Below are 115,343 nucleotides of genomic sequence, written 5' to 3' on the forward strand. Positions count from 1 at the left end.
CTTGTTGTATAATCTGTACCATGCCAGTTATAAGTTTCACAAGCAACTTGTGTTGAGGCATTGTGTGTACCGTAGTTTACTGTTAAATGTAAAGTATCTACTGATGCACAACCTGCACCGTTGGTATAGCTGTAAGTGTAATCGCCGCTTGTTGTATAATCTGTACCATGCCAGTTGTAAGTTTCACATGCAACCTGTGTTGTTGCATTGTGTGTACCATAGTTTACTGTTAAATGTAAAGTATCTACTGATGCACAACCTGCACCGTTGGTATAGCTGTAAGTGTAATCTCCGCTTGTTGTATAATCTGTACCATGCCAGTTGTAAGTTTCACATGCAACTTGTGTTGATGCATTGTGAGTACCGTAGTTTACTGTTAAATGTAAAGTATCTACTGATGCACAACCTGCACCGTTGGTATAGCTGTAAGTGTAATCGCCGCTTGTTGTATAATCTGTACCATGCCAGTTGTAAGTTTCACATGCAACCTGTGTTGTTGCATTGTGTGTACCATAGTTTACTGTTAAATGTAAAGTATCTACTGATGCACAACCTGCACCGTTGGTATAACTGTAAGTGTAATCTCCGCTTGTTGTATAATCTGTACCATGCCAGTTGTAAGTTTCACATGCAACTTGTGTTGAGGCATTGTGTGTACCGTAGTTTACTGTTAAATGTAAAGTATCTACTGATGCACAACCTGCACCATTGGTATAACTGTAAGTGTAATCACCACTAGTTGTATAATCTGTACCATGCCAGTTGTAAGTTTCACATGCAACTTGTGTTGAGGCATTGTGTGTACCATAGTTTACTGTTAAATGTAAAGTATCTGTAGACGGGCAACCTGTTCCACTTAAATAATTATAAATATAAGTTCCACTTGTTGTGTAATCCACCCCATGCCAGTTATATATTTCACATGCAGTTTGTACTGAAGAAGTGTGAATACCAATACAAACAAACCCTGCGTCATTAAATGTGTTTACCTGACCTGCAGTTAATAGGATCCCACTTACTACACCCCCTATCGGGTCACTATCTTTTGTGTCGTCGCTACCAATATTTGAAGATGCAGCAGTAAAACCTGAAGGCGTAGTAAATGTAAGCGTATATGTGCCGGGTGCTAAATTATTAAAAGCATACAATCCATTTGCATCGGTAGTTAAGTTAACCGTTACAGCATTAGGATAGGTCAGCACAACATTTACCCCGGCTAGTCCTTGTTCTCCTGAATCCTGAAGACCATTAGCATTAAAATCGTCCCAAACCCTATCTCCAATTGAACCTGTACCTTTTAGTGCAAAGCCTAAAGTAAGATTACCGTTTGAACCATCTCCGTCTGTTGTTGGCTCACCACCCGCTGTTAATGCTATAGAGTTACTTCTCAATTCACCTGTTAATGTTGTTACGCCATTATTATCCGAATTATTATCATTATTAGGATTAGAACTTGTCGCTGTAGTTGTACCTGCTGCATATCCGGCAGGTATTACAACACCTACTATATAGTTACCGGGAGTTAAACCCGTAAAAGAATAAACTCCACCGACATTTGTAGTTGTAGTTGAAACAGCTACACCATCAGGAATATTATCACCATTTGCATCATTATACAAATTGACATTAGCTCCATTTATAAATGGCTCTCCGCTATCCTGAATTCCATTATTATTCTGATCATCCCAAACAAATTTACCCAAGCTTAAATTAGTAGATTTGAAACCGGCATCTATTGTTAAATTATTCTGACCGGAAGTTAAAACGATTCCACTAACGGTACCGCCTATCGGATCACTATCTTTTGCATCATCGGAACCAACATTGGCAGTTGTTGCAACATAACCCGAAGGAGTTGTGAAGCTTATGCTATATGTTCCATGTTTTACATTTGTAAATGTATATTTACCACTTGCATCAGTTGTTGCATTAACAGTTGTACCATTTTGACGAGTCAATGTTACGCTTACCCCTGAAATACCCGGCTCTCCCGGATCCTGAATAGCATTACCATTTTGGTCATCCCATACTAAATCACCAATGGTACCGTAAGATATCGGGTTTACTCTTACTACTCTGCTAAAGAAATTTATTCTGCCACAGGCATCAGTTACAGTAACCCGAATGATACAATCTGTTGCAACAGTAACGGTTGGCGCAATAAATTGAGTAGACAATGCATTAGGATTTACAAAACTACCGCCATTAGTACTCGTCCATGTAATTGAATAATTTGGTGTACCACCCGTAACACTTACACTTACATTAATTGTATCACCAGTTTCTAATGAATCAGAAACTGAAAAATTATAAAGTTCCGGTCTTCTTTCGATACCGGCATTTAATAAGAAGTTGCCATAAATTCTTGCTGCTGCTACATTCTCTGCAACTGTACCACCTGCTATAGAATGAGACGCTTCATACATAACCATACCATATGTAGAATTTCCAAATCCTCTCCCATAAACAAGAGCTGCCGCAGGACCAGGTGCATAAGTTCCGTTTGTTACCTGAGGATGATCGATGTCATAAATCCCAATTTTTGTTGTTGATCTCCACCCTTGGCTATATGGAATATATATTTGTTCAGAACCATTTTGTAATGCACCATCTAGTGTTCCAACAAACTGCATAAACGGATCTGATGCGATCAAAGGATTAAAAAGGCCTTGTGATGTACTATAGTTATATGGCGGCGTCCCATCTGAGTGACTACCCCACGGAACCAACCCTGCATTACTTAAAAAATTCATGTCAGGATTACCATCTCCGTTAATATCTACTAAAGACTCGAGGGCACTTGCAGAGTGACATGCAGCCCATAAATGTCCTCCATTTGTAACAAAACTTTTTAGCGTTTGTGCATAACCGCTAGCCAATGTCCAGCTTTGAGGGTCAGCATGAGGCATTGCATAAATATCATCGCAATTCACCAGATCAGCGGGTGTACCTAAACGATAAGAAGAATCAGGAACACCTGCATTGATATAAAAAGCATCTCGTATTTTAGCTCCATTTTGCAGATCAAGTACTGCATTAGGGAACGAAGTAATATAATTGTAAATTGGTGCAGTAAATGCAGGTTGGTTAAAATTTACTGTTAGCCCGGGATATGCTGAAACCCAAGTATTTATAATAGTTTGAACTGTTGATACATATTCTGCAGGAACTATAAAAGCACCTCCTTTATAAGATGTACCGGAAACTGTAAAATCAGTCTGATCAACCTTATTTGCTGCGTCTACAAAAGTCTTATTAGGATTAACCGACCAATAAACCGGTATTTTATAAGTACGAACCAATTGATAAACCAAACCGTAAGGGCGCAACCCGTTATTATATGTTTGTGGAGTTACACCCATATTAATAATGCAGGCACCTGCTGCAAAATTTTTATATCCTGCAACCGTTATCGAACTTGAATTATTTGTTGTATTTGCATCTAATTCTGAGGAGCTTGTAATTGTTGCAGTATTAACCAATGTTTTTGCGACTTCAAAATTTGTAGTTATTATTAGAGTTGCACTAGCTCCATTCGCAAGACTTATACCTGTCCAGTTTCCTGTTGCACTTGAATAGGCTCCATTAGAAGTAGTGGCCGAAACAAATCTTAAACCCACAGGTAAAGCATCAGATACTGTTACATTGCTAACTGCGTTCGGACCATTATTAGTTACTGTAATTGTATAACTAAATGATTCGCCTTCAACAGGTGCAGCATTACTTGAAGTAGTTGATACTTGCAAATCGGCTCCGCTAACCTGAAAGGATACTCTGCTCGTATCATTTGAAGTATTATTACCACTTTGAGAAGTTGATATATTAGCCGTACTGGATACCAAATATCCTGCTGTATTATTATTTACTGTTGCGTTGATTGTAAGTACTGCTGTATTGCTACCAGTAGTTGCAGAAAGAGTTGAATTGCCAAAGCTCCATAAACCTGTAGTAGAATTATAACTACCAAGTGTAGCCGAAGATGAAACAAAACTTACCAGAGCAGGCAAAATATCTGATACAGAAAAAGCGGCTGCAGCATATGGACCATTATTAGTAACAGTAACAGTATAAACTACTGCATCTCCTTCTGATCGTATTGAGTTACTTACTGAATTAGTAATTGAAAGATCGGTACTTCCTATAATAACCATCGCACTGTCTGAATTGTTGGAAGTATACGAATCCGGTTGAGAAGCATATGTAACACTTGCTGTGTTAGTTATTGCCGACCCCAATGTTCCTGTATTAACTGTAGCATTAATTGTCAGCGTTCTTGTTTCATTTAATGCAAGATCTAAGTTGGTACCGCCCCATATATGTGTTGCAGGATTGTATGAACTTTCTGTTGCAGATGAAGAAACATAAGTTAAACCCGCCGGTAGTATATCCTGAATCTGAACATCATTTGATGCAAGCGGACCATTATTGGTTACTGTAACCGTATAAACTATAGTGTTACCTGGTACAGCAGATGTTACATTTGCTTGTTTTGTAATTCTAAGATCTGCTCCATCTACTGTTAAACTTGCTGATGCTGAATTATTTGTTGTAATATCATCATGCTGATTAAAACTATAAATAGCAGCAGTATTAGTTATTACTTGTGCTGCCGTACCGGTGTTTACAGTTGCATCTATAGTAAGTGAAACGTTAGCACCACTATTCAACTGGCTTGCAAATGTCCAAAGCTTTGTTGCCGGATTATAACTTCCGTTGGTTGTAGATGAAGTAACATACGTTAACCCTGCCGGTAGTGTATCTGTAACCTTTATTCCCGATGCAAATGAAGGGCCGTTATTTTTTACATTGATCGTATAACGAATTGTATTTCCGATTGCCGGGCTGGTATTGTTGACAGTCTTTGTAAGTTGCAGATCAGCTGAATTAACTGTAAAATCTACCGAGGCATAATCATTTGAACTGAGCACATCTGTTTGATTAACCGAATATAAAGAGGCTGAATTACTTACTGTTTGACCGGATGTAAAACTATTTACCGTTACATTTATAGTAAGTGTTTTGACAGCCGATTTATTAATTGAACCAACGTTCCATAAACCTGTATTTACATCGTAAGTACCTTGTGTAGCTGAGGCTGAAACGAATGTTATCCCTCCCGGTAAAATATCTTTAATTACTACATTGCTTGCATTTGCCGGTCCGTTATTCGATGCGGTTACTGTGTAGCTGATAGATTGATTTTCATTAGGTGTAAGATCACTTACTGTTTTCGCTACTGTAATATCAACATTTTGTGAAAATGCAAATACAGAATTAAGTAAAAACAAAAGAGTAAAAATTACAACAAGCTTTAATTCATTGGAGAATGAAAGTTGTTTTACCGTTGGGTAGATAGAGGTTTGTTTCATTTCAAAAGGATTGAATTAAATTTTAATTCGGCTTTTCGGAACTTTTCAACTCCGTGTAAGATATTGGTTTTTAATGCACCTGTTTAAGCATAATATATTCGCTGAAATACATTGTACTTAAATTAAAGATCATATTTCGCCGATGCCAAACGAAATAACTAATACCCAAAAGGTAGATTTCGGAACTATTCCCAGACTGATGGGTCAAGGAATCAACTGTGTAAGAAATAGCATTAACACCAGTGAATAAGGATAAGGGATAGTGTTAATTCTAAGTAATATAACGTTAAAGAATGTGCTTTATTGCCCCATTTTTTCTTTAGCCAATTTAAGCGCAAAAGCCAATTGCTGCTCCATGGTTAGCGATGTATTGTCCAATTCAATAGCATCTTCAGCCTTTTTGAGAGGGCTGATTTCCCTATTTGAGTCTATATAATCCCTCATTTCAAGATTTTTCTTCACCTCTTCAAAGGTCACATTAGGGTTTTTCTCTACCATTTCTTTGAATCGCCGCTCCACCCGGGTGGTGATGTCTGCGGTCATAAATATTTTAAATTCAGCGTTTGGAAAAACTGTCGTCCCAATATCCCTTCCGTCCATCACAATCCCTTTCTTCTCTCCCATTTTTTGCTGTTGAGCCACGGCAAAATCCCTTACTTCCTTAATTGTAGCCACTTCGCTTACCTTTTCGGCAACAACAAGGTCACGAATCAAATATTCAACATTTTCGTCATTTAACAATATCTCCGATTGACGGGAATTTTCATTATACTCAAAATCTATGACGATTGATTTTAATGCAGCGGTAACCGCCAGTTTATCCGACCAATTGATATGATTTCGTAAAAAAAACAATGTGATAGCACGATACATTGCACCGCTATCTATATATACGTAGCCTAATTTCTTAGCCAGTTGTTTGGCCAAGGTACTTTTTCCGCAAGATGACCATCCGTCAATTGTTATAATTATCTTCTTCATTGCCGTACAAAAGTCATCTAAATATTTCAAGATTCAAAACAAAAAAGGCCATTTCTCCTGATGAGAAATGGCCTTTTAGTATTATTTGAAAAGACTAGGCTTCTTCCGATTTAGCTTCTTTCTTTTTATCGCCGGCTTTTAAAGTGAAATGTATTTTTTCCTTTTCTTTATCTAGATCGGCAATTAACACATCCCCTTCTTTAACCTGCATATTCAGTATCTCTTCAGCTAATGGATCTTCCAAGTATTTTTGAATAGCCCTGTGTAAAGGTCTTGCACCAAATTGAGAATCGTATCCCTTTTCTGCTATAAAGTCTTTCGCTTCAGGCGTTAACTCCATACTGAATCCAAGGTTCACCAAACGCTTCATTACTCCTTTCATCAGAATATCGATGATCTCAAAGATGTTTTCTTTATTAAGCGAATTAAAGATGATCACATCATCGATCCTATTCAAAAACTCTGGACTGAATGTACGTTTCAATGCTTTTTCAATAACAGCCTTATTATTTTCATCAGCATTTTGTACTCTGGCGGCAGTAGCAAATCCTACACCTTCCCCAAAGTCTTTCAACTGACGAACACCAATATTTGATGTCATAATGATCAGCGTATTTTTAAAATCGACTTTTCTACCCAAACCATCTGTCAACTGACCGTCATCCAATACCTGTAATAAAATATTGTAAATATCCGGATGAGCTTTCTCAATTTCATCCAATAAGATAACGCTGTATGGTTTACGTCTAACCCTTTCCGTTAGCTGACCTCCTTCTTCATATCCAACATAGCCCGGAGGCGCTCCGATCAAGCGACTCACGGTGAATTTTTCCATGTACTCACTCATGTCTATACGGATCAGGGCATCTTCATTATCGAACATATGCCTTGCTAATGACCTTGCCAACTCCGTTTTACCTACACCCGTAGGACCAAGGAATATAAATGTACCAACCGGCTTTTTAGGATCTTTCAACCCTACTCGGTTACGTTGAATAGCTTTTACAACTTTTGAAATCGCTTCTTCCTGTCCGATCACAGCTCCTTTCAGATCATCTGCCATGCGGCGTAATTTTTCTGTTTCAGCCTGTACCATTCTTTTCACAGGAATACCTGTCATCATACTGATCACTTCAGCTATATCTTCTTCTTCTATCGGGAAGCGTTTATTCTTACTTTCTTCTTCCCAATCAGATTTTGCTTTTTCCAACTCTTCCTGTAAACGTTTTTCATTATCTCTCAATGAGGCAGCTTCTTCAAAACGCTGACTTTTTACAACCTTGTTTTTTTCTAATTTAATATCCTCGATCTTTTTCTCCAATTCAATTACTTCTTCAGGAACATTAATATTCTTGATATGTTTTCTTGCACCAACTTCATCCATTACATCAATGGCTTTATCAGGCAGTAAACGATCCGTCATATAACGTTCGCTTAATTTCACACAAGCATCAATTGCTTGTTCGCTATACGTTACATTGTGATAATCTTCGTATTTGCTTTTGATGTTGGTTAAAATTTGAATTGTTTCATCAACAGAAGGTTGTTCTACAATTACTTTTTGAAAACGCCTGTCTAACGCCCCATCTTTTTCAATATGCATACGATACTCATCTAATGTAGATGCTCCGATACATTGCAATTCGCCACGAGCCAATGCAGGTTTGAAAATATTGCTTGCATCTAAAGAACCGCTTGCTCCACCGGCTCCGACAATTGTATGTATTTCATCAATGAACAAAATAACATCTCTGTTCTTTTCCAGTTCATTCATGATGGCCTTCATTCTTTCTTCAAACTGACCACGGTATTTTGTACCGGCAACCAAAGCTGCCAGATCTAGTGATACAACTCTTTTATCAAATAGAACTCTTGATACTTTTCTTTGAACAATTCTCAAAGCAAGTCCTTCAACAATTGCTGTTTTACCCACACCCGGCTCGCCAATTAAAATTGGATTGTTCTTTTTACGACGAGATAAGATCTGCGAAACTCTTTCAATTTCGTTTTCTCTACCAACGATCGGATCTAATGAATTGCTTTCTGCCAAACGGGTAATGTCTCTACCGAAATTATCCAACACCGGCGTTTTTGTTTTTGGAGCGTTTGCTGCTCCTCCCTTTTGAGCTCTTTGTTGCTGACCGTATTGTTTTCTTTCTTCATCAAAATCATCGTCATTTTCCTCAGAGAATTCTGCCGCTGGCGGGTTACTTGTTACAAAGCCGAGTTCATTTTTGAAAATATCATAGTCCACATCAAACTGATTTAAAATTTGTGTAGCAATATTTTCTTTATTTTTTAAAATGGATAACATTAAGTGCTCACTTTCAACCGTAGCACTTTTATGCGCCTTAGCTTCGAGAACAGTAATGCGAATAACTTTTTCCGCTTGTTTGGTTAGCGGCAATGAATTAATGTTAGCAATATTTTTTCCGGTTTTATCCTTTACTGCTACTTCAATTTCTTTACGGAGTTCGTAGAGGTCAACGTTTAGTGATTTTAATATTTTGATTGCAGTATTTTCACCGTCACGAATCAAACCCAATACCAAATGCTCTGTGCCGATAAAATCATTACCCAATCTTAGCGCCTCTTCTCTGCTGTAAGAAATGATCTCTTTTACTTGTGCTGAAAAATTGTTGTCCATGCTGTATTGAATTTAAGTTGTACAATAATAACGATTATTTCGAAGATATAGTTTGCTGCTTTATTGAAATGTTAATATGTTAAAAAGTTAAGAACAGCGTTGATAAGTTTTTGAAGGATGGGGCTGATTTTGAGATGGTTAATCTTTAATTTTCAGTAGATTCCTTTTATACATTAGCAAATTTTCCTTTACTTTACAAACAACAATAATCGAAACATCAATTAATGAATATCAAAACAGATACCAAAGAAAAATTTACTGTTATTACGCCGCAAGAAGCAACTATCTCTGCTAATATGACAGAGGAATTGAGCAATATGTTGCTTTCATACCTCCAAAAAGACATTCCCCATATTGTTTTGAATATGAATGAAGTAAAGAGTATTGATAAATCCGCCGCAGAACAAATAACGATGTTGCAACAACAATTTTACGAGAACAACCGATCTTTTGTTATTTGTGCGTTAACGCCTGACGTAGAGGCATTGTTGGATGAACTTGAACTATTGGAAGTAATGAATGTTACTCCAACAGAAAGTGAGGCCTGGGATATTTTGCAAATGGAAGAAATAGAGAGAGAACTTTTTTCTGATGAGGAGAACAATTAGTTAGGTTTTGGTTTAGGAGTTTAGTGTTTAGAAATTAGCAATACCCTTAAAAACAAAAAAAATAATGTTAGCACTTACGATACTTGGCAATAATTCTGCGGTTCCTGCTTTTGACAGGCATCCGACTGCACAGGTATTGCATACACAAGAAGATGGGTATCTGATCGACTGCGGAGAGGGCACACAGATACAAATGTCGAAGTACAAGATCCGCAGAAATAAGATCAACCATATTTTTATTTCACACTTGCATGGCGATCATTATTTTGGCTTGATAGCATTACTTAGCAGCATGAACCTTGCAGGACGTACACAGGAATTACATCTTTACGGACCGCCTGCTTTAGAAGATATTATTAAACTACAAATGCAAGTTGCCAACAATGTTTTTTCTTATCCGTTTTATTTTCATCCAATAATCGGCGCAGGAGAAATAATGAATAACAACAAACTAACGGTTACATGCTTTCCTGTAAAACACAGAATTGAATGCTGGGGATTTTTATTCAGAGAAAAAAAGAATCCGAGAAAGATAGATCCTGAAAGAGCAAGATCATATGAGATACCAACAAGTTACTATGATAAACTTCAGCAAGGATTCGATTATACAACCAAAAAAGGAACGATCATTCCTAACAGTGAAGTTACCGTTGCTGCATCAGCACCTAAAAGCTATGCTTACTGTGCAGATACAAAATACGATGAAAGTCTTGCTGAAATAGTTAAGCATGTTGATCTGCTATATCACGAAAGCACTTATTTAAAGGCGCACGAAGATAAGGCTGCCATGTATTTTCACAGTACTACCACCCAAGCTGCAGCCGTTGCAAAACTGGCAGGTGTAAAAAAATTATTACTTGGCCATTTTTCCTCTAAGTACGAAAGCCTCGATGATTTTTTAAGCGAAGCGAAAGAAGTTTTTGATGATACCGAATTGGCAATTGAGGGTGTGAGTTATAAATTGTAGAATGACCTCTGACGACAGGCTACAGGCAATATCACTCTTCCGGTTTTATAATATTATTAAACCCATCAGCCATGATCCATTTATAAAATTCAGGAAACCATTTACGCCAAGCTGCTTCATTGTGTTTACCCTCAGGATCGATAACCGAATAGATCATTACAGAAGATTTTGCGGCAATATCCTCTTTAATATTGTTCATCAATTTCAGATCATCATCTCCTTCTTGTTCTCCCATATAGAAAAACATTTTTCCCGAAACTTTATTTCCAATCGAATCAGTTAAATTATTTATTGCCGGCGCAGTCCAAAATGCAGGAGAAAAAACACCGGCTTTTCCAAAAACATTGGGATGTTTTAACATTGCATAGTAAGAGATAAGCGCTCCCATAGAACTGCCTGCAACAATAGTATTTTCTTTGCCCGATAGTGTTCTGTATTGTTTATCGATAAACGGCTTTAATGTTTGAATCAGAAAATCAATATAGAGATCGCCTTCTGCACCAAATGTAGTTTCTATATTGATACCCTTGTACGTAAATTCATACGGATTGTATTCACTCATTCTATTAGCTCCATCATTATCTATACCAATAACAATACATGCAGGGTTACCATTGGCCTGCAATGTATCTAAACATTCGTCAACTCCCCATTCTCCATAACCGGAAGTCAATGCATCAAAAAGATTTTGTCCGTCATGCATATACAATACAGGATAGCGTTTATGCGTAAACGTATAATCCTTCGGTAAATAGATCCATATCCTTCTTTTTCGGTTCAATTGAGGAATAAAAAAAGCTGTATCTAAAATTCTTACATTAGTGGATGCTGTATGTTTTCTGTATGCATCTTTCCAGTCCTTTATTTCATACCCCCAAAAAACATCACTCCGGGTTTTTATACGATGATTTTCAATATCCGCACCTCCTTTGTCGCACTCTACACTCTCCCAACTTCCTTTGGTAAACTTAAATTCCAAGTCGGTTCCTTTATCGAAATAACACACCAACGAAATCTTTCCATTGGGTGCTTTTGTGAATTTATACCTGTCATCCTTAGGGTTCCATCCGTTTGCATTCGAGGCCATGTAATATTCTGAACTATCACCACCAAGCGGATCGGTTATAACAAATATGCATGTGTCTTTCTGTGCAAAACAAAAAAAGCTTGCTGATGAGAGCAAGCTTGATATTAATATGTTTTTAAAGAATTTCAATCATCTATTTTTTTTAGATATTCTTTTATCTTTTTATGTAATCCTTCGCTAACAGGAACTACAGGCAAACGTAGTTTATTTTTTATTAATCCCAATTCAAATAAGAATGCTTTTACACCGGCAGGGTTGTTTTCTGCAAATAATAAATTATATGCATCTACCAACGGGTTATTTAAATTTCTTGCAGAAGCAAAATCATTGTTCAAGCAGAATCTAACCATTTGGGAAAATGCTGCAGGGAAACAGTTTGCTGCCACACTTATAACACCATCAATACCACAAGCCATTTCAGGCAATACCAGATCATCATCGCCGCTGACTACAAGAAAATCCTGTGGCCTGTCTCTCAATATCTGAATAACCTGAGCTACATTATTACTAGCTTCCTTAATACCAATGATATTTTTTTCAGCAGCCAAACGAATGGTTGTTTCGGCTTCCATATTCCGTCCTGTTCTACCCGGCACATTGTATAGAATAATTGGTTTAGGCGAAGCCGCAGCAATTGCTTTGTAATGCTGATAAATTCCTTCCTGTGAAGGCTTATTGTAATAAGGACTTGCGCTCAATACGGCCACAGCCTTATCTAATGGAAAAGATTTCACCGTATCAATTACATCCTGTGTGCTGTTGCCACCAATGCCAACAACAACAGGTACCCTACCATTCACTCGTTCGAAAGTAAAATTTGCAATATCAAGCTTTTCCTGTTTCGATAAAGTTGGCGTTTCGCCGGTAGTGCCAAGACTTACCAGATAATCTACTCCATTCTCGATATCAAAATCGATCACTTTACCCAAGGCATCAAAATCTACTGCTAAATCTTCAGTAAATGGCGTAACCAACGCTACACCTGTGCCTTTTAACTGTTCTCTAAAACTCATTGTATTGCAATTTTTTGCGAAGGTATCATTAACCTGCGAATTGGTAAAAGAAAAATCCCTCAAATTTTGAGGGATTTTATAAGTTATCATCTGGGAAAATTAATTTTTGTAGACCCAATCTTCGGAAGAACTGTGTTTTATAATTTTCGATTGACTGATATAGTTTTTATTGGGACTGTAGATGAACAAACAGGTTCCATTTTTAATTTTGTCGATAATTGGTTTATGTAATTTTTCTGCAACTGCAGGACAACCAAAGCTGCGGCCGATATACCCATGTGTACGAATCATACCTTCACTTACGTAAGCAGCACCATGCATTACAATATCCCTTTCGTATGCTTTGTCATTGATCCCTTTTTCAAGTCCATGCAAACGCATCGAATAACCATTTTTTCCAATATAAGTAGTTGATGTTTGATAAAACCCAAGGCTGCTTTTATTGCTTTCCGGTATATTTGAAAACTGATTAGCAAAGGCAGTTCCGGAATTTACTCCGTGTGCTACATATGTATTAAAAAGAATTTTGAAGTTTTTAAGATCGATCACATATAACCTTTTTTGAGAAGATGGTTTACTGAAATCTACAATTGATATGATACGATCGTTGGACAGTTTACCAACTTCTTTCATGTAATTGAGGCCATTAACGGCATAATCGAACACCTGGCGAGCAAGCCCTATTGAACTTAACTTGAGGCTATCATAAATATTTGCCTCCGCTGAATTAACGGTAACCTTTTTGGTAACAGCTGAATTTAAAGCAGGCACTGTCTCAATTTTAAATGGAGATCTTGTTTTAGCAAATACAAATGGTAAATGCAGCGCAAATATTAAAATAGACGTAAAAAAGACGTACACTCTTTTTAAACCAAACAACTTCATGGAACATTGAATTTTTGAAAACAATAAACTATTAACGTGTAGTAGTGATATCTATATTGTATGGTTTAAATAAAAAAGACAAAAATTGCGCCAAAACAAAAGCCCTTTACGTATAATTACTGTAAGGGGCTTCGGATTGGGGTGCAAAAGTACGTAAATGCACCCTGTGAGCAAGTTTGATTAGGTTCTTTATAATAGTTTTAACAACTTTTTTAGATGGATTTATTGGTTTACAACGGCTTATAAAAAGCCGCCGAAGTGTTTTCAACTCCGGCAGCCCGGTTCTTCACATCTGAACTCCTAAAAACCAGGTACAGATTGTATTTTCAGAAAATGTCCAATTAAATTTACTTTTAAAGACCCTAGTCAATAAGTAAACAAATATTATACACGCTTGTAAGTCTTTATTAATTAATCGATTAAATACTCAAAAGACAGTAGATAGAAAAGTGAATTACATACGATGGTTGGAAATATATTACCCCCAAAATACAAACAAAAAAGGTTAAATGCAATAGACATATGTTCGCTCTACCAATTTTCGTAAAAAAATGTTAAATATGGCCCTTTTTTTGCTACCTTTAAGAGCCATATTTTGTACTTATCCTAAACCTTTCGAAATGCTTCCATTGAAATCCGCATATCTATGCATTAAGCTGTAACTCAATAATCCACACTTATTGATGACTCATACTTCTACCAGACAACCCAGGGGGTCGCATGTACCCTCCAGTCATAGGTGTACCTATGCTAAAGGGAAGGCTTGTAGCCTGTTGTCAACATTAGTAAAAACCAGCTACAGCAAAATATTTTTTATCCTTCTGCTTTGTTCGATTTTATCAACTACAAAATTAACTGCACAGTTTTGTCAGACATGGTCACTTGCTGCGGATACAACACAAACTGCTAATAGTGGTGCATCTACCAGCAATAATGGAGAAATAAAGGGGCCCGGAATGAATACACCGAGTTATACAAACTCGGGAGGTTTTAGTTGGCAAAGATTTGCTAGTCCTGCTACTTACTGGCCTAAAGTTGTTAATACAGCCGATGGCCTTTATCTGGAATTTCCTGTAACTGCATCGTCTGGAAATAACCTTACTATAAACAGTATCACTTTCTCTACGTTTATGAGTAATAGCTCAGGGTCGCTTATTTTCAGTTTATACGATGGTACCACTCCAACAGGTGTAACCACTACAATATCTTCGGGCAGTTCTGCTTCTCCGGATAATGTAAGTTTGACCGGCCTATCCATTTCTGTTCCAAGCGGAACAACCAAATCGATCAGACTATACATAACGTCTTCTGCATCGCCTACTAACAGTTCCAGAACATTGCATATCAGAAATATGGTGATCTGCGGTACTTCAGCTTCATCATTTTGTGCCAACGCAACTATGGCCGCCAATTCAACCGTTACAGCGGGGAATATTGGCAATGGCTCAACCAACAATATTCTCACAAATTTTTCAGTAGGTGCAAATAGTACTAATCTAACAATAACTAATTTCTCTTTTCCTTTTACCAATAGCGGTTTGGTTACTAGTGATATCACAAACTATAAACTATATTACACATCAAGCAATACATTCAGCACTACTACCCTACTCAGTACCGTTAGTACCGGACTTGCAACAAGTCCAATAAATTTCGGACCATTTAGCCAAGTTATTAGTTCAGGGAATACCGGATATTTTTGGGTAACAACCGATATTGCTGCAGGAGGAGTAGCCGGCCATTCAATTACTGCTTCTGCCTTATCCCCTACAAACTTAACCTTCTCCGGGAGTCCTACTACATGTGGCTCAGTTGCCGCACAGGGTACAAAAACAATAGCTGTATTAAGTCTGCCTACAGTTACTACAACTGCTGCAAGCGCTATTACAAGTAATACAGCCACAAGTGGAGGAAACGTAACAAGTGACGGAGGTGCTACCGTAACAAGAAAAGGTTTGATCTACAGCACCGGTCCAATTACAGACACTACTAGCACTACAGGTGGCGGCAAGATCATCAATGGAACCGGTGGAACAGGCTCTTTTACTTCATCTCTCACAGGTTTATTACCGAATACAACTTATCATATTCGTTCTTTTGCAGTCAATGCTGTGGGAGTAAGTTATGGTACAGATCTAACATTTACTACCCCGGCAGCACCCGAAAGAAATTGTAGCGGCAGTGGACCATTAAACGGATCGGCTGCCAAAGAAGGAACATTTTATTTGTATGCTTATGTAAAGGCCGGTGAAAAAATAGACTGGAACATTATCAGAACAGATAATAACTCTGCTGGTAACTGGACGATCAATGCGTTTACACCTACCGGTCCATACAGTAGTTGTACAATCGGTACAGCTAACGGTAGCCAGTGTACGACATCTCAAATTACTGTAACAGCAGCTACCGAGGGTATCTGGACTATACAAGCCATTCCTGCCGGTAGTAATGGGAATGATGTTGTTTGTCCGAGCTTGAATGTATATACCTCGGGAGGAACCACAATCACAGGAAGAGTATGGACAGAAAGTCTTCATGGGCATGATGCATCGAGTGGCGTTGAACCTGATTTTACTTTGTACTTTTTAACTCCAAGCGGTTATCAATATTCAGCAACCTATTCGGGATTAAATGGTTTAAATTATACGATTGTCTCCGATTCACTAGGTGTTAGAACTGCAGCAGGATCTTGTACTTCTGCTTATCAAAGTATTGCATATTCCGGAGCTAGTTCTCCACTTGGTCCGGACTTTGCAAATTGCGGCTCAAAAAATAAAATATTTTTCTCTGCATTCGATAGTGGCTTACCAACATCAGCAGTTCGTTACAATATAGCAGCCGGAGGAGGACAAGTGACAGAACCTTTAATATCTACACCACCCGTTCCTAGTCTTACTACACCAACATTTACAAGAACAAGTACTTGTTCTGCCGCAGGTAATATTGTTTTTAATGTGACCAATTTTACTCAAAAAGGATATATACAAATTGATGTAAACAATAATGGCATCTTCACAGATGCAGTAGATCGTATAGATACAGTGACTTTTGTAAACGGAGTAAATACAGTTCCGTTCAACGGGTTAGATGGACTTGGCAATACCATTCCTTTATCTCAACCGATGAATGTTAAAGTGCTTATTACAAATATTGGTGAAACTCATTTTGTAATGAGCGATATTGAAATTTTCGGTGGAATTAGTGTAAACAGATTGAATGGTCCGGGATCGCCAAGCAGTACTTTGTATTGGAATGATACAAATTTACCTACAGGTAATAACTGTTCTTTTACTTCATCATCCGACGGAACCGGCGGCGTAAATACATCGGGAGTATATTCACATGGCTGGACACAATGCGGCACATGCTCTCCACAAAGTGCGACTTGTAGCAGCACGAATAGCACAAGCCCATCTATGAATGCAGGTTCATGGGGCAATCAACGTTTAATTGACAACTGGGCTTATGTTAGTGATAGTACACTTAACCACACCATTTTTGTTGCTCCTGAAATAGATACTACCTATGCAACAGTTTGTAATACGGCTCTACCTTATATCTGGAGTGGTCATTCTTACAGTGCAGCCGGAACATACAGCACTACTTTAACCAGTTCTACAAACTGCGACTCAACTGTTGTTTTAGTTTTAACTGTAAACAACTGCGGCGTTTTGTGCGATGGCTCAGTCATTCCATTTACCTCAACGCCAATTACGATCAACGGTAGTATTGATGCCGCCTGGAATACAGCAACATATCTTCCTATACAAAAAACAACGATCGGCACTATATCTGCCGACTTTGTAGGCACTCAATGGAAAACTTTATACGATGCTACCAATTTATACATTCTGGTTACAGTTAAAGATCCTAATATTTTTAATGATGGAGGAAACTGGTGGGAGAATGATGGAATAGAAATATTTATCGACGGGCAAAATGAAAAAGCAAATTCGTACGATGCAAATGATTTTCAAATTGCGGTTGGAGCTGATGGAGTTAAAAATGCAGGTACAAACGGCGCTTCCAAAATAGGTTCAATAAGTTCATCAGTTGTAGTAACTCCCGGTGTCGGATACACGGTCGAAGTTGCAATACCCTGGTCAACGATTGGAGGATCTGCTACTAACGGCAGAATGATTGGCATAGATGTACAGGTTGATGATGATGATAATGGCGGTTCAAGAGATACACAAGTTTCATGGAACACAAATAGTACAAATGCTTTTTCTGACCCAAGCCTTTTTGGTCAATTACCATTAAGTGTGTGTACGCCTGCTCCACTTTCAATGATCTATGACAACACGAATCCATCTTGCACAGGATTCACTAATGGTTCTATCAGAGCTACGGGTTCAGGCGGTATTCCACCATATACATATTCCCTAACAGGCCCTGGGGGACCATATACATCGAACTCAACAGGATATTTTACCGGACTTGCTCCCGGAAATTATGTGATTACTGTTACAGACGCTACTCCAAGTTCAGTACCAAGCCAAACAATTACACTTCAAAGTTTCGTTAACCCACTTGTTGTATCAAATGACACAAGCATTTGTAAAGGTGCTTCAGTGCAACTAAATGCAAGTGGCGGAACCGGTGGATATACATGGTCGCCGGCAACCGGATTAAGCGCTACTAACATTGCGAACCCGGTGGCCACTCCTCTTGCTACAACTACCTATACCGTTAGTTCACAAAGCTTAAGCAACTTAATTGTTAATCCGGATTTCGAATCCGGAAATGTTGGCTTCAGCTCAGAATACAGTTACTACACTTCGCAAACAACAGCAAGACAGACTTATTCTGTCAGAACAAATCCTAATGGCCATGATCAATTCTTTACTTCCTGCGGAGATCATACTACCGGTACCGGCAACATGCTTGTTGTTGATGGCTCGGATGCCGGTAATGGCGCCACATACAAATTCTGGGAACAAACTGTTCCGGTGAATACAGGCTCAACTTATACATTTAGCTATTGGGTTCAAACGGTTGCATCGGGAAGTCCTGCACAAATAAACAGTAAAATAAATGGAACCAGCATTGGCGTTTATACTGCTCCTGCTTCGACTGCTTGTAATGGATGGCAGCAAGTAACTTATTCCTGGGTAGCAACAGGCACTACTGCAAACATAGCATTCTATGATAATAACATAGCCGGGGTTGGAAATGATTTTGCCATTGATGATATTTCGATAACAACTCCCTGTACAGTTACTGATACAGTAAGAATTACTGTAGATACTGTAACACAAACTACTGTAAACGTTTCCATCTGTCCTTCAGAATTGCCTTATAGCTGGGGAGGAAATTCAATCGGTGCTGCCGGAACTTATAAAGACACACTTACAAGTTTTAGAACCGGTTGCGATTCTATTGTAACCTTGAATCTCTCTTTGAAAGCAACATCAACAAGTACTACTAATGTTAGCATTTGTCCTACAGCGTTACCTTATAGCTGGAATAGTAATTCATATTCGTCTGCAGGCACTTACTCTGTCACACTTGTTAATTCGATTGGATGCGATTCTGTTGCAACACTAAACCTTAGTCTTTACCCAACACCAATTGTTTATACGCATGGAAACAACCCATCTTGCGATGGTGTGTGCGACGGAACGGCAAGTGCCGATGTTGTTGGCGGAACAGCACCTTACACATATTCCTGGACGAATAGCAGTGCTACTACACAAACAATTACAGGGTTATGTGAAAACACTTATAAGGTTATTGTAACAGATGCCAATGGATGTACATCATCATCTACCCCTGTTATACCATCTGCCTGCTTTGAAATCAAAAGTATTCTTGTAGATGCTTGTTCTCCGGTAGAATATGAACAGGAAATGGTTTTCTTTCAGGTTGGTCCAACACCGTTGAGTTATGCTTCATTAACAGCCGACTGGCCAACCCCAACGGATACATGGAGAGGACTTTGCACGAATGCTACTTTCATTGCCAATGTAAATGCAACAATTACCGGAGGAGGAAAAGTAATTGCCGCTCCGGCAACATTGCCAGCCGGAGCAGATGTTGTATTGATCACCAGCAATGTTCCAACTACCTCTTTCAACAGTTTTGCTAATCTGAGTGATACGCTTTATGTGTTGTTTCAATGCCCGGGAAACACCTCAGGTCATTTTGCAAATAATACAGGATCTGCAGGACCAAGAACATTAAGCATGAATTTCGGATCAGGCTGTACAGATACTGTTACCTATTATACAGAATCATTGATCAATAAAAATGGAACAACAGGAGGTTCTTCTGCTAATAATGATGGGGCTTATGTAAACTTCACTTCAACAGGTACCGCTTTATATAAAAATTATGGTTGTGTAATTCCATCCACGATACAAACCGATTCAGTAGTACTAGTTTCACCAGCACCTGTTACACCAACATTTAATCCCATTGCAGCAGTTTGTCAAAATTCAACACCTCCGGTATTACCCACAAGCTCTACAAACAGTACACCGATAACAGGAACATGGAGCCCTGCTGTAAGTACAGCAAGTGTAGGCACAACAACTTATACATTTACTCCTACCGTAGGACAATGTGCCACAACAACAACACTTAACATTACAGTAAAAGCAATATCAACAAGCTCATCTTCCATTAGTGTTTGTCCTACAGCATTACCCTACACATGGAATTCATTAACTTTTAATACTGCAGGTACACAAACGGCACATCTCACAAATAGTGTTGGATGCGATTCAGCGGCAACGTTAACGCTTACAGTAAAAGCTACATCAACAAGCACAACCAATCTGAGTCTATGCCCTGCTGACTTACCTTACACATGGAACGGATTAACTTTTAATGCTGCTGGTACACAAACAGCGCATCTCACAAATAGTATTGGATGTGACTCGGCAGCGACTTTAATATTAACTGTAAAAGCCAATACAACGAGTACCACTAACTTAAGTATTTGCCCGGCTGACCTACCTTACACATGGAACGGATTAACTTTTAATGCTGCTGGTACACAAACAGCACACTTTACAAATAGTGCAGGTTGCGACTCGGCAGCAACCTTAGTATTAACTGTAAAGGCAAATACAACAAGTACTACAAACATTAGTGTTTGTCCAGCTGATCTGCCCTATACATGGAACGCATTAACATTTAATGCTGCAGGTACACAAACGGCTCATCTCACAAATAGTGTTGGTTGTGATTCGGCAGCCACCTTAATACTAACGGTAAAGGCCACCTCCACAAGCACAACAAACATTAGTGTTTGTCCAGCTGATCTGCCCTATACATGGAACGCATTAACTTTTAATGCTGCAGGTACACAAACGGCTCATCTCACAAATAGTGTTGGATGTGATTCGGCGGCCACCTTAATACTAACGGTAAAGGCCACCTCCACAAGCACAACAAACATTAGTATTTGTCCTGCTGATCTGCCTTACACATGGAACGCACTAACATTTAATGCTGCAGGTACACAAACGGCTCATCTCACAAATAGTGTTGGATGTGACTCAGCGGCAACCTTAGTATTAACCGTAAAAGCAAATACAACAAGTACAACAAACATTAGTGTTTGTCCAGCTGATCTGCCCTATACATGGAACGCACTAACATTTAATGCTGCAGGTACACAAACGGCTCATCTCACAAATAGTGTTGGATGTGACTCAGCAGCAACCTTAGTATTAACCGTAAAAGCAAATACAACAAGTACTACTAACATTAGTGTTTGTCCCGCTGATCTGCCTTATACATGGAACGCACTAACATTTAATGCTGCAGGTACACAAACGGCTCATCTTACAAATAGTGTTGGATGTGACTCAGCAGCAACCTTAGTATTAACCGTAAAAGCAAATACAACAAGTACTACTAACATTAGTGTTTGTCCCGCTGATCTGCCTTACACATGGAATGCACTAACATTTAACGGGGCAGGCACTCAAACGGCTCATCTTACAAATAGTGTTGGATGTGACTCGGCAGCAACCTTAGTATTAACCGTAAAAGCAAATACAACAAGTACTACTAACATTAGTGTTTGTCCAGCTGATCTGCCATACACATGGAACGCATTAACTTTTAATGCTGCAGGTACACAAACGGCTCATCTTACAAATAGTGTTGGATGTGACTCGGCAGCAACCTTAGTATTAACCGTAAAAGCAAATACAATATCTTTTTCAAACATCAGCGTTTGTCCTGCATCGTTACCATACAGTTGGAACGGGTTAACATTTAACGGGGCAGGCACTCAAACAGCACATCTTACAAATAGTGTGGGATGTGACTCAGCTGCTACGCTGACACTTACTGTAGATGCTGTTTCTACAAGTACAACAAATATTAGTGTTTGTCCGGCAGATTTGCCTTACACATGGAATACCAATTCATATAATACCGCCGGAACATACGTAGTACATTTCACGAATAGTGTGGGATGTGATTCAGCAGCTACATTAGTCTTAACAGTAAAAACGAATACGACCAGTACGACTAATTTAAGTATTTGTCCTTCGGATCTACCATACATATGGAACGGATTAACATTCAATGCGACAGGAACTCAAACAGCTCATCTTACAAATAGTGCTGGTTGTGATTCAGCTGCTACACTTGTGTTAACAATAAAAGCTACATCGACTAGTACAACCAACTTAAGTATTTGTCCCTCTGATCTTCCTTATATATGGAACGCTATTACATTTAATGCGGCAGGAACTCAAATAGCACATCTTACAAATAGTGTTGGATGCGATTCGGCTGCTACTCTTGTGTTAACAGTAAAAGCAGCGTCTACCAGTACAACAAATATTAGTATTTGCCCTTCCGATTTACCTTATACATGGAACGCAATTACATTTAATGCGGCGGGAACTCAGACAGCTCATCTCACTAATAGCGTTGGGTGTGATTCTGCTGCTACACTTGTGTTAACAGTAAAAGCAACGTCTGCCAGCACAACTAATATCAGTGTTTGCCCTTCTGCCCTACCATATACATGGAATGGATTAACATTTAATGCAGCAGGATCACAAACAGCTCATCTCACTAACAGTGTTGGTTGCGATTCGGCAGCTACTTTGATTTTAACAGTAAAGCCAAACTCAAGCAGTACTACAAACTTAACACTCTGTTCATCATTGCTTCCATACACCTGGAATTCATTAACGTTTAATACGGCAGGATCACAAACAGCCCATCTCACTAATAGCCTAGGTTGCGATTCGGCAGCAACCTTAGTATTAACAGTAACAACACTACCTGCTGCAACTATCAGTTACGCTTCTCCGTTTTGTTCAAATGGAGCTACTGCTGCAGTAACATTAACAGGATCAACCGGAGGAACATTCACTTCAACTGCCGGACTATCTATTAATCCATCTACAGGGTTAATAAATATCGCTTCAAGTACACCTGGTACATATACAATAACTTACACAATAGCTGCGGCTGGTGGTTGCCCTGCTGTAATTGCTACAACAAGTGTCACTATTACTCAAATACCAGCTGCGACTATAAGTTATCCATCACCGCTATGTAACAATGGCAGCTCTAGTATATCTGTTACTCGTACCGGAACTGCAGGGGGCACATATTCATCAACTGCAGGTTTATCAATCAATGCATCAACGGGCACAATAAATCCAACAACCAGCACTCCCGGAATTTATACTATAACATACAGCATTGCTGCAGCTGCAGGTTGTCCTATAGTAACTGCTACCACGACAGCAACCATAAGTACACCTCCTATAATAACGCTGCAACCTGTCGATACGGGAGTCTGTAAGTTTAACGGAGCATTCTTTACCGCTGCTGCTACTGCAATCGGAACACCCACTCCAACAGTTCAATGGCAGGAATCAACTAACGGAGGGGCAAGTTGGTCCAATATTTCCGGTGCCACATCAACTACCTATAATATACCGGTTGCCAATGCAAATCAGGATGGATATTATTATAGAGCTGTTTTCACAAATATTTGTGGAACCGCCACAACAAACCCTGCATTATTGGAAGTCTCATCTCCTTTAAATCCACAACTGCAACCAACCTCACAAACAGGTTGTGATAATTTCGGAACGGTTACTTTCACTGCTTCGGGTAATGGCGGTAACGGTATGTTACAAACCGAATGGCAATATAGTCCAGATGGAGGAACAACATGGATCAACATTCCCAGCACATTAGATACAACATATAACGGAAACTCAACAAACAGTTATACTTTCACCCCAACCCTTTCACAAACAGGTTGGTTATATCGTTTAAAATTTATTAATGGCAGATGTGCCGGAAGTATAAGTAATTCAGCAACCTTAACCGTTAACCCAATACCAGTTGTGAACCAGCCTGCGAATCAGTTGGTTTGTAAAGGAAGCAGCACAGCTGCCGTTACATTCGGAGGAACAGCAACCTCTTATGCATGGACCAACAGTAATACAGCTATAGGACTTGCTGCAAGTGGTAGTGGGAATATAGCTTCTTTTGTTGCTACAAATAGTACAACAAGCCCGATCACAGCAACCATAACAGTAACACCAACTTTTACAGGTGGTGTACCTTCAGCCAGTTGTCCGGGATCCGCTAAAACATTTACCATTACAGTAAATCCATCTGCAACAGCAAATGCAGGATCTGCTCAAACTATTTGTGCTAATGGATCTGCTACATTGGCGGGTAGTATTGGCGGAAGTGCTACAAGCGCTACATGGACAGCGCCAAGCGGAAGTTTTTCAAATGCAAACTCACTAACGTCAACCTATACCCCATCTATTACAAGCGGCACTGTAACACTTACCTTAACGACCAATGACCCAGATGGCGCAGGACCATGCTTAGCAGCTACATCTACAGTTGTGATAACAGTTAATCCTATAGCAACAGTAAATGCAGGAACAGCACAAACTGTTTGCCAAGGAAGCAGTGTAACACTATCAGGAAGTTTTGGCGGAGGTGCAACCAGTGCAACATGGAGTGCTCCGAGCGGAAGTTTCTCTAATGTAAATTCACTAGCGTCAACGTATACACCATCTATAACAAACGGCACTGTAACGCTTACTTTAACAACCAATGATCCGGCTGGTCCATGTACCGCTGTAACATCAACTGTAGTTATAACAGTAAACCCAATTGCTACTGTTAATGCAGGATCTCCACAAACGGTTTGTGCAGGAAGTACCATTACCCCTCTTGCCGGAAGTTTTGGAGGTAGTGCCACCAGTGTTACCTGGAGTGCTCCAAGTGGAACCTTTTCTAATGTAAACTCTTTGTCATCTTCCTACACTCCTTCAATAACGAGTGGAACCGTTACGCTTACACTAACAACCAATGACCCCGATGGCGCAGGACCTTGCGTGCCTGCAGTAGCTACAGTTCTTATTACTGTTAATCCAATTGCCACTGTCAATGCAGGATCACCACAAACAATATGCGCAGGAGGTTCTGTTACGCTGGGAGGAAGTATTGGTGGCAGTGCTACCAGTGCAGTATGGAGTGCTCCATCAGGAAGCTTCTCTAACGTTAATTCGCTAACCTCTACCTATACACCATCGATAACAAATGGTACAGTTACTTTAACATTAACTACCAACGATCCGGCCGGACCATGTACTTCAGTTACATCGACGGTGGTTATAACTGTTAATCAGATAGCTACTGCAAATGCAGGATCGGCACAAACAGTTTGTGCAGGAGGTAGTATTACTTTGGCAGGAAGCATCGGTGGTAGTGCAACAAGCGGAACATGGAGTGCTCCGAGCGGAAGTTTTTCGAATGCAAATTCACTATCGTCAACTTACACTCCTTCTATTGCAAGCGGAACAGTAACAATTACATTAACTACTGATGATCCCTCAGGCCCTTGCCCTGCTGTAACATCCACTGTTGTTATCACGGTGAACCCTATAGCTACCGCAAATGCAGGATCGGCACAAACAGTTTGTGCAGGCGGCAGCATTACTTTGGCAGGAAGTCTTGGCGGGAGTGCTACAAGCGGAACATGGAGTGCCCCAAGCGGCAGTTTTTCAAATATAAATTCACTAACGTCAACGTATACACCTTCTATTAGTAGCGGAACGGTTACATTAACCTTGACAACGAATGACCCTGCAGGCCCTTGTTTACCTGTGACTTCAACTGTCATTATTACTGTGAATCCAATTGCTACTGCAAATGCCGGCCCGGCTCAAGCTGTTTGTGCAACTGGCAGCATCACTTTGGCAGGAAGTATTGGAGGTGGTGCAACCAATGCTACCTGGAGTGCTCCAAGTGGAAGTTTTTCAAATGCAAACTCACTAACGTCAACGTATACACCTTCTATTACCAGTGGCACCGTAACGCTTACACTAACAACTGATGACCCTGCAGGACCTTGCCCTGCTGTAACATCCACAGTAGTTATAACTGTTAACCCTAAGCCTACTGCCGGTATAGCATCAACAAATATTAATTGCTTTGGTGCATCAACGGGCACTGCAACCGTAACACCAGCGGGTGGAACCCCCGGTTATACTTACAGTTGGAATAGCAGTCCTGTACAAACCGGAGCCGTGGCAACAGCATTACCTGCCGGCGGTTATACAGTGATCGTTACCGATACAAAAAGCTGTACAGCTACAGCTTCTGTTACTATTACACAACCAACATTACTAGTATTAAGTGAAACACATGTAGATGTACCATGTAACGGAGCTGCTACAGGTTCAATAACTATAAGTGCTACAGGAGGAACAGGACCATATACAGGAACAGGAACTTTTACAGGACTCACTGCAGGTATTTATTCTTATACTGTGACCGATGCAAATGGTTGCAGTAAAAATATTTCTGTTGCGATCTCGGAAAACAGTTTAATGACCCCGAGTGAAATACATACAAATGTACTTTGTAACGGAGCAGCTACGGGTACTGTTACCATAAGTGCTACAGGAGGAACAGGACCATATACAGGCACTGGAACTTTTACCGGTCTTGTTGCAGGAAATTATTTATATACAGTTACAGATGGAAATGGTTGCAACAAAGTTGTACCCGTAACGATCACTGAACCAGCATTAATGGTTTTAGGTGAGACGCATACTAACGTACTTTGTAATGGAGGAAATACAGGCACTGTTACAATAACTGCTACAGGAGGAACCGGACCATATACAGGCACAGGTACATTCACAGGACTGACTGCCGGAACTCATTCTTACACAGTGACTGATGCCAACAATTGTAGTAAGAATATTTCTGTCACAATTACTGAACCGACAACATTGGTCGCAAGTGAAATACATACCAACGTTCTTTGTAATGGCGGTAATACAGGTACGGCCACAATTAGTGCAACAGGAGGAACAGGGCCTTATACAGGAACAGGAATATTTACAGGACTGACTGCCGGAACTCACTCTTACACAGTGACTGATGCAAATGGTTGTACAGACATTGTTTCCGTTACGATCACTGAACCAACTGTATTAGTTGCAAACGAAATACATACCAATATACTTTGCAATGGTGCAAGCACCGGGTCGGTTACAATCACTGCATCAGGAGGAACCGGGCCATATACCGGCACAGGAACTTTTAGCGGATTAACAGCAGGAACTTATGCTTACACAGTTACGGATGCTAACGGATGTACAGATATTGTTTCTGTTACAATTACTGAACCGACATTATTGGTACCAAGCGAAATACATACAAATGTTCTTTGTAACGGAGGAAATACCGGTTCTGTAACGATCAGTGCGACAGGAGGTACAGGACCCTATACAGGTACAGGAACTTTTAACGGATTAACTGCAGGAACTTATTCTTATACTGTTACTGACGCAAACAGCTGTAGTCAAAATATTTCTGTAACCATTACGGAACCAACGTTGCTTATTGTAACGGAAACACATGTTGATGTTCAGTGCAATGGTGATGCATCTGGAACAATTACGATCAATGCTTCGGGTGGAACCGGCGGACCATATACCGGTACCGGCACATTCACAGGATTAACTGCAGGAACCTATTCATACACAGTAACAGATGCAAACAATTGTAGCAAAAGTATTTCTGTTACCATTGCAGAACCAACATTATTGGTTGTTAACGAAACACACACAAACATTCTTTGTAATGGTGGAACAACAGGAAGTATAACAATTACAGCGACCGGCGGTTCTGCACCATACTCAGGAACAGGAACATTTAATGGATTAGCTGCAGGTACATACTCTTATACCATAACAGATGCTAATAACTGTACTAAAACTATTTCAGTTACACTTACTGAGCCAACATCGCTTGTTGCTGCCGAAACTCATACTAATGTTCTTTGCAATGGAGGAAATACAGGCACAGCAACCATAACTGCCTCAGGTGGTACAGGACCATACACAGGCACAGGAACATTTAACGGATTGACTGCAGGAACATATTCTTATACTGTAACTGATGCAAATGGTTGTACAGATGTAGTTTCTGTAACTATAACTGAACCAACATTATTGATCGCTGCTGAAACACATATCGATGTTCTTTGTAACGGTGCAAGTACCGGGTCGGTTACAATCACTGCATCAGGAGGAACCGGGCCATATACAGGCACAGGAATTTTTGGAGGATTAGCCGCAGGAACTTACTCGTATACTGTTACAGATGCAAATAATTGTAGCGATGTCATTTCTGTTACAATTACTGAATCAGCTCCCATCATAAGTTCTACCAGCCTGAGTATTTGTCCTAGCGACCTTCCATATACTTGGAATGGGCTAACCTTTAACAGTGCTGGAACGCAAACAGCCATTTTAACCGCAGACAACGGCTGCGACTCGGCTGCCACTCTTATACTAACGGTTAAGAGCACAAGTATTTCAACAACAAATATCAGTGTTTGCCCAAGCGATCTTCCTTATACATGGAACGGGTTAACGTTTAACAGCGGAGGTACACAAACAGCTCACTTAACAAATAGTGTTGGGTGTGATTCAGCTGCTACTTTAATATTGACAATTAAGGCAATCTCTACCAGCACTACAAATCAAACTTCGTGTACTTCTTATACATGGAACGGCAATACATATAGCTCCTCAGGAACATATACATATTCAACTACAAATAGCGTGGGCTGCGATAGTACAGCAACATTAAACTTAACAATCACTCAGCCTACAACTTCAACTACTACTATCAGTATTTGTCCTCCGGACCTGCCATACACATGGAACGGACTAACATTTAATAGTGCAGGAACTCAAACTGCACATCTAACAAATAGTGCCGGCTGTGATTCGGCGGCTACATTGGTATTAACAGTAAAAGCTATTTCAACAAGTAGCAGTAGTATTGATGTTTGTCCAAGTGCTATGCCATACATCTGGAATGGATTATCATTTAACACAAGCGGAACGCAAACAGCGCATTTAATTAATAGTGTTGGATGTGACTCAGCGGCTACGTTGACACTAACTGTGAAAGCTATCACCACCAGCACAACAACACATACAGCATGTTCGTCCTATACATGGAATGGAAATACTTATACATCATCCGGATCATACACCTACACAACTGTAAATAGTTTGGGTTGTGATAGTGTAGCAACATTAAATCTAACGATCACTCAACCAACAACATCAACATCGAATATTAGTGTTTGTCCGAGCGACCTACCATACACATGGAATGGACTAACATTTAACAGTGCAGGAATGCAAACAGCGCATTTAATTAATAGTGCAGGTTGCGATTCCGCTGCTACATTGATACTATCGGTGAAAGCTATAAGTATTTCAAATACTAATATCAGCGTTTGTCCTAGCGACCTACCATATACATGGAACGGTTTGACGTTTAATAGTGGTGGAACACAAACTGCTCATCTGATCAATAGTGCAGGTTGTGACTCAGCGGCTACGCTGACCCTAACTATAAAAGCAATTTCAACAAGTACAACAAATCATACGGAATGTACTTCTTATAGCTGGAACGGAAACACCTATACTTCATCGGGAACATATACTTATACCACTATAAATAATGTAGGATGTGATAGTACCGCAACATTAAATTTAACCATTACTCAACCAACAATATCTACAACAAATATTAGTATCTGTCCATCTGATCTACCTTATACATGGAATGGATTAACATTCAGCAGTGCAGGTACTCAAATAGCTCATTTGACCAATAGCGCAGGTTGCGATTCAGCAGCTACATTGATACTATCGGTGAAGGCTACTAGTACTTCAACTACTAGTATCAGCGTTTGCCCTTCTGCATTACCATACACTTGGAATGGATTAACATTCAATGCTGCCGGCACACAAACCGCACATCTAACAAATAGTGAAGGTTGTGATTCGGCCGCAACATTGATCCTAAGCATAAAAGCTATTTCAACCAGCACAACAGCTCATACGGAATGTATTTCGTATACTTGGAATGGAACAACTTATACTTCATCCGGATCATACACTTATACAACCGTAAATAGCGTAGGATGTGACAGTACAGCGACATTAAATTTGACGATCACTCAACCGACAACATCTACATCAAGTATTAGTGTTTGTCCATCCGACCTACCTTACACATGGAATGGGTTAACCTTCAGCAACGCAGGAACTCAAATAGCTCATTTGACCAATAGCGCAGGTTGCGATTCGGCAGCAACGCTTATATTAACTGTAAAAGCTATTTCAACAAGCACAACTGCCGTGAGCATTTGTCCTTCTGATCTACCATATTCATGGAACAGTAATTCTTACACCGGTGCAGGGTCTTACAATGTAACATTGACCAATTCAGTTGGATGTGATTCTATTTCTACACTTGATCTAACTATAAAAAATGTAAGCACATCAACAAGCAATATCAGCGTTTGTCCATCTGCACTACCTTACACATGGAATGGATTAACATTCAATGCTGCCGGCACTCAAACTGCTCATCTAATAAATAGTGAAGGTTGTGATTCCGCTGCTACATTGATATTAACTGTAGATCCGATCACTACAAGTATTACAACACATACCGAATGTTCTTCTTACACATGGAATGGAAATACTTACACCTCTTCAGGATCATATACCTATACCACTGTAAATAGTTTGGGTTGCGATAGTGTAGCAACTTTGAACTTGACCATCACTCAACCGACTACATCGCTTACCAATATTACTATTTGTCCGATCGACTTACCATATTCATGGAACGGATTAACGTTCAATACAGCAGGTACTCAAATAGCTCATTTAACAAATAGTGCAGGTTGTGATTCTGCCGCTACATTAATATTAACGGTAAATGCTAACACTACATCAATTACTAATATCAGTATTTGCCCTGTTGATCTGCCTTATACATGGAACGGATTAACATTTAGTAGTGCAGGTACGCAGACTGCACATCTAACCAATAGCAATGGATGCGACTCTGCAGCCACATTAACACTTACCGTAAAAGCTATTACAACTAGCACAACCAATATAAGTATTTGCCCGGCTGACTTGCCTTATGCTTGGAACAGTAATTCTTATACCGCTGCAGGTTCTTACAATGTAACACTTGTGAACGCAGCAGGCTGTGATTCTATTGCTACACTTAACTTAACTGTAAAAAACAATACAACTTCTACAACTAATTTAAGCGTTTGCCCGGCAGCGTTACCTTACTCATGGAATGGATTAACATTCAATACAGCAGGAACTCAAACTGCTCATCTAATAAATAGCGAGGGCTGCGATTCTGCTGCGACATTGATATTAACTGTAGATCCGATCACTACAAGTACTACACCAATTAGCGTTTGTCCTAGTGACCTTCCTTATTCATGGAATAGTAATACTTATACCGCTGCAGGTATATACAATGTTACGCTTGCCAATGCATTTGGATGTGATAGTATTGCAACACTTGATCTGACTGTAAAAGCAATCAGCACTTCAACCACTAACATCAGCATCTGTCCAATCGATCTGCCATACACATGGAACGGATTAACATTCAGCAGTGCAGGAACTCAAACTGCTCATTTGACTAACAGCGTTGGATGTGACTCTGCCGCTACATTAATATTAACTGTAAATGCAAATACAACTTCGACTACTAATATCAGCATATGCCCTGTTGATCTACCATACACCTGGAACGGATTAACATTTAGTAGTGCAGGCACACAAACGGCGCATCTAACCAATAGCAATGGATGCGACTCTGCAGCTACATTGATATTAACTGTAAAAGCAATAAGCGCTTCAACTACAAATATCAGTATTTGTCCTGCTGACTTACCTTACTCATGGAACAGTAATAGCTACTCAGCCGGAGGTATATACAATGTAACATTGACCAATTCAGTTGGATGTGATTCTATTGCAACACTTGATCTAACTATAAAAAATGTAAGCACATCAACAAGCAATATCAGCGTTTGTCCATCTGCCCTACCATACACATGGAATGGATTAACATTCAATGCTGCCAGCACACAGACTGCACATCTAACAAATAGTGAAGGTTGTGATTCCGCTGCTACATTGATATTAACTGTAGATCCGATCACTACAAGTATTACAACACATACCGAATGTTCTTCTTACACATGGAATGGAAATACTTACACTGCATCAGGATCATATACCTATACCACAGTAAATAGTTTGGGTTGCGATAGTGTAGCAACTTTGAACTTGACCATCACTCAACCAACTACATCGCTTACCAATATTACTATTTGTCCGATCGACTTACCATACACTTGGAACGGTCTGATCTTTAGTAGTGCAGGTACTCAAATAGCTCATTTAATAAATAGTGCAGGTTGTGATTCAGCTGCTACATTAATATTAACTGTAAATGCTAACACTACATCAACTACTAATATCAGTATTTGTCCTGTTGATCTACCATACACCTGGAACGGATTAACATTTAATACTGCAGGCACACAAACGGCGCATCTAACCAATAGCAATGGATGCGACTCTGCGGCTACATTGATATTAACTGTAAAAGCAATAAGCACTTCAACTACAAATATCAGTATTTGTCCGGCAGACTTACCTTACTCATGGAACAGCAATAGCTACACCGGTGCAGGGTCTTACAATGTAACATTGATCAATTCAGTTGGATGTGATTCTATTGCTACACTTGATCTAACTATAAAAAATATAAGCACATCGACAACTAATATGAGTGTTTGTCCATCTGCACTACCATACACATGGAATGGATTAACATTCAATGCTGCCGGCACACAAACAGCTCATCTAATAAATAGTGAAGGTTGTGATTCCGCTGCTACATTGATATTAACAGTAGATCCGATCACTACAAGTACTACAACACATACTGAATGTTCTTCTTACACATGGAATGGAAATACTTACACTGCATCAGGATCATATACTTATACTACTGTAAACAGTTTGGGTTGCGATAGTGTAGCAACTTTGAACTTGACCATCACTCAACCAACTACATCGCTTACCAATATTACTATTTGTCCGATAGACTTACCATATTCATGGAACGGATTAACGTTCAATACAGCAGGTACTCAAATAGCTCATTTAATAAATAGTGCAGGTTGTGATTCAGCCGCTACATTAATATTAACTGTAAATGCTAACACTACATCAACTACTAATATCAGTATTTGTCCTGTTGATCTGCCATACACCTGGAACGGATTAACATTTAATACTGCAGGCACACAAACGGCGCATCTAACCAATAGCAATGGATGCGACTCTGCAGCTACATTGATATTAACTGTAAAAGCAATAAGCGCTTCAACTACAAATATCAGTATTTGTCCTGCTGACTTACCTTACTCATGGAACAGTAATAGCTACTCAGCCGGAGGTATATACAATGTAACATTGACCAATTCAGTTGGATGTGATTCTATTGCAACACTTGATCTAACTATAAAAAATGTAAGCACATCAACAAGCAATATCAGCGTTTGTCCATCTGCCCTACCATACACATGGAATGGATTAACATTCAATGCTGCCAGCACACAGACTGCACATCTAACAAATAGTGAAGGTTGTGATTCCGCTGCTACATTGATATTAACTGTAGATCCGATCACTACAAGTATTACAACACATACCGAATGTTCTTCTTACACATGGAATGGAAACACTTACACTGCATCAGGATCATATACCTATACCACAGTAAATAGTTTGGGTTGCGATAGTGTGGCAACATTGAACTTGACCATCACTCAACCGACTATTTCCACAACAGCAATCAGTATCTGTCCTACGGATCTACCTTACAGCTGGAACGGACTAACATTTAATACAGCGGGCACACAAACTGCTCACCTGACCAATACTGATGGTTGCGATTCGGCAGCCACATTAATATTAACTGTAAATGCAAATACTACTTCAACTACTAATATCAGTATTTGTCCAAGCGATCTACCATATACATGGAATGGATTAACATTCAATGCAGCAGGTACTCAGATAGCACATTTAACCAATAGTATAGGTTGTGATTCTGCGGCCACGTTAATTTTGACGGTAAATCCAATTACTACCAGCACAACAACACATACCGAATGTAATTCTTATACATGGAATGGAAATACGTATACAGGTTCTGGTATCTATACATACACATCTACTAACAGTAATGGATGTGACAGTATTGCAACGCTCGACTTAACAATCACCCTACCAACCACATCGGTTACCGACATAACTATTTGCCCGATCGACCTTCCATATACATGGAATGGATTGACATTCAGTACCGCAGGCTCACAAACAGCCCATCTTATTAATAGTGCAGGATGTGACTCTGCCGCCACACTTAATCTTACGGTAAAAAGTACCAGTATATCAACAACTAATATTAGCATTTGCCCTGCCGATCTTCCTTATTCATGGAATGGATTAACATTCAACACAGCAGGTACACAAACAGCTCACTTGTTAAACAGCGTTGGTTGCGATTCGGCAGCTACATTAGTATTAACAGTAAATGCAGTTACGATCAGCAATACAACACATACTGAATGTTCAGCTTATACTTGGAATGGAAATACGTATACAAACTCAGGCATCTATACATACACAACAACCAATAGCAATGGATGTGATAGTATCGCTACATTAGATTTAACCATCAACCAACCTAATATATCTATAACAAACATCAGCATTTGCCCTGTTGATCTGCCATATACATGGAACGGATTAACATTCAATGCAGCAGGTACACAAACAGCGCACTTGGTAAATAGTGTTGGTTGTGATTCGGCTGCTACATTGAATCTAGCAGTAAACACTATTAGTACTTCAACAACAAATATCAGCGTTTGCCCGCTGGCGTTACCATATACATGGAACGGGTTAACATTCAATGCAGCAGGTACACAAACAGCTCATCTCATCAATAGTAACGGATGCGACTCTGCCGCTACATTGATATTAGCAGTGAATGCAGTTTCATCAAGCACAACGGATGTAAGTATTTGTGCTACCGATCTGCCTTATGTATGGAATAGTAACAGTTACCCTACCGGAGGTACGTATAATGTAACATTTACCAATGCCAATGGATGCGATTCTGTTGCAACATTGAACCTATCAGTTAAAACCCCAACTACATCAACAACAACCATCAGCATTTGTCCAAGCGAATTACCATATAGTTGGAACGGATTGACATTTACCGGTGCCGGTACACAAACAGCACATCTAACAAATAGCAACGGATGCGACTCTGCCGCTACACTAACCCTAACCATTAAAGCGATCACAAGCAGTACAACCAATATCAGTATTTGTCCTTCTGTATTCCCTTACACATGGAATGGAAATACTTATACAACTACCGGCATCTATACTGTAACACTTGTAAATGCAGCAGGATGTGACTCTGTCGCCACTTTGAATTTAAATGCGAATAGCACTAGCACTTCAACTACCAATATAAGCATCTGCCCTTCTGCACTGCCATATACATGGAACGGATTGACATTTAATAGTGCAGGTACACAAACAGCGCATCTGACAAATAGCAACGGATGCGACTCTGCCGCTTCATTAACATTAACCGTTAACTCCATTACAACAAGTACAACTAATATAAGTATTTGTCCTTCTGCATTGCCTTATACATGGAACAGCAATACTTATGGAACCGGCGGTACATATAGTGTAACATTGGTAAGTGCTAATGGATGTGATTCAATTGCAACGCTTAACTTAACAGTGAAGAGCACAAGCACATCTATCACCAACATAAGCGTTTGTCCACTGGCGTTACCATATACATGGAATGGATTGACATTTAATTCAGCCGGCACACAAACGGCACATCTGACCAACAGCAATGGATGCGATTCTGCTGCTACATTGATATTAGCGGTAAATGCAACTTCATCAAGCACTACTAATATAAGTGTTTGCCCATCTGCATTACCTTATACATGGAACAATAACTCATATACAGCTGCAGGCAGCTACAGTATAACTTTCAATAATAGTAATGGTTGCGATTCTGTTGCAACATTGAATCTCACTGTGAAGAATACAAGTACATCAATAACGAACATTGGTATCTGCCCTGCATCCTTACCATACACATGGAACGGATTGACATTTACCGGAGCCGGTACACAAACAGCACATCTGATCAACAGTGCAGGCTGCGACTCTGCTGCTACATTGATATTAGCGGTGAATGCAACTTCATCAAGCACTACCAATGTGAGTATCTGCCCTACCGGATTGCCTTATTCATGGAACAATAATAGTTATGCATCCGCAGGAACATACAGTGTTACTTTCAACAATAGCAATGGATGCGATTCTGTTGCAACATTGAATTTGACTGTGAAGAATACAAGCACATCGACCAATACGATCAATATTTGTCAAACTGCATTACCATATACATGGAACGGATTAACCTTTACTACAGCCGGCACACAAACAGCACATCTGACCAATAGTGTTGGTTGCGACTCTGCTGCAACATTGACCTTAATAGTTAAAGCAACTTCATCTAGCACAACACCGGTAAGTGTTTGTACAACTGCATTACCTTATAGCTGGAACGGCAATAATTATTCTAACGGAGGAATATATACAGTGACACTCACCAATGCTGCTGGTTGCGATTCTATTGCAACATTGAATTTAACGGTAAAAAACACAAGTGTTTCAACCACTAACATAAGCATCTGCCCTGCTGGTCTGCCATATACATGGAATGGCAGTAGCTACAATGCAGCAGGAACATATACTAAAACGCTGACCAATGCTGCAGGTTGCGATTCTATTGCAACACTGGTATTGAATGTAAATACAAATACTACCAGCAGCAATACTGTAAGTATTTGCCCATCTTCATTACCATATGTATGGAATGGAAATAGCTACAATACATCGGGCACTTACACCAAACAATTGGTGAATGCATTTGGATGTGACTCTACTGCAACATTGATATTGACAGTTAAATCAACCTCAACCAGCATAAGCAATGCTAGTGTTTGCGCTTCTACATTACCATACACATGGAATGGCAACAATTATAACACTGCAGGAACATATACTGCTAATCTGATTAATGCTGCAGGTTGTGATTCTATTGCAACATTGATTTTGACAGTAAGGGCAACCAGTTCAAGTATAACCAACAGGGATATCTGCTCTTCTCTATTACCATACAGTTGGAATGGCAACACGTACGCTACTGGAGGTACTTATACAGTGAAATTGACCAATGCTGCCGGCTGCGATTCTATAGCTACATTGAACTTATCAGTAAAAACAAGCTCCTCAAGTATTGCCACTGCTGTAGTTTGTGAAGATCAATTACCATACAGATGGAACAATAGTAACTATAGTGCAACCGGTACTTATACAATAAGATTGACCAATGCTGCCGGCTGCGATTCTACTGCAACATTGAATTTAACCGTAAAAACAAAAACAAGCAGCACAACCTATAACTACATCTGTTCATCTGCGTTACCATACACTTGGAATGGTAATAGCTATAACACTGCCGGAACGTATGCAGTTATATTGACCAATGCTGGTGGCTGCGATTCTACTGCAACGCTTGTGTTAACAGTGAATCCTGTAAAAACAAGTACTACTGCCTTTACAATTTGTGAAGGAGATCTACCGTTTAACTGGAACGGCACCAGGTATAATGCTCCTGGCATATACACCAAAACATTGATTAGTTCTACAAGATGTGATTCAATTGCAACGCTGGTGTTAAATATACAAACCATTGCCCCTGCTTCGTTAGGTGGCGACAGGGAAATTTGTCCGGATGATACAGCCGTATTGAGTCCGGGCGTGTATGATCATTATTTATGGCAGGATGGTTCAACCGGTGCTCAATATGTAGCAAGACAAACAGGTATATATACTGTAACCGTAACCAATGATAATGGTTGTACAAGTACGGCAAGTGTAAAAGTAACGGTACTGGATAAATGCAGTGACATCTTCTTCCCGACAGCCATTACACCTAATGGTGATGGATTGAATGATGACTTCGGTGCATTGGGAGATCTGAGAGGAGTAACAGAATACTCCCTATTCGTTTATAACAGGTACGGAGAACTGGTTTATAAGACCTACGACCCTAAAGGAAGATGGGACGGATCTTATAAAGGCGTAGTCTCCGCTAACTATAACTATGTCTGGTATTCTAAGTACACCTTAAATGGCACTAAACGCAAAATCCAAAAAGGCAATGTAGTGGTTATAAGATAACTTATATAAGCTGCAATGTTTAATTGGGAAACTTAAAAACCTCATAAATGAAAGTTTATGGGGTTTTTTATTTTTGTTTTGTTTTTGTGAGCGCCTGTTGTTACTTTTTTTTGCGGGAAAAAAGTAACCCCCGAAATAATCGGGGCAGGCAAAAAAAGCCGCCGACAAGCAATTACAACATGCTTACCGGTTGGTTCCCTGATCATCTTCAGTGCAAAGTGATCTCGGAATTTGGAATTCAACATTATGTTATATGGCTTAACAGATGCACTCTCAAAATTGGTAAGCTGGTTATTTATACACTTTACTTTGCGTACTTTCCCCATACTAATCAATTGATTATATCGTTAACAATTACAGGCAACATAATTGCCGGAGAGAAGAAATGAAAACTGCAAGTACAGCAATACTATCCATCACAATATCCCTGCTCATAACTAGCTGCAGTAGAACACATGTGCCTGAGAAAGTTCCTAAATCAGCTATCCATAAAACTGTGGTAAAGGCCAAAAAACCACCACCGCCGAAGATCATAACCGTAAATCATTCGGTTGCTACCAAAACTCCTGATGGTAGATATTATTACGACTTTCAAGGCCACCGATACTGGCGTAATTTTGATGATGGCAGATATTATTTGTATAATAAATCGATGTACACAAATCCTTCATTCAAGCCACATTAATATTAATCAAATAATATTTACAACACTAACACTAACTAACAGACGAATTAAATATCTGTATCTGTTATCTTCGTCTATGCATTACTATTTTCGAAAATATAAATAAAAAATATATTTCCTGTCTATTGCATTTTTAAAATTGACGAATTACATTAGCAAAACCTTTCTAATTCCTGCTGCAAGAACCGGCATTACCTAATCTGTTTAAATTTCCCAAAGTTTATTGTCTCTTTAATTATTGGCTCGTAAATGCCAATAAAATTTTTATACTAAAGTATTATTAACAGTTAAACCCTTCATTATGACCAGCAGAATTCTAAGCACTATACTACTTTGCCTTTTTTTTAACTACGTTTCATTTGCACAGAAACTTGCAAAAGATGTAAAGAGTATTATTGTAAAAAAAGAAAAGAAAAGAAAAAAAGATAATGACGATAGAAAAACCCCCTTATCAGATGAGGCCTTCAAAAAAATGATGAGGGATTTTTATACTTTTACCATTGCAGGTAGTACTGCACCTACCACCGGATTTAAGGTTGAAACAGCTAAACCTACTCTTAGTTTATCGGGAAATATAAACCCCAAAAAATATAAGGATTGGATAATTAATCTTCAATTGACCGGAGGATTAAAAGATAATTTTGCTCAGTTGTTCTCAAAAAACAAATTGAACGCTTATTTTAAAAGCTCCCTCGGAATTAATCGTTTTATTGGTAAACATGGTTCCTACAATTATAGCAGTGAGTGGGAGGCTAATCATATCAAGGCTTTAGATAAAGCTAATGCTGAAAAGTTATTGCTACAAGCGGATTCAGCTATCGCCATCAATAATTTAACACTTGTGGAAGATTATTACAGTTATAAAGAATTATGGGACCAAGTTGTATTGGATGCTGAAGAAACAAGAAAAGAAGAAGAAGCTGCAGAAACCAAGGATTTTTACAAAGATCTTATAAATGGATTAATAATATATTATGGTGGCGACCCAAAACTCACTGATACAGCACAAATCTTTGCGGATTTTAAAGGTAAACTACTGCGAAATGATGCCACCATTAAAACTGCAACTATCCTTAGCGACAATTCCCGTTTAAAACCTATTGAAGAAAAAAGATTAGACAGTACATATGATTTTGCAATAGAAAAGTTTAAAAATATCTGGACTGGGAAACGTATCTGGTGGTTAAATCTTTCTCCAACTTTTACTGCCGGTTCTACTACTTTTTACGACACATTGAAAAGAACAATCGATGATTCCATATCAACCACCTACGGGCTCCAACTTAGTTTAAACATGTTGCATAAGTTTAAAGAGTCAGGACGTTACTTTTATTTTAAGTTCCTAGTTGAAGGGGCACTAATTGATAATGTTAGCGATCTCTCTAAGTTTGACTATGTGAAAAATAAATTTTACGATACAGCGAATATGGTAGCGTTGAGTGAAAACGCTTCTGGGACAGCATATAAGGGAAGCTTAGAAAGAGGATTTGGATTCACTACCGGGCTTGAAATATATACATGTCCATTTAAGCATACACTTGCTCCCGGTTTTTATGTAGCCAGTAAATATAAGTACGGCGATAAGTGGGTAAATAAAAATAAAGTAGCACTTGATCTTGGTTTGATATGGAATGTTACCAATTCAGACAAGGACAGCAAGAACCTGCTTTCGATAATTCCGTATGCAAGTTGGTCGAATATTTTACCTGAATACACGAATGCACTAAAAACAAAGGAAACAAAAAGAGCATTGAAGGAACTATTCTCAGTTGGATTGAAAGTTGCGATACCTTTTAATCTTGGTAAAGATTAATTGAGCAAAATAGATATTGATAAAAATTATAAAGAGAATTCCTCCGCCTTGGTTTTGTGCGTTGGTGTACTTGTGCCTGGGATACATTATTAAAAAACCTGTCGAGTTAAAACTGCATTTACTCTAACGTATGAAACTCGTATTCTTCGTTTTTATTGGGATGTCGCCAGCTAATATACAACGAAGAACAAATTACAGTACCATTAATAAAGTAATTGTCTTTACCGATGATATTGAATACAATTCCGAAATAAGGTTTATCGGCAGGAATTGTAATTTCTCTAAAATCAATAATATTTTCTAACTCATCATCAGTTAATAAAAATACCTGATCATTATGCCAAGCATCCGGCCAAGAGGCTTTCGGATCAATATTTGTGTAAAACACCTCTCTACACTCAATATCCACATTTACATAATATCCAAAATCAAAACTTGCTTGAATGTATAAACAAGATGCCTCGGAACTGTAAACCTTAAATTCAAACCCTGCATTATATGCATGTTTATTAAAAAGTTGAATTGCTTTTTGTATATCCTCTAAAGTAGAAAAAGTGGGCATGGTTAAATGAAGTTATTTTTTATTAGCAATCGAATATACGTAGTTACAAACTTTGTACAACGCTACTTTTAAATTTAATGAATACCGGGTATAACAGTGAAAGCTTTATTATGTTCATTTGAAGCAACGTAGGCGGAGATATGAACCGGGGCTTAGATTTAAGTAAACAGCTACAGGAATAGTGATAGGTACGCAACGTCCAGTGCCGGAGAAGTTGCTTGGACAAAAGGTGCCAATCCAAAAAAATGATCGAGATAAATTTTATCCATATTGACAACCTTTTTTGCATTATTTCCGCCTTATTCATACACAAGCTTAAAAAATTATGAAAAAAGCGCATAATTATTACGTCTACATTGTTGAGTGTAGTGATAAAAGTTATTATACAGGTGTCACAAACGATTATGAAAGAAGGTTATGGGAACATAACAATGGAGAGAATAAAAAAGCATACACTTATAAACGCCGACCGGTTATATTAAAGTACTGCGAACACTTTTACAATATTAAAAATGCTATAGCTTGGGAGAAGCAACTAAAAGGATGGTCGAGAAAAAAGAAAGAAGCGTTGTTTGTAGGGAATTGGAAAGAGATTATACGACTAGCTAAATCTAAGAATGTTGTTAATGATGATGGTTCATCTTCTTCTGACAATCTATCCTATCCTGCTAGCCCATCTTCGACAAGCTCAGACTGACAGACTTTTATTTTGTTAGATTAAGATTCTGCTATTTCAAAAAATATTCTAATTACGAATACTTTCATCCTGCAATTATTGTACTGTCAGTATGAGCTTGGCGAAGACGTGCTGAATGTATTTTTTTGTTACCTTGATTAACAGAAGCATTAAAATACCTTAAAATCTATTTTTGATATCCTCCATCTGTATTTGGAAAGTAATTATATCCTGATTGTTTTGAACACTAACATCTCTCAGATATTTTTTAAGCTCAACCCTAATATCAGTGTTTAGCTGATCCCAAAAAAGGTAGTAAAAAGTGTCTTTTGATATAAACAAGGGATTAGGTAATACCTTTTCTTAAATATATCACTAAGTTTAAAATATTTTAGTTGTATGTCGTCAAAACAAAGTGATTTTTTTATCTCAGAAATAATTAGTGTTACGGAATAACACCGGGAGGAAGAGGATTATTTGGATTAAACAAAGGAGGATGCTCCCCTTTTTTCAAATCACTATCTCCTAATGTTGTAGGTGTAAAAACGCCAATTATTATATTTGATTCAATAGCGCCAACCTTTAATAAGGTCAATCCTTTTTCAACGACTTTATCAATCACTTCACCACTTAAAAAGTCTCCAATATTTTTTGACTCACTATATTTCAAAGCTTTATCTATACCCGAAATCCCTAGATTTGCAATTTTTGCAGTTGACCTCAGATTAGTAATGGCACTACCATCAATTTTTACTCCGAGTTTGTTAGCTAAATTCTTTTGTGCCAAATTTGCTGACATACGTTCTGTTTGAGTAAATTTTCCAGATAATGGATTGCCTTTTGATTTTATATCAGTTATTTGGTCAGCGAATTTAAACCCAAAGCCTGTTGCAATATCTCTATTTGTATGATCCGGATCAATTTTATTTTCATTATAACTTGCTTTATCAATAAAATCATTTTTTGAACAAGAATTCGGAATAACATCATCTACTTCTTTTCCATTAGGATCGAGTAACCTTAATGGATTGTTTAAACAAAAATTATAAGGGCTAACATCTGGATATTTTTCTGCTTTAGGATCAACACTTAACCACAAACTATTCCTTGCATCATAATACCTTGCACCATAATAATAAAGGCCTGTTTCTTCATCTTTCTCTTTCCCATTAAACAAATATGGCGTTTTAAAAGAACTTAAATGCTCATCAAAAAATGTTTCTCCAAAAGGCGTGTATTCATAATGCTGATTTACTTCGCCTAACGCATCTGTAATATAACTGCTGCTTCCCAAATGATCCGAATGGTAGAAGTACTGATCTTTTTCAAACATTAGTCCTGTACCATCGTAACCATACCCTGCTTTTACTGAATCCCTTGGTGGTATTCCTTGCGGATAGGCAGGTGGCAACCAATCTTCTCTGGGTATACTTGGTCCGGATGGCCACCCTAGTGGTACTGAACTAGCAGAACTATCTATAATTATTGGAGGAACAATACCATTGTTTTCTGGTCTCAACCAATAAGGTTTATCAATAGGAGAAGCAGCAGGCATCTTAAGTGTTTTATACCATTCTGCTCTTGAATATTCTATAGTGCGTATCCGTTTGGTATAGTCAACGCCTCCAGCTGACAGACCCGTTACAGGAAAAGAGCTATTAATAAATTCTCCATTACCTAATCTTGTGATAATACGTTGGTTTTCTATGTAATAATGTTTGCTAAACCCTGATTTTCGATATACCAGGTAAGGGCTGACATAAGCGGTAAAATTATCATAGTGCTTCACTCCACCAGCAGGTGCACCATTTATCCAAAGCCCTTGAACACCGCCACTACTTTTGATGACCCTTTCTCCTTTTGCATCGTATGTATAACGGCTAAGCACACCATTTTTTATAACACCCATTAACCTGTTTTCTTCATCCCAGAAATTTTCGCTTACGCTATCACCCAAAAGATTGCCATTAAGATCATAACTGTATTTATTGTCGCCAACCTGAGTAGCCTGGTGCGGAGCAGTACCTCCATAAATATACAGTTGATTATATCTTCGCCTGGGCAAGCTATCTTTCATTTCCTTACTGACAATATTATACAGATCATCATATCCAACAGAAAGACTATAACCAGTGGTAATACCAAACCCTTTATATATTCCACCAGCCTCAATAAGTCTATATAAATTATCATACTTGTATTCCTGTTTAGCATACCCGCCTAGTTTAGGGGCTTGCGCCTGCACATTATTTTCAATACCCAAAATATTGCTTACAAAATCATAGGCATAAGTATTATTCATAATCGGAACAGTACCATGTGTGAAGCTTTGCAGCGTGGTAAGTCGACGACGTTTATCATCATAATTATAAAAGGTCTCGGTACCATTACCATATTTCAAATAAACCCTTTGTTCATATTCATCATAACCTAACCTTTCTACACATTTATATTCATTCCCCAATTTTCTACTCGTAATGTTTTGAAGTGCACCGCCACGGTTATAGTGATAAATTACAGAATCGCCATCTGGATAAATCATTGTCTTAATACGATTCCAGGTGTCGTACAGTTGCTCGCTAACAAACGTAACTGCCTTTTCAGGAGTTATTAGAACTGTACGGATCGTTTTAGTTACCTCTCCCAACTTACCATAGAAAAACTCTTGTCCACCACTGGCATCCTGTTGAAGAACCAATCGTCCTGCTTTACTACCTGCAGTTCCGTATGTATATTTTACTTTGTTCTGATACTGGAAAGGATAATCGATGTCTGTGAGCCGCTCATATTCATACTGATATTCTATACCGCCACCATCGGGTATTCTTTTTCTTATTTCAGGAGTAATTTTTTTGATCATATTACCTGCACGATCAAAAACAAACTCTGTCAGCCCTGCATCCGGATGTTGTACAGAAACTTTTCTACCAAGGTCATCATATTTATATTGAATAATATTCCCGTTGTTATCTGTAACTTTTTCGAGCTCGTTTAATGCATTATAATCAAACTTGGTTATAATAGCTCCGTTAGGGCCGCCATTTACATTCGTTTGCCTGTTACGTTCTTTTACATCCATGAAAGTTTCTTTTGTATTTCCGAGAGGATCTTCACCAACAATACTGAATAACCTGTTCTTGATGGAATAAGTCATACTTGTAGTAGCTCCGTCTGCCAAAACCGTTTTCACTTGTCGGTCCAGTATATCATAATTAGTTTTTGAATTCGGTTTACCAATAGCATAATTGAAAGCAATATTATTGGGGCCTATTGCTTCAACTATGGGATAATAATTTTCAATTGTTCTTCCAAACACATCAAACACAGCCCTCCCAGATACTACCATCTTTAACTCATCATCCTGAGCTTTATTTTTGAATAAAGCAATTTGTTTTTTTACCTGCAATGCTCTTCCCAAACCATCCATAAATGTAATGGTCTTTATGTCACCGTCATGTTCAGGGTCGTAATGTTTTGTAACTGCATACGGCACTGATGCATCGGGGAAGTAATTAAATGCAATGGTGTACGATTTTCCGGCAGCAATCTCATAAGGCCCTGTAACAGCACTTATCCGACCCTTGCTATCGATAGAATAATTTATTTTCTCATCGTTCATACTAACACTACCCGTAAGTTGACCAAACCTATAATCATAAGTACTGCTACTTGAATAACCGAATGCATCACTTACTTTGGTAACTAGACCATGCGTAATATTATCATATTCGTATTGATACCACATACGTTGCCCATGACGATTATGAGGTTTTATGATACGGCTAAGATTTCCATAAGCATCATACTCCATATTTACAATGGCGATGGAATCATCGGTAATATATTGATCGATCTCAATAATGTTTCCTTGAGCATCAATTTTTGCACTACGTCTTCTTTTTGCTGCCCCGCCTGTAATTACCTCTATACTATCGGGAAGCGATTTTATATATAACAGATCATTGTTATGGTATCTTATTTTTGCAAGCACTTCATCTTTTGCAGAACCATCCCCGTTTTCAAATATCAATATTATATTTCCAAGATCATCATACTCATACTTGCTAAACGTTGTTACACCCGCTGTTGCAGCACCTTCATAAAAAAGCTTTTCTGTTTTTGTAAGCGCAGGGAAGAAAACATTATTAGTAATATTTTTAATCTCATACTCATTATCTGTTTTTATATATTTATTTCCACCTGCGTTCTCAGTCCATTCTGAAAGGAGTAATCCTTTAGAATAATAAGTATCGTTGCGAAATACCTTAATTTTTTTTCTATACACTGCGCTGCCATCCAACTCATTTGTTATCACTGTATCAAATCCCAAAAATTCCCTTTCTCTTCTGTCCTGAAATCCATTCTTATACACAAATGTTTTACGTAAGACATCAACTCCATCTCCTATAAAGCCATCAAATACTTCTGTATTTTTTAATACCCATTTGCTTTGTGGCATTTCATAGGTATTACCCATGCGTTCATAATCTAAGCCAATATAACCACCCATTGGACGCTCTATTTTCTTTAGCATATTGGTACGGCCAATAGTAGAACTACTAACAGTTAAGTTGCCATCATTTTCCGAACTAAGTAAATCAGGATAATTATCTCCATCAACATCCATGATCTGATCTTTACGACGAGAAACACCATGGCCAATTGAACCAGATGGGTTAATGCAAATCTTAATAGGGAAAAAAGGGATAAAAATAGGAATCGAAATAGTATAAGCCAAGTTGATAGACTCACCTATAGAAACATTTTTAGTAATTGAATTAAATCCTTGCCAAACTTTTTGTGGTGCAAAACCATTACCTGTATTTAAGTTTACTTTGATTATACTACCATCTTGAAGCACTTTATCCGGAAGTCCATCACCATTAATATCAATTAATGAACTACTTGAATTTCCATTAGTTTTTGTTAAGTTGTAACCCGCTTGAAATGAGCTTGCGTCAATATTTACTCCAAGTGTAAGACCAGCCGCTTCAGATGTACTTTCATTCCCATCAATTCCCGAAATACTCCAATTCTCTGCAGGAGCAAAACCATATCCTAAATTCAAAGCAACAGACCCATTGTTCCAGACCTTGTCAGGCAATCCATCACCATTCATATCTAACCATGTTGCAACAGTTTCATCGTAATTCCTGCTATCTATATTTCCACTTATTCCAATTGAATTACTCGCTGTTTTTGTTGCTAATATTGTCCCTCCTTTACCTGTAGTTACTGCCTCTGTTCCTGCAACAGTTAGAGTACCACCTAAACTAACGCCACTTGAATTTGCTATACTTTTCGTTGAACCGGAATTATTTATTCTTCTTTCATTGCCCAACCCCCCATCAGGCAAAGTATATTGAATTTCATTTTCATTTAAAACATCAGGATATCTATCACCATTCATATCCATCATGTCGAGAAGAGTAATAGTTTCAGCATTTGAACTCCCCTTTGTATAACTTAAACCAAAACTTACACCAGCCGAAGTACTGTTTGCTCTTGTTTTGCTTACCTTAAATGCGGCACTTAATGCCCCCCCCATCTGTGGAGAAGGCTCGTTAGCGTTTAACATAATTATATCCGTAGACACATCATGTAGAACCAATCGTGAACTACCCATAGTATCTCTCCCAACAAAAACCATACTATCATAAGCCATCCAGGTTTGTTTTTCAGCATTTGGAAACATTTGAATAAAATAATTTAATGCCGGATTATTTAGCTGATCTAAACTTCCAGGATTAGTTCGATATAAAGCTGTATCGATTGGTCTAGAAGGATATTGTTTAAGGTCTTCAACATTAAGGTCTGATTCATTAATTGGAAGATTGCTCAGATCTCCTTTTATTGCAAAGCATCCCCAGCCTCTATACAATGTCCCCAAAAAATCTTTTTCTGGACTGGCATATAACCCAGCGTCTAAAGTATCATATACAACCTTGAATCGAGGAACATTATTAACATCTCTATAGTAAATCGTATCTTCCAATTGATATTTTAATATTGAAATTTTAGTTGAAAGTACATGACTAGGTGTTGTATATTCCACAAAAAGCTCATCTCCGGCATTTCGAATGATTAAAACAGTATCAAATTTTGCAGAAAGCACTCCATTTAATAAAGTGCGTTTTTGTTTATTAATAATATGTTTCGGGCTTTTTATAGAAAAAACTATTGTACCATCAGCAGTAGGATCAAATTGTATGTAAGGAATTATTCTTATAGTATCTTTTTTTGTTCCCTTTAAAACCTTTGTAGGTTTAACCCAATCGTTATAATTCGTAAAATCAGGAACTATTTTCGTTTCTATTAATGGAGTTATCCCATCTGTATAAATAATATGTGGCAGAAAGACCAATTCAGTGCGATCAATGTATGTATCTGTGTTAGCAATAAACCTCAATGTATCGCCTTTATTTACATTGATATTAACCTTTTGAAATAAAGTATCTACCAGTTGACTATCCGTATATGTTATATCTGAATAAGTGGTAATAGAAGATGCATTTTGCTGAAGAATAGTCACCCTAACCTCATCAGATGTTATCTTCTTGATAAACTTTGCATCAAAACTTATCACACCATCTCTTGGCATACCATACCCTCCCCCGGCAGCACTAAGAAAGAAATCACTCGACGCTTTATAATTATCTGAGGGCTTGTTATTAGCATCATTTAATGGAGAAACGGGGGTTAAATATTTTATAGATTGATCCCATGAAATAACATCATTTACACCATTATAAATGGACTGTAGTCGAAAATAGATCCTGTCCCCTTTTGCAACAGTCAGAGACTCTAACCCTGTTGGAGTTTTCGGGAAGAAATTATCAACTGAAATTGTATCAGCCCACTTTACTATCCCATTCAATTGAACAGATACTCTCACTCCATCCCCTTTTTTATAATCCTGTATTAAAGGTTCCCTTAATCTTATTGGAGCATCAATAGAAACAATTCCATCAAAAGGAGCTTGCCAGAATCTAACGGCATCCTGTAAAGGAAAATTGTCTTCCTGTTCTTTCTGTAAGTCTGCATCAGACTTTAAAAAAGCCGGGTCAATTACTGCACCTGCCTTTACAGGCGCAGGAGTAAGTCCACTATTCTCATTAAATTCAGGATCACCATTACTATTCAGATGATTGAACAAAACTCTTCCATTAGAAGCAATATCTATTAAGCCATCTCCGTTGAAGTCGGAAAAATAATTGGTTGTCGAACTCGTTGTAGTAGTAGTTGTTCTACCATAAAATAAAACAAAAGGTATTACTTGAAAACCCCAAGATACATTTTGTGAATTACTCTTACTAAAATCTTCAGCACCCTTCATTATCATTTTTTCACCAAAACTCTTAGCAGCAAAACCAAGATTTTTTCTGTAGTAAAATTGGTTTTCAAGTTTAAAAACTTTATCTGGTAGGCCATCACCATTCACATCAATTATGCTGATTAAGCCCTCCTGGTTATCGCTACCATATCCAAAACTTCCTCCTACTGATAAGAGTTTACTCCAAAGACCTCCAGCCCAAGACCCAACAGTTAAAGCAAGACCGCCATTTATACTTGAAGATTTAGAGGTATTCAGAGCAGAAGCTTCCCCCCTAAAACCATCTATAGGGCGACTAATATCCCCTTTAATACCATCACTAGCTATACTCCAGTTTTGAGCAGTTGAAAGCGGGGCATAACCATTTTTAGCATTCACATCATCATAATAATCCAGCTTATGACTATAAAATATATTTCCGTCTGCGTCTAATTCGCTGAAACTTTTAAGTAATGTTTTCTTGAACGCTCCCTCTGTATAATTGTATTGATAAGCTCTTATCGGCTGACCATTCATGCTTATTTTTACTTTATCCAGCAAATCAGCTGTTACAACTTTAAGCCCAGTTCTACAATTAATATCAATATCCTCTCTCCCTGTTTTTCTTATGAATTCAATATGATATGGACCGTCTACATTATCATGACCTGTATATACAATCTCTTTAATATACAATTGCTTCCCCAATATAGTACTACCAACCACACCAGCATTCTCTATAGTTTCGTAAACATACTTCACATAATTACCATTTAGATCCTTCGTCTCAACCAGTGCCCAATAAGTAACATTGCCATTTTCATCTTTCAAAACCCCTTCTCCATTTTCACCACCATATGTATTTTTCGTTCCATTTTTATTAGTTACTTCCCACCAATAATTTTTCGGGCCTGTTCCTTTTCTGATGACCTTATTAAAAGCCCCTTCAACCCTCGAGTAAAATTGCTTATCACCTGCTGATCTTGCTACGAAGGTCGAGCCACGCACTACTGGTGCTAACTGTTCGCCACTCAATGTATATTCTTCCGTTTCAAGTGACGCATCATAACGAGGCACTCCCCATCTTGTTTCAATACCAACAAACGGCAATGAAATATTCCAACCAAGTCCCATCCATCCATTACCTCCTTCATTACTATAGCGAAGTGTCAATTGCGGCTGCATACCAAGCCTCCCCGCAGGCAATTTAAGATTGAATGAAAGTGAGGCTCCCCCTGTATTGTTTGCTTCAGGAGGATTAATGAACGTAATACCATTTGAAGGATCAGCAGCCTTAAAATCTTTTATAGAAGTTGGGATGTACCCCTGTGTTTGAGGTGATTCAGGAACTTTGATAATGCCATTGATCATATCCGTAAAATGTGTAGTATACGAAGTCACCATACTTGACATCTTATTGATGGTATCTAATGGAAGTTCCTCCCACTTTTTACTGCTTTCATTAAAGAAAAAAGTTTTTATATCCGCTGTTGTATATCCATCGGGTATTAATGTACTATCAAAAGGAATAGAAAGTCTTGCGGCTTTTGAAAACTTGCTTCCATGCGGTAAAAAACGAAATGCGGCATGGGTTTTAGTAACATTTACCATATCTGCATTTAATGCAGGAATGTCAATATCTCTTAACGCTGTTATTGAAATAGTTTTACTTTCATTTAATGCTTTTGCCGGAATGGAAATAGCGGTAGCAGAATCAACTTTTGAACTTAAATTTAGTTTTGAACTTGTTAAATATGTTGCCTGATTAGTTAACCCTTTTTGAGAAGGCTTAAATACAAACTGCGGGGTGATTGAATGTTTAAATACAATATTCTTTGTAATGGTTTTTCCTGAACCAAATTCCGCACGCAAACTAATCTCTGCAGTACTATCTAAGTATTCGTCTTCAGAAATTTCGAACTCATTATTGTAAATACTTACAGGATGATCATTACAATAAAGGCGAGCACTTCCCAACTGGGCGCTTTTCAAAACCCCTTTAATGTATACTTGTTTCCCAAAAAAATAATCATCAGGATTATTTATCAATAGTTGATCTCTGTCTGTCTCTTCATAAATTGCAACAACTGAAAGGTTTTTTATTTTATATGAATAAGTAGCATTGTCAGGAAGTGAGAATCGAACAATATTATCACCTTCATGTAAATTTTCAGCAGATATAAATTCTCGCTGTAATGTCCATTCGTTATTACACAAAACAAATTGTCCACCTAAGGCCTGTGCATCATTAATGCTTCTGGCAATTCCCGTATTAGAAGAAACCCCATTTAACCAATATTGCAAAACAAAAGAGTGATTTCTCTTAACTCCTGATGGCAGATGAATATGAAAAACATTATCATAAGGTTCATCTATCGGATTCTCATTATCGTAACCAATAATACCATAATCAATATCCGCTTTAAATATTTTCTCTTGTTGATCTTTGGAATAGGCCAATTTCGTATCTACGATCTTAGAAACCTTTAAGATATTATTGTCGGCAATTTTATTTTGCCGCTGCTCTTTGGTAAAGTCAGTAATTATTCTAACGGGCAATTTATTTTTACATGCCCAGTGAAGCAATACTAGATTGATAAAGACTATTGCTAGATAAAGTTTCTTAACCATTGCAATTAAGGTTTTTATAAACAAATTGAGTCTAGTAACTCAATTCCTTCGTTATTTTACAATTACAATTTTTCTTGTTTCTTCAAATTTGCCTGACCTGAAAGTAACCATGTATATCCCTGTCTTAGTTATTTTGTCTTTGAAAATATAATTAGCAAATCCACTCTTTTTAGCAGATTTAATAATACTGCCGTTAGAAGCATAAATTGTCATGCTTAAATTATCAGGCTGTTGTAGTTGCACTCTTGCAAAAAAGTCCCCGGTGGATGGATTAGGGAACACAGTAATCTCTTTGAAAACACTACCAGAAGACTTTGCTATTTGAATATCAGTTTTACTACTACAACCATTTTTTGATAATGTAAGCGTATAGACACCTGGCTTTTCAAATACTTGTTTAGGCCCAATGCTACTGAAATTGTCAATTCCTTCCCAGCTATAACTAACTCCTTCGGGCATATTTTGTGAGGCATCAATTTCAACACTTTTTCCAAGCGCCAATTCGTAATTTGAATTAATCAAAATTGGCAAAGGTGCATCAACGCTGTTTAGATAAAACGAATCAGTGAAACTTCTTTTCAAGGCATCGGTTACATTTAAGTGATATTTACCGGGGGGAAGATTATTTATTTTCAACGAAGTTGATGTATCCGAAAGTAAATTATAAAAACCATTATACTCTTCTCCTGAAACTGAAACCTTATAAGGAGCCAACCCACCAGCAAACTTTAAGTCTAAACTCCCTTTTATTCCTGTCGAGCAAACAGGCTGGTTAATTTTTTCTGTGACAAGTAGATCCCTTGCTGCGATAAAACCTATATAACTTTTTTGACCTTCGCCTTTTTCCCATTTAATATCATTAAACGTTGCAATTCCATTCGCATCAATTTGATCCATTTTTATGAAATCAGTTTTTTCAAATGCAAACGCCCCTGTTCTTGAGAGATCAATAGCCATCCAGAAAACAGTATTTGCATCTGCTTTTACATCCATCTGGCGTGTATCAATCATTATCCTGGTTGAAATATCTTTCATGAGATTTGAAACTAGAAGCCATTTCTTTTGCATAAGTTGAGGGAAGCCTAATACTTTTTTTTCTGGAACAAAAGGCAACCCATTTTCACCCCAAAGCAGGAAAGAATTATCGGATAAAACTGAATTAGAAGAAATTGTTAGTAACCCCGGAGTACTACTACTCGAGGCTTTTGGTTGCATTAGCCCGGAAGAATCGTCTCTTGCTATACCTGCTATATTTTTATGGAATGCTCTGTAATTAAGTCCTTCCCATATTTTTACTCCCTGGCTGTTGTAATATATTGCCTCTGGCTCTGATAATGTCACTCCATATTTTATTGATAGATAAGAAGCTACTTTTAATCTTTCTTTTGTATTAAGCACCCTGTTATAAAAAATTACTTCAGGTATACTACCTTTAAAAGATGTAATAGGCAAATCAGGACTTACAGGCTTTGCACCTAATTGCCATTCGAAATCAGATACTGATGCCGCCGGATCCTCTTTCTGTTGGACATAAACGTTTACTTTAGGATTGCGCCTTTCAAGATTTATAAAGTTCATGTACCTGTATGCCTCCAAATCAGCAGCCCTATCTGTAGTAAGTACCTGAGCAGTCTTTTTATTGCTTAGCAGATGCCAAATAGAATTTTCATTTACTGTGTCTTCGGGCTGATAAACAGTAAAAAAACTAAAGGAGTTCTTTTGTTGTTTTAAGTCAATGTTAATCTTAGTGTTCTCAGTAAAAGGAAATGAATTGTTGTAATTAAGCGTTTTTAAATTCCCTTTCTTCAGTGTTGCGGGAAACAATTTTATATCTGTATTGGTCCTGCTTACAAAGCAAGGAATATCATTTTGAACAGAAACCACTAACCATTTTGCAACACCTTTTACGCCACCAGGCGATATTATTTGGCCAATGGTCCCATAAAAACTAAATACCAAAAGAATTGATATTGAAACGTTTCTTTTCAAATTTGAAAGTTTAATATGCTTTATTATAAATGGAGAAATCCCAACCAAGAGTAAATTGAAAAGCTTTATTGACATTCTTGTTCTCAATAAAATTATAGGAGTTGGGCTGCGTTTCAACAACATCCGTTAGACCAATAAAATATCTGGCTTCAAGGGATAGTCCAGAGTTTCTAAATTCATGTCCAACTACCACATTAAATCCAAAATTCGTTTTGCCTTTGAGTACATTGCGAATTTGTTGTTGCTGTTCAAGGTCTGATCCAAAAGCCGGCAATCTATCTTTGCCCCCGGATTTATATACTATATTTTGTGGAGCAACATTTAAACCTACTTGTGGACCCCCTCCAACATAAAATCCATAAAAAACATTTTCATCTTTTGGTTTGATTGCAGTTAACGGATATATCTTAATCATTCCATTGATGTTAATATACTGATAGTTAAAATCCATGTCATAATAGAAATCTTTACCGCTTTCCTCGGTAGTTCTATATTTCAACATTGCCCCTTGTTGAGCATATCCTATTTCAGCATGAAGCGCCAAAGCCTCTAATCGTCTAAAAGAAACATAAGCACTACCGGCCCACCCATTTTTAGGCACCTCCTGCATTGTATAATTAAAAAAAAAGGGCTCACTTAATATGGTGCTTCCCAAACCGCTGATCTTGGATTTATATACATAGCCTAATCTCAAGCCATAATTAACAGAATATCTACTTTCATTTGCTGCGACCTCTGGATTTCGAATACCCTGGGATAAAGCAGGCAACTGAAGCAGAAATAAAATTGAGAATGCGACGAAACAAAATTTTCGGTTCATTTGCGTAGTTTTTTAGTAATTCATGAACATGTGCCGAGAAACCGGCAAAATGGTATTTCTTAAGAATTGAGATGCGGCTAGTCGAGAAGATATTGGGAAGGATTTACTAAAGTAAAATCAATGGAGTAGAAAATAAAAATTTAGGTAATTACTTTATAAATAAAAGGAAAACTTTTATATGTACCGAAGCTAAGATAGCAAAAAATTCAATTCAAAGTATTATTTTTTAAAAAAAATAGGGTCTACCTAACGGTTATGTTTTTGTAAACCCGATTTAATATTTTTATGCTTCTAGATATCATGATATTTTTTTATTTTTTTGGAATTTACATTTCTTTTATTATTTTCGGTAATATTTTTTTTAATCCAATTCTTCTGGATAATCAAGCGCAATCTCTCCCTTTTACTTTTTATCATATTTCAATAAACAACTAGGAATGATTACATTTTTATGTTTCGTATAAGCCTTTTTGACGTTTATTATTATTAAAAATGATAATTTCTTGCACCTTTTCAAATTTACCACCTTGATTAAATGGCAAAAAACATTGAGTAGTAGTTTTTTTCAAGACTGCGTACTTGTTTAAATAATCTTATAATACAATCTTAAAATCAGCAAAAATTCCTTTAGAATGAAAAAAATATTCTTTTTACTAAGTATTTTTCTTTCGCAATATTCATTTTCGCAAAACGCTTATTCTAATTATAATAAATGCCTCGAATCTATTGATAACGAGGAAAGAAAAGCAGAAGAAGCTTTAGAGAATAAGTGGTATGAAGAAACATCTAACCCCAAAGCTGTTATGCTAGCTTGTGATGATCATTGCCCTAAATATTACTGCCGAAGGCATCATAAACAATGCATAAGCTACTGTGACTGTTATGCACAATTTAAAATTGAATCAAAATCAATTTCAGAGAAATACCAAACTATGAGAAGCAATTGTGAAATTACTTATAAACGCGAACAAGAGGCTGAAAATGCGAAAGCTGAAAGAAAACGTAAGGCTGAAGAAGAAGCACGTAAAGCTGAAGAACAAAGAAAAAAAGAAGAAAAGGCGAGATTAGAAAAAGAAGCAAAAGAAAATGCAGATAAAGAAAAAAGCAATCTAAGAAGTGAAACGAAAAAATCTGACGGCACAAATGGAAATTCAGATGATGCCGCAGAACAGGAAACAAGGCGAAGAAAAGCAGAAGTAGAGGCATATGTTGCAGAAATGGAAAGAAGGCGTCAAGAACAACGCACAAAAGATTCATTAGAAAATGTGCAAATGGGCGCAGCAATGGTTGCTTCTGCAGGAGCAATGATTGCAATGGGAGATAAGGAAAGTAGTAGAGAGGAAGAAGACTATGAAATAGGAACATATTTAAAAGCAGTGCTCGGCTTGGGGTTCAATTCCCTTCCAGTCATAGAAAATGATAACTACTATGGAACATATATGTCAATTTCATCTACAACTTCATTTCCAATAATTCAAGCATCCTTCCAATTCTCTGCGTTCAATCGCAGTTTTATCACTTGGAAACTTAGTCCATATGGCTATTTTGGAATGAACGCTTTTGATGAAGGCACAACTGGGACACACTTTTGTTATGGAGGCTCAAGTTCACTGGGTTTCGGCAAAAAATTCAAACTCTTGTTGCAGGGGGAATATTATGTAAGAAATGGAAGTATGTCAATGGATCAGTTTGTAAATTATATAGATTCAAAAGGCACCGCTAATTATAGTTATTCAACCAAAAAATATGGCCCTGGCATCCAACTTAGACTCGGCTACGACGTTCCAACCGAATATTCGCTTTCAGCTTTCAAAGAGGAATTATCTTTCATGAAAGGAGAAAACAAAGAGATATATTCTTTTCAATTTAAAATGATGGCAAAGATCGTTCAGTTCGTAGCTGAATTTTCGCCAGATTATCCATCTGCTGGTGATATATTATTTCCAGCTACGTATAAAAAGGAAAAACAAAATCTTTGGACATTTGGGATATCGGTTCCATTAACTCTATCCTATCGCTAGTAAGAATTAAAATATTTGAAAAAAAAAAATTAATTAATGAAAAAAATAACGAGAATAATTTTGGCAATAGTAATTATTGTTTCACCGGGTTGCGTAAAAGAACAATATATTAGTCACCCTTACGGAGAGGGGAAAGGAAACGTAACTTTCTACACAGATGCATCAATTTTACTTAATGAATACCCGATGACAATCATAGTCGATGGGCTAGTTATTGGATCTTTAAACCAAAACTATCTAAATTTTTCTACCGATCACCCTGAACCAACAGAACCATTTTGTAGCGAAGCAAATGCAGGCATGGTAGTTAACTTTCTTGGCACAGCTGGTACACATTCTTTTATGGCTGTTGGCGCATACGGAGGGAGTTCATCAGGTAGCTTTACTGTCAGAGCTGACCAATGCGACAAAAAGAAGATACATCAATAGACCTAAAAACATTGGCGAACAACTCAAAGCAAAAGTGTAGATTAACAGAAACCAAAAAAATAAAGTAAGAATAATTTTACGCCCGAACAAATCATGAATATCTAATTTATTATTAACAGCTAACTTAATTTTATGAAAATTTATTTTATATCAATATTTTTGTTTTTGGGCTTTAATGTAAATTCACAAAACACTTTAGTTGAACCTCATTTGAATGCTTCTAAAGAAGATTCCTTGATTAATATTTTTGAAGAAAAAGACAGAATAAAGAAAGAAGAGATCAGACATTTTTGTCAAGAGAACTTATTTAAAATAGATTCGGTTTATTCAAATAAAGATTCTAGCTTAATACATTTCTTAACTTTCGATGGAAAAATTATAAAAGAAGAGAAGAAAATTTACCTCCCATCAACAGATTTTCTTTCAGATTCAATCATTTCGTTTTTTAATTTAAATAATCAATTAATTTATTTTGAGCATTGGGAATTAGTAGTAAATACACCAAATATAGACGGTACAGGGTTTACACGGCTAGAAATAATTCTCCCTCAGTACCCATCTTTTAGAATTAGGAATGAATATGACAAATTAAATCGTGAGACTCTTTCCGTATTTAGCAGAAATAGCTTCACATTTAGAGTTAGAACAATCTATACATCTGCTAATAATTCGGAAGATCATGAATCACATACAGAAGATATAAAATGGTATCAATTTTGGGAAAATTGATTTACTATGAATATCACTTAGCTGGTTTAGAAATAACTTTTATAAGATTCAGGGCACAAAAAAAGCCTCAACAAAACTGTTGAGGCTTTTTGCGGACCGGACGGGACTCGAACCCGCGACCTCTGCCGTGACAGGGCAGCATTCTAACCAACTGAACTACCGATCCTTCAACCCTATTCATTGCTTCAAAACCAAGGTTTTAGCTTTTCAGCTCTTTTTCGGGAGTGCAAAGATAGGTTTTACCTTTTTTCATTCCAAAACTTTTATTAAAAATATGTAATCGTTAATTTTACAGCCTTATCTTACACTTTTTTAAGGACATAAAGTGTTCGGTATAGTATTAACCTAATCAATTTTTCATGCCAGAATTAAAAAACAGACAGTTCCTCGATTTTGAAAAACCTATCAAGGACCTATACGATCAAATTGAGCAACTGAAAATTACTTCCGAAAAAACAAAGACAGACATGTCTGAAACCATTGCTTCGCTTGAGCAAAAAGTAATGGAAACAAAGCTTGAACTTACAGCTAACATGACGCCATGGCAAAGGGTGCAATTAAGTCGTCACCCCGACAGGCCATATACTTTAAAGTACATTGAAAAAATGTGTACCAATTTTATTGAATTGCACGGCGATAGAAATGTGAAAGATGATAAAGCCATGGTTGGCGGCTTTGCCGACCTGAATGGCGAAACAGTAATGATCATCGGTCAGCAAAAAGGCATCAATACTAAAATGCGTCAGATCAGAAATTTTGGTATGGCCAATCCCGAAGGCTACAGAAAAGCTTTACGCCTAATGCGACTTGCAGAAAAATTCAACAAACCCATAATTACTTTAATAGATACACCGGGTGCATACCCCGGCTTAGAGGCTGAAGAGAGAGGACAAGGCGAAGCCATTGCAAGAAATATTTTTGAAATGATACGCCTGAAAGTTCCGGTGATCTGTGTGATCATTGGCGAAGGGGCAAGCGGCGGTGCGTTGGGTATTGGTGTGGGTGATAAAGTATTTATGATGGAGAATACCTGGTACACAGTGATATCTCCCGAAAGCTGCAGCAGTATTTTATGGCGTACCTGGGATAAAAAAGAAATTGCTGCAGAGCAACTTCGTTTAACGGGTACCGATATGCTTAACTTTGGCCTGGTAGATGGTGTTATTCCTGAACCTGCCGGCGGTGCTCATTGGGATTATGATAAAGCTGCGGAAATATTAAAAGAGTATCTTATTCCGGTTATACAAGAATTGAAACAGATCTCTCCTGAAAAACGTTGCGAAGATAGAATTGAGAAGTTTGGTAAGATGGGATTTTGGGATGAGAAAGCGGTGTAAATGAAAAGTGAAGAATGAAAAGTGAAAAATGATCAGAGGGGTTCGGATTTTTAGTTTTTAGTTTTTAATTTTTAGTTTTTATGTTGAAAATTGGCGTTTTAGGTGTAGGGCATTTAGGTAAATTCCATTTGAATAATTGGCAAACAATTGAAGACACTACTATTGTAGGCTTCTTTGATCCGAATGATGAGAATGCCCTTGGAGTTGCTGAAAAATATAATTTAAAAAGATATACCGACGCAGAGGAATTAATTAAAGCCTGCGATGCAATAGATATTGTTGCGCCTACTACTTCTCATTTTGAACTCTGCAAACTTGCCATAAGAAACGGCAAACATGTTTTTGTAGAAAAGCCATTGGCGAATACTTTAGACGAAGCAAGGGAATTAGTGAAGCTTACCAAAGAAGCAAACATTAAATTTCAGGTTGGCCATGTAGAGCGTTTCAACCCTGCTTTTTTAGCCTTGAAAGAACACAAACTACAACCGATGTTCATTGAAGTGCATCGTTTGGCACAATTCAACCCAAGGGGTACGGATGTGAGTGTTATTCTGGATCTGATGATTCATGATATTGATATCATTTTAAGTCTTGTAAAAAGCAATGTAAAATTCATCTCCGCTAACGGTGTTGCCGTAATGAGCGACACACCTGATATTGCGAATGTGCGAATTGAATTTGATAATGGCTGTGTGGCAAATCTTACCAGCAGCAGAATATCAATGAAAAAAATGAGAAAGATGCGGTTGTTTCAAAAAGATGCTTATATCGGTATTGATTTTTTAGAGAAGAAAGCCGAGATCATTAAACTGAATACGCCGACGGATAAAAACGTTTTTACTTTTGATATTGAAACGAATAATGGCAAAAAAACAATTGCTATTGCTAACCCTATTGTGGAAGATGGCAATGCTATAAAAATGGAGCTGGAAGAATTCAAAAGATCGATTGTAACAGACTCCGATACTACTGTTACCGTTGTAGATGGTTTCAGGGCAATGGAAGTAGCACATCAGATCTTAGAAAAAATAAACAGCGGCAGTTTAGTGTAGTTGCCCTATTGAATATTTTCATTTATATACATTGAATCAAAACAGGATACATATTCGTTGGTATATTTTTGCCGACTTGCTGGCTGCCATTCTAACCTGGTTCAGTTTTTATTACCTGCGTACTGTTATTTACGATTACCATTTTCATATCCCATCGGGCTTTTACATTGGGCTGGTATTATATACTTTGGGCTGGCTGAGTCTTCATTTCTTCAGTGGTGCTTACGAATCTGTTTATCAAAAATCTCGTGTTACAGAATTATTCAAAACTTTGTTGGTGAGTGTGATCGGTTGCTTTGTGCTGCTTTTCTTTTTTATTCTGAAAAATCCGCAGGAAAATAACTTTTATTATTACGAAGAATTCTACAGCCTATTGATACCCGTATTTGTGGTAACTTTTTTCTTTCGGTTGATCGTTCTTTCTATTGCAAAAAAACAATTGAGAGAAAGAACAGTATTTTTTAATGTGCTGCTGATAGGTTCCGGAAAAAATGCCGCACAGTTCTTTCAGTCGTTCATCAATACAAAAGAAAATACAGGCTATGGAATAAAAAGCTTTTTAAACATCAATGGCAATGCCAATGTTGCATTGCCAAACTCCATTAATAAATACAATGCTTTAGAAAACCTTTCGGCTATTTTAAAGGAAGATAATATTGATGAAGTGATCATTACTGTTGAAAAAAACGACAGGGAATTGCTGGCTAAGATATTGCAACAACTAAGCGACAAAGACGTAAATATCAAGATTACTCCGGATGCGGTGGATATTATTACAGGGGCTTTACAAACCAGCAATGTAATGGGCATTCCCTTAATTGATATTCACTCGGGCCTACTACCTTCGTGGCAAAAAAACATAAAACGATTGGTTGATATTTCTATCAGCATTTTCGGAATTATTTTATTGTCGCCGTTGATCTTATACACAGCTATCCGAACAAAATTCTCTTCTAGAGGTAATGTATTATTTAAACAGGAAAGAATTGGTTATAAAGGCAGGCCTTTTTACATCTACAAATTCCGTAGCATGGTTCAGGATGCGGAAAAAGAAGGACCACAATTAAGTTCGGATGATGACCCGAGAATTACAAACTGGGGTAAAGTAATGCGTAAATGGAGACTGGATGAACTGCCTCAACTTTGGAATATCATTAGCGGCGAAATGAGTCTTGTTGGCCCAAGACCCGAGAGAAAATTTTACATTGACCAGATCGTTAAAGATTATCCCGAATATAAATATCTTTTTAAAGTTAAACCGGGACTAACAAGCTGGGGCATGGTAAAATACGGCTATGCTTCATCGGTAGATGAAATGATACAACGTATGCCCTATGATCTGCTCTATATCGAAAATGTATCAATAGGTCTTGATTTTAAGATCATGCTCCATACAATAAGGATCATATTTGCCGGGAAGGGGAAATAAAGCTTCAAGCCACAAAGGACAAGCCAATTGCTTTGAACTGTATTTATATACATTGAAGCTATAAATAGCAGACTTGTCCCTTGCAGCTATTCCCTTGTGGCTGTATTACGATTTGTATCAGCGAATATGATTGAAATGACAATGTTTTAATTATTTTTGAATAAACTCTTCGGATTGAAAAAGATCTCCCTTTTTGTTATTGCAAATTGCTTGTTGTCAATGGTCTATTGTCAGTTGCCCGGCTATTGGCAGCAACAAGTGAATTATACCATTGATGTTACGTTGAATGATGAAGAACATTCGCTTGACGGTTATATAAAAATGGATTATTTCAATAATTCTCCCGATACGCTAAAATTCATTTGGATACATGTATGGCCAAATGCTTATAAAAATGATCGAACTGCATTCAGTGATCAACTCTTAGAAAATGGCAGAACGGATTTTTATTTCAGTGATAATGATAAGCATGGCTACATTAACCGTTTGGACTTTAAGGTAAATAATATCAACTCAATAATACTTGATCATCCGCAACATCAGGATATTGTAAAACTCATTCTACCATTGCCGTTAGTGCCGGGCAGCAATTGCAAAATTGAATCTCCCTTTCGTGTAAAGTTGCCGCATAATTTTTCAAGGGGCGGCCATGTAGGTCAGTCGTACCAAATAACACAATGGTATCCTAAACCTGCAGTATATGATAAGAAAGGCTGGCACGCTATACCTTATTTAGATCAGGGAGAATTTTATAGTGAATTTGGAAATTACGAAGTGAATATTACTATACCGAAAAATTATATTGTAGCAGCAACCGGAACATTACAAAATGAAACAGAGATCAATTGGCTGAAAGAAAGATCAAATCTGAATACCGTCTTTACATTACCTTCTACCAAATCACCAATCGTTCTAAAAAAAGCGAAAGAAGATCTGATTGCATTTCCTGCATCTTCAAAAGAATTAAAGACCATTAGTTTCAAACAAGATAATGTACACGACTTTGCATGGTTTGCCGATAAAAGATTTGTTGTACAACAAGATACATTGCAATTACAATCAGGAAAGATAATCAATGTAGCATCTTACGCTCTTCCATCGATTACTAACTACTGGAAAAACAGTTTGCAGTTCATTAAAAAATCTATTCTAACAAGAAGCAAATGGTTGGGAGAATATCCTTACAATACTGCAACTGCTGTAGAAGCAATGATGGGTTTTGAAGGTGGCATGGAATATCCAACCATTACATCTATATCTCCACCGGAATCTGAAAATGAACTGGAAGGAACGATTGAACACGAGGTAGGCCATAACTGGAACTATGGTATTTTAGGCACCAATGAAAGAGAACATGCCTGGATGGATGAAGGCATCAATAGTTTTTATGATGACAGGTACGATGCAACAGAAATGATATCTACGCCTGTAAAAAGCAAACAAAAATTCTGGTCGAAAAGAATGCCTGATAATAGAAGAGCATTTTCATTAAGAAATATCATTGCCAATAAAACAGATCAACCGATTGAAACACCTGCTGATAGTTTCAGTGAGATAAACTATTATAGGATGAGTTATCAGAAAACTGCCGAGTGGCTGGGATTATTAGAGAAAGTAATGGGTAAAGAATTATTTGATAGTTGCATGCAGGCTTATTATGAACGCTGGAAATTCAAACACCCTTATCCCGAAGATTTCAAGAAAATATTTGAAGAGGCAGTAGAAGGAAAGGGAACCGGCGGATCTATATCTTCCTCAGCGTTAGTAAAAATGTGTTTTCAAGTGTTAAATTATAAAGGACCGATCTTACCATTTACTCCCGCCAAAAGACCTTTGAAACTTGCCTCCTTCTTCAGCTTTAAAGACACTCATAAATACAGGTACATTTTTGTAGCTCCGGGTATTGGTAATAATTTTTATGATGGATTGATGTTAGGTGGCGTGGTACACAATTACACTTTACCTGCGGAGAAATTTCAATTCTTTGTATCGCCACTGTACGGTACTCAAAGCAAACAAATGAATGGCTTAGGAAGGATCAGTTACCACTGGCTTCCAGGCAATAAAGGCAAAAAAATTGAGCTCTCCTTATCTGCATCAAAATTTTCGGAAAATGATTTTACAGATTCAAATAATCACACGGAGTATTTATACTTTAGCAAACTTGTGCCTTCAATCAAAATAAATTTTGCAAAGAAAAATCCGAGAAGTCATGTATCTAAATTCATACAATGGAAAACATTTTTCATTGCACAAAAAGGCATTTTGTTTACCAGAGATACTGTTGCCAATGCCGATATCATCACCTACCCCATTACAAACAAGTACATTAACCAATTAAGATTTGTTATTGAAAATGATCGTGTACTCTACCCCTACAACGGCGAATTAAAAGTTGAACAAGGAAAAAGTTTTGTAAGAGCTGCATTTACCGGAAATTATTTCTTTAATTATGTAAAAGGTGGTGGTATGAATGTGCGTTTGTTTGCAGGCAAATTCTTCTACCTTGGTGATAATACTTTTTTAAAACAGTTTGAAACAGATCCTTATCATTTAAATATGACCGGACCACGAGGATACGAAGATTACACCTACAGCAATTATTTTTACGGTAGAAATGAATTTGAAAAAATTTCATCTCAACAAATAATGCAAAGAGATGGTTTCTTCAAAGTACGTACAGATCTACTCAGCAGTAAGATCGGCAAAACAGACAAATGGTTAGCTGCACTCAATTTAACAACCGATGTTCCAAAAAATATTAATCCGCTGCAAATGCTGCCAATTAAAATTCCATTAAAGGCATTCTTTGATATTGGCACCTATGCGGATGCATGGCAGAAGAATGCAACTACAGGCAGGTTTATTTACGATGCAGGATTACAAATTTCTTTGTTTAAGGATATTGTAAACATTTATGTACCGATACTTTACAGTAAAGTGTACAGCGATTATTTCAAATCTACCATCACAGAAAAAAGATTCTGGAAAAACATTTCTTTCAGTATAGATATTCAGAACATTAAGTTGAAGAAAACCTTTCCTCAAATACCGGCTGAGTAAATGAATATCCAACACATTCCATATAAAGAAATTGATAAGGATAAATGGGATAAATGCATAGACAATGCAGACAATGGATCGATCTATGCGTATTCATTTTATTTGGATGCCATGTCCAAGAATTGGGATGCACTCGTGTTGAACGACTATGAAATCGTAATGCCACTTACATGGAACAAGAAATACGGGTTTTATTATTTGTACCAACCTTTTTTTTGTGCAAGTCTGGGTGTTTTTGGAAATAATATTTCTAAAGAAACATTAGAGGCTTTTCTGAATGCCATTCCTAAAAAATTCAAACTTTGGGATATTTACCTGAATCATAAAAACAATCACACCCTAGACAATTTCAATTTGTATCAACGCAGAAATTTTATTTTACCATTGAATGATGCTTATGAAAATATCTATAATAATTTCAGAGAGAATATAAAACGTAATATAAAAAAAGCTACGGGGCTGAATTGTAGCGTACGAAGAGAAATCGGCATTGACGATATCATTGCGTTGGCAAAAGATCAATCAAAAACCTTTTCGCCAATTGCAGCAGATGATTTTGAAAGATTTAAAAAACTATACGCAATACTAAAAGACCGGCAAAAGACTGCAAACTATGCTGTTTACTTACCTTCCGGCGAATTGGCAGCATCGGCGGTATTCCTTTTTTCTCACAATAGAGCATACTATATTTTAGTGGGCAATCATCCCAACGGCAAAACAGTTGGCGCATCGCATGTATTGATAGATGCTTTTATTAAAGATCATTCCAATAATAATATTGTACTTGATTTTGAAGGAAGTGATGTACAAAACCTTGCATTCTTTTACAGCGGGTTTGGCGCCAAGGAAGAATTGTATACCGGTATTAAATTAAACAGGTTACCGTTTTGGGTGAGATGGTTTAAGAAATAACTTTAGAAAATTCTATCGTTTTCATTGGCATCCAGTAACTGTTCTGCCATTGAATTATCAAAAACATTTTCTTTATTGTAGATAACCTGTCTTAGCAGATCGTTGATGGTTATTACGCCTGCAAAGCCTTCATCGTTATATGCAAGTATGTATCTTGTTTTGTATGTATTCAACAAATTCATACAATGTTCAACCGTATCGTCAAAATCCACTACGGGAACATCTGTGGTCATTGCTTCTTTAACTGTTGTTGAATTACTTGCACGACCTTTTAAAATAACATTTCTGGCATATTCTCGTTCGCCAAAAATACCTTTGAACTGATCTTCTTCCATTACGATCAGGTAACTCAAATTAACGGATTGTAACATCGTTAAGGCTTCTATCACCAACGCACTGGAATCGATATAATTGAAAGTTTTTTGCTTGGCGCTGAATATGTCTTTTACGGTCTGCATACAGATAAGTTTATGACGTAAAGGTAAGCAAGTTCAAGGAAGATGCCATCTGATATTTATCATAAATTATCAGGATATATGTCATACACTCAGTAAGTGTTCTGCAACAATAAGATCTACCGGCTGCGTTATCTTGATATTTTCAACTTCCCCTTCTATCAAGTGTACCTTCAATCCGAAAGCCTCTACCACAGTAGCTTCGTCGGTAAACTTTTCTTTATAGTCAATTTCAAAAGCAGGTAAAAGTATCTTGCTGTGAAAGGCTTGTGGCGTTTGAACCAGCTTTACTCTTTCCCTGTCCAAAGCCTCATTATCTTCGGAAGAAATAATGCGTAAACTGTCTTTAGAATTGATGACCGGAATGGCCGAACCAAATTCAAGGGCAGCATTATAACAATTTTGAATGAGCTCTTTACTAAGTAAACATCTTACCCCATCATGAACAAAAATAATGCTCTCTTCATCTATCAGTTTTAATCCGTTTTGAACAGAGTGAAAACGTGTTCTGCCACCTGCTGTAATGGTTATCTTGCTGTAATCAAAAAATGCATCGATGATCTCCTGCCCTGCAGAAATATGTTCTTCCGGAAGCACCAGTATGATTTTTATATCGTCGTAGGCTTTTAAAAATGCACTGATCGTATAATACAAAACAGGTTTACCTTTCAATAAAATAAATTGTTTGGGAAGATTCGTATTCATTCGAACGCCACTACCACCTGCGACTATAACCGCTACTTTTTTCATACCGCAAAGGTATAAATATCAATGTTAATTTTTTAGTTGAATAACATAAACTTTATCGTCCGAGGTAACGATTAGCGAGAGTAACAATTTCACTTACGTTGATCTTTTCCATGCATTTGAAATGTCCTCTCGGGCACCTGTCGTACCCTATCTTACTACATGGCCGGCACCACAGTTTATGAACTTCTACAACAGAATATTGTTGATTAGATCTCGACCCATAATAAGGATACATACCAAAAGCCGGCACTGTATTGCCCCAAACAGAAATGATCGGCTTTTGAAAAGCCGCTGCAATATGCATCAAACCGGTATCGTGTGAGATGATGAGTTTTGCATTACGAACCAGATCGGCTGATTCATTGAGATTGAATTTTCCGCAGGCATTGTAAATTTTCATGTCATCTACTTCAGCAATAGCATCTCCCATTGCTCGGTCATCCCTATCGCCTAATAAAATAATGGGATGATTGATACTCTTGCATATTTCCTGGAGTTTATGTAATGGCAGTTTCTTTGTAGCCAAAGCTGCTCCTATTACAATACCGATATAGCCTGCATGATGAGCCGTAGGAATATCATGTTTTGCAACAATATCTTTTTCAGGAATAAAATAATCTAATCCAAACCCATCATTTGTAACGCCTAAAGATTGTACCGTTTCTATATTTCTATCTACGATATGTTTTTTAGGAAGTGTATTTATTTTAAAGTTGGTGTAGATGAATTTTTCAACATTGAGTTTATTAAATGAGAATGCTTTTACTTTCTTTAAAGCCTTTTTTACTCTTAGTGTACGCAGGTTATGATGCAAGTCGATGATGTAATCGTATGACTCTGCTTTTAAAGCGGTTGTCATTCCATCAAAATCATCCTGTAAGGTATAAACCTTATTGATATTCGGATTATTGTCAAGAATATCCTTAAAAGCCGTCTTTGTCAAAAAATGTATTTCAGCATCAGGAAACTGCTTACGCAAACAGCGTATAACCGGTGTAGTGAGTACAATATCCCCTATAGATGAAAAACGAATGATCAGAAACTTTGCCATACAATTAATAAAATGCCTTTTTGCTTAGATAATTTCTTACATAATCATCCACACCTTTCTCCAAGGAATAAAACGGTGCCGTGTAACCTGCACTCACTAGTTTATCCATTTTCGCTTGAGTGAAGTATTGATATTTATCTCTGATATCTTCAGGCATATCAATATATTCAATGTTTGTTGAAAGATCCATACCGGCAAATGTTGCCGCTACAAGATCCTTGAATGCCCTTGCAGTACCAGTACCTAAATTATACAAAGCCGACGCAGGTTGATTTTGCATCAACCAATAGCAAACCGACACAACATCTTTTACATAAACAAAATCACGGAGTTGTTCGCCATCTTTAAACCCTTCTTTATGTGAACGAAATAATTTCACTTTACCATTTGTTTTTATCTGGTTGAATGAGTGAAATATTACACTGGCCATTCTCGCTTTATGATATTCATTCGGACCATACACATTAAAGAATTTAAGTCCTGCCCAAAATGGGGGTTGCTCTTTTTCTTTCAAGGCCCATTTATCAAATTCATTTTTAGAAACGCCGTAGGGATTCAGCGGTTGTAATTGATCAACTATTTCATGATCATCTGCATAACCAAGTTCTCCATCTCCGTAAGTAGCAGCAGAAGAAGCATATACCAAAGGAATTTGTTGTTTGCAACAAATAGCCCATATTTTTTGAGAATATTCAACATTCAAATGCTGATGAATGCTGTAATCGAATTCGGTGGTATCTGTTCTGGCGCCAAGGTGAAAGATAAAATCTGCTTTGATGCCTTCGCTTTCATACCAATCGAAAAACAATTCTCTTTCGATGGTTGACAAATATTTTTTATCTGCCAGATTCAACAATTTTTCCTCATCAGTAAACTCATCTACCAATATCAGGTTTTCATATCCTTCCGCATTCAGGTAACCTACCATGCAACTACCAATGAATCCTGCGGCTCCGGTCACTATAATTAAAGACTTCTTATCCATTTTATATATTCTTGAAATCAGTTTTGTAAAATTTTTGCAACATCATCATCTGTTAACACATATGTACCAATATGTTGCACAACAATTGATGCAGCTTTGTTTGCATAAGGAATTGCCGCTTCAACACTTCCTAATTGCAGGTAGAAGTATGACAATGCTGCAAGGAAAGTATCGCCTGCCCCAACCACATCAAAAACCGTTACTTTTTCTGTAGGATATACCTTGCCGTTATACATTGCTCCTTTATCTCCCAATGTTGCAATGGTATTAGCAGGAGGGTTTTCTATTTGCTTGTATTCAGGCTCATTGATCTTGATATAGCAATTTGCTTTATTTGGTAATACTTTCTTTTTTGTATCGATAAAAACAGGACATTGAGCATTGTCAACTATCTCAAATAATTTTTCTTTTGAGATATAACCTTTGTCATAATCAGATATTACGATAGCATCAAAGTTTTTATCGAAGGAAGATTCAATCAAAGGGGAAAGCGTTTCATGCCTATCAACCCGTAATATCTGGTGATTGTATTTATCATCTACAAATCGGGTTTTTACAATCTTCTCTTTATTAGTAATGAAGGTAATATCAGCCTTAAATGCTTTCAGGTTCGCATATACATTGGCCGCCATGCCGGGCTTGGTTTCTGTTCTGGTATAATCTAACACAGGCACCGGTGCTTCGGGGTTAAGACGAGAGCAAATGCCGTATACATATTCATCAATACAGCTATCTCCTATTAATAATATCTTGAATTGTTTTGAAGCAGTTGTATTTTCTGATCCACTCATAAAATTTAATCGTTCTTTTTGTTACTGATAGCAATATAATACAAAGGTATGCCTGCTAATGTAATTATCAATCCCCAAACTGCATAGTCTGGTTTATAGATCAATAACAACAAACAAAAAGCTATTGCCAGTAAAATATAAATAATAGGCAACACAGGGTAGCCAAATGCTTTATAAGGCCTTTCTGCATCCGGACGTTTTTTTCTTAATATAAAAATTCCTGCAATGGTTAAAGCATAAAAGAATACAACAACAAAACTCACCATATCCAATAAGTTTCCGTATTTACCACTGAGGCACAAAGCACAAGCCATGATACACTGTATCCATAGTGCCCATTCAGGCACGGCATTTTTATTTAATGTGCCTGCTTGTTTAAAAAACAATTTATCATTTGCCATTGTATGGTATACTCTTGCTCCGGCCAATATCAACCCATTGTTACAACCAAAGGTTGAGATCATGATCATCACTGCAATTGTTTTGGTACCAATATCCCCAAAAATTGCCTCCGCTGCATTTAGTGCAACACGATTGTCTTTTGCAAAAGCCAGTTCGTTCAATGGTACAGTTGCCAAATAAACAACATTGATCAAAATATAAATTGCGGTAACTATCAGCGTACCGAAAAACAAACTCAAACCAATATTTCTTTTAGGATTTTTTACTTCGCCGGCAATAAAAGTTACATTATTCCATGCATCGCTACTGAAAATGCTTCCTACCATTGCACTTGCAATTGCTCCCAACGCTGCACCTGTCAGCAATGTTTCGATATTAATTGCTCCATTAGCTGCTTTGGTAAGATGTTTCATCGTCCATGCATCTTGCCAGTTAGCATTCCATATATCAGATTTGAAAGCAAAAAAACCAAAGATTATCAATCCAAAAAGCGAAAGTAATTTAGTAGAAGTAAAAATTGTTTGGATGATCTTTCCGGCCTGAATACCCTTTGTGTTAATAAAAGTGAGGAGCACAATTAAAGCAATACCTACCAATTGAGCATAGTGTACTTTAAGCCCGAGAAAAGGAAAAGTATTTATATCTTCCCATGCTAAGGCAGGGAAAAAATATCCGGCAAATTTTGCAAACCCAACAGCTACGGCTGCGATGGTGCCTGTTTGTATGACAGCAAAAAAGCTCCAGCCATACAGAAATCCAACCAAGGGATTAAAGGCTTCTTTTAAATAAACATACTGACCACCTGCCTTTGGAAACATGGCACTCAACTCACCATAGCTCAATGCTGCGGTCAATGTCATAAACCCAGTGATGACCCATACAGCTAACATCCACCCGGCACTGCCAACATCTTTTAACATATCGGCACTTACAATAAAAATACCGGAACCTATCATAGATCCGGCAACGATCATAGTAGCATCAAATAAACCTAAGGAAGGTTTAAAAGACTTGGTTTGTTCAGTCATAAGCGTTCATTTACTATTACCCTCAAGGAAATTTCCTGAAAATAAGAGCAATGAAGATATATAATTGTGTGGGATTTAAGGCTTTCCTTTCGGCTTAATTTTTTCATTCAGGCCCCTGACGATATCATCAGTAATATTCAGAGCAGAATCTTTGTAGAAAATGTAATTATATCCTGTACCGATAGCTAATATGTAAGTGAATTTTTTGTCCTTATTATACTCAGTTAAAAAATCTTTTAATTTAACCTGCATATCTTCAATTACTTTCGATTCTTTCATTGCAAGTTGCTGGCCTTTGCTTTGACGTTCATTTTCCAAGGCTTGTTGTTTTTGGAAAAAATTGTCCTGAAAATCCTGTGCCTCTTGTTGTGGAACTGCATTACCTCTTTTCAAAAAATTATTTCTTTCTGCGGCCAGGGCCATATATTTTTGATCCAACTCATTCGACATAACTTTTTGCTCTGCCTCTAATTCATTTTTCTTTTCCTTAATGAAATTCACATGCGCATTGATTGAATCCAAATCAACATAAGCAATCACTTGCTTTCCTACACTAAAACTATCTTTTAAATGAGTATTGCTTGTAAGAGATGAACTTTTGCCACCGCTTTTACCGGAGGAAAAGTGTAGATAATATAAAACTGCTACTGCAACCAATAAAACTGCTGTAAGAATTGTAGAGATTTTCTGCATGCCTCAATTTATTTATTTGCAAGTTAACTACAATAGCAGAGCCGTAAAATTTATTGACTTTTTTTTGGGAAAGCCTTAACAGGAAAACTGATCAAAGTATTGTTTCTTTCGCACATATTCCCTTTATCTACACCTAATTAAACATTTACAACACCTCAAGTATTTTTACAGCCATCATTCCAGATACTAATAGTTCCCTGCCTGAAATACATTGTAATACAAGCAAATAAATAAAAAATGACCTTCTTCACGCTATAATAATCTTGGTAAACAACCTTGGCACCCAATTTGCCTAGTATAGATATGAATCAAACTTTAATAAAATGAAAAAGAGTATTATAATTCTATCTGCTTTTATACTTAGCTGCTCTATGATATTTGCTCAAGGCAATGGAAAGGGAAAAGCTAAAGGCAAAAGCAAGGCTCCAAAAGAAGCTAAAGCAAAGCACGAAAAAAACGAGAAGAACGACAAAGACGAAAAAGACAAACATAATTCAGTGATCTGGGGAGGTACGTCAAATGAAGGGAATGGCAATTGTAAGTCATCAAAAAATCAGCCCCGAAAAGTTAGAGATAACTTTAAAGCAGATTATCCGAATGCTGTAAATGTAGAATGGTGTAAATATCGGGGTGATTGGACTGCCACTTTCTCAAACCGACTTTTTGGAAGATCTACGGCCGTATATCATGCCAACGGAAAAAGAAAAGATACCCGTAGTGTAACTCCATGGATCAAAGTACCACGACCCGTTGCTACAAAGATAGAAAGCAGCAACCCTACAATAAAAATAGGCGATGTGGTCAAAATAGAATTACCTAAGTCACGTGATATATTCAGAATTCCTGTTCCAAAAACTAACGGCACTGAATACCTGTATTATGAAGCAGACGGCACTGAAGTAAAATATGATTATTAAATAATTGAGCAAAAACCATCAAGCCCGGCAATATAAATATTGACCGGGCTTTTTTGTTTAATCAATTTAATAATCCTGACTTAGCGGATGTATCATCAATTCATCGATCACTACATGAGGCGGTTGCGAAGCAATATAAGCAATGGCGTTCGCCATATCTTCATTTTTCAACCAATCTTCATGGCTGTTATCACCCTGTGGTTCGGCATGAAAATAGGAATCGACAAGGCCACTGTAAACAACGCTAACTTTAATATTAAATGGCCGCAGTTCTTTACGTAAAGCCATACTGAAAGCATCCTGAGCATATTTACTTGCACAGTATAAACTCCCGTTTGCAAAAGTCCTTTTTGCTACATCACTTGCAATATTAATAATGTGTCCTTTTCCGTTCTGCTTCATTGCAGGTATTACGGCTTTACTAACCAGAAATGTACCTTTGGCATTAGTTGCAAAAATATCATCCCATTCTGCAACTGTAATTTCTTCTACAGATTTAAATATGCCGTATCCTGCATTGTTGATCACAATATCAATATTTCCAAATGCAGCAAGAGCAGATGCAACAACATCATTCACAAATTTTTCAGAAGCCACATTACCGGCAAAAATTTCACATTTACTTCCATTGGCAATTACTTCTTTTTGCACAGCCATTAATTCTTCATTATTTCTGGCCAATAAAACCAACTGAACATTGTGTGCGGAACATTTCAGGGCGGTAGCTTTGCCAATACCTCTTGAGGCCCCTGTTATAAAAATTGTTTTGTTCTTTAAATTCTCCATTGGTCTTTTTTAAATTGATATGTATTGATTTGAAATGATGTATTTCATCAAAACTCTGAAAATATTCATAAATTTAGCCAATATTCAGTTGCACTAATCAAATGAGTAAAACTCAGTTTATAGTTAATTGTATTTTATGAAGCTTTCTTAATAATTTCTCTACCATGCCAAACAAGTCCAGACATATTACACCTGCAGAAGCTGTCTCCCTTTTAAAAATGGTCAATTATTTTCATCCAATTTCAAAAGCTATTGAAAATTATATTATAAAACACTCTTATCCCTATTCAATAAAAAGAGGCTGCCTGCTTATAAATCATGGTGAAGTGTGTGATAAGATCTTTTTTATAAAAAAAGGTGCTATCAGAGCTTTTATCAAGGAAGGCAAAAAAGATATTACAACCTGGATAACCGTAGAAAACGAGCTAGTTACTGCCATTACTAGTTTTAATTTGCAGGCACCGGCTTTAGAAAATATTCAGGCACTAGAAGATACCGATATGATTGTAATGAGTTTTGAAGACCTTCAAAATCTTTATCAGCAATTTCCGGAATACAATATAATAGGTAGAAAAGTTTACGAAAAATATTATTTCGATGCAGAGATAAGGGCATTGATTGCCCGAATTAGTAAAGCAGAAAAAAAATATGAGTATTTTCTAAAAGTACATAGCCATTTAGCCAACCGGGTTCCCCTCAAATACATCGCCTCTTATCTTGGTATTAGTTTAGAAACCTTAAGTCGTATAAGAGGGCAAATGCTCATAAGTGCCAAAAACAAAGTTTGACAATTATCAAATATTTTTTAATCTGTAAAACTTATCCTATTATCCTCCATCCTTTCTTAAACCCTTTACCAAAGAATCTTTCAAGCTAATCTACCTATACACATATTTTATTTTTCAATATAAAAAAATGAATCAATGTCAAAACATTGAAAACTTTTAAATATTTTTAAATAACTATATTTTCTAATGGTGTAGTTACAGGTATAAGGTTATTAGAGTTTGGGGTATGAAATGATTCTTTTCATTTTCATACCCTTTATTTTATACCTCGTTATGATCCTCATTGCTTAGTTTAAAAGCAAAACCTCTTTTGTAATGCATACAAAACCTCTAAAAGTATCTTTCTAAAAAATTATAAAGACCAATGAGAAACATTATCCAATAGATAGATTAGGTACATAAAAAAAGGTCTTACTTTTCAGTAAAACCTTTTTGTGAACTGGCTGGGACTCGAACCCAGGACCCCATCATTAAAAGTGATGTGCTCTACCAACTGAGCTACCAATTCTCCTATCCGTTTTTTTTACGGAGTGCAAAAATACGGCAAAATAATCTTGCACCAAACTTTTTCAAAAAGTTTTTCCACATATAATCAATAATTTTTCAAGATTGTTTAGCAAACAGCCGATTAAGTCGCTTATTTTTGTCAATATTCTTAAACAATGAGTAGTTTTTTTAATAATAAGGTGGTAGCCATCACAGGTGGTAGCGAAGGTATAGGCAAAGCCTTGATTGATATTTTGCTCAAATCCGGGGCAAAAGTTGCCACTTGTAGTCGTAATCAGGATAAATTGTATACACTTCAGGTACAATACTCCAATAAACCGTTACACACTCTTGTTGCAGATGTAAGCAAATACAAGGATTGTGAAAATTTCATCCACTCAACTATACAAACTTTTGGGGGTATCGACATTTTGATCAATAATGCCGGTATCTCTATGAGATCTTTACTAAAAGACGCTGAGATTGATGTGATAGAAAAAGTGATGAATATTAATTTTTATGGAACACTGTATTGTACTAAACTGGCGCTCGATTCAATTGTATCAAGAAAAGGTACGATTGTAGGCGTTTCTTCTATTGCAGGATACAGAGGTTTACCAGGAAGAACCGGCTATTGTGCGTCAAAATTTGCCGTGAATGGTTTTATGGAAACCTTAAGAGTAGAAGTTGCAGAGAGTGGTACCAATGTAATGTGGGTTTGCCCGGGTTTTACCAGCAGTAATATTAGAAACGCTGCTTTGAATGAAAAAGGACAGGCACAAGGCGAGGGTAATCCAATGGACGAAGGCTCAATGATGAGTGCCGAAGAATGCGCTGAACACATTTTGAAAGCCATTGAAAAAAGAAAGAGAACCCTTGTACTAACATTTACAGGTAAACGAACAATCTTTTTAAATAAATTTTTTCCGGCATGGACGGATAAATTGGTGAGGAATTTTTATTTTAAAAAAGGTCAACTAGTAAAGTAGCATGTTGTAAGTGATAAGTTTTAAGTTAAAGACATTATCAATTATCATCTATCAATTATCAATTAAACAAATAAATGCCTTTATTAACTCTAACGTCAGACATTGGTCAGCAGGATTTTCTTGCAGGAGCAGTAAAGGGGCAATTATTGCAAACAGCAACCAATTTCACGATCATTGATATTACACACGAAGTATCTCCATTTAATTTTCCGCAAGCTGCTTATGTGTGCAGAAATGCGTTGAACAATTTCCCGAAAGGTACTTTTCACTTAGTACTCGTCAATCTTTTTGAAGAAAAACCCGAACATTTGCTAATTGCCGAACACAATGGACAGATCATCGGCACTGCAGATAACGGTATATTAACCATGATACTTGAAGAGGTCCCTCAAAAAATTGTGGCGATCCCTTTAGATAAAAACCAACAAAAAAATACACTTTATTGTACGAGTGTTTTTGCCAGAGCTTTTAACGATCTTGCTAATGGCAAGAAATTAGAAGAAATCGGAGACCCATCTGTTTCTATCAGGGTAAAAAATCCATTGAGGCCGATGCTTGGCAACAACTGGATAGAAGGACAAATTATTTTTATAGATAATTTTGAGAACGTAATAATTAATATTACTAAAGAAGAATTTGAAGAACAAAGAAAAGGCAGGAGTTTTAAAATTGTTTTTAAAAGAGACGAAACAATTGATAAAATCAGTGAAACCTACGCCGATGTTTCGGAAGGAGAGAAATTAGCTTTATTCAATTCTGCCGGATATCTTGAAATAGCCGTGAACAAGGGAAATGCAGCTGGTCTGTTTGGCTTGCAGGGATATTCTGAAATGCAACAACAGAATAAAAGTCAATACAATAGCAACAGACTTTTTTATCAAACAGTTAAGGTGTTTTTTGAGTAAAAAACATCCATATAGCAGGATTTGGACTTTATAAAAAACATATCAACCACAAATATCTCCGACAACGAACTGATCATTGCTTATAAACAAAGTAATGACACAAAATATGTTAGTACCCTCTATCAACGTTATATGGATCTTGTTTTTGGTATATGCGTAAAATATTTCAAGGAAACGGAACGAAGTAAGGATGCGGTAATGGATATTTTTGAGGAACTGGTAAAAAAGCTGAAAATTCACGAGGTTGACTATTTTAAAGGCTGGCTACACACATTGGCACGAAATTACTGCCTGATGCAGTTAAGAACTCCCAAAAACCTGAAAACCAGTGAATTTAATAGCGATTCGTTTGTGCAATTGAATGATACTTCGCATCTAAGCAACGAGGCCTTAGAAAAAGAGGAAAACTATAAGAAATTAGAAGATTGTATTCGTAAATTACCTGAGGATCAAAAACAGAGTATCGAGCTGTTTTTCGTTCAGAATAAGTGTTATAATGAAATAGCCGAAATAACCGGATACGAATGGAGTAAAGTGAGGAGTTATATTCAGAATGGTAAAAGAAATTTAAAAAACTGCATGGAAGGAAAATTGAAAAATGGATAATCAATATACATACACCGCTGCAGATATTCACCGATACCTTTCGGGTAAAATGAATACTGCAGAAATGCATGCAATTGAAAAAGCTGCATTAGATGATCCATTGCTTGCAGAAGCAATAGATGGCTACAGCAATTTACCCGGATTTGAGCAAGCAGAAGGATTTGAACAAACCAGTACAGCATTAAAACAATTAAGAGAAAAGATATCGGCACCAACTGCACATATAGGCATGGTTAGAAAAATGCGTCCTATATGGAGGGCAGCTGCTGCTATTCTTGTGTTAGCAGGTGGAACCGCTTTAGCTATATTCATCAACAATAGTTCAAAAGAAAAGCCGGTGGCACCTATTGCAAAAACAGAAACAAACAATGTAACTCAGTCAACTGAGCCGATCAAAGAAGGCTCATACAAAATCATTACTGATACTGCTCAACAAACAATTTCGACTCCAACATTATCAAAAAAAGAGAAACAAGCAACGGAAATTATAGCTGATAAAACTCCTACGCAGGATGATGTGACTGATATACCAACTACGAATGAAAAAGATAATGCTGCCTCAAAAAATGCAGCGTCAGCTATTGCAGATGAGGAAAGAAAAAAAAATGTACCTGCAGAAATACTAAAACCAGTTTCAACCAAGGTAAAAGCAGAAAACCCAACTTTTAAACAAGCTGAACATAATAATAAAGAGGTTTCGGCATTTTTTTCAGGAAAAGTAACCGATAAAAATAATACACCTATTCCTTTTGTAACCATAACCACAGCCAGCGGTTTAACGTCAACCACTGATAACAATGGAGAGTTTAGATTGCCAATAGCGAAAGCAAATGGAGTAAAAGCCACCTTTAAAGCGAACAATTTTCAACCAAAATCTGTTGAAGCTACGGGTAAATATCAGCTAATTGTACTGGAATCTAAAAAGATAATCAATCATACCAAATCGAATGCTGCACCCGGACAGGCAAATGTTTTGTATAATAAAGGTGCAGAACCTGCTGAAGGCTGGTCAAAGTACATCGATTTTCTGGTTGATCAAATATCTTACTCAGAATATGATACAGGAAAACCTGTAATTGGTGAAACAATTGTTAGCTTTGAGATAGACCGGAATGGGGAACCAACAAATTTTGTATTCATCAAACAGATCGACGAAGATGTTAATGATGCAGTTAAAGAACTCATCATTAACGGACCGGAATGGAAAATAACCGACAAAAACACCTTGCCAGCAAATATTAAATTGAAATTAAATTTTTAACCAAACTAACAACTAACGTATATGCGTAAACTATTATTAATTTGCATGCTATCTCTGGGAATATTGCAAACCGATGCACAGGTAAAAATGCCTGCTCCCTCTCCTACACAAACTGTTAAACAGGATTTTGGCATAGGCAATATAGAACTTACTTATTCTCGTCCGAGTGTAAAAGGCAGAAAAATATTTGGAGACCTTGTCCCTTACAATAAAATATGGCGCACCGGTGCCAACAGCCCTACTAAGATCAAACTTTCGGAACCTGCTGAGATCGGCGGAAAACTGATTGACACTGGATCTTATGCATTATACACCATTCCAGGTAAGGAAAGCTGGGAAATTATTATTAACAAGGGATTAGGCAATTGGGGAGTTGACGGCTACAAAACATCTGATGATGTTGCCCGTTTTACCGTATCTCCAAGTAAACTAAAAAAAGCCGTAGAAACATTTACCATTCAATTTACAAACATCAAACCCGAAAGTTGCGACCTTGAACTGTCATGGCAAAAAACATCGGTAGCCATTCCTATCACTGTTAATTTTAAAGAAAAAGTAAAAGCTCAATTAGAAGCGGCATTGCTGAGCGATAAAAAACCATATTGGCAGGCTGCACAATTCTACAGAGAGTACGAAAAAGATCTTCCAAAAGCACTTGAAAATGTAGAAAAAGCGACAGAAGAAAATCCCAAAGCATTCTGGGTAATGTTATATAAAGCAAGAATCTTAAAAGAAATGGGTAATACTACTGCAGCATTAGAAGCTTCTAATGCCTCGCTGGCATTGGCTAAAGAAGCGAAGAATGACGACTATGTAAAACTGAATGAAGATTTTCAAAAAGATCTGAAATAAACAATAACAGAATTTTAAAAGGCTGCATAAACTTATGCAGCCTTTTTTTATTTAACTATAGTTATAACACCAGTATTATCGGGATAAACATAGCTTGTAAGTACTGTATTTAATTTCAAAGCAGTAATGCTTGTATATGGCGGGCAACAAGCCTTGCGGGGAGGATTACCTGTTTTATGAGTGATCTCCATTGAATCTGTAACAGCATCATTAATGTACAAATAATATTTACTACTGCTTGCTCCGGAAATAAAGAATAAACCCGTTGCAGCCGAAGTACTGTCGGCCCCATTGAAATAAAGCGGAATGTTGATCAGACCACTACTTGTCTCTGCTTTTATTTTTAGTTGATCAGATGTATATATCTTGTCAGGTCCGCAAACAAGATTTTTATCTGAACTGTTCTTTATAACAAACAACACTTCCGGGTTAATCAGATCGCATTGATCACTGCAATCTTCGGTACGCTGACAAGAAGAAAATAATAAAGCGGTTACGGCTACCCCAAAAAAAAGTTTCATAATTTATCTAGTATCAGTTTTAAAAAAATTAAGAATAGACTGTAAAATTACAGCGAAAATAATTACAAATAATGCGCCAATTACGTTTAACCATAAAAAAGAAACCATGTCCATTTTATAGATCAGTATAACCATCAACTCAGCAATAATGGCGGCTGAAAAAACTGCTGCAGCTTTAATGTATTTTATCCAGAATGCCGATAAAAATATGCCAAGTATCACGCCATAAAATAACGATCCGATAATATTTACTGCTTCAATTAAACTATTACCAATGTTATAGGCAAACATGGCAATTACGATACAGAACAAGCCCCAGGCCAATGTATACCACTGCGATAGAGCATAATCACTGATATTGGTTTTAGATACAAATCTTTTATGAAAATCTACCACCGTACAAGCCGCTAAAGAATTTAAAGCTGCGGCAATACTACCCCAGGAAGCCAGGAACAACATCGCTATTACCAACCCAACCAAACCAATGGGCAACTTATCTTTTACAAAATGAAGGAAGATATAATTATTGTCATTCAGATCTTTTTCATGCAAGGCCTTTTGGATCATTTTAGTATACGCCTGTCTATGTTCATGAGCTATTTTTAGATCTTTTTGGTCGAATGCAGTATTGAATTTATTTTCCAATAAGATCAAAGAATCTTTGTATATCGTTTTCTTAGCTTCAATTGTTTTAGACTCATTAAAGTATATCGGTGGTTTTTGATAAGAATAAAAAACAAATATCAATACACCCAGTAACAAAATAAAAAACTGCATCGGCACTTTTACAATACCATTCATCAACAGCCCCTTCTTACTTTCCGTATCATTTTTTGCGGTAAGATAACGTCCTACCTGACTATGATCCGTACCAAAATAACTGAGTGCCAGAAAGAAGCCACCGATCAGTCCGCTCCAGATATTATACTTGTCTTTCCAATCAAATCCTTTTTCAGTAAAGCCTGATGTGATCACATTCATTTTTTTGCTTGAGCTCACTGCATCGGTAATATTTAAATTTGCCGGTAGCAACTTCACTGCCAGATAAGCTACTATTATTAAGGCAGCAAAGATGATGATCATTTGCAGTTTCTGTGTATGTGCCACCGCTTTAGCACCACCACTCATTGTATAAATGATCAACAATCCACCCATCACCAGATTGGTGTAATAAATATTCCAGCCCAGAAGGGAACTCAACACCAACGAAGGAGCAAAAATGCTGACACCTGTACTCAACCCTCTGGATAATAAAAAAAGAAAAGACGTTAAGGAACGTGTTTTTATATCGAACCTGTTTTCTAAAAATTCGTAAGCTGTATACACTTTCAATTTGCTAAAAACGGGAACAAAAAAAATACAAATGACCACCATGGCAATTGGCAATCCAAAATAATATTGTACAAATCGCATACCGTCGCTGTAAGCTTGTCCCGGCGCAGAAAGAAATGTAATAGCGCTTGCCTGCGTACCCATGATGCTTAATAAAACGAGGTACCATGGCATTGTTCGATTGCTCAAGAAATAACCTTCGAGATTCTTTGTTGTGCGGCTTTTATAAATGCCATACACGACAATGCCACAAAGCGTAACACATAATATGGTCCAATCAATCAGACTCAATTATTGAAAGTATTTTGTGATAAAATAATACAACAGTATCTGTAAGACTAAAAAGGCCAACACAAATACGTATCGTTTTGTCCAGTATGATTTATTTTTCTCCATTGAAAAATTATACCTGTTTTTTCTTCTTAGGTTTTATTTTTGGTTGAGACTTTTCCTGCGTCAAATTTTTATTGGCTAACAAATTCGCAAACAACCTATAAGCACCCGGCACACCGGCGGGAAGTTCTCTGAAAAATACCAGCCCCGTATAAACAAATTTGCCTTTACCATAATCCGCAATGATCAAACTTCCATCCTGCTCTTTCTCTCCGGGATCTGCCATACTTAAAATACGTTGATAACTACTGTCAACGCTTTCAGCATTGTAGATGCTTCGTTCCTGTATCCATCCTTCGAAATCTGCTTCTGTTATTTTATTCGGATAATTTAATGCCGGATGATCGGGCAACAGGAATTTAACTTTAGCCGTTTCATCTGTGATCCTGCTTCTGCTGATGGTAAATGGATAAGGGCCTATTTTCGATTTTACAGAACTGATAAAATTATTTGTATTGTATTGAGATAATAAAACACCTCCATCTTTCACATATTGCATCAAAGCATCGTAAATATTGCTCATCCATTCATTCGTATTATAAGCTCTTACACCAGTAACAATGGCATTAAATTGTTTTAAATTATCTGTTGTAAGATCTGCTTCTTTTAAAATGGTTACTTTATACCCCATTTCTTCCAAAGCCTGCGGCACTTTATCTCCTGCACCGGGAATATAGCCGACAGATTTACCTGCAATCTCAGCATCCGTAACAAGTATTCGTTTTTGGGTTACTTTAAAATACTTGATAGATGGAATATGATCGTAATCAATTTCTTTAAGATCATAATAAGGCTTGTCATTTGCATCTTTATATACCCACTCATGCAAATAATTCCAAGTTGCCTTTTCACCAGACTTGGTTGCTATATCAAAAGCGTTAGCAGTAGTGAATTTTTCTCCTTTTGAAAGTTTACGCAGATCCTGATAATACTCATGTGTTGAATCAATATTATTGCCATTGGTAAACAATCTGAAGTTTTGAGTAATTACATCATTATTATCTCCCGGGTTAAATACATTCAATGCAGGAGAAACATTCTCCGTTAATTGCGGTACAACATATACCGGTTGATATATCTCTCCTTTTACAGGATCAGTATGTTTGTAGCGAATTGGTTCTGTGAATACAAATGGATTCCCTTCTATTGAAACAACAAAAGAATAACTCATCGGAATATTCTCCGCCATACCAATCAACTCCTGATCAGTAACATTAAAGCTACCTTTCTCCATTTCTTGTTCCAGCCAATAAGGTTGCGATAACTTATCATCTTTTTTAATAAGATAAGATATCGTATCAAAAAGATTCACATTTCTTTTCAACGTGTCGAAAATTAACGGCCTGGTAAGCTTTGAAACTTCAGCACCTACTCCCAATCGATCATTGATGATAGTTGTATAGGTTAGCGTATCTCCTTGTGTGGCATATTGGGTATTTGTAACAGCTTCCATGAATATACCACTACATGTTTTTATTACATTTTGTATAGCCTGAAGTTTTTGTTTTTTCCAATAAGGGTCATTGAGGCTCTCTATTTTCTTATATAACCTAACCAAAGCAGGCAGCGACTTTTCAGGATGCTCAGCAGAAAAATTATTTATAATAGAGTCAATTATTTTTGTTGTGGCTCCTTCATTATTCAACCTACTCCAGTTTGTATTTATACCTTCCATCAAGTCAGAGACAGGAGCTGTTCCCTTTGTTGTTTTAAAATATTCAATAACAGAGCCTCTTTGTGCCGGCACGCCAAATCCCTGACTCTTATGTTGGCTACGACTTATTGCAGCTATCTCCCCATAACTTTTGCCTAACAAAGGATTATACATACCAACATCTACTTTAAATTGATCTTCACTTTGTGTGTTACCACCACCAAAATTGAATGTGTTCCATAATAAACGTTTAGCTTGCCAAGTACTCACCCCTAATTTTAATTGTTCCGGAAACTTAGTACTATCTGCTGCTGCGTCAAATGCCTCACGGGCAAGTATAGCCGAAGCTGAATGATGTCCGTGCCCTGCCCTGCTGTCTTCGGGAAAACGGGTGATGATAATATCAGGTTTGAATTGTCGGATCACCCAAACCACATCACTCAATATTTTATCGTGTTCCCAGGTTTTAATAGCTTCATCCGAAGATTTAGAATACCCAAAATCATAGGCTCTGGAAAAAAACTGTTCAGCTCCATCAACTCTTCTTGCTGCCAGTAATTCTTGTGTTCTTATCAACCCTAGATCGATCCCTTGTTCATCACCAATTAGGTTTTGCCCGCCATCTCCTCTCGTTAAACTCAAATAACCTGTGCGATACATTTTTTCATTGGCCAGATATGCCAGCAACCTTGTATTCTCATCATCCGGATGTGCAGCGATGTAGAGTACCGAGCCCAACACATTCAGCTTCTTTAGTTGCAATAATATTTCTGAAGCAGTATAAGTTTTTGGTGTTTGAGCTTTAGAAACTAAAAATGAAAAATGAAAAACGAAAAATATAAGGATGAAATGCTTTGTCATGTAAGTTATTCCTAATTTTAAAAAATGAAATACAGACTATCTATCGTTCTGATAATCATATTTGCAATATCTCTGCAAAGTACTGCACAATTTAATCCTTATAGCTACCACTTACAAAAAAAACTAACCGTTGATACCGGTGCCGTAGTATCGGCTCATCCGCTGGCAAGTCAGGTTGGAGTGGCTATCTTAAAACAAGGTGGTAATGCCGTTGATGCAGCTATTGCTACTCAATTGGCATTAGCAGTCGTGTATCCCGGTGCAGGAAATATTGGTGGCGGAGGCTTTATGATAGCACATCTTAAAAATGGCGAAAACATTGCCATTGATTTCAGAGAGCGTGCACCTGAAAAAGCAAGCAGAGATATGTATCTTGATAGTAACGGTAAAGCTCAACTGAATTTATCTCAAGATGGGCATTTAGCTGCAGGTGTACCTGGAACAGTTGCCGGTATTTTTGCAGCAATGCCTTATGCAAAACTTCCTTTTGAAAAATTGATACAGCCGGCGATCGATCTGGCAGAAAAAGGGTTTGCACTTACGCTAGCCCAGGCCGAAGATTTCAATGACTATGCACAGGATTTTATATCACAAAACAAAGTTTACCCCGTTTTTGTAAACACTTGGAAAGAAGGAAGCATATTGATTCAAAACGATCTGGCTAATACTTTAAAGCGTATTAGAGACAATGGAGAAAAAGGATTTTACGAAGGCGAAACTGCAAGACTAATCGTTGAAGAAATGCAACGTGGAAATGGGATCATCAATTATGATGACCTGAAAAATTACAAAGCAATTGAGAGGGACCCACTGGAATTTGACTATAAAAAACATCATATCATTACAATGCCATTACCCAGCAGCGGAGGCATCCTCTTATTACAAATGATGAAAACAATTGAAAACAAAAATATCGCTGCAAAAAAATTCCAAACCGCCGCTTCAGTTCAATTAATGGTAGAAGCCGAAAGAAGAGCGTATGCTGACAGGGCCGAATATTTAGGAGACGCTGATTTTGTAAAAGTTCCGGTAAAGAAATTAACCGACGAAAAATACATTAAAGAAAGGTTTAAAGATTTCACTCCCGGTAAAGCAAATATGAGTGCAACTGTAAAAGCAGGTATTATATCCGAAAGTGAAGAGACAACACATTTAAGTGTGATTGACAAAGAAGGGAATGCAGTTGCTGTCACTACAACACTGAACGGACATTTTGGAAGCAGAACTGTTGTAACCGGTGCCGGATTTATTTTGAACAATGAAATGGATGACTTTAGTATAAAACCCGGCCTGCCAAATATGTATGGCGCTGTTGGCAACGAAAAAAATGCCATTGCACCAAACAAAAGAATGTTGAGCAGTATGACACCAACAATTGTTCTTAAAAATAACAAGCCATATATTGTTGTTGGTACTCCCGGAGGTACTACAATTCCAACTAGTGTATTTCAAACCCTCTTAAACATAATAGAATTCAAGATGAAACCGGAGGATGCTGTGAACAAACCTAAATTTCACCACCAATGGTTACCAGATGAAGTTTTTGTAGAACAGCAATTTCCCATTCGTGTTAGAAAAGAACTTAAAAAAATGGGATATAACGTAACCGAAAGGGGCCCTATAGGAAGAACTGAATTGATTATTATGCATAATAAAAAGATCACTGCCGTAGGAGATTTTCGAGGAGATGATTCCGCTGAAGGCTATTGATCTTATGAATCGGCTTAAAAATGGGAAACCATTGTAAATTACCGAGAAAATGATTAAAATGCAACCAAGTTTAAAAAAATTACATCTATCGTAAAAAACTTACCTTTGCAACTTCAATAAATTGAATATGAATAAAATTTACCCGATACTATTGGCCACACTGCTTTTTTTGAACAAAGGAACAGCACAAACCAAGATCGCCGTAATGGGAAGCTATAATTACACAACCGCTAGGGTACACTATATTAATGAATCCCTTGGTACCGATGTAAAACAACCTAATGGATTTAAGAATGGATTTGGACTAGGCATTATGTTCAAAGTACCTTTCGACGATGTATTACATTTTTCGCCCTACATCAGCCTGCATAAAAGAGGCTATAGTTTTAAGCCAGTTGCCGATACCATAGCCAAATATGATAATTCTATGTACTACGTAGATATCGTTCCTGCGCTTAGTGGCGATTTCCCCGTAGGTGAAAAAAAGAACACATTGGTACTTTCTGCAGGTCCATTGATAGGAGTTGGTTTGTCAGGTACAGAAAAGACCACTAAAGATGATGTGGTTACTTCTAAAAAAATGAAATTTGCAACTGATGGAGATTACAGCTTATTTGACCTTGGCTTAAGCACAGGCATTGGGTTTCATACACCAAAGATGTTCGTAGAAGTTGGATATATGTTGGGGCATGCAAATATCAATAACAATTTCAATGTACTTACTTCATCCGGCACTAAGGATTTAAGAAATATTCGTAACCGTATGCTCACCTTTACGCTGGGATATTATATTAAATAACTTATCAAATATTTAAAATTATATCACCTGCCCTATCAAGGCAGGTTTTTTATTTAGATAAATCAATAATATATTAATCTTTGGTATCGAATTTGCCTATAGGGCTTGATTGACTATTTTTGCATATAAATCTATTACAACTGCGTAAATTTTTGAAAATATTAAAACGGATCGCAATTGCACTGATATTACTATTAGTACTTACGTATGCCGCCTTGCACCTACCTTCTGTACAAACATGGATCGTAAAACAAGTTGCAAGTGTTTTCTCAAAAGAGTTAAAAACCAAAGTAACTATTCAGCATGTAGATGTTGCTTTTTTTGATAAGCTGGAAATAAAAGGTGTTTTAGTAGAAGACAGACAAAAAGATACATTACTCTATGCAGGCACTGCAACCATAAATATCACTGATTGGTTCTTTTTTAAAGATAAGGCTGTGTTAAAATATATAGGACTCAAAGATGCAGTCGTAAATATGAAACGTACAGATACAGTCTGGAATTACAGTTTTCTGATAGATTATTTTTCAAGCCCGAAGAAAGAAAAATCAACCACAAAAAAAGGAGGGCTGGAATTTGACATCAAGCGCATGGAATTGGAAAATATCCGTTTCAATCAAATAGATGAATGGCTTGGTCAAAATATGTCGGTAGCTTTAAAAAACCTAAATGTTACAGCCGAGGAATCAGACTTCACAAAAAAGAAGATCAATTTAAGTTCACTGGAATTGAACGAACCTATTTTTTCACAAAGCGATTATATGGGCAATAGAGAAAAATTACATATCCCTAAACCAGTAAGAGATCGTTCAAAAGACTTAATCCCCCAATACAAATGGAATAATGATGAATGGGTGATCGACATAAAAAACATTCATCTTACCAACGGCGTTTTCGGAAATGAAAAAGAAACAATTGACAAAACACTTACAGCAGGATACTTCGACGGCAAACATATTCTATTCAGTAAAATAACCGGCGACCTGAAAAATGTTCATTTTGAAAAAGATACATTAACCACAGACTTAAATTTAAGTACAAAAGAAAGAAGCGGATTTGAAGTAAAGAAACTCCAGGCAGCTTTCAAATTCACGCCGGAGATGATGGAATTTGATAAACTTGATCTTGTAACCAATAAAAGCAGACTAGGAAATTACTACGCCATGCGTTATCAAACGTTTAGCGATATGAGCAGTTTCTTACATAAAGTTACCATTGAAAGTAATTTTGAAAAGAGTAAGATCAACAGCGATGACATTGCCTTTTTTGCACCCGCTTTAAAAACATGGAACCGCAATTTTGATATCAGCGGTATTGCCAAAGGAACGATAGATAATTTTACTGCTAAGAAAATGTTGATCAAAAGCGGTAATACAAATATTGATGGCGATATTACCATGAGCGGATTACCCGACATCAGCAATACTTTTATCGATTTTTCATCGAGAAATCTAGAAACCAATTACAACGACCTAGTATCAATTATACCGGCTTTAAAAAAGGTAACGCAACCTCAATTGAACAAGCTCGGTAATATTCAGTACAAGGGAAATTTCACCGGCTTTGTAAATGATTTTGTTGCATTTGGTACTATTAATACAGATCTGGGAAATATTACAGGAGATCTGAATTTAAAACTCCCCGAAAATATGCCGGAAGTATACAGTGGCACTGTTTCAACCACCGGATTTCAATTAGGTAATTTTATTGGGAATAGCCAGATCGGCAATATTGCCTTTGATGGAAAAGTAAAAGGAAGTGGATTTTCTACGGACAATGTAAAAGCCAATCTAGATGGCAGAGTAAGTAGTTTTGGCTTTGGAGGATATACTTATCAGAACATCTCTTTAAAAGGCGATTTCGGGAAACAAATATTCACAGGAAGTGCAAGCATTGACGATCCAAATTTAAAATTGGAAAACTTACATGGCACTATAGACCTTAGCAAAAAAACTCCGCAACTTGCCTTTGATGTAAATGTATCCAAAGCAAATTTAAAAGAACTCCATTTTACAAAAGATAGTTTCGAAGTTGCCGGTCATTTTGATATGAATTTTACCGGAAGTAATATTGATAATTTCCTTGGCAAAGCAAGTATTTTGAATGCAACCTTAACACATAATGGCCAAAGGCTTTCTTTTGATTCACTTGTATTACGATCAGAAATATTTGATAACCAAAAACAACTTACACTTGAATCCAATGAAGCAGATGCAAAAGTAACGGGAAATTTTACAATACTTGAATTGCCCAATGCTTTTCAGTTGTTTTTAAACAACTACTATCCTGCTTACATACCCAAACCAAAAGCAGTTGTTAAAAATCAAGATTTTACTTTTACCATTCACACAAAAAATATCGATGAATATGTAAAATTATTGGATGCTAAACTTCAGGGCTTTAATTATGCTACGCTAGACGGCTCTTTAAAGTTACAAGAAAATGCGTTGAACATTAACGCTAATGTGCCGCAATTTAGTTATGATGGAAAATCATTTAATAATATTCGTCTTGAAGGTATTGGTAATCTTGACACGCTTGTAACAAAAATTGATGTTGATGATGTTACGCTTGGAGATAGTTTGCATTTACCAACAACACATCTTGTTATAACATCACACAATGATATTTCTGATATCAGCTTAAATACCAGTGCCAGCAAAACCCTCAGCGATGCTTCCTTACATGCAAAAGTGCAAACACTTACCAATGGCGTTGACATTCACTTCTTCCCTTCCACATTTATACTAAACGACAAACAATGGGAAATAGAAAAAGATGGGAGTCTTTTAATAACCAATTCGCAGATCAGTGCTAATAACCTTAAACTAACTCAAGGCCACCAACAAATAATCATGAACACCGACATTGATAATTTCAACAGCACAAAAGTTGAATTATATAGTGTCAATATTGACGATATTACTCCGTTTCTGTTTAAAGATCCGCATTTAGAAGGCCAGATAACAGGCAATATTTATGTAACCAATCCTTTTGGCAAACCATTGATCGAGTATGATATTGTAGCCGACAACTTTAAGTTTGAAAACGATTCGATCGGACTGGTTACTGCTATTGGAAATTTTTCCACCAAAACAGGCATTGTAACTTTTGATGCAGGTTCCAACAATGATAACTATAAATTTAATGTTGCCGGAAGCTACAATATCAACGATTCTGTTACCAATCAGGCTGATATTAATTTCAAAACAGATAAATTCAACCTTGCAATCTTAAATAATTATTTAGACGGTATCTTCTCAAATATAGAAGGATATGCCAATACAAACGACCTAAAGGTTTCAGGAAACAGCAAGAACCTTTCGTTAAGCGGAACTGCAACGCTTAATGATGCATCGTTGGTTGTTAAGTACACTCAGTGTAAATATTTTATTGCAAAAAAGGATATTATTTTTAATCCTGGAGAGATCAATTTTGATAAACTAACGCTTAAGGATACCTTAAATAATATAGCTACCTTAAGAGGAAAAATATACCATAAATTCTTTAAAGATTTTGAATTCGACAACCTGAACTTCAGTGTTAATAAGCCCGGTGATGCTATAGCCGGAACCAATAAATTTCTTGTACTTAATACACAGAAAAAAGACAATCCGCAGTTCTACGGAAAAGTAATTGGTGATGCAAATACAATGATGAATTTGAACGGCCCCGTTACCAATATGGTAATGACCATCAAGGGCGGGCCTACAGTTGGATCGGCCAGAGACAGTAGCCACATTTTTTTAAATACGGGTACCAACAGTATTGAGAATGGAAAAATCGATTATATAGATTTTATTCAGTTTGGTACTGAGATGTCGAACAATTTAAGGGCCAAGGAAGGAACAAATATATTTGTTGATATGACCCTGAGGGCAAACCCAACTTGTAAAATTGATGTAATACTTGATGAAACAACCGGTGATATTATCAAAGGGAAAGGCAACGGCGAATTGAATATTCAGGTAGGTAGCAGAGAACCTTTAAGCATTAGGGGCAGATATAATATTACTGAAGGTGATTACACTTTCAATTTTCAGGCATTGGTAAAAAAGCCATTTAAGTTAAGTAACGGAAGCATCAGTTGGGAAGGCGACCCTTATAGAGCAAACATAGACATGTCGGCTGTGTATACCGCAGAAAAAGTAGATTTCAGTGGTATTATTGCAGACAATACAAGACAACGTAAAGAAGACGTTACGGTAGTAGCAAACTTAACAGGAAACTTATTACAACCAAAGATCACATTTGAACTGATACCTACCGGAGCGCTGAAAGAAGATCTCATTGTCAGTAAGCGATTGGCCGAATTTAAAACCAATGAAAATGAAATGAACAAACAGGTTACATCTTTGCTGCTGTTCAATTCGTTTATTACTGATGAACAAACCTTTTTAAATGCTAACAGCGGATTGAATGTTGCTACCAACTCAATAGGCAACATGGTGTCTAATATGTTGGCTAACTCATTGAACAACCTTTTAAGATCGCTTAACTTGGCAGATAAAGCTGCCTTTAATATTGATCTGAATTCAAACACAGATCTGCAAAGCAGTATCGCCAAACTACAAATTGCAACTAAACTAGGAGTTAGATTGAATTTCTTTGACAATAGACTAATCGTAAACATTGGAGGCAACTTTGACTACAACAATCCTTACGTACTTGCAAGTAGGAATACAAACTTGTTAATTACTCCTGATGTTGCAATAGAATGGTTATTGTCTGAAGATGGTCGTGTTCGCTTGGTTGGCTTTAACCAAACCAATCCGGATGTAGTAGGACAAAGAAATAAAACCGGTATAAAATTGTCTTATAGAAAAGAGGTAGACAAACTATCTCTCTACGAAATATTTAGAAAACCAGGCAAAGCAAGAAAAAAATAAATACTATTCTGCTCCCAGTACATGGCTGATGCCAAGTGTATACCCATGTCGATAAAAATGATAAACAATTCCTGTAATTCCAATCGCAGCTAATACAATTGCCCAAACCCACCAATACCTTTTTTTAACAACGGTTTCGGTAAAGTATTCAGTCATTACAACATTTGTGGTTTCTTTATCTCCCACAAGCATTGTATGTTCTGTATGCTGACGAATTACTCTTTCCGCTTTAACAGGCAACGTAAAATCGTTGCTCAGGGAGGCTCCTGAAAAAATAATTTTATCATCAACTTTTTCAAATGTTCCTATACCATTCATCTCAACCCTACCCAATCGATCAATCTCACTTTTTAATAATTCGCTGATAGCAGAAAATTCATTGAAAACGTTTGCGTCTTCCACAGCTGGCGAAAATTGTATGGCATAAGTTGGAGCTAGCAATTGTGTATTCACAAAATCTGATTCTGCAACGTTTGTATGCACAGACAACGTGCCTATGCCCGGTAGTGTACAGGTTTTATTATGAAACAATGAAGCAGCTATTAGAGTATTGTGCATAAAGCCGATAATGTTACCCAAAGGTATGGGGTAAAAGTGAAATTATTTTTTGCTTTTAATAAAAGCAAAAAATAACAGAACAAGTTCACAAGGATGTCACCATCAAAAACCAATGTTTGTGCAAAAAACTAAAATTTCATAATAACCCCACCAAGAGCGTTGATACCATATACCTCATAATTATGCCAGCGTTGATATTTATTATTGAGCATGTTATTGATATCTACAAAAGCACTGAATCTTTTATTGATAGCAAACTCTGCACCAATGCTAATGTCTGCGGCACCTTTTAAATTTTTTGTGATATTACCCGGTAAAATATAAGGGCCACCACCAAAAACATACAGATCTGTTTTAAGCAACACTTTATTAAAAGCTCTCCACCTCATAGCCGCATTGATCTCAACAGGTATGGTTCCAAATGCTGAAGTATGATCCTGAGCATCTGTATATCCGTTGAATGTAACGCCACCGGTAAAAGTAAATTTATCTTGATTGATATAACTCATATCAGCATGAATACGCAATGCACTTAATTTAGATTCATTGCTTAACACAAAACTTTTTTGGTCGTTCAATGTATCGTTCAGCAAAAATGGATAATTATCGAAATTAACGAGCCCAACTTTGGCACTATAGTTAAAATGCTTGCCCACCGTACCTTTGATTCCTCCATACAACTCAAGCTCTTTGGTATTTTTTTGTGATGATATCGTATTCAGATATGGATTGATAGAAGATAAATATTGATAGGTATTTTTTGTGATCTTACCTACAAAGCCTGCTTGAACTAAAAAAGATTTATCGGCAAGTTTTGCTTCGCCGTAAATATTTGGCAAGAAGATAAACTTACCGTTGTCGATCGTTGGCGTAAATCCTCCGTGTAAAGTATATGTTTCAGCGGTGTAAACAACCTCAGGGGCAATTTGAAAAACATTATTCTTGATCTTAACATTGTCGGGCAACAGATCTTTACTCTTGTAAGAAGTTATATCTGCTTTTGCAGTGATCTTAGCAATGAACATATCTCCTACGGGCATTTCTACGGGGACCTCCAATGCAATCGTATTTTCAGATAATTTATTTTTTGCGACAAATACATTTACCTGAAGATTCGGATCGTATTTCAATAAAGATTCTTCGGTAGCAGCATTAATATTTCTTGCACCTATTTTCAAATGCAAATTTTGAAATTGCTGACGAAGATCTTTTTTGGTGTAACTATACACATCATGATCGTATCCATACAAATAATTATCCTGAATACTTAAGCCTCCTTTGAAATAGATCTCATTTGTTTCGCTAAAAGTACTTCCTGTAACAAATGCATTCAATTTAGAATAATCTTGATATTTTATTTTACCTTTTGAGGCAATATAATCTCCGTAAAGATTCAGCAAACTTGTCTTCCCATCACCAAAACTAAGTCCTGCACCAATATATGGTGTTGTATAATTACCAATACCCAACTTTAAATAATTCCTATCACCAAGCTCAAGTGTATCATTCGGATATATAGCTAACGGCCTAAGTGCTACCGGTTGATACGTGTAAAAAAGATTCTGCGCAGGCACTTCATATTTAACTTTTATTTTAGAGGTATCCACCAATAATTGCGATGCAGAAAAAGTTATTTTAACCGCATTCCTAAGCACGGGTTTATATGCCGATACAATGTCTATGGTTTGCTTTTTTGTTGTATCTTTTTGTGCCATAGCAAATGAGCACAGGAAAATACCTGCAAGAAAAAGCATTATGTATTTTTTATTATTCATCATTGCCTAATTAATAAGTTTAGAACCTATCTTTTCTTCTGCTACTACCTTGTCGAGTTTTTGCTGAGCCTCTGTTTTTAATTCTGGAATTGTTGCATTTTGAGCTACACTTTGATAAGTTGCTTTCGCATTGAAATAATCTTTGTTATGCATGAATATATCACCTAACAAAATATAAGACCTTGTTACCCAGTAATCATAACCACCTGTTTCTTTAATAACCACCATCGCAGATTTTTCGGCTGCAGTTAAATTACCGGATGTGAATTGACAATTGGCTATTTCATATCTTGCCTCTGCACCCCATGCAGATTTATTGATCGCCGCACATGATTTAAAAGAAGCAATGGCTGCAACACAATCGCCATTCACTTGTTGCGACTTACCCAAAACCAAGTAAGCAATAGATTTATCATCAGTGCTGATACTCTTTTTTGTAAGCAATTCTTTCGCTGACACATTAGCCTGTGCATAATCTTTCAATTGATAATAACAACGCACCAAGCCTCTTGTAGCTTCCAACTGGTTATCCTGACTCGATGCACCTGCTCTCAGTGCTTCGAAGTTTTTCTGAGCACTTGCATAATCCTTCAACTCAAAATAATTTATTTGAGCAGCCGTTAAAGCAGCTTTTTCAAAATATTTACCTACACCTTTTGTAATAACATAGTTATATCCGTTTAAAGCACTGTTCCAATCTTTATTTTTTGTATAGCATTCGCTCATATAAAAATTAGCACTCAATGCATATGCTCCTGAAGGGAAACGAGAAAGATAATTTCCAAAAGCTTCAATAGCACCATTGTAATCATTGTTATTGTATTTCAACTCTGCCGCATTATAGGTCAGTTCATCCGCTTCGCTAACAGAAATACTTCTACCGCTCTTACGCATGAATTCTACATAGTCGTTCGGTCTTCCTTCTTCTACATAAATATTTTTTACACTCTCTAATGCCTCATCTACTTCAGGTGATGCAGGATATTTTTGAACCAGCAACTGATAATTATTCAACGCTTCTTTGTAATTATTGATATTATAATTACACAATCCAAGTTTTAAATAAACTTTCGGAAGTAAGCCGGATGCATTGGAATTGGTAAGTAACGTATTAAGGAAAGGAATAGCAGCTTTAAAATCTTCATCAGCCATATATGTATTGGCTATTTCCATATTGGCATCAGCTACCAAACTACTTTGCGGATATAATCGGGTTAAGTTGACAAGCGTTTTAATTTTATCAGGAGAGCTTTTTATCCCTGCAATCATTGCTAATTGAAAGGTTGCATAATCGCTCTGCAAAAATTTCCCGTTGATGGCATTGGTATAAAGCGTATTGGCAGAATTGTAATCTTTTGTCATGTAATAACAATCAGCACTTCTGATGTAAGCATCTTGCTCCAATGGCATAAAGCCACCTGAAACAGATTTAACAATCTGATCAAAATAAACAAGCGCCTGCTTATAATTTTCTTTTTTGAAATAACTATAAGCCATGTTATACCTGGCAGAAGTGGTGTTTGCTTCTCCCTGTGCTGCTACATTTGCCTGAAGATAGGCAGTCAGATAACGTATAGCATCATCAAATTTTGAAAACCGGTAAGCAATCTCCCCTCTCCAGAAATTTGCATAAGGTGTAACGGTTGATGCAGGTAGTTGTAATATCTTTCCAAGCAATTCATCTGCTTTATCCAATTGCTGATCATTAATATATTCTACAGCTTTTCCATACAAAATTCTGGGATACGCTTTTTGCATATTGGGTGTAGGCTTATCGAATGATTCATATAAAGCCAAACCATCACTGAAATTATTAGTGTTCGCCAAAATGTTTACCAGTATTTCCTTTGCTTCTGTGTTATAAACCGATTTCGGATACAATGTAATGAACTTACGCATTTCGTTCAATGCAATATCCTGATACCCTAACTCGTATGATAATTTTGCATAAATGAAGGTAGATACTTCCTGTTGTGTTTTATTGCTGTTATTGTATGCACAAAATTGAAAGGCATTACGAGCTTCTGCTTTTTGATTGGTACGCAAGTAACAATCGCCTAGCAGATACATAGAGTTCTGCCCTAATGAATCCTTTTGATTGGTCAGTTGTTTAAATCCTTCTATCGCCTTCGGCAGATTATTCATCTGATAATAACAGTAACTTATTTCGTAAAGATCTTCTTTGCTTACATTCTGACTGTTGGTGACATAATACTCAAGCAAAGGCAAAGCTTTTTCAAAATCTTTCTTTTCAAAATATATCTGCCCCAACAATTGTTTCATCTCCTTCTCATAATACAAACGACCCTTACTCATCACCGCTTCCCCGTATTTTAACGCTTCGTCTTTTTTCTTCTGAAAATAATATATCTCTGCAATATAGTAGGGCACCACACGTTTGTAATCATCTTCATTCTCTACTATTCTAAATGACTTTAATGCCTCGTTATATTGCCGATTGTAATAGCTGATGAAGCCATAATAGTAATTTGCCCTCATGTAATATTTACTTTCGGGCAACTGACGAATTTCGTCGAACAAAGGCTGGGCATCTCGGAATTTTTTCAGATTAAAATAACTGTAAGCCTGTTCGAATTTTGCATCAGCGATCTCTTCATTACTTAAATTAGCGATCCCTGCTTTTTCGTAGTACAATACAGTATTTTCAAAATCTTCTTTTACAAAATAATATTTCGCAAGATGATAGCTGAGTATCTGCCTACGGGGTTCATTGTCTATTGTTTCGAGATAATGTTTTGCATCATCAACTCCTATCGGCATTTGCAATTTTAATTCGCAAACAGTGTAGTAATAATTAATGTCTTCATACAATTGAATATTATTACTTTTTTGATTTTCGGAATATTTTTGATGCAATTCTTTTAAAAGCGGATAAGCAAGTCCATATTGTTTTTTTATGAACAGATCTTTTGCATCTTTAAAATCTTTTTCGGGATCAATGATCGTATGCGTTGCCTGACTGAACGCAGAAGAGAATACAAACGTTATGAATAAAAGTGAAAATATTTTTTTTGTTATCATGACAGTGGTTGAGCTCATTATTCGTCTATGCAAAAGTAGTTAATTGACCGTTATACAAACACCGTTCCAAAGCTATTGTGCAAAAGTGGATAACTGCTTTAATAAAAGATTGTACATTTGTTTTTACTGTTAAATAAAATGTAAAAATTAATATGAAAAAACTACTATCTACCAACTATTCTGCCGGTGCTTTCAGTGCAGCCATGTTATTACTTCGCCTGGCATTTGGAATTTTGATGATGAATAACGGATACAATAAACTTGTGCATTTTAGTGCGATGGTTCCAAAAGCTACCACCATTTTGGGATTAGGCCAGTCGGCTTCTTTAGCTCTAGTTGTTTTTGCTGAATTTTTCTGTGCATTGTTTGTAATTATCGGCCTGTTTACAAGGTTTGCAGTAATTCCGCTGATCATTGCCATGTCTGTAGCATTGTTCAAGGCACACAACTTCGACGTTTTTGATACCGGAGAAATGGCAAGTTTATACCTTACCGGATTTATTGTGTTGTTATTTGTAGGGCCGGGTAGAGTGAGTGTAGATAGTATGATTGGTAAATAAATTTTTCTAATGTTTACAAGCGAAACACAAATACGCATACACTATGCCCTAACAGATCAGATGGGATTTGTTTACCATGGCCACTATGCTCAATTTTACGAGATCGGTAGAGGCGAATCCATCAGACAGTTGGGTTATACGTATAAAGACATTGAAGCAATGGGAATTATCATGCCGGTAGTTGATATACATAGCAAATTTCTGCGTCCTGCCAAGTATGATGATCTTATTACAGTAAAGACAATCTTGAAAGAATTACCGGTTCACCATAAAATTGTTTTTCATGCAGAAATTTATAATGAAGCGAACGAACTATTGAACGTTGGCGATGTGACACTTTATTTTATGAATGCGAAAACAATGCAACGCTGCGGAATGCCCGAAGCCTTAAGAGAAAAGATTGCTCCGTACTTTATTTAGTTCATACATCATGGCTTATGAACTAAATCTTATCACACTCGATGATAATCAGCTTTCCAATTTTGTATCAACATTTTAATTTCTTTTGATCTCAAATTTTCTGCTGCGGCTTTTTTAACAAGTTCTACAAACTCTTCATCACCTGCAAACCGAAGTGCTACGATCTGACTTGTTCTTAAACGACTATCCATCGGTTGCCCGGTCATGATATAATAACGAAGTTTTTCTTCCGCACGAATAGCTCTGTCCTGTGCTTTTAATGCAAATGATCTTGCATACAATGCCAGACCAATTAAAACAAATGGCATAAATACCAGTAAAGCTGCCGCATATTTATTTTCTTCCGTTACATGAGCATGATAAATAATTGCTCCCCCCAAAAGAATAGCAATTCCTCCATATACGCCAAAGTGAAAACCCGGCACCCATTGTGTATGATTTTTAAAGTTCTGTGTTTGCATAATTTGTTTTTAAATTTGATACTCAAGTTACAAACAAACTGCAACACTATTTTGTTTGCTACCTAAATAAGTTCAATAATGACAAAAGCAAGTATAATCACCATCGGAGATGAATTACTGATCGGACAAGTAATTGACACCAACAGTGCATGGATTGCACAGAAACTGAATAAAGCCGGCATCCCTGTTGTAAGAAGAGTTGCCGTAGGCGATGCATGGAATGAAATATGGACAGCACTGGATGAAGAGCAACAATATGCCGACATTATCTTAATCACAGGCGGACTTGGACCTACGGCAGATGATATTACTAAGCCGTTGCTATGTGAATATTTTAATGGTAAAATGATTATAAATAAAGATGCGCTTGAAAACGTAGAAAATATTTTCAAGAACATTCTTAAACGTCCAATGATAGAACGCAATCGTAAACAAGCCGAAGTGCCCGATGTTTGCGAAGTGATCATTAACAAAAGAGGTACCGCTCCCGGGATGGTGTTTTCAAAAGAAAACAAAACTTTTATTTCAATGCCCGGCGTGCCGCATGAAATGAAAGGAATGATAGTAGATGATGTATTACCACTTCTTCAAAAAAAATACACAACAACAAATATTGTTCACAAAACATTATTGACCGCCGGTGTAGGGGAAAGTTTTTTAGCAGAATTAATTCTAGATTTTGAAAGCAATTTGCCGGCACATATTAAACTTGCATACCTCCCCAACTATGGCATGGTGCGTTTACGTTTAACCGCAACAGGTGATAATGTAGCTACCGAAGTACAGGAGAAATTCGACACACTGCAATCGCTGGTAAAAGAATATCTTGTTACCAATGAAGATGAACCTTTGCAAGCAGTAGTTGGTAAATTATTAGTAGCAAAAGGTAAAACTATGTGTACAGCTGAAAGTTGCACCGGTGGTTATATTGCACATCTGCTGACAGCCATGCCAGGCTCCTCTAAATTTTACGATGGCAGTGTAGTGAGTTATAGCAATAAAGTAAAAGAAGATGTATTGAATGTGAAAGTAGCAACCTTACAACAATATGGTGCCGTTAGCGAACAAGTTGTCATAGAAATGGCAAAAGGTGTATTACAAAAAATCAAATCCGATTACACCATTGCTGTCTCTGGAATTATGGGCCCCGATGGTGGGACGGCCGATAAGCCCGTTGGTACAGTATGGGTAGCCGTTGGCAAACATGATAAAATACAAACTCAGCTTTTTAATTTCCGTTTCGACAGGGAAAGAAATATTCAACTCACCGCTATAAATGTTTTGAACTTATTGAGAAAGTTTATTCTTGTAGATTTGGAAGTTTGACAAAGCACTAAACATCGAATCCCCAAATCATCAAATTATCAAATCGACTAATTAAAATTGCTTTTTCCCCATAAAAAATTAACTTTGGTAAGCAGCAAAATTGTTGTTTTATTTGCTTAGTCTTATCTGTAAATTAGTCGTATGAGTTTAGTAGATCTAGTAATGCCAAAGTTGGGAGAAAGCATCATGGAAGCCACCATATTACGTTGGCATAAAAAGCCCGGTGATGCTATCAAGTTAGATGAAACCGTATTGGACATTGCTACCGATAAAGTTGATAGTGAAGTACCTTCCACTGCAGAGGGCGTACTTGAGCAGATATTATACAACGAAAATGATGTTGCACCCATTGGTGCCGTTATTGCGAAAATACGGGTAGGTGCCAGTGCAATTATTGGAAACACCCCGCCACCGCCACCGGCTGCTAAACCTGCTTACGAAGAAGCAAAGATCGTAGAGCATATCCCCTATCAACCAACAGCAACTCAACCTGAAAAACAAGCTTCAACCGGAGTGCGTTTTTACTCTCCACTGGTGTTGAACATAGCACAGCAGGAAGGCATTAGTATGAGTGAGCTGGAAAATATCCCGGGCACAGGACAAGACGGACGTGTAAGTAAGAAAGATATCATTGAATATGTAGCGAATAAGGGAGCTTCCAGTTACAAGCCACATGCGACAAACATAACAGAATCGCAAGTAGTCAATGTACCGCAACAAACTGCGGATACCCAACTACAAACTACAAACTATAAACCTCCAACCGTTTACTCCGGTAATGTGGAGATCATTGAAATGGATCGTATGCGTAAGTTGATAGCTAAACATATGATCGATAGTGTACACACCAGTGCTCATGTTACCAGCTTTGTAGAGTGTGATGTAACTAACCTTGTGATGTGGAGAGATCGAATTAAAAAAGATTTCGAAAAAAGAGAAAACGAAAAAATTACGTTTACACCGCTCTTTATTGAAGCTGTTGTAAAATGTATCAAAAAATATCCCTGGCTTAGCAGTAGTATCGATGGCGATAAGATCATAGTAAAAAAAGACCTGAACATTGGCATGGCTACTGCACTGCAAAACGGCAACCTCATTGTACCCGTTATTAAAAATGCCGATCAGTTAAATTTAGTTGGATTAACCAAACAGGTAAATAACCTTGCCAATGCTGCAAGAAATGGCACACTCAGACCCGACGATACGAACGGTGGCACTTTCACCATTTCAAACATCGGAAGCTTCGGCAGTATAATGGGCACACCTATTATCAACCAACCGCAGGTAGCTATCATGGCAGTGGGTGCTATCAAAAAGCGTCCGGTGGTAGTTGAAACCGCCCAAGGCGATAGCATTGCTATCCGCCACATCATGTATATTTCTCTCAGTTACGATCATCGCATTATAGATGGTGCACTCGGTTCTACTTTCTTAAATGCAGTTGCAAAAGAATTAGAGAATTTTGATACAAGCAGAAGCATCTAAAACAATAAAGACTTATTTATTTTACATTGTCTATTACCGTTATTTATAGCTAGTAAAAATATTGTATGCAATAAATCTAGTTTCTTGTTTTATGACACAAGCAAAACAAATCGCAAACCGTTTCAGAGAAATTATATTTAATGGTGAATTTGTGGCAGGTACAAATTATAAGGCTCAGTTATGCGGCGTGGATTGGAAACTAGCTACTCAAAAAACAGTTACTGCCAATACCATTGCAGCACTTACATTTCATGTTCACTATTACATAGCCGGTATGCTGAATGTGCTTGAAGGAGGGCCCCTCGATATAAAAGACAAGTTCAGTTTTGACATGCCTCCGATAACATCGCAGGAAGCATGGGAGCAACTACTAGATCAATTATGGAAAGATGCCGAAAAGTTTGCTTCGTTTGTAGAACTATTAACTGATAAAAAGCTACAGGAAGATTTTACCGATGAAAAATACGGCAGCTATCAGCGAAATATTGACGCCATGATAGAACACAGCTATTATCACCTTGGGCAAATTGTACTGATCAAAAAACTAACTGCCTGATACACACGATTTATTATTTTATATACAGTCTGTTAAAAACATACACTTGCATTTACCAATTTAGATTTTTATCTTGATTAACAAGATGAAATTATTGCTGTCAATCCTTATCGCCGTTCTATTGATTTTCAATGGCATATCAGCCCTTTATAGCGGCTATCATTTAATGATGCATCCGGATGGAAGTAGCATTCATTTACCTTTAAAATTACTGGAAGGATCACCATTTCATAGTTACCTTATTCCGGGTATTATTCTTTTTGTAGTAAACGGAGTACTCAGTATGCTCGTTCTATTTACTTTACTTTTCAACAATGATAATGCTTCAGAATACACCATGTTGCAAGGTGTTTTACTTGCCGGTTGGATATTGGTTCAAACGGTATTGATACAAACTGTAGAACCCATGCATCTGATCATGGCTGGTGTTGGTATTGCCCTTGTAATTCTGGGCGGCATCCGAAGAAACTTATAAATAAAAGCCCGGATATTTTTGGTACCCGGGCTTATTAAATGTTTTCAAAACAATTATCTCAATTTCATCTCAGCTATAATTCTTTCAATTTTTGCATCCAATACTTTTTCAGTTGCTTCAAACTCAGCAGCAGAAGATAGTTTCGTATTCACACTAAAATAGAATTTGATTTTAGGTTCAGTACCGCTTGGTCTTGCACTGATCTTTGTACCATCCGCTAATTCAAATTGTAACACATTACTTTTGGGCAGATCAATTTTAAAACTTTCGCCTGTTTGTAAATTTTTGCCCACTTGTAATTCGTAATCATACAATTTAGCAACAGGTGCTCCATCAATAGTTGCAGGAGGATTATTCCTGTACCCTTCCATCATTTCCGAAATTTCTTTAGCTCCGTTCATTCCTTTACGAACAATATTCACCAGACTTTCTTTGTAGAAACCATACTCCAATGAAAGGTCGATCAGTTTATCATACAAGCTACGGCCTTTATTTTTTTCATAGGCTGCCATCTCACAAGCCAACGCTACAGCACTGATACCATCTTTGTCACGTATCTTATCTCCTATCATCAAACCAAAACTTTCCTCACCACCGATGATGTAATTTTCTTTGCCTTCTTTTTCACGGATCATTGCAGCAATCCATTTGAATCCGGTCAGTACGTTATAACAAGCAACATTATTCGCTTTTGCAATAATGTCGATCATATCGGTAGTAACAATTGTTTTTACTACCATATCATTGGGCTGTGCAATACCTTTTGCTTTTCTTGCTTCAATCATGTAGTTGAAAGCAATCATAGCTGTTTGATTGCCATTTAGTAGCACCCATTCTCCTTTATGATTTTTAACCCCAATGGCAACACGGTCTGCATCGGGATCCGTACCCAATAAAATATCTGCATCCAATGCTTTTGCCTTTTTTAAGCCCATGCTCATCGCTTCTGTTTCTTCCGGATTAGGATAAACTACCGTAGGGAAATTCCCGTCAGGAATACTTTGTTCTTCAACAATGCTAACATTTGTAAAACCAAACTCCTTCAACACATCAGGAACTAAAGTAATACCGGTGCCATGTATTGGTGTATAAACAATTTTAAGATCATGCTGTGCAGCACAAGCTTCAGGATATACACTCAATCCTTTTACCATGGCTCTGTATATCACATCAAAATCTTTTCCAACCGGAATGATATTTGATTCGCCACCACTCCATTTTACATCATCAACAGATGCAATTTTATCAACTTCAATAATTACATTTTTATCATGTGGCGGAACCAATTGCGATCCATCATTCCAATAGGCTTTATAACCATTATATTCTTTCGGGTTATGCGATGCGGTACAAACTACACCACCCTTACATCCAAAATGGCGAATAGCAAAACTCAATTCAGGTGTTGGACGCATTGCTTCAAACAAATACACTTTAATACCGTTGGCAGCAAAAACGTTTGCCGTTGTCTCTGCAAAAAAGCGACTGTTATTTCTAACATCATGTGCAATAGCCACACTCACATCATCACCAAAACATATTTTTAAATAATTGGCATAGCCTTGAGTTGCCATACCAACTGTATACTTATTCATTCTGTTGGTGCCAATACCCATGATACCCCTTAAACCACCCGTGCCAAATTCTAAATTTTTATAGAACGCATCTGCCAATTCATCGGCATTCATTGCTTTGATCCCATCTTTTGTTGCCTGATCATAATTACCGTTCAGCCACACATTTACTTTTTCCTGAATTTTATTATCCATGTTATAAATTTTTAAAGTCTTCAAAAATAAAACATTCGTATATAATTATAGCAGTAAATTTGATTTTTATGAGGTCATCAGCAGAATATACTTCAACTTCAGTGGCGTCGCACTCTTGTACTTTTAAAGCTATATTGAGCATGTGCATTCTAATAGTGATATCTTTTAGCATATCGGCACAGGATACGATAACGATTAAAGCAAACCCTTTCACTGACGACACGATAATTATCGCTGAGAAAAACTCAAGGCGGGTTATAGTTCTAGATAGTAATCACAATCAATTTGGAAATAGTATACACGTACCTCTAAGCATTTTTGATGAATTCAATACCGATCCCAACCATTATCTTCTTACCAAAAAGCGAATAAAAAAGCGAATAAATACTATAGCTGCAGCTAATATTGGAGGTTATACGGCAGTAATGTTTGGCCTCAACGCAGCCTGGTATGCCAACTACCCCCGTAGCAGTTTTCACACTTTTAACGACAGTAAAGAATGGTTACAAGTAGATAAGGTTGGACACATGTACAGCGCTTATATTGAAAGTCGGGCTAGTATGGAAATGTGGCGGTGGACAGGCATCGGAAGAAAAAAGCGTATCTGGCTCGGCGGTTTAAGTGGAGCAGTCTATCAAACAGTCATAGAAACATTGGATGGCTTTAGTGCTGAATGGGGCTGGAGTTGGGGAGATTTTGGCGCCAATGTTTTAGGCAGTGGTGCATTAATAGCACAGGAATTAGCATGGAATGATCAACGCATTAAACTAAAATTTTCTTTTCATAAAAATACTTATGCAGACGCTACATTAAATACACGTGCTGATAAATTATTCGGAAAAACATTGGCCGAACGTTTTATAAAAGATTACAATGCACAGACCTATTGGGCAAGTGCTAATATCAAGTCCTTTTTCCCAAAAAGCAATTTACCCGAATGGCTTGGTGTTGCTGTCGGTTATGGCGCCAACGGTATGTTTGGGGGCTTCGAAAATAAATGGGAAGTTATTGGTCCGGGAGGTGGTACGGAAATCGATCGCTCAGATATAAAAAGATACCGGCAGTGGTACCTGGCTCCTGATATAGATTTCAGCAAATTCAAAACCAAAAAGAAAGGTGTTAAGTTTTTATTCTCCGTTTTAAGTGCTTTTAAATTTCCGGCACCAAGCATAGAATTTTCGCAAGGAAAGTTTAAATTACATGCAATACATTTTTAAAATAGGAACTCGGATGACACGGATCTAATGGATTAACACAGATTTATCAGTGCATATCAGTTCAATCCGTGTCATCCGTGTTCCATCTTATTTTGTGATCAAAAATTGCTTATGCATTTACTCCAACAAATACTTTTTGCCGCCATTGCCGTTTTTGCCATAGGATTGTTTACCAAAAACATATTACAAATTCGTCGTAATATTTTATTAGGGAAAGATGAAGATCTCTCTGATAACAAATCGCTGCGTTGGAAAAACTTATTACTACTTGCCTTCGGACAAAAGAAAATGTTTCGAAATCCGCTAGTGGCTGTAATGCATTTTGTGATCTACGCAGGTTTTATCATTATTAATATAGAAGTACTCGAAATTGTTTTAGACGGAATATTAGGTACACATCGTTTGTTCTTTCCGACATTGGGAAGCTTTTATACTTTCCTTATTAACTTTTTTGAAATATTAGCCGTGGGGGTAATTATTGTTTGTGCTGTTTTTTTAATAAGAAGAAATATCATTAAACTAAAACGTTTCATCAACAAAGACCTGAATGGGTGGCCACGTAGTGATGCTAATTATATTTTAATAACTGAAATTATTCTGATGTTGTTATTCCTTAAAATGAATGGGCTGGATAGAGCTATACAATTATCCGGTGCAGAACACTACTATAACACAGGTAATTTCATTATTTCCGGAATGCTTGCTCCCATTTATAAAAACATGTTCTCTACATCGACATTGATCATATTTGAAAGAACCTGCTGGTGGCTACACATTATCGGCATTTTAGCCTTCTTAAATTACCTGCCATACAGTAAACATTTACATATTATGCTGGCTTTCCCAAATGCCTACTATGCAAGATTAGAAGTAAAAGGCAAAATGGACAACATGAAATCAGTACAAAACGAAGTAATCTATGCTATGCAACCGGAGCTAGCTCCTACTAACGCCGATACACAACCGATAAAATTCGGTTCAAAAGATGTTTTCGACCTGAGTTGGAAAAGTTTATTGGATGCCTACAGCTGCACCGAGTGTGGCCGGTGCAGTGCCGCCTGTCCTGCTAATCAAACCGGCAAATTATTATCGCCACGAAAAATAATGATGGATACCCGTGACAGACTGGAAGCAGTTGGTAAGAACATCAATCAGAATAAAACATTTACAGACGATGGCAGAAATTTATTCAACCATATCACTGTTGAAGAATTAAGAGCCTGTACCACTTGCAATGCCTGTGTTGAAGAATGCCCTGTAAGTATTAGTCCGTTGTCAATAATATTAGAGATGAGAAGAAGCCTTATCATGGAAGACAGCAATGCTCCACAAGAATGGAATGTAATGTTCGGCAATGTTGAGAATAATTTTGCTCCATGGAAATTTAGTCCGGATGAAAGAGACAAATGGACAGAAGAAATAAGTTAATATATTAGAAAACAATTTCTTCTCACATAAAACATTTCTGGCACCACATCAATTCACCATAAACCCCCAACAAATGAAAGGCAACAACATTTTATCAATCATTTTATTCTTTTTATTATTTACCACTATCACTTTTTCATGCAACCAATCGACAACTGTAAAGGTTGATGACAATGGAGAATTTTTAAAACTAAAAAAGGCAAAAGCTGACAGCACAATAGAAGGCACTATTAAAGCCAGCACAGAATATAGTCTACAGTTCGACGAACAGATACAACTTCAGGACAAATCTGCTTTTATTGCAAAGCATAAAGATGAAATATTAAAAACATTACAGATCGTTGACAAAGATTCTATACCAGGAAAAGATATCGTTCTGGTTTTTTATAAATACTCCGTTGGCAAGGACACAGTTAAGCTTTCAACCTACATGAAGCCGATAGATGGCAAATGGTATATTCACTCAAAATATTATTCAAGTTACGATGATGACCCTTTTGAAAATGGTAAAGGAGAAGAAGCAAAAAAACTATTACTCAAGTCGGATGAATGGGTGAGAAACAATAAAGATATTTGGTGGCGATAACCACAATTATTCGTGCAGGGAATGAAGATATTTTCTTCATTCCCTATATTTTATCTCCCATAATAGTCATCCCCTATTGTATTTTCAACATAATCTTATTACTTTTCCTACCTAAAACTATAGGGTTATGAAAAGTAAAATATTTTTCGCTTGTGTCATAGCCAGCTTGATCCTTATAGCCGGTTTCAGGTACTCCTCCAAACACAAACCATCAGCACCACAAACAATTTCAAGGGAAAGCATTTTCAAAAATAAGATGATCATGCAGTGCTCACCCGATTGGTCTGACATTGATGAAGACAGTCTTGCCAATGGCATTGGCAGATTACCCGGCTGGGGTAATTATCGTTGGAATATCAGCACAAAAAATGATAGTGCTCAATTTTATTTCAATCAGGGCATTAATATGTACTATGCTTTTCACATCATTGAATCGATGGCTTCATTTAAAAAAGCAGAAAGATTTGATAACAACAATGCAATGATATATTGGGCACAGGCATTGGCATACGGCCCTAACATCAACGACTTTGCTTATGCAGCTACTCCCGAAGCTTTTACTGCAGCGCAAAAAGCTTTATCATTAAAAAGCAATTGTACACCAAAAGAAAAAGTGTTGATAGAAGCAATGGCTGTGAGGTATTCTGCAGATAGTACCGTCAGCAGAGCATCGCTTAATCAGCAATATGCAGATGCAATGAAAGCAGCTTATAAATTATTTAACCAAGATGCAGATATTGCTGCCTTGTATGCCGATGCATTGATGTTGCAACACCCTTGGGACTATTGGCAACATGATGGTGAACCACGGCCATGGACTCCGGAAATTTTATCAGTACTCGAAAATATTTTAAAGACTCACCCTATTCATCCCGGAGCCAATCATTATTACATTCACTCAATTGAAGCATCTCCAAAACCACAAAAAGCAATTGCCAGTGCAGACAGGCTGGGAAAACTAATGCCCGGTGTAGCACACATGGTTCATATGCCTTCGCATATTTACATTAGAAGCGGAAATTACAAACAGGGCATCAAAGTAAATGAAATGGCTGTGAAAGGTTATGCTAATTATTCAAAACTATTCCCGGATATACAAAATCCGAATAGCATTATGCTTTATCTGATTCATAACTTACATATGCAAAGCAGTTGTGCAATGATGAGGAGCAATTATCGATACAGTAATAAAAGTTCCATTGAATGCCAGCAAAGTTTCGACACAAGTTTTATGTCCTTGCCTGCTCCTTTTGGAAATTATATACAATACCTATACATGACACCGGCCATTAATTATGTACGTTTTGGCAAATGGAATGAGTTATTAGCAATACCATCACCTGCAGAACATCATATTTATGCAAAAGTACTTTGGCATTGGGCCAGAGGAATGGCATTTGCCCGTATAGACAATACCGATGGAGCTAAAAGCGAATTGGTAGCAATGAAAGAAGAAATGAAAGCCGCTGATATGCAGATAGTACTGGAGCCGTTTAATGCTCCTGTTAGTGCTGCTGAAGTTGCTGAAAAAATATTATCGGGCATCATTGCACAACAAGAAAATAATTATACAGCAGCAATAAAATTATTGAATGAGGCTGTTACAAAAGAGGATGCATTGATCTATACAGAACCTAGGGATTGGCTACTGCCTACAAGACAATATTTAGGAGATGTATTGCTTAAATCAGGAGCTACTGCAAAAGCAGAAAAAATATTCAAAGAAGATCTGAAAGAAAATCCGAACAATCATTGGTCATTATATGGCTTGTATCAATCATTGATAAAACAGAAAAAAAATGCAGAAGCTATCATCATAAAAAAACAATTTGATAAAGCCTTTGAAGGCAACGATATCTCCATCGGCCATATTGTTTTTTAAACAAAGAGGCGGAGAGACCGAATGATCTCTCCGCCTCTTAAACATGATTCACTTTAATATTTTTCAACTACGGTATAGAAGAATATCTTCGGCTCGCCTTCTACTCCCGACTTAGCCATTTTTTCTTTCAGGTCGGCTGATTGAAAAAATGCCTTGGCTTTTTGCATGTCAGCAATTGCACAAACAACTGTTACAATGTGATTATCATCCATGCTATAGCCCACAGCACGATCAACAAGACCATTGTCAGTCCTAGCTTGCTTATGACTATCAAATTCTTTTTTCCATGCATCCCAGTCTTTCACCTTATGGGTCACTATCACACGAGTAGCCAGAGAATTGGTTGTTGTATCTAATGTTACTGTATTTAAATAAGATATCGTTGGAGCTCCAATTACACCGGCCTTACTCATTGCAGCTTTCAATCCGGGTGAAGCAGCAAATACTTTCGCTTTAGCTGTATCAGGCATTCTGAATGCGATCAATACCATATTGGAATCTTCTAGCCCTCTTCCAATAACAAACTTTGTTAAACTATTCGCTTTTTGTGCTGAATCATCAGCATCAAAAAAGGGTTTCCATTTTGCATAATTGGCGACTTTGTGTATAACGATTAAAGTGTTTTCAGGTTTTGTCGGAGCAGTCTCCGTTTTCTTTGCTGTAGTATCTTCAGAGTTCTCTTTGCCAGAATTGCCGCCTGAATTACAAGCAGAAAAAAACAACAAGGTACTTACAGCAATGACTGTAAAAAAAATGTTCGGTTTCATTTGAAATAAGTTTATGGTTTAAAAATAAGCAGTCACAGTGTACAGACAAGCAGTTTAGGCAGGGAGAATAAACATTGAATATAGAGTTTCTGCCGCAAGAATGCAAGTAAATGCATGGAATATTTTAGTACAAATCATATACGGATTTAATAAATTCATTACCTTTAAAATTCACTTTCACCAAAACTAAACATATGAAAATTTTAAAAAGAATACTGATAATACTGGTATCTATAATCGCTCTTGCGCTGATTGTTGCATTATTTGTTAAAAAAGAATTTGCTGTGGAACGTGAAGTAACCATCAAAAAACCTAAACAGGAAGTTTTTGATTACATCAAACTATTAAAAAATCAACCTAATTACAGCGTATGGGCTAAGAAAGACCCTAAAGCAAAAATGGAATTCAAAGGAACAGATGGAACTGCCGGATTTATATCATCCTGGGATGGCAACTCAGATGTTGGTAAAGGCGAGCAGGAAATAAAAAAAATAACAGATGGAGAGCGCATTGATCTTGGTCTTCATTTTATTGAACCAATGGATAGCCGTGCGGATGCATACTTTACTACCGCAGCTGTCGATTCGAATCAAACAAAAGTAAAATGGGGTATCACCGGCAAAATGAAATATCCTTTTAACATTGTTTGCCTATTCATGAATATGGACGAAACAATGGGTAAAGATTTATCAGGTGGCTTAGAAAATTTAAAAGCATTACTCGAAAAATAAAGACAGCTTTAATAATTAAAAAAGCCTTCATTTAAACGAAGGCTTTTTTATTCAATTTAATTTCAACAATGGCAACAGAAAATAACGCTATCACTTTCGGAAGCATATGGTCGGCAATAAAATTATCGCTGAACGGAGAACAGCAAGACTACACTCAAGGAAGCATAAGGAAAGCCGTTTTCCTGTTAGCTATTCCAATGATACTCGAGTTAAGTTTAGAAAGCGTATTTGCCGTAGTAGATATGTTCTTTGTAAGTAAACTTGGGCAAAATGCTATAGCAACCGTTGGCCTTACTGAATCTGTGATAACACTTGTATATTCTGTTGCTATTGGCTTAAGTGTAGCAGCCACAGCAGTTGTCGCAAGAAGGATTGGCGAAAAAAATCCTGAAGCTGCTGCACATGCCGGAGCACAATCATTAATTGTTGCAATATTTTTTTCAGCACTTACGAGTGTTGCAGGAATGATATTCGCAGAAGATATTCTATCATTGATGGGTGCAAGCAAAGAAGTAATACATGATGGGGCAATATTCACTCGTATCATGTTTGGCGGGAGTCTGGCCATCATGTTATTGTTTTTGATCAATGGTATTTTTCGTGGTGCAGGTGATGCTGCTATGGCCATGAAAAGTTTGTGGATCGCTAGCGGAGTTAATATTATTTTATGCCCAATACTTATTCATTTCATGGGATTAAAAGGTGCTGCCATTGCAACCGTTATTGGCAGAAGCAGCGGTGTGCTATATCAATGCTATCATTTATTTAAAGGCAGTGGCATTCTACAATTTCACAAGCCACATTTTAAATTTGATTTTCCAATCATAAAATCGTTGATCAATATTGCATGGCCCGCTACTTTTCAATTTATCATCGCAAGCGGCAGCTGGATCATTTTAGCAAGACTGGTTGCTGAAACAGGCGGTACCACTGCATCTGCAGGGTATCAAATTGCTATCAGAAATGTGGTGTTCTTTATTTTACCTGCATGGGGATTAAGCAATGCTGCTGCTACATTGGTTGGACAAAATCTTGGTGCCAAAGAGATACACAGAGCAGAACAAAGTGTTTTGATCGCAACTAAGTACAATGCTATTTTCATGAGTTTTGTAATGGCATTATTTATCTTTTGTTCAAACTTTATCATTCGACTTTTTACAAAAGATGAAGCTGTTGTAGTTTATGGGGCCAAAGCACTACAGATCATCGGCACAGGATATATTTTTTACGGCATTGCCATGGTAATGACACAAGCATTGAATGGAGCAGGTGATACTAAAACTCCTACACTTATCAATTTTGTTGGATTCTGGTTATTCCAAATTCCGTTGGCTTACTTTCTGGCTAAAGGTTTAGATATGAAAACAACTGGTGCCTTCATTGCGGTACCGGTTGCAGAAACTTTTATTGCACTAATTGCCTGGTATTATTTTAAAAAAGGGAAATGGAAGGAAGTAAAAGTGTAAGCATCTTCACCTCACTATGCTTACTACATTCAAAATATTATTACTATGGAATATAATAGCTTATTGCTAGGCAAGTTAATATTAAAACGCCTATCTCTATTAACCAGATCTTTATTAAATTTTTCTTACAAAAAAACTTAATGATAAAATCACTAATAAAGAGACCTATTAAATAAGGTAATCCTATATATACCACCATCATACTCCAACCGGCTGTACGATCTTTATCAATATAGGCATTGACCATAACGATCAGTAAAAATATCGTTGCCAATATACAAGGACTAAAAAAATGCAACCACCTTTTCATTATGCAGATTTTTCTGAATGAGTAAATTTAGTCACACCATCTTTGTGGCGAATCATCTTTATTAATTGTATGATGGCAGTCAACAAAAATATTCCACCAATTACCCAGTTCATGTATTTCTGACTATCATTCACTTTGTCAACAATAAATTTTCCGCCGAAAATAAAAAGAAAATTGCCGGCCAATGCTCCAAGCCCTACACCAACAATGTAGATGTTGTATAACGATGCCTTTGGTTCCAATATCTTCTTAGTAAACAAAACCGTACTCCACCCAAACCAGAAAATAACTACTACCGGATTTACGGCACACATCAACATACCCAGTAAAAAACGATGCATATTATTATCGAGTAGTACATTTTTTGTTTCGCTCCCACCCTTTATTGCTGCTATAAAACTACCGGCTGCCAATCCAAGAATGATCAACAATGTAAGGCACTCCATTGCTTTCATTAACTTCGTTTGTTTACGCACCCAATCAATACCAACCAGCGATACACGTACATAGGTCATTTCAACGATCATAGAACCAAGAGAAAACCAAATTGCATTTGCTATGCTCTCCTGAATGCCTATCTGCATAGCTGCAACATTCAGTGTTCCCAATGGCAAGGAACCTAAAAAACTAATGAGCAAAGCCCACAAAAAAACTTGTAATAATTTATACATGAATTGTTTTGTCTACAGCTTTCATTGCTGTATATAATTGTCTTGTTTCGGTAAGAAATCTTCGTCCCTTTTGCAAGCCCCATGGTTTTACACCTTGGCGGGCATTGTATTTACTGATCTCATATAAAGCTTTCCAATGTTTTAGAATTTCCTTATAAGCTCCAATTAAGGTGTAACCCGTATCGTAAAAATGATTAGGTTCTGCACCACAACCATTATATTCAAGTATTGTAAAATTCTTTCCTTCTTTAAGATCCGAAACATTCGAGCACATCACATCGTACCTGCCATAAAAAAAATCGTTCACATGATGACTGATTTTATCAAACACACCTACCAATTTTTCATCGATCTCATTTTTAAGATCAATGAACTGAGCACCACGGTTATGATTAGCCGCATAACTCAATTTATACACTTCGTCTTTCGCAATAACCTTATGCCAGTTGCCCTTATGTTTCATCGCCATAGACTCACCATGCTTTTCCGCTTTAGGGCTCTCCATGAACAATTGCTCCAGTGTTTTTACACCGTCCCCAATTACCTGCATTGGCACCTTATGTAAAAAACCGGTTACAATTCCCTTTGCATCTTTAGGGTGACGTATATAAAATACACTCACTTCCATCGGATATTTTACCCAACGCTGAACGATGTATTCATAAGGCATTTTGGAATGATACTCTTGCAATGCCGCTTCATGCTCTATCTTTCTCAATAAAATTCCCTGCCCGCCAACTTCCGGTTTTACAATAAACGGATAATCGATCTGAAGATCGGCAAGTCTTTTTTTGATTGATTCAAGATCATCTTTTGGCAAAACATTAAAAGTAGTAGGATACAACTCTACCGGCAACAGATCATACATCTCTTTCTTTGGTTCTCCCTCCATGCCTCCAAAAGTAAGCTTGGGATTGCTTGGCGTAAAGAACCATACTGCCCTCGATTTAATGATATACCACACCCAGAATATAGAAATAGGTGTATATAGCAATTTAAAAGGCCATGCTTCCCAATGCGTAATGCGCTTAATCAGTTGCTTCATCGAACTGCAAAATTAACGCCTTAAAGCCACATAAAATCATGCAATAAAACATAAAAGGTTTAATTACATTTGTGTAGATCGGTCATAAAAACTATTGCTATAGCGTAAACGCTTCAAGCATAAAAGTAGAACTACCAATGTCGAAGCCATAGTAGTACAACCGATGCAGATAGCTGCTCCCGACAAAGACGCTGTATTTCTTTGTCGGTGTCTTTTTTGGGTTCTTTTTTGGACAAGCAAAAAAGAACAATAAAAATAAATAATATTATGCATGTACCAACAATGTCCGAAATGACCGCAAATGGCGAAACTCCCGAAGTGTTATTCTGGGTAGGCTGTGCCGGAAGCTTCGATCAAAGAGCACAAAAAATAACTAAAGCATTTGTTACCATACTCGATAAAGTAAAGATCAAATACGCCATACTTGGAAAAGAAGAAATGTGTACGGGAGATCCTGCAAGAAGAGCAGGAAACGAATTCATGTTTCAAATGATGGCATATCAAAACATTCAAATATTGAATGGATACGGCATAAAGAAAATTGTTACTGCCTGCCCTCATTGTTTCAACACATTAAAAAATGAATATCCCGAATTAGGTGGTACATACGAAGTCATTCACCATGCAACCTTTATACAACAATTGATCGATGAGGGAAAAATAAAAATGTCGGAAGAAGGAAGTTTTAAAGGAAAGAAGATTACTTATCACGACAGCTGTTACCTTGGCAGGGCAAACAATATTTATGAAGCTCCCCGTAAAGTATTAGAGGCGCTTGATGGCGAATTGATTGAGATGAAACGTTGTAAAAGTAATGGCCTTTGCTGCGGTGCAGGAGGTGCACAAATGTTTAAGGAAGAAGAAAAAGGCACTACCCGTATCAATTTAGAAAGAACCAACGATGCACTGGAAACCGGTGCAAATATCATAGCAGCAGCCTGCCCTTTTTGTAATACGATGATGACAGATGGCGTAAAACTTAACAATAAGGAAGAAGATGTAAAAGTTTTAGACATTGCCGAGCTGATTGCCGCATCTATTCAATAATTTTGCAGTATGGACATCGATATTTTAAAGGAACATATTCCCGCCGACTTTAACGACGCATCCAAAGTATGGATATATCAA

Annotated in this window: 67 protein-coding genes and 2 tRNA genes (1 of these 69 running past the window's edge); 38 read left to right on the forward strand and 31 right to left on the reverse strand. The window is 37.2% G+C overall.

What is annotated here, in order from left to right:
• From ACQ33O_RS11855 to ACQ33O_RS11865, 3 genes are all read right to left on the reverse strand, one after another.
• Positions 1 to 5,369, reverse strand: a 5,369-nt coding sequence (locus tag ACQ33O_RS11855; RefSeq protein ID WP_430995800.1) for an SdrD B-like domain-containing protein, incomplete at its 3' end; no start/stop codon positions are given.
• 300 nt (positions 5,370 to 5,669) lie between these two features.
• Entirely contained in the window at positions 5,670 to 6,350 is a 681-nt protein-coding gene (gene cmk, locus ACQ33O_RS11860; RefSeq protein ID WP_430995801.1) for a (d)CMP kinase, read from the reverse strand.
• A gap of 94 nt (positions 6,351 to 6,444) precedes the next feature.
• Positions 6,445 to 8,997: an ATP-dependent Clp protease ATP-binding subunit gene (locus tag ACQ33O_RS11865; RefSeq protein ID WP_430995802.1), complete on the reverse strand. Its 2,553-nt coding sequence runs from the start codon at positions 8,995 to 8,997 to the stop codon at positions 6,445 to 6,447.
• A gap of 224 nt (positions 8,998 to 9,221) precedes the next feature.
• On the opposite strand from ACQ33O_RS11865, the gene ACQ33O_RS11870 reads away from it, so the two are divergent.
• The gene (locus ACQ33O_RS11870; RefSeq protein ID WP_430995803.1) at positions 9,222 to 9,605 is read left to right on the forward strand and encodes an STAS domain-containing protein; all 384 of its coding nucleotides are present in this window, start codon (positions 9,222 to 9,224) and stop codon (positions 9,603 to 9,605) included.
• A gap of 64 nt (positions 9,606 to 9,669) precedes the next feature.
• Positions 9,670 to 10,572, forward strand: coding sequence for a ribonuclease Z (locus ACQ33O_RS11875; RefSeq protein ID WP_430995804.1), 903 nt, complete (start codon positions 9,670 to 9,672; stop codon positions 10,570 to 10,572).
• A gap of 31 nt (positions 10,573 to 10,603) precedes the next feature.
• Here the strand turns inward: ACQ33O_RS11875 and ACQ33O_RS11880 are convergent, their stop codons facing one another.
• The 3 genes from ACQ33O_RS11880 to ACQ33O_RS11890 form a co-directional block, all read right to left on the reverse strand.
• Entirely contained in the window at positions 10,604 to 11,788 is a 1,185-nt protein-coding gene (locus tag ACQ33O_RS11880) for an alpha/beta hydrolase (protein WP_430995805.1), read from the reverse strand.
• Complete coding sequence (dapA, locus tag ACQ33O_RS11885) at positions 11,785 to 12,672, reverse strand: 4-hydroxy-tetrahydrodipicolinate synthase (protein ID WP_430995806.1); 888 nt, start codon at positions 12,670 to 12,672, stop codon at positions 11,785 to 11,787. The genes ACQ33O_RS11880 and dapA overlap by 4 nt, the downstream gene beginning before the upstream one ends.
• Before the next feature lie 99 nt (positions 12,673 to 12,771).
• On the reverse strand, positions 12,772 to 13,557 hold the full coding sequence (locus ACQ33O_RS11890) for a murein L,D-transpeptidase catalytic domain family protein (protein ID WP_430995807.1): 786 nt from the start codon (positions 13,555 to 13,557) through the stop codon (positions 12,772 to 12,774).
• Positions 13,558 to 14,240: 683 nt separating this feature from the next.
• Here ACQ33O_RS11890 and ACQ33O_RS11895 point away from each other — a divergent pair.
• The 3 genes from ACQ33O_RS11895 (at position 14,241) to ACQ33O_RS11905 (ending at position 40,819) form a co-directional block, all read left to right on the forward strand.
• Positions 14,241 to 38,321, forward strand: a complete 24,081-nt coding sequence (locus ACQ33O_RS11895) for a sugar-binding protein (protein WP_430995808.1) — start codon at positions 14,241 to 14,243, stop codon at positions 38,319 to 38,321.
• A 385-nt stretch (positions 38,322 to 38,706) separates the two neighbouring features.
• Positions 38,707 to 39,006: a hypothetical protein gene (locus ACQ33O_RS11900; RefSeq protein ID WP_430995809.1), complete on the forward strand. Its 300-nt coding sequence runs from the start codon at positions 38,707 to 38,709 to the stop codon at positions 39,004 to 39,006.
• Between the two features lie 301 nt (positions 39,007 to 39,307).
• Positions 39,308 to 40,819 (forward strand): hypothetical protein, encoded by a 1,512-nt coding sequence (locus ACQ33O_RS11905; RefSeq protein ID WP_430995810.1) that lies wholly within the window; start codon positions 39,308 to 39,310, stop codon positions 40,817 to 40,819.
• Between the two features lie 118 nt (positions 40,820 to 40,937).
• Here the strand turns inward: ACQ33O_RS11905 and ACQ33O_RS11910 are convergent, their stop codons facing one another.
• Positions 40,938 to 41,381, reverse strand: coding sequence for a hypothetical protein (locus ACQ33O_RS11910; protein ID WP_430995811.1), 444 nt, complete (start codon positions 41,379 to 41,381; stop codon positions 40,938 to 40,940).
• Between the two features lie 325 nt (positions 41,382 to 41,706).
• Between ACQ33O_RS11910 and ACQ33O_RS11915 the strand changes: the two genes are divergently transcribed.
• A complete protein-coding gene (locus ACQ33O_RS11915) occupies positions 41,707 to 42,078 on the forward strand; it encodes a GIY-YIG nuclease family protein (protein WP_430995812.1) in 372 nt (123 codons plus the stop codon).
• Between the two features lie 424 nt (positions 42,079 to 42,502).
• Here ACQ33O_RS11915 and ACQ33O_RS11920 read toward each other — a convergent pair whose 3' ends face one another.
• The 3 genes from ACQ33O_RS11920 to ACQ33O_RS11930 are packed head-to-tail and all read right to left on the reverse strand — an operon-like array spanning position 42,503 to position 54,809.
• Positions 42,503 to 52,000, reverse strand: a complete 9,498-nt coding sequence (locus ACQ33O_RS11920; protein ID WP_430995813.1) for a SpvB/TcaC N-terminal domain-containing protein — start codon at positions 51,998 to 52,000, stop codon at positions 42,503 to 42,505.
• Between the two features lie 51 nt (positions 52,001 to 52,051).
• The gene (locus tag ACQ33O_RS11925; RefSeq protein WP_430995814.1) at positions 52,052 to 53,989 is read right to left on the reverse strand and encodes a T9SS type A sorting domain-containing protein; all 1,938 of its coding nucleotides are present in this window, start codon (positions 53,987 to 53,989) and stop codon (positions 52,052 to 52,054) included.
• Positions 53,990 to 53,999: 10 nt separating this feature from the next.
• Positions 54,000 to 54,809 (reverse strand): hypothetical protein, encoded by an 810-nt coding sequence (locus ACQ33O_RS11930; protein WP_430995815.1) that lies wholly within the window; start codon positions 54,807 to 54,809, stop codon positions 54,000 to 54,002.
• A gap of 632 nt (positions 54,810 to 55,441) precedes the next feature.
• On the opposite strand from ACQ33O_RS11930, the gene ACQ33O_RS11935 reads away from it, so the two are divergent.
• The 3 genes from ACQ33O_RS11935 (at position 55,442) to ACQ33O_RS11945 (ending at position 57,988) form a co-directional block, all read left to right on the forward strand.
• Positions 55,442 to 56,830 carry a cell envelope integrity protein TolA gene (locus tag ACQ33O_RS11935; RefSeq protein WP_430995816.1) on the forward strand — a complete coding sequence of 463 codons (1,389 nt, stop codon included), beginning with the start codon at positions 55,442 to 55,444 and terminating at the stop codon, positions 56,828 to 56,830.
• A 36-nt stretch (positions 56,831 to 56,866) separates the two neighbouring features.
• Positions 56,867 to 57,259: a hypothetical protein gene (locus ACQ33O_RS11940; protein ID WP_430995817.1), complete on the forward strand. Its 393-nt coding sequence runs from the start codon at positions 56,867 to 56,869 to the stop codon at positions 57,257 to 57,259.
• A gap of 132 nt (positions 57,260 to 57,391) precedes the next feature.
• The gene (locus ACQ33O_RS11945) at positions 57,392 to 57,988 is read left to right on the forward strand and encodes a hypothetical protein (RefSeq protein WP_430995818.1); all 597 of its coding nucleotides are present in this window, start codon (positions 57,392 to 57,394) and stop codon (positions 57,986 to 57,988) included.
• A gap of 92 nt (positions 57,989 to 58,080) precedes the next feature.
• Here ACQ33O_RS11945 and ACQ33O_RS11950 read toward each other — a convergent pair.
• Positions 58,081 to 58,154, reverse strand: a tRNA-Asp gene (locus ACQ33O_RS11950).
• Positions 58,155 to 58,347: 193 nt separating this feature from the next.
• Between ACQ33O_RS11950 and ACQ33O_RS11955 the strand changes: the two genes are divergently transcribed.
• The 5 genes from ACQ33O_RS11955 to ACQ33O_RS11975 all read left to right on the forward strand — a co-directional run bounded on the left by ACQ33O_RS11955 (position 58,348) and on the right by ACQ33O_RS11975 (position 65,781).
• A complete protein-coding gene (locus ACQ33O_RS11955; protein ID WP_430995819.1) occupies positions 58,348 to 59,325 on the forward strand; it encodes an acetyl-CoA carboxylase carboxyltransferase subunit alpha in 978 nt (325 codons plus the stop codon).
• Between the two features lie 80 nt (positions 59,326 to 59,405).
• A complete protein-coding gene (locus ACQ33O_RS11960) occupies positions 59,406 to 60,377 on the forward strand; it encodes a Gfo/Idh/MocA family protein (RefSeq protein ID WP_430995820.1) in 972 nt (323 codons plus the stop codon).
• 31 nt (positions 60,378 to 60,408) lie between these two features.
• Positions 60,409 to 61,806, forward strand: coding sequence for a sugar transferase (locus ACQ33O_RS11965; RefSeq protein WP_430995821.1), 1,398 nt, complete (start codon positions 60,409 to 60,411; stop codon positions 61,804 to 61,806).
• 174 nt (positions 61,807 to 61,980) lie between these two features.
• A complete protein-coding gene (locus ACQ33O_RS11970; protein ID WP_430995822.1) occupies positions 61,981 to 64,869 on the forward strand; it encodes a M1 family metallopeptidase in 2,889 nt (962 codons plus the stop codon).
• On the forward strand, positions 64,870 to 65,781 hold the full coding sequence (locus ACQ33O_RS11975) for a GNAT family N-acetyltransferase (protein WP_430995823.1): 912 nt from the start codon (positions 64,870 to 64,872) through the stop codon (positions 65,779 to 65,781).
• Positions 65,782 to 65,783: 2 nt separating this feature from the next.
• Here the strand turns inward: ACQ33O_RS11975 and ACQ33O_RS11980 are convergent, their stop codons facing one another.
• From ACQ33O_RS11980 to ACQ33O_RS12010, 7 genes are all read right to left on the reverse strand, one after another.
• Positions 65,784 to 66,239, reverse strand: a complete 456-nt coding sequence (locus tag ACQ33O_RS11980; RefSeq protein WP_430995824.1) for a CBS domain-containing protein — start codon at positions 66,237 to 66,239, stop codon at positions 65,784 to 65,786.
• Between the two features lie 81 nt (positions 66,240 to 66,320).
• Positions 66,321 to 66,986, reverse strand: a complete 666-nt coding sequence (locus ACQ33O_RS11985; RefSeq protein WP_430995825.1) for a 2-C-methyl-D-erythritol 4-phosphate cytidylyltransferase — start codon at positions 66,984 to 66,986, stop codon at positions 66,321 to 66,323.
• A gap of 52 nt (positions 66,987 to 67,038) precedes the next feature.
• Positions 67,039 to 68,037, reverse strand: coding sequence for a glycosyltransferase family 9 protein (locus ACQ33O_RS11990; RefSeq protein ID WP_430995826.1), 999 nt, complete (start codon positions 68,035 to 68,037; stop codon positions 67,039 to 67,041).
• 4 nt (positions 68,038 to 68,041) lie between these two features.
• A complete protein-coding gene (rfaD, locus tag ACQ33O_RS11995) occupies positions 68,042 to 69,022 on the reverse strand; it encodes an ADP-glyceromanno-heptose 6-epimerase (protein ID WP_430995827.1) in 981 nt (326 codons plus the stop codon).
• Positions 69,023 to 69,039: 17 nt separating this feature from the next.
• Positions 69,040 to 69,813 (reverse strand): bifunctional heptose 7-phosphate kinase/heptose 1-phosphate adenyltransferase, encoded by a 774-nt coding sequence (locus tag ACQ33O_RS12000; protein WP_430995828.1) that lies wholly within the window; start codon positions 69,811 to 69,813, stop codon positions 69,040 to 69,042.
• Between the two features lie 5 nt (positions 69,814 to 69,818).
• Positions 69,819 to 71,243 carry an APC family permease gene (locus ACQ33O_RS12005; protein ID WP_430995829.1) on the reverse strand — a complete coding sequence of 475 codons (1,425 nt, stop codon included), beginning with the start codon at positions 71,241 to 71,243 and terminating at the stop codon, positions 69,819 to 69,821.
• Between the two features lie 75 nt (positions 71,244 to 71,318).
• Positions 71,319 to 71,936, reverse strand: coding sequence for an OmpH family outer membrane protein (locus ACQ33O_RS12010; RefSeq protein WP_430995830.1), 618 nt, complete (start codon positions 71,934 to 71,936; stop codon positions 71,319 to 71,321).
• A gap of 323 nt (positions 71,937 to 72,259) precedes the next feature.
• Here ACQ33O_RS12010 and ACQ33O_RS12015 point away from each other — a divergent pair, with 323 nt between their 5' ends.
• A complete protein-coding gene (locus ACQ33O_RS12015) occupies positions 72,260 to 72,853 on the forward strand; it encodes a hypothetical protein (RefSeq protein ID WP_430995831.1) in 594 nt (197 codons plus the stop codon).
• A 66-nt stretch (positions 72,854 to 72,919) separates the two neighbouring features.
• Here the strand turns inward: ACQ33O_RS12015 and ACQ33O_RS12020 are convergent, their stop codons facing one another.
• The gene (locus ACQ33O_RS12020) at positions 72,920 to 73,639 is read right to left on the reverse strand and encodes an SDR family oxidoreductase (protein ID WP_430995832.1); all 720 of its coding nucleotides are present in this window, start codon (positions 73,637 to 73,639) and stop codon (positions 72,920 to 72,922) included.
• 164 nt (positions 73,640 to 73,803) lie between these two features.
• Between ACQ33O_RS12020 and ACQ33O_RS12025 the strand changes: the two genes are divergently transcribed.
• The gene (locus ACQ33O_RS12025) at positions 73,804 to 74,427 is read left to right on the forward strand and encodes a Crp/Fnr family transcriptional regulator (RefSeq protein WP_430995833.1); all 624 of its coding nucleotides are present in this window, start codon (positions 73,804 to 73,806) and stop codon (positions 74,425 to 74,427) included.
• A gap of 435 nt (positions 74,428 to 74,862) precedes the next feature.
• On the opposite strand, the gene ACQ33O_RS12030 is transcribed toward ACQ33O_RS12025, so the two are convergent.
• Positions 74,863 to 74,935 (reverse strand) — tRNA-Lys (locus ACQ33O_RS12030).
• A gap of 154 nt (positions 74,936 to 75,089) precedes the next feature.
• On the opposite strand from ACQ33O_RS12030, the gene ACQ33O_RS12035 reads away from it, so the two are divergent.
• From ACQ33O_RS12035 to ACQ33O_RS12055, 5 genes are all read left to right on the forward strand, one after another.
• On the forward strand, positions 75,090 to 75,902 hold the full coding sequence (locus ACQ33O_RS12035; protein ID WP_430995834.1) for an SDR family oxidoreductase: 813 nt from the start codon (positions 75,090 to 75,092) through the stop codon (positions 75,900 to 75,902).
• A 74-nt stretch (positions 75,903 to 75,976) separates the two neighbouring features.
• Positions 75,977 to 76,807: an SAM hydrolase/SAM-dependent halogenase family protein gene (locus tag ACQ33O_RS12040; protein ID WP_430995835.1), complete on the forward strand. Its 831-nt coding sequence runs from the start codon at positions 75,977 to 75,979 to the stop codon at positions 76,805 to 76,807.
• Positions 76,808 to 76,828: 21 nt separating this feature from the next.
• On the forward strand, positions 76,829 to 77,413 hold the full coding sequence (locus ACQ33O_RS12045; protein ID WP_430995836.1) for an RNA polymerase sigma factor: 585 nt from the start codon (positions 76,829 to 76,831) through the stop codon (positions 77,411 to 77,413).
• The gene (locus tag ACQ33O_RS12050; protein ID WP_430995837.1) at positions 77,406 to 78,674 is read left to right on the forward strand and encodes a carboxypeptidase-like regulatory domain-containing protein; all 1,269 of its coding nucleotides are present in this window, start codon (positions 77,406 to 77,408) and stop codon (positions 78,672 to 78,674) included. Before ACQ33O_RS12045 ends, ACQ33O_RS12050 begins: the two co-directional genes overlap by 8 nt.
• A gap of 21 nt (positions 78,675 to 78,695) precedes the next feature.
• On the forward strand, positions 78,696 to 79,526 hold the full coding sequence (locus ACQ33O_RS12055) for a DUF2911 domain-containing protein (RefSeq protein WP_430995838.1): 831 nt from the start codon (positions 78,696 to 78,698) through the stop codon (positions 79,524 to 79,526).
• A gap of 47 nt (positions 79,527 to 79,573) precedes the next feature.
• On the opposite strand, the gene ACQ33O_RS12060 is transcribed toward ACQ33O_RS12055, so the two are convergent.
• The 3 genes from ACQ33O_RS12060 to ACQ33O_RS12070 form a co-directional block, all read right to left on the reverse strand.
• Positions 79,574 to 80,047 carry a hypothetical protein gene (locus ACQ33O_RS12060; RefSeq protein ID WP_430995839.1) on the reverse strand — a complete coding sequence of 158 codons (474 nt, stop codon included), beginning with the start codon at positions 80,045 to 80,047 and terminating at the stop codon, positions 79,574 to 79,576.
• A gap of 3 nt (positions 80,048 to 80,050) precedes the next feature.
• On the reverse strand, positions 80,051 to 81,670 hold the full coding sequence (locus tag ACQ33O_RS12065; RefSeq protein ID WP_430995840.1) for a sodium:solute symporter: 1,620 nt from the start codon (positions 81,668 to 81,670) through the stop codon (positions 80,051 to 80,053).
• 112 nt (positions 81,671 to 81,782) lie between these two features.
• Entirely contained in the window at positions 81,783 to 84,287 is a 2,505-nt protein-coding gene (locus tag ACQ33O_RS12070; protein ID WP_430995841.1) for a PIG-L family deacetylase, read from the reverse strand.
• 24 nt (positions 84,288 to 84,311) lie between these two features.
• Here ACQ33O_RS12070 and ggt point away from each other — a divergent pair, with 24 nt between their 5' ends.
• The 3 genes from ggt to ACQ33O_RS12085 all read left to right on the forward strand — a co-directional run bounded on the left by ggt (position 84,312) and on the right by ACQ33O_RS12085 (position 91,685).
• Positions 84,312 to 85,997: a gamma-glutamyltransferase gene (gene ggt, locus ACQ33O_RS12075; protein WP_430995842.1), complete on the forward strand. Its 1,686-nt coding sequence runs from the start codon at positions 84,312 to 84,314 to the stop codon at positions 85,995 to 85,997.
• 127 nt (positions 85,998 to 86,124) lie between these two features.
• The gene (locus tag ACQ33O_RS12080; protein ID WP_430995843.1) at positions 86,125 to 86,796 is read left to right on the forward strand and encodes an outer membrane beta-barrel protein; all 672 of its coding nucleotides are present in this window, start codon (positions 86,125 to 86,127) and stop codon (positions 86,794 to 86,796) included.
• 152 nt (positions 86,797 to 86,948) lie between these two features.
• The gene (locus ACQ33O_RS12085; protein ID WP_430995844.1) at positions 86,949 to 91,685 is read left to right on the forward strand and encodes a translocation/assembly module TamB domain-containing protein; all 4,737 of its coding nucleotides are present in this window, start codon (positions 86,949 to 86,951) and stop codon (positions 91,683 to 91,685) included.
• A 3-nt stretch (positions 91,686 to 91,688) separates the two neighbouring features.
• Here the strand turns inward: ACQ33O_RS12085 and ACQ33O_RS12090 are convergent, their stop codons facing one another.
• The 3 genes from ACQ33O_RS12090 to ACQ33O_RS12100 all read right to left on the reverse strand — a co-directional run bounded on the left by ACQ33O_RS12090 (position 91,689) and on the right by ACQ33O_RS12100 (position 97,060).
• Positions 91,689 to 92,243, reverse strand: a complete 555-nt coding sequence (locus ACQ33O_RS12090) for a hypothetical protein (RefSeq protein WP_430995845.1) — start codon at positions 92,241 to 92,243, stop codon at positions 91,689 to 91,691.
• A gap of 128 nt (positions 92,244 to 92,371) precedes the next feature.
• Positions 92,372 to 93,997 (reverse strand): hypothetical protein, encoded by a 1,626-nt coding sequence (locus tag ACQ33O_RS12095; protein WP_430995846.1) that lies wholly within the window; start codon positions 93,995 to 93,997, stop codon positions 92,372 to 92,374.
• 27 nt (positions 93,998 to 94,024) lie between these two features.
• Complete coding sequence (locus tag ACQ33O_RS12100; RefSeq protein ID WP_430995847.1) at positions 94,025 to 97,060, reverse strand: tetratricopeptide repeat protein; 3,036 nt, start codon at positions 97,058 to 97,060, stop codon at positions 94,025 to 94,027.
• Positions 97,061 to 97,212: 152 nt separating this feature from the next.
• Between ACQ33O_RS12100 and ACQ33O_RS12105 the strand changes: the two genes are divergently transcribed.
• Both ACQ33O_RS12105 and ACQ33O_RS12110 read left to right on the forward strand, forming a co-directional pair.
• Positions 97,213 to 97,620: a DoxX family protein gene (locus tag ACQ33O_RS12105; protein WP_430995848.1), complete on the forward strand. Its 408-nt coding sequence runs from the start codon at positions 97,213 to 97,215 to the stop codon at positions 97,618 to 97,620.
• Positions 97,621 to 97,629: 9 nt separating this feature from the next.
• Positions 97,630 to 98,040: an acyl-CoA thioesterase gene (locus ACQ33O_RS12110; RefSeq protein ID WP_430995849.1), complete on the forward strand. Its 411-nt coding sequence runs from the start codon at positions 97,630 to 97,632 to the stop codon at positions 98,038 to 98,040.
• Between the two features lie 32 nt (positions 98,041 to 98,072).
• Here the strand turns inward: ACQ33O_RS12110 and ACQ33O_RS12115 are convergent, their stop codons facing one another.
• Positions 98,073 to 98,501 (reverse strand): DUF6526 family protein, encoded by a 429-nt coding sequence (locus ACQ33O_RS12115; RefSeq protein WP_430995850.1) that lies wholly within the window; start codon positions 98,499 to 98,501, stop codon positions 98,073 to 98,075.
• A 78-nt stretch (positions 98,502 to 98,579) separates the two neighbouring features.
• Between ACQ33O_RS12115 and ACQ33O_RS12120 the strand changes: the two genes are divergently transcribed.
• The 4 genes from ACQ33O_RS12120 to ACQ33O_RS12135 all read left to right on the forward strand — a co-directional run bounded on the left by ACQ33O_RS12120 (position 98,580) and on the right by ACQ33O_RS12135 (position 102,343).
• Entirely contained in the window at positions 98,580 to 99,827 is a 1,248-nt protein-coding gene (locus tag ACQ33O_RS12120; protein ID WP_430995851.1) for a competence/damage-inducible protein A, read from the forward strand.
• Between the two features lie 141 nt (positions 99,828 to 99,968).
• Complete coding sequence (locus ACQ33O_RS12125; protein ID WP_430995852.1) at positions 99,969 to 101,312, forward strand: dihydrolipoamide acetyltransferase family protein; 1,344 nt, start codon at positions 99,969 to 99,971, stop codon at positions 101,310 to 101,312.
• Positions 101,313 to 101,403: 91 nt separating this feature from the next.
• Positions 101,404 to 101,868 (forward strand): DinB family protein, encoded by a 465-nt coding sequence (locus ACQ33O_RS12130; RefSeq protein ID WP_430995853.1) that lies wholly within the window; start codon positions 101,404 to 101,406, stop codon positions 101,866 to 101,868.
• 85 nt (positions 101,869 to 101,953) lie between these two features.
• Positions 101,954 to 102,343, forward strand: a complete 390-nt coding sequence (locus ACQ33O_RS12135) for a hypothetical protein (RefSeq protein ID WP_430995854.1) — start codon at positions 101,954 to 101,956, stop codon at positions 102,341 to 102,343.
• Positions 102,344 to 102,396: 53 nt separating this feature from the next.
• Here ACQ33O_RS12135 and ACQ33O_RS12140 read toward each other — a convergent pair whose 3' ends face one another.
• Positions 102,397 to 104,112 carry a phospho-sugar mutase gene (locus ACQ33O_RS12140; RefSeq protein ID WP_430995855.1) on the reverse strand — a complete coding sequence of 572 codons (1,716 nt, stop codon included), beginning with the start codon at positions 104,110 to 104,112 and terminating at the stop codon, positions 102,397 to 102,399.
• 68 nt (positions 104,113 to 104,180) lie between these two features.
• Between ACQ33O_RS12140 and ACQ33O_RS12145 the strand changes: the two genes are divergently transcribed.
• The 4 genes from ACQ33O_RS12145 (at position 104,181) to ACQ33O_RS12160 (ending at position 109,225) form a co-directional block, all read left to right on the forward strand.
• Positions 104,181 to 105,329, forward strand: coding sequence for a DUF2279 domain-containing protein (locus ACQ33O_RS12145; RefSeq protein WP_430995856.1), 1,149 nt, complete (start codon positions 104,181 to 104,183; stop codon positions 105,327 to 105,329).
• A 111-nt stretch (positions 105,330 to 105,440) separates the two neighbouring features.
• Positions 105,441 to 106,757: a 4Fe-4S dicluster domain-containing protein gene (locus ACQ33O_RS12150; RefSeq protein WP_430995857.1), complete on the forward strand. Its 1,317-nt coding sequence runs from the start codon at positions 105,441 to 105,443 to the stop codon at positions 106,755 to 106,757.
• Positions 106,758 to 106,830: 73 nt separating this feature from the next.
• Complete coding sequence (locus tag ACQ33O_RS12155; RefSeq protein WP_430995858.1) at positions 106,831 to 107,343, forward strand: hypothetical protein; 513 nt, start codon at positions 106,831 to 106,833, stop codon at positions 107,341 to 107,343.
• A gap of 127 nt (positions 107,344 to 107,470) precedes the next feature.
• On the forward strand, positions 107,471 to 109,225 hold the full coding sequence (locus ACQ33O_RS12160) for a hypothetical protein (protein WP_430995859.1): 1,755 nt from the start codon (positions 107,471 to 107,473) through the stop codon (positions 109,223 to 109,225).
• 53 nt (positions 109,226 to 109,278) lie between these two features.
• On the opposite strand, the gene ACQ33O_RS12165 is transcribed toward ACQ33O_RS12160, so the two are convergent.
• A complete protein-coding gene (locus ACQ33O_RS12165; RefSeq protein ID WP_430995860.1) occupies positions 109,279 to 109,992 on the reverse strand; it encodes a hypothetical protein in 714 nt (237 codons plus the stop codon).
• A 194-nt stretch (positions 109,993 to 110,186) separates the two neighbouring features.
• On the opposite strand from ACQ33O_RS12165, the gene ACQ33O_RS12170 reads away from it, so the two are divergent.
• Both ACQ33O_RS12170 and ACQ33O_RS12175 read left to right on the forward strand, forming a co-directional pair.
• The gene (locus ACQ33O_RS12170; RefSeq protein WP_430995861.1) at positions 110,187 to 110,723 is read left to right on the forward strand and encodes an SRPBCC family protein; all 537 of its coding nucleotides are present in this window, start codon (positions 110,187 to 110,189) and stop codon (positions 110,721 to 110,723) included.
• A gap of 68 nt (positions 110,724 to 110,791) precedes the next feature.
• Positions 110,792 to 112,189 (forward strand): MATE family efflux transporter, encoded by a 1,398-nt coding sequence (locus tag ACQ33O_RS12175; protein WP_430995862.1) that lies wholly within the window; start codon positions 110,792 to 110,794, stop codon positions 112,187 to 112,189.
• 309 nt (positions 112,190 to 112,498) lie between these two features.
• Here the strand turns inward: ACQ33O_RS12175 and ACQ33O_RS12180 are convergent, their stop codons facing one another.
• Positions 112,499 to 113,170 (reverse strand): LysE family translocator, encoded by a 672-nt coding sequence (locus tag ACQ33O_RS12180; protein WP_430995863.1) that lies wholly within the window; start codon positions 113,168 to 113,170, stop codon positions 112,499 to 112,501.
• Positions 113,163 to 114,215: a hypothetical protein gene (locus ACQ33O_RS12185; protein ID WP_430995864.1), complete on the reverse strand. Its 1,053-nt coding sequence runs from the start codon at positions 114,213 to 114,215 to the stop codon at positions 113,163 to 113,165. Before ACQ33O_RS12185 ends, ACQ33O_RS12180 begins: the two co-directional genes overlap by 8 nt.
• A gap of 267 nt (positions 114,216 to 114,482) precedes the next feature.
• Here ACQ33O_RS12185 and ACQ33O_RS12190 point away from each other — a divergent pair, with 267 nt between their 5' ends.
• Both ACQ33O_RS12190 and ACQ33O_RS12195 read left to right on the forward strand, forming a co-directional pair.
• Positions 114,483 to 115,262, forward strand: coding sequence for a (Fe-S)-binding protein (locus ACQ33O_RS12190; RefSeq protein WP_430995865.1), 780 nt, complete (start codon positions 114,483 to 114,485; stop codon positions 115,260 to 115,262).
• A 9-nt stretch (positions 115,263 to 115,271) separates the two neighbouring features.
• Positions 115,272 to 115,343, forward strand: partial view of a hypothetical protein gene (locus tag ACQ33O_RS12195; protein ID WP_430995866.1) — the 5' end (the start) only. The gene runs 444 nt beyond the window's last position; the window shows 72 of its 516 coding nt (coding positions 1-72); the start codon lies at positions 115,272 to 115,274; its stop codon lies beyond the right edge, outside the window.

This window comes from Ferruginibacter sp. SUN002, assembly GCF_050611725.1.
Taxonomy (GTDB): Bacteria; Bacteroidota; Bacteroidia; order Chitinophagales; family Chitinophagaceae; genus Ferruginibacter.

Excerpts from the sequence above, each read along its gene's own strand:
- ACQ33O_RS12160 (WP_430995859.1), top strand. The coding sequence starts at position 107,471 with ATGAAAAGTAAAATATTTTTCGCTTGTGTCATAGCCAGCTTGATCCTT.
- ggt (WP_430995842.1), top strand. The coding sequence starts at position 84,312 with ATGAAATACAGACTATCTATCGTTCTGATAATCATATTTGCAATATCT.
- ACQ33O_RS12155 (WP_430995858.1), top strand. The coding sequence starts at position 106,831 with ATGAAAGGCAACAACATTTTATCAATCATTTTATTCTTTTTATTATTT.
- ACQ33O_RS12165 (WP_430995860.1), bottom strand. The coding sequence starts at position 109,992 with ATGAAACCGAACATTTTTTTTACAGTCATTGCTGTAAGTACCTTGTTG.
- ACQ33O_RS11870 (WP_430995803.1), top strand. The coding sequence starts at position 9,222 with ATGAATATCAAAACAGATACCAAAGAAAAATTTACTGTTATTACGCCG.
- ACQ33O_RS12110 (WP_430995849.1), top strand. The coding sequence starts at position 97,630 with ATGTTTACAAGCGAAACACAAATACGCATACACTATGCCCTAACAGAT.
- ACQ33O_RS12145 (WP_430995856.1), top strand. The coding sequence starts at position 104,181 with ATGAGGTCATCAGCAGAATATACTTCAACTTCAGTGGCGTCGCACTCT.
- dapA (WP_430995806.1), bottom strand. The coding sequence starts at position 12,672 with ATGAGTTTTAGAGAACAGTTAAAAGGCACAGGTGTAGCGTTGGTTACG.
- ACQ33O_RS11975 (WP_430995823.1), top strand. The coding sequence starts at position 64,870 with ATGAATATCCAACACATTCCATATAAAGAAATTGATAAGGATAAATGG.
- ACQ33O_RS11915 (WP_430995812.1), top strand. The coding sequence starts at position 41,707 with ATGAAAAAAGCGCATAATTATTACGTCTACATTGTTGAGTGTAGTGAT.
- ACQ33O_RS12185 (WP_430995864.1), bottom strand. The coding sequence starts at position 114,215 with ATGAAGCAACTGATTAAGCGCATTACGCATTGGGAAGCATGGCCTTTT.
- ACQ33O_RS12015 (WP_430995831.1), top strand. The coding sequence starts at position 72,260 with ATGAAAAAGAGTATTATAATTCTATCTGCTTTTATACTTAGCTGCTCT.
- ACQ33O_RS11940 (WP_430995817.1), top strand. The coding sequence starts at position 56,867 with ATGAAAAAAATAACGAGAATAATTTTGGCAATAGTAATTATTGTTTCA.
- ACQ33O_RS11920 (WP_430995813.1), bottom strand. The coding sequence starts at position 52,000 with ATGGTTAAGAAACTTTATCTAGCAATAGTCTTTATCAATCTAGTATTG.
- ACQ33O_RS12170 (WP_430995861.1), top strand. The coding sequence starts at position 110,187 with ATGAAAATTTTAAAAAGAATACTGATAATACTGGTATCTATAATCGCT.
- ACQ33O_RS11980 (WP_430995824.1), bottom strand. The coding sequence starts at position 66,239 with ATGCAGACCGTAAAAGACATATTCAGCGCCAAGCAAAAAACTTTCAAT.
- ACQ33O_RS12115 (WP_430995850.1), bottom strand. The coding sequence starts at position 98,501 with ATGCAAACACAGAACTTTAAAAATCATACACAATGGGTGCCGGGTTTT.
- ACQ33O_RS11910 (WP_430995811.1), bottom strand. The coding sequence starts at position 41,381 with ATGCCCACTTTTTCTACTTTAGAGGATATACAAAAAGCAATTCAACTT.
- ACQ33O_RS12080 (WP_430995843.1), top strand. The coding sequence starts at position 86,125 with ATGAATAAAATTTACCCGATACTATTGGCCACACTGCTTTTTTTGAAC.
- ACQ33O_RS11930 (WP_430995815.1), bottom strand. The coding sequence starts at position 54,809 with ATGAACCGAAAATTTTGTTTCGTCGCATTCTCAATTTTATTTCTGCTT.
- ACQ33O_RS11890 (WP_430995807.1), bottom strand. The coding sequence starts at position 13,557 with ATGAAGTTGTTTGGTTTAAAAAGAGTGTACGTCTTTTTTACGTCTATT.
- ACQ33O_RS12025 (WP_430995833.1), top strand. The coding sequence starts at position 73,804 with ATGCCAAACAAGTCCAGACATATTACACCTGCAGAAGCTGTCTCCCTT.
- ACQ33O_RS12125 (WP_430995852.1), top strand. The coding sequence starts at position 99,969 with ATGAGTTTAGTAGATCTAGTAATGCCAAAGTTGGGAGAAAGCATCATG.
- ACQ33O_RS12070 (WP_430995841.1), bottom strand. The coding sequence starts at position 84,287 with ATGACAAAGCATTTCATCCTTATATTTTTCGTTTTTCATTTTTCATTT.
- ACQ33O_RS12060 (WP_430995839.1), bottom strand. The coding sequence starts at position 80,047 with ATGAAACTTTTTTTTGGGGTAGCCGTAACCGCTTTATTATTTTCTTCT.
- ACQ33O_RS12130 (WP_430995853.1), top strand. The coding sequence starts at position 101,404 with ATGACACAAGCAAAACAAATCGCAAACCGTTTCAGAGAAATTATATTT.
- ACQ33O_RS12020 (WP_430995832.1), bottom strand. The coding sequence starts at position 73,639 with ATGGAGAATTTAAAGAACAAAACAATTTTTATAACAGGGGCCTCAAGA.
- ACQ33O_RS12090 (WP_430995845.1), bottom strand. The coding sequence starts at position 92,243 with ATGCACAATACTCTAATAGCTGCTTCATTGTTTCATAATAAAACCTGT.
- ACQ33O_RS12105 (WP_430995848.1), top strand. The coding sequence starts at position 97,213 with ATGAAAAAACTACTATCTACCAACTATTCTGCCGGTGCTTTCAGTGCA.
- ACQ33O_RS12050 (WP_430995837.1), top strand. The coding sequence starts at position 77,406 with ATGGATAATCAATATACATACACCGCTGCAGATATTCACCGATACCTT.
- ACQ33O_RS12095 (WP_430995846.1), bottom strand. The coding sequence starts at position 93,997 with ATGCTTTTTCTTGCAGGTATTTTCCTGTGCTCATTTGCTATGGCACAA.
- ACQ33O_RS12010 (WP_430995830.1), bottom strand. The coding sequence starts at position 71,936 with ATGCAGAAAATCTCTACAATTCTTACAGCAGTTTTATTGGTTGCAGTA.
- ACQ33O_RS12175 (WP_430995862.1), top strand. The coding sequence starts at position 110,792 with ATGGCAACAGAAAATAACGCTATCACTTTCGGAAGCATATGGTCGGCA.
- cmk (WP_430995801.1), bottom strand. The coding sequence starts at position 6,350 with ATGAAGAAGATAATTATAACAATTGACGGATGGTCATCTTGCGGAAAA.
- ACQ33O_RS12100 (WP_430995847.1), bottom strand. The coding sequence starts at position 97,060 with ATGATAACAAAAAAAATATTTTCACTTTTATTCATAACGTTTGTATTC.
- ACQ33O_RS12120 (WP_430995851.1), top strand. The coding sequence starts at position 98,580 with ATGACAAAAGCAAGTATAATCACCATCGGAGATGAATTACTGATCGGA.
- ACQ33O_RS12190 (WP_430995865.1), top strand. The coding sequence starts at position 114,483 with ATGCATGTACCAACAATGTCCGAAATGACCGCAAATGGCGAAACTCCC.
- ACQ33O_RS12180 (WP_430995863.1), bottom strand. The coding sequence starts at position 113,170 with ATGTATAAATTATTACAAGTTTTTTTGTGGGCTTTGCTCATTAGTTTT.
- ACQ33O_RS12000 (WP_430995828.1), bottom strand. The coding sequence starts at position 69,813 with ATGAGTGGATCAGAAAATACAACTGCTTCAAAACAATTCAAGATATTA.
- ACQ33O_RS11900 (WP_430995809.1), top strand. The coding sequence starts at position 38,707 with ATGAAAACTGCAAGTACAGCAATACTATCCATCACAATATCCCTGCTC.
- ACQ33O_RS11990 (WP_430995826.1), bottom strand. The coding sequence starts at position 68,037 with ATGGCAAAGTTTCTGATCATTCGTTTTTCATCTATAGGGGATATTGTA.
- ACQ33O_RS11865 (WP_430995802.1), bottom strand. The coding sequence starts at position 8,997 with ATGGACAACAATTTTTCAGCACAAGTAAAAGAGATCATTTCTTACAGC.
- ACQ33O_RS11945 (WP_430995818.1), top strand. The coding sequence starts at position 57,392 with ATGAAAATTTATTTTATATCAATATTTTTGTTTTTGGGCTTTAATGTA.
- ACQ33O_RS11985 (WP_430995825.1), bottom strand. The coding sequence starts at position 66,986 with ATGAAAAAAGTAGCGGTTATAGTCGCAGGTGGTAGTGGCGTTCGAATG.
- ACQ33O_RS11895 (WP_430995808.1), top strand. The coding sequence starts at position 14,241 with ATGACTCATACTTCTACCAGACAACCCAGGGGGTCGCATGTACCCTCC.
- rfaD (WP_430995827.1), bottom strand. The coding sequence starts at position 69,022 with ATGGATAAGAAGTCTTTAATTATAGTGACCGGAGCCGCAGGATTCATT.
- ACQ33O_RS12140 (WP_430995855.1), bottom strand. The coding sequence starts at position 104,112 with ATGGATAATAAAATTCAGGAAAAAGTAAATGTGTGGCTGAACGGTAAT.
- ACQ33O_RS12040 (WP_430995835.1), top strand. The coding sequence starts at position 75,977 with ATGCCTTTATTAACTCTAACGTCAGACATTGGTCAGCAGGATTTTCTT.
- ACQ33O_RS12150 (WP_430995857.1), top strand. The coding sequence starts at position 105,441 with ATGCATTTACTCCAACAAATACTTTTTGCCGCCATTGCCGTTTTTGCC.
- ACQ33O_RS11935 (WP_430995816.1), top strand. The coding sequence starts at position 55,442 with ATGAAAAAAATATTCTTTTTACTAAGTATTTTTCTTTCGCAATATTCA.
- ACQ33O_RS11905 (WP_430995810.1), top strand. The coding sequence starts at position 39,308 with ATGACCAGCAGAATTCTAAGCACTATACTACTTTGCCTTTTTTTTAAC.
- ACQ33O_RS11960 (WP_430995820.1), top strand. The coding sequence starts at position 59,406 with ATGTTGAAAATTGGCGTTTTAGGTGTAGGGCATTTAGGTAAATTCCAT.
- ACQ33O_RS12055 (WP_430995838.1), top strand. The coding sequence starts at position 78,696 with ATGCGTAAACTATTATTAATTTGCATGCTATCTCTGGGAATATTGCAA.
- ACQ33O_RS12005 (WP_430995829.1), bottom strand. The coding sequence starts at position 71,243 with ATGACTGAACAAACCAAGTCTTTTAAACCTTCCTTAGGTTTATTTGAT.
- ACQ33O_RS11875 (WP_430995804.1), top strand. The coding sequence starts at position 9,670 with ATGTTAGCACTTACGATACTTGGCAATAATTCTGCGGTTCCTGCTTTT.
- ACQ33O_RS12135 (WP_430995854.1), top strand. The coding sequence starts at position 101,954 with ATGAAATTATTGCTGTCAATCCTTATCGCCGTTCTATTGATTTTCAAT.
- ACQ33O_RS12035 (WP_430995834.1), top strand. The coding sequence starts at position 75,090 with ATGAGTAGTTTTTTTAATAATAAGGTGGTAGCCATCACAGGTGGTAGC.
- ACQ33O_RS11955 (WP_430995819.1), top strand. The coding sequence starts at position 58,348 with ATGCCAGAATTAAAAAACAGACAGTTCCTCGATTTTGAAAAACCTATC.